This is a genomic window from Maribacter sp. 4U21, assembly GCF_002742365.1.
In the GTDB taxonomy this organism is placed as follows: Bacteria; Bacteroidota; Bacteroidia; order Flavobacteriales; family Flavobacteriaceae; genus Maribacter.
On record NZ_MDGN01000022.1, the window covers coordinates 1 to 115,343 of the forward strand.

Genomic DNA, 115,343 nt, shown 5'->3' on the forward strand with positions numbered 1-115,343 from the left:
AATGGAAGGGGTACAGGCCCATCGCAAAGGTCTACGATATAAACCAGATAGAAAGCGCGAAGGGGGCCAACTTCAAGGCGCTGCATACCATGATACACCAGATAAAGTCCTGGATTAGAACGACCTATTCATGGGTGAGCGACTTTCATATCAACAGGTATTTCAACGAGTTCTGCTTCAGGATAAACCGCTCCCAAAGCAAGGCGACCGTATTCAACAACCTGATAACTAAAATGGTCGGAAAAGAAAAAGTATACCGGTCCAAACTAATATGCAGTTAACTACTGACCTCTATTCGGTTTTTTTCCGGCGGTCGCTGCGCAATATCGTTATTATTATAATTTTGAAGCACGCCAGCGAAACAGAAGAACGATTTATGGGAATTCTGCCAACTATATTGCGCCAGCTGTTGCTGCATTTTTTCCAGATACCCGGACTATAAATAATGAAGTGGTTAAAGGTGCTTTTGGATATGCCGGAGTTGTAACGGGTATTCAACGTAGTTATAACTCTGGATTTAATTTTTCTTTTGACGCTGGGGCCACTTATTACCTTGGCAATTTTGAGGGCGCTATTTATCCTGTGGTGAACGTAGGAATCGGATGGATTTTCAGTGAAAAACGTTGGTGCGTGGGTCGATAAGTTAGTTGGTAGCGGGTAGTTTTTAGAGGGTAGCAGGGTAGCGGGAGTTTCAGGTTTTATGTTAAGGGTTGGTCATTCCTAAAACGTCTTTACGAGTTGGTACCAAGAGATAAGCGGTCAAATTGATGCAAGATGTTAGATGCTCGATGTAACAATAGTATCGTTGCAATTGATTTTGACACTTGCACTTGTGTTTGACATTTGTATTTGTATTTGTATTTGATTTTTGAATTTGTTTTCATAAAGTTTCATTAAAACTAAGGGTAGCTTTTGGTTAACTCATTAGCTTTAGTGACCAAACAACCTCCTATGTTCAAAAAAATACTTCCTTTATGCCTCTTTTTTCTATTCGCCTATTCTGGTAAAGTCCAAGCGCAGACGAACGAGAAGGGTTTTGGTATCGTCAATCTGGAACGACATCAGTTTACGTTCAATATTTTTGGTCCTGGCATTCGTTACGAACTGGGACTATTTAAAAACGTCAGTATTTCTACTAGTTTTAATCCTGCTTTAGCGTATTATTCAGAAGGATATACCTTCGGTTTTGCCTGGCACACCCGACTACGGTACTATCTTAATTTTGAAAATCGCCTGGACGTAAACAAGAATATTACCGGAAACTCTGCAGATTATATTTCAGCGGCCCGCAGTGTGTTTTGGGGACCCTTACAACTCGCAGATAATCTAAATGCCCCAAGCGATTTTGCCATCGCCTTTTATGGTGGGGTTTATGGCGTACAGCGTACCAATAGAAAAGGATTCAACGTAAACGCAGAACTCGGTTTTGGGTATTATCGTGGTGACGGAGTTCCAAACGGTTACGGACCGCTGCTTAACGTGACGTTTGGTTGGGTAGCTACGAAGCGTAAATCTACTAAACCCACATTCGATTAAAACATAATTTTTTTTAAGTCATCCATATATCCACGGCTTACTCTAACAACATCAGTGTTTTCCATAGTAACGTCATAGCTTTTTCCATACCTATGCAATTCCTTGACCTTGTTCAGATTTATTATTGAGGATCTATGAACGCGCATAAAGGATTTTGGATTTAGTTTTTCCTGAAGATTAGTAATACCGTAATTACTCAAAAAAATAGAGGAGGTAGTATGTATTTTGGAGTAATCTCCATAAGCTTCAACCCAAATAATATCTGAAACGCCAATCGTGACTAATTTTTTATTTAATTGGACTAAAACTCGCTCTGGGTAATCATCTTTTTCCATGATTAAGCTTTGAGCCAGACCGCCAACATTTTTATCGCTCGTTTCCAAACGTTCAATTGCCTTTTTAAAACGTTCCTTGGTATAGGGTTTTAATAGATAATCTACCGCATGTACTTCAAATGCCTGTAATGCATACTGGTCATAAGCCGTGGAAAAAATTATTTGTGGTATCTCTTCTAAATGGGATAATACCTCAAAACCTGTTTTACCGGGCATTTGTACATCCAAGAAGACCAAATCTGGTTTAAAACGATTTATTTCTGTAACGGCATCTACGCCGTTATTAACCTCACTTATTAACACAAGTTCTGGAAAGGCCTCTAGATATTCCTTAATCAGTTTACGCCCTGCTATTTCGTCATCGGCTATTAAGACCTTCTTCATATTGCAAATTTTACAATTAAGCCATTGGGCGCATTATCTACAAGCTCTAATTGACTCTCATACATTTTTTGTAATCGAAGTGCGGTATTGGTCAAACCTACGCCCTTATTGAAGACCGCGTTCTTGTCTTTTACCCCAATACCCGTATCGGATATTTCAAATTTTAATTTGCCGTTTTCTTTAAATATATATATTGAAATAGTACCTCCTTCTATAAGACTAGACAGACCATGCTTTATAGAATTTTCCACCAAAGGCTGCAACAGCATCGGAGGAATTTTCTCTTGCATTAAATCTTGAGAAACTTTTATATCAATATAAAGTCGGTCTTGAAAGCGTTCTTTTTCTAGGTTTAGATATTTCTGTACAAATTCTAGTTCCTCGCCCAAGGATACCAATTCTTTTTTAGATGCCCTCAATTGATACCGAAATAGGTCAGATAACTGCGCTATCATATTACGCGTTTTTTCGTTTTCTGGGGGTAAAGATGCATTTATAGTGTTAAAGATATTGTACAGGAAATGAGGATTTAATTGGGCTTTTATAGCCGCAAGTTCACTTTTGAGCGCTGCTTGGCGAAGTTCCCCTTCCAATTTTAGTTTGCGTTCGTTCTCCAAAAAATACCTATAAGCGAAAAAGCAACCGAATTGAATGAACAGGAATAATAAGGGAATGTACCAATCCCAGACCGTACTTGTTCCCCTTAACCTATTCTCACCAAGAGAGTCTATAATGATATATCTGAATTCCCGGACTAAATAGGATAGAATGGGTATTAAAAAAATCACAGCGGTCATTTGCCAATTACGAGAATTTTTTCTGAGTAAATAAAAACCTAAGTACCAAATCAGAATTGAAGCTAAAAGTAAAAAAGCATACTGACGTCCAGACGCCAACCAAAAACCTTTAAGGTCTAACCACCCCCAAAATCCCCCATCTTCATAACGCCTACCATTATACCATAAAACGATTCTGTAAAGCCATGCAAAAAGAAAGTAGAATAGGAGAACTGCAAAAACCTCTTTTTTGTTAAGTGCCGCTTTGCCATTATGTTTAAATGAATCCATCTTTAGAATTATAAATATTAAATTTCAAAAACGTACCAGAATTCCCCGTCTCTAGGATTAAAACTAAGTTTTAAAGTACCATCCGGCGTTTGAACAAGATAGTGATTTGTAACTTCAATTTCTTCGTTCTCTAACCAGGCTCTTACTTTGCCATCATCATATTTAAAAACCAAGCCATTGCTAAACACGGCTAGTAGATTATAACGTTCAGATTTATGGCTGGACAGTACAATTTCCTTCCGTTCTAAACTTGGTTTATTGTCATTTTTAACCCTTTTATAATGGGTAATCTTAGAGGGACGGTCGATGTACTTATAATTTCTCCGTTCTGCGGGGAGGGCGAAGATTTCAAGTATTCCACCATCACTCGTAATGAGTTCTGCCTCGGTATTCCAAGGAGTCTCAATTGATAGGGTATAGTTGCCTTTTAAGGTTAAGGCTTCATCTTTTTTTATCAAAGTTGAATCACCCAACGCATTGATTATGGTAATCTGTGCATTTTCAGGATAATTATAAGTAGTCTGATTATTTTTTACTACTATGGAAAAATAGTCTTGAGCATTGGAAAAATAAGTAATGAGTAAAGCGAGAATTGTTAATATGGGCTTCATAATTTTTGTTTTTTGATTTGAATCAAATGTATAGTTCTAAATTCTTTTGAGGAATTTAAAACCGATGAACCGACCCATAGGGAGTTCAAATGACCGGGACCATTGAGCAGATTATAAGGCCATCCAACGACTTCTGTTTTCATGAACGCAGTGAACAATGCATTTTCGTCCCGTCGAATTTTTAAATCTTGTAACCATGAGAATTTTAATTGCTGGTATAGCGTTCCTTTTGCCTTTCGTTATTAATTCCCAAACCCTATCAGGAAAGGTTTTGTCTCAAGAAAGGGAGGTAGTTCCTTTTGCCGCGGTAACCTTAAACAATCCCGTAGATTCTAGTTTGGTCAAGGCTACTATAACCAATGAAAAAGGACTTTTCAAGTTCAACGAAGTATTAGCGGGTAAATACCTGCTACAAATAACCAATCTCGGATTTGCTGATTTTAAAAAGGAGGTAAATTATACGGGGAAATCGATAAACCTGAATGAGATTTTATTGGTAATCGCGGCCGAGAATTTAGATGAAGTAACTGTATTGGCAGAAAAACCAATGGTTCAGGTCCTAGCAGATAAGACCGTTTTTAATGTAGAGAACACCATTAATGCTACTGGAACCAGTGCTTTTGAACTGATACGTAAAGCCCCAGGTGTCGTTATGGATAATTCTGGTGGAATAATCGTTGAGGGAAAGGTTGGAGTCCAGATTTTTATAGATGGTAAACTGTCTATTCTACAAGGTGAAGATTTAATGAACTACTTAGAAAGTTTACAGGCAACCGATATCTCAGCTATTGAAATTATTACACAACCTTCTTCAAAATATGATGCCGCGGGGAATGCAGGTATTATAAATATTAAACTCAAAAAAAATAAGAGCTTGGGTACCAATGGAACAATTACTGCAGGAGTAACCATTGGAGATTTTGCGCGTTATAATTCCAGTGTCAATTTTAATATCCGGGAAAAGAAGGGCAATCTATATGGTACCTATAGTAACCGGTTCGGAAAAAGTACCAATTTTCTTAATTTACTTAGAACCCAGTCGGGAACGAGGTTCGATGCTCGCACCAATAGTATTTATGACCGTAACAGTAATAATCTAAAGCTGGGATATGATTTTTATGCTTCGTCAAAAAGTACTTTTGGATTATTAGTAAATGGTAATTTTAATAATGGTTTTGTAGATAACAATTCCAGAACACCTATTAGGCCTGTTGCAAATACAGTTAATGACAGCGTCTTAGTGGCCAACAGTAGAAGTACCAACACTTCTTCTAATATTAATGCCAATGTCAATTATAAATATGCGGACACGCTCGGACATAGTTTCAACGTAGACTTTGACTACGGGAAATATAATAGCGATAGGGACGCCACACAACCCAATGTATATTTAAATGGTAGTGAAACTGAAGTTCTACGTGAAAATATTACCAGCCAAAATACCCCAATTGAGATTTCGATAATCACTCTTATGATGGATTATGAGCAAAATCTCTTTAAAGGGAAATTAGCTGCTGGTTTTAAGCTAGCTAGCGTTAAGACAGACAATACATTTGACTTTTTTAATCGTATTGACGGACAGCGCATTCTAAATGTAGACCAAAGCAATCAATTTAAGTATAATGAAAATGTAAATGCCGTCTACGTTAATTATAACTACAAATGGACGAAATGGAATTTACAAATGGGCTTAAGGGTTGAAAACACATATTCTGAAGGGAATTTACTAAGTTCAACGCAGAACGAAGATGCAAGAGTGGAGCGGAACTATACCAACTTATTTCCTTCTGGAGGGTTAACCTATCAGATGAATCCAAAAAATCAATTCGCCGTTACCTATAGTAGAAGAATACAACGGCCTAACTATCAGTCTCTTAATCCTTTTGAATATGTAATTGATGAGCTCTCTTTTCGAAAGGGTAATCCTTTTTTGCAACCACAGTATACAGATAATTTAAAACTGTCACACACTTTTAACTACAGACTTACGACGTCTATAAGCTATAGTTATGTATCAGATTTTTTTGCTCAGGTGACCGTTGCGGATGGGCGTAGTAGGAATTTTATAACAACAAGAAACGTGGCGGATAATGAAGTCATAAATTTTGGGATATCCTATCCTAAAAAAATCAAGGAATGGTGGGATGTTTATTTAAGTCTCAGCGCTTATACTAGTAATTATAAGGCCAATAGTCCCGAATTTTTACCCGTAAGGCAGGAAACTTTAAGTCTATATGCACAAAATACATTTTCACTTCCAAAAGAAATGCGAATAGAACTTTCAGGGTGGTATAGTTCGCCTACGGTATGGGGGGGCACATATCAAACAAAGTCACTCGGGTCCTTGAATTTGGCATTCCAAAAGAAATATTTTCAAGATAAGTTAACCGCTAGGTTGGCATTTAACGATATCCTTTATACCATTCCATGGCAGGGAACTACCCAGTTTGGGGACTTGTTTATCAATGGTAGCGGCGGAAGTGATAGTAGACAAGTTGCTTTTGGTATTACATATGATTTTGGTCGGGACGAGATTAAAAAAGCTAGGAAAAGGAAAACGGGACTACAGGATGAACAAGATAGAATTGAATAGTAAACTTGGCTTACTATTTGATACTAAAAAAGCTTAACCAAAAAAATTAAACAACCTTTATGAAAATTTTTTTGTGCATTGTTTTATTAGTTTCATTCTCATTTGGCATTAATGCGCAGTCAGGAAAAAATGTAGAAGAAAATCAATTTAAGATCAATATTATTAATCCAGGTATAGAATACGAAGCAGGCATAGGCACTAATCAAACCATTAATCTAGGGTTGGGTTTACAATTTGGGGCATCAGGTGGAGGCAGTGAGTTCAATTATGCTTTTCTACCTGCAATTAATGCGCAATACCGATATTTCTATAATATTGGAAGGAGACTTAATAAGGATAAACGAATAGATGGCAACACGGGCAATTATTTAGCGGCATCTGCTACATTATTTACATCCGATGTTGTTATAGGTAATGTAGAATCTGGTTCTGGAACTGCCGGTTTTATAGGTCCCGTTTATGGAATTCAAAGAACATATCCCAAAGGATTTAATTACACTATGGAGTTTGGCCTTGGACTTTACTTTGCGAGTGACGAAAATTTTGAAGCGGTCGAGACCGGTTTTGGTCCTACCATAAGCTTTAGTATCGGTTGGGTTATAGGAAAGAACAAAAACAAGTAAATTGGAAACCAAACCTTCTCAAAATCAGTAAGATAAAAATAACATAAGATTGTGTGTACATGCAAAAAATAGAAGTATCTTTGCACGCTTAAAATAGACCTTATGTCCGCAACTAAAAATATTGCAATCATTGCACACGTAGACCACGGTAAAACTACCTTGGTCGATAAGATAATGTATCACTGTAGCCTTTTCCGAGAGAACGAGAATACGGGAGACCTTATTTTGGATAATAATGACTTGGAACGGGAACGTGGAATTACCATTACCTCCAAGAACGTGTCCGTTGTTTATAAGGATACCAAAATAAATATTATAGATACCCCTGGTCACGCCGATTTTGGTGGGGAGGTAGAACGTGTGCTAAACATGGCAGATGGTGTATTGTTGTTGGTGGATGCCTTTGAGGGCCCTATGCCGCAGACGCGTTTTGTGCTACAAAAGGCAATAGACCTGGGGCTAAAACCATGTGTGGTCATTAATAAGGTGGATAAAGAAAACTGTACGCCGGAAGAAGTGCATGAAAAAGTATTCGACCTTATGTTCGAGCTAGGTGCCGAAGAGTGGCAGTTAGACTTTCCTACTGTTTATGGTTCTGCAAAGAACAATTGGATGAGCGAGGATTGGAAGGATGAAACGGACAGCATTGAGCCACTTTTGGATATGGTCATTGAGCACATACCTACTTTTAAGCCTACCGAAGGAAACACGCAGATGTTGATTACTTCGCTGGACTTTTCTTCGTTCACAGGAAGAATCGCTATTGGGAGATTAACCCGTGGAAACTTAAAAGAAGGACAACAGATTTCTTTGGTAAAAAGAGATGGTAGCATCGTAAAATCTAAAATCAAGGAACTTTTTGTTTTTGAGGGGCTAGGACGTAAAAAAGTACAAGAAGTAGAGACAGGTGATATTTGTGCCCTAGTAGGGGTAGAAGGTTTTGAGATTGGCGATACGGTTGCGGACCTTGAAAATCCAGAAGGTTTAAAGACGATTGCTATAGATGAGCCTACGATGAGTATGCTCTTTACCATTAACGATAGTCCATTTTTTGGTCAGGATGGTAAGTTTGTAACGTCACGTCATATCAAGGAGCGCCTGGAGCGGGAATTGGAAAAGAACCTTGCTTTGCGCGTTAATGAAACCGATAGTGCGGACAAGTTTTTAGTTTTTGGTCGTGGTGTATTACACCTTTCGGTTTTGATTGAAACCATGAGACGAGAGGGCTATGAACTACAAATAGGTCAGCCGCAGGTAATCATCAAGGAGATTGATGGTCAAAAATGCGAACCGATAGAACACTTAACAATCGATTTGCCAGAGGAAGTTTCCGGTAAGGCCGTGGAAATGGTATCTATCCGTAAGGGAGAAATGACCAGTATGGAAGCAAAGGGAGACCGTATGTTGTGTGAGTTTCAAATACCTTCAAGAGGTATTATCGGCTTAAGAAATCAGCTACTAACAGCTACGGCTGGTGAAGCGATTATGGCACACCGCTTTTTAGAATATCAACCTATGAAAGGCGATATTCCGCAACGTCAGAATGGTTCTTTAGTATCGATGGAGAAAGGGAAGGCCATTCCGTATTCAATTGACAAATTACAGGACAGAGGTAAATTTTTTGTAGATCCAGGTGAAGATATTTATGAAGGTCAGGTCATTGGCGAGAATTCTCGTGGTGACGATATGACCATCAATATTACAAAAACCAAGAAGTTATCTAACGTACGTTCTTCAGGAGCGGACGATAAAGCTAAAATTGTTCCCGCGATTAAATTTTCGTTGGAAGAGGCTTTGGAGTATATTCAGAAAGATGAGTATGTGGAGGTTACCCCAAAGCACTTGAGACTCCGAAAAATATTCCTGACAGAAGTAGATCGGAAGCGAAACAAAATAGCCTAATTCAAAGCCCTGAACTTTTCAGGGCTTTTTTTATGAAATGTTGTTACCTATTTTACGACAAAGAATCTTTAAAACAATCAACATGAAGAACACCCATTTAAAACTACTTACACTTATTGTTTTAAGCGTTTTTTTAGGATGCAAGGAGACGCCTAAGAACGCAGAGGACAAAGACAGAATGGCCAATGAAGCCATGAGCGCAAATGCTACCGTTCCTACTGCCTGGATTACCAATCGGGTTGCGAAGTCCAAAGCAAGGTTGAATGGAACAGACGCGGGTAAGGTGGTCTGGAATGCCATGGAAGCGCATGGCGGTTTGGCTATCTGGTACGGTAACGGACCATTGTCGTTCAGGTTTAATTACCAGCCCTTGGATACGACCAAGGCGCAACGGGATAGCTACCAGACCGTGGATACTTGGAGCAATAAGGCAAGACATACAAGTGCAACGGACAGCACAGCGCATTATGGTTGGTCCGGAACTACCGCTTGGGTCAAAGCGGCGGATAGTTTGGCGTTCAAGTACGATACTAAATTTTGGGCCTTGACACCTATCTACTTTTTAGGACAACCCTTTATTTTAGATGGTGAAGGGGTGAATTTAGAATTGCTTCCGCAGAAGACATATAAAAGATCGCCTCAAGATGTGGTCAAAGTTACATTTGATGCCGGTACGGGAGATGCTCCGGATGACTATTACATTCTTTACTTTAAAGAAGATACGCACCAACTAACGGCCATACGTTATATTGTTTCGTATCCTGCTTATTTTAAGGATGGTGGACATCTACCTGAAAAGTTCATGGAGGTAATCGGTGCTACTACGGTTGAAGGAATTCTATTCCCTACAGGATATAAAACCCATTGGCTTACGGATGAGGAAACACCAGGGGAATATATTACCAAAATCGATGTTTCTGACATACACTTTGAGGAACAAGTATCCAAAGACTTCTTTGATGTTCCTGAAGGAGCAAAGATTGTAGAGTAAGTTAAGGAACTTATTGTCACGAAAAAGCCCAAGCAACTGCTTGGGCTTTTTTATATTCATATTGTATATTTTCTGAAACCTAAACTTTAGGAGCCTTGTGTAACGTCGCCGCAGCGGCACCGATAATCCCTGCTTGGTTCCTAAGTTCCGCTGGTATTACCGGAGTTTCTATGGTGATATATTCTTTAAACTCATCAAAATTCTTAGAGGTGCCACCGCCTAAAATAATCAAGTCTGGTGCTATAATCAAATCCACGTACTCTAGGAATTTATTAAATCGTTTTCCCCATTCCTTATAGCTGAGTTCTTCTCTTTCCTTTGCCGAAGCGGCGGCCCATAATTCTATTTTTTTATATTTCTTATAGGGTATTTGGCCTAGCTCAAAATTCGGGATTAACCTACCGTCCAGAAAAGCACCGCTACCCAATCCGGTTCCAATGGTAATCATCACCACAAGACCCTTTTCTCCTTTTCCAATACCATAGGTCATGGTGGCATATCCTGCGGCATCGGCGTCGTTGATGACCGTAAAGTCAAGGCCCGTCTTCTTTTCCAAAAGCTCTTCTACATTAAGGTTAAGCCAACTTTTATCCAGATTTCCAGGAGACTTACACACACCTTTTTTAATCACCGTTGGAAAACCGCACCCTACTTTTCCCTTATAGTCAAAATGTTGTATAATTTGGTTTACCACATCCGCCATATCCTCTGGAGTTCTTCCAGCGGGTGTTTTAATCCGATGGCGTTCGGTCAGCATTTCACCGGTTTCCAAATCTACCAAAGCTCCTTTAATTCCCGAGCCACCTATATCAATTCCAAGAACTGCCATTATTTTCTTTTAAACTTTTGCGCAAAGTAACAAAAAAGAATTGGCTCCAAGGAATTTGATGGTGGTCCGGCGCTTTATAAGGGTGTAAAAACAAAAAGGAGGCTTAAGCCTTTGTTGATTTAACTATTCCAAGTATTTTAAGGCAACAATTGAATTTACCGTAATATCCTCATCTAGCTCGTCTGTTTCAGTTTCGCTTACATGGGTTATTTGAAATAGTTTTCCAACGTATTTCTTATCCGTCAAATCGTATGCTTTTTGTGCTTCATCGCTGATGTGGTTAAACTCAATGGAGTAACCGTCTTTATCGGTGAAACTGTAGAGACTATCCTCATACCCCACGTAGGTAGCAATTGTTTTTTCGGTTTCCTGTACCATCAAATTAGAGATAGAAGAGGCGGTCAATAGCATAGCAAGTAGTACTGTTTTCATATTTTTTTTATTTAGCTTAATATTATTTTTTCTTGAAGTTATGACCCCGATAGGAGTCTATTTTCGCTGTAAATGAAATGAATAAATACATACGAATGTCTTTTTTTATGATTTATTTATGACATTTTTATTTGATTGTATTTTACTGATATACAGTAGCCTAAGGTCTGTATTTTTTAGTTGATTATTTCGCAATAAAATCAATATTGATTCAAATAGATGCTACCTTTGATTGACAATCAGGAATTGCTTACTTAGAATTAAATGAAATTAAAATACTACGCCGTTCTGTTCATTTTATGGGGGTCTACGTTTGCCTACGGTCAAAATGAACTAAGAAATACAAAAATCACCGATCAGATTAATGCCTATAAGAACGATATTCGAGGTCCCTACAAGGATATTCGTTGGTTTTGTACGGACGGCAGCATAAGGGCGCCTAAAGACCCATGCCCCGATAATATTGGGCCAGGGGTGCAGCATGCACGCTATAAAGATAAGGTGGTCGCTTTAGGAAAAGACCATCATATTTATATCGGACAAATCTTAGCGTACACCTCAAAGGAGGAGTTTTGGGATGCGGATAAGAATCAATCCCGATTGAAACAGTATCAGCTAGACAAGTATTTGCGCAGTGTGGATAATGGTTGGGTAAACCAAAAAGGACAGTTTTACCGTGGGGCGGTACAGGTAGAGGACGAGGAAGCATGGGGCATCGATTTTTATAAATGGTTATTGGCAAAGGATAAGGTTCTGACCGAACAGTATTTTCTGGTAAGGCAGTCCATAAGGGATGTACCCCATAGTGGGGATGATAATATTTCCCAACTAATGCGAAGCCAATCCAAGGTTATTTCCGATATGTACTTGCCTTTTATGGACCTTCGTGTTAAAATCCATAGCCTACCGGAAAAAGAGGACATTCAAAAAGTAATCGAGTTCAAACAAAAAAACGGGAGTAAACTAACGGTGGATCTAAGCAAAAAACTGGACGGACTCGTAACCACAATGAACGTGTTTTTTGCTCCGGTAGATGGCGAGAAGCTAATGGAAAAGGCCAAATTGACACATGGTACCGTTTTGGGCGATAAAATTGTGGCCTATGCAAAAAACATGGCAACGACCAACGCTGCCGATGCCTTAGTTTCCCAGACGGCGCAGTTACTTTTAGATATCAGGGAAGGTCTTGTAGAGGAGAAACGTCCTATGGCCCGCTTACAGTTGTTGGAGGTGAGCTTAAAATTGGAGGAAATTTTATTTCAGAATGCCCAACAATGGGTGCCGGATACGGTCAGCGAACAGCTAGAGAAAATATGTGCCTTAGGGACTGCTGCTGCTGGTGCTGGTTATATAGAGCTTTGGGAATGGAACGAGATAATAGGCACCCTGAGTCAGTTTGAAAAGGAACAATTATCCTTAGCCGAGCTTACGACGGTTTTGGAAACCGCCAGGGGAGCCGTAGAATGGAGTGCCGCCATGGTAAAGGCGAACTACCAACATATCGTGGACACCTATACCGGATTTGAACCCAAGGCCTATGGTTTTATAGATGACCGTATCAGAGGTTCCATTGCTTTGCATTTGGGCAAAAGTGTTGGCGAATTGGGCGATTTTATCGCTAGGGAATCTGCCCTGACCAATAAAGTAATGGCCATTCCCAACCAAAGTACCTTCCGTGGTCTTAATCCCGGTTACGCTTTTGGAGAGCTAGTTGTTATCGGAGGTTCATCCGAGGATATTGAAGTGTCTTCCGATAAAATCTATATTTTTCAGCGTTCCCCGTCAGATTTAAAACCGGTTGCTGGCATTGCCACCGTGGCAGAGGGGAATATGGTTTCCCATGTACAATTATTGGCACGTAACCTTGGTATCCCCAATGCGGCACTTTCAGATGAAAATTTGCAAAGTCTAAAGCAATATGATGGGCAACGTGTTTTCTATGCGGTTTCCAATAAGGGCAATGTTATCCTTAAACCAGAAGCACAAATGACGGACCAGGAGCGTGCCCTTTTTACGAAGAAGGAGCGTAATACGGATAAGATAGCGGTACCTATAGAAAAAATACGACTGGACAATACAAGCGTGTTGAACATGCGTAACGTAGATGCCAGTGATTCCGGAGCACTCTGCGGTCCCAAGGCAGCTAATTTGGGACAATTGAAAAAGATGTTTCCGGAGCAAGTGGTAGAGGGACTGGTAATTCCGTTCGGGATTTTTAGGGACCTTATGAACCAAGAAATGCCGGAACAAGGAAAATCCTACTGGACCTACCTGAACGATATGTTCGCGGAGGCCGAAAAAATGAGGACGGCAGGTGTTGCCGAACCCGAAGTAGAAAACTTTCAGTTACGCCAGTTGGAAACCTTACGCGATGCTATTAAAAAGATGCCGCTAAAAAGTACGTTTTTATCGGAAATAGAAACGAAGTTCAAGGATATCCTAGGCAAACCCCTTGGGGAGATTCCCGTGTTCCTACGTAGTGACACCAACATGGAAGACCTTAAAGACTTTACAGGTGCCGGTCTTAATCTTACCCTGTTCAATGTGTTGGATAAGGATAAAATTTTATCAGGCGTAAAAGAGGTTTGGGCATCGCCCTACACGGAGCGCAGTTTTAAATGGCGTCAGAAATATTTATTGAATCCGGAGAATGTCTTTCCGTCTATTTTGGTCATACCAAGTGTGGATGTGGACTATTCCGGGGTATTGATAACGAAAGGTATCAATTCTGGCAACGAGGCGGATATGACCGTGGCGTTTAGCCGTGGTGCCGGTGGTGCCGTAGACGGGCAATCTGCGGAGACCTATACCATTTACCAAAAAAGTGGCGCACGTTTGTTGGCACCTGCCAGAGACCCGTTTTACAATAGTTTACCGGCTACCGGGGGAACGGGCAAAAAATCGGCCTCGTTTCAGCAATCCGTCTTGAACATCAAGAATATCAATGCAATTAGGGAACTGGCCCATACCATTAGAAAAACCCTGCCAGAAGCTACGAATTCGGATTACGGGGGAGCGTACGATGTGGAACTCGGTTTTAAAAACGACAAGCTATGGTTGTTTCAAATACGTCCCTTTGTGGAGAATAAAAAGGCGGTCAGCTCGGGGTATCTGGAGTCCATCACCCCAAAAATAGACACCAACAAATCCATCTCACTTTCTAAGAAAATATCATGAAAAAAATCACCATATTGCTGTTCCTGTTCATTTTAGGTTCCGCCTTTACCATCTATACTTACTATCCTATAGACGGTTACGAGCTTACGGGCATCAAACGCCTAAAACGTTTGGAGCGTATTAAGAACGGCGAAATCAAGGATGCTACCGCTTTACCTGCCGGTGCTATGAAATCTTGGAGCGATATTCACCTGAACCTTTTGGACAGAAAGGCGGATAGTGCCATGGCTCTTATGACCATAGATTCCGATTTTCAAAAGGAGATTAGCGGACTTTTTCGTGGACTCGATAAAAGTTACTCGCTTACGGTCTTGGATATCTCCGACGTGAACAATATTAGGTATGCGGAACGGAACGAAACCGCTGGTTACCAACCGGGGAGTGTTGGCAAGTTGGCTGTCTTGAACGGGTTGTTTGTGCAACTGGCTAAAATTTATCCCGATTCTTGGGAAAAACGTACGGACTTATTAAAAAATAAATCGGTCAAAGCTGGTGTATGGGGTCTAACGGACGAGCATACCGTTCCAATTTACAATATAGAAAAGAATACCTTGGTAAAGCGGCAGGTCGTTGCCAGTGATGTATTCACCCTTTATGAATGGGCAGACCATATGCTCTCCGTAAGCAATAACGGAGCAGCGAGTATTGTTTGGCGCGAAGTACTCTTAATGGCCGCTTTTGGCGAGCAATATCCGGAGCTGACCCAAGAAGAGACCGATGCCTATTTTAAGGAAACCCCGAGAAAGGAGTTAACGGACCTAGGTAACGACGTGGTGAATCTGCCCTTACGGGATTTGGGAATTACGGCGGACGAATGGCGATTGGGTAGTTTTTTTACCCGAGGTGCCAATACCTTCGTGGGAGATAAAGGAGGCAGTATCGGCTCGCCACAGGGGCTCATGAAGTTCTTGGTGCAGCTGGAGCAGGGCAAGGTGGTAGACGATCAGTCTAGCCTAGAGATGAAACGGTTAATGTATATGACGGACCGCCGAATACGCTACGCCCAAGCACCGGCATTAAAGGAAGCTGCCGTTTACTTTAAATCCGGTTCCTTGTATAAATGTGACCGAAGTAAAGGGGAGGCCTGTGGCAAGTATATGGGCAACGTTACCAATTTTATGAACTCCGTAGCCATCGTGGAGCACCCGGATAATTGCAAATATATGGTGGTGTTGATGACCAATGTGCTGCGTAAGAACTCCGCTAGCGACCATATGTATTTGGCAGGAAATATCGATAAGATCATTCGGAAATAATGGGGTACTTGTAGACACTACTCATAAGCACGCTACTTTGATGAATATGGTCTTTTTTATTCAAGGATAAACGTTTGTTTTCGCTTGTAATCGCATACGATACGACTATGATGAATGAATAAGGAGACTGAAACGATTTTCACTACATTGTACCTAAAAAAGATATATAGATCATATGGTCTATTTTCAATTGTTAAAAACAATTTAAAAAATGATTAAGAAATTATTTCAAATTTCAACTGTACTATTTATCTCAATAACAACTGGATGTTCAAGTTCTGATTCTTCAATAAAAGAGGAAATAGAAATTACCGAGTCAAGCGAAGAACAATCGGATAATTCAGATTCAGAAGAAGAGCAACCTACTGAAACTGAAGAGTCAATCTTTTTCTCAAAGATTATCTATGAGAATATTGTAGATGGAAATTTGGCTGCGCGCGTCGAATTTCAATTCGAAGAGAACAAAGTAGTGCGAGAAGAGGGTTTTGATGCAGTAGGTATGTTGCAAAATTATACGACCTATAAATATGGAGAAAATGGACTTATACAAAACCGCACCAATCACAACTCAGATGGCTCAATTAGAACGATAAATAACTTTGGCTATGAAAACAATAAACTAGTTTCAATAGAAATAATTAGAAATCAGTTTTCGGACATTATCTATACGAACATAACTTATTCAAATGACCTCATAGAAAATGAACTTGTAGATTCAAATGGTAATCGATTAATGCTATCCAAATACTATTTAAACGATGATGGGTTCATTTACAAATCGGATAATGGTATACCCGCTGAAATTACTTTAGAAGATGGTCTCCCTATTTCAAAAATTGTACAATACCCAACAAATACCCTGGAATTTGAACATGTTTATTTGGATAATCCCATGCCAAAAGGGCCTTGGAAAAATTTTTGGGGTAAATTCTATGGAAGTCTCAACAATCAAATAGTACGAAGTGGAAGTGGAGTTGTTTCTCATGAGGACACTGTTGACTTAACGAAGTATATTGTTAGTGCAGGGAGTCAATTGCAGCGGGAATATGAGTTCGATGTGGACGGTCTACCAATTAGAATTGAAAAGACCTTTAGTCCAACTTTCAAATCCATATGGGAAATAGAATACCAGAAATAAACTGTAACAAAGGTGTCCCTGGCATAAACCCCTTATCCTTATAAAACGGATCGCTATAAGCCTCATTAGGGGTCTTTTTTGTTGCGCCTTTAGAATTGGAAGGTGAATTTTCGATGCCTTGGTAAAATTGAATACAAGTCTTGGACAACACTTTTCACTGCCGGTTCCAAAACAAGCATACCATCCTAATTCCCACCTGTTTTCGTTAGAATTTCAGGTATCTCCGCCCGTACCGCAAAGGTATATTCGAGCTAGTTTAGGTTCGACCGGATTGTCCTTCGGACGAATCAAAGCAACGAACCAAATAGTTGACAACAATAGTGTAAAAATTTGTATCTGGTTCGATTATGGTGTAAATTAACATCAAAATTAAATATTATGGCTAGACAGAGCATATCTTTCACACGACCCAATGATGAATGGTTAAAGACACAAGTTGATAATCAAGAATACTCAAGTAAAAGTGAACTTGTTAATGATTTAATTCGTCAGGCTAGAAATCAACAAATCGAAATTGACTGGATTAGAGCTAAATTGGAAAAGTCTGAAAATAGCGGATTTACCAATGATAGCAAGGAACAAATCTTAACGCAATCCAAGTCTAGACTTAATGACCAAGTATAGATTAAGTAATGACGCAAAGGATGACCTGATACGCATTCATCGCTATGGAATCAAAAAATTTGGAGTACAACAAGCGGACATATATTTCGAAACGTTTTTTAAATATTTTGACATAATTGCACAAAGACCTTATTCATTTGAATCTGTTGAATTTATTAAGAAGGGGTACCGGAGATGTGTTTGCGGTTCGGACAGTATTTACTACAAAATCAAGAATGATTCGGTGGATATCATGGCAATTGTCGGAAAACAGAATTTGAAAAATATACGCTAACCTGGACGCAAAAACACTATTACCAACACAACTTATTAAACCATACGGACTTTTAGCTTAACCGCTGGGTTTGTATATTTTTAGAATGTCGCTAAATCTTTGATCCCTAAGTTTTGGGAATGCTCTGGATTGAAAAAAATAAATCAAAACAAAAAGATTTTGCTGCGCGTCGTGGCGCATCTGGAATTGCATTCTCGCTTCCCATTGCCCTTAGCTCAACCGTAGTATGTAATTAAACCGCACATTAAAAGTCATTGATGAATATAGCAATACGGATTATTTTTTTATATTTGTACGTATAAAAAGATTAATTATGGATACGAAACTGACTTTAAAGCTTAATCAAAGGATTATTGAAAAAGCCAAAGAATATGCTTCCAATAGAAAAATGAGTTTATCACGAATTGTTGAGGCTTATTTACAATCTTTGACTTCTGAAAATGACGCCTCTGAATTTGAGATTTCACCTTTTGTGAAAAGTATCTCAACTGGAATTGAAACCCCAGCGGATTTCGACTATAAAAAAGAATATTCTGACTATTTAATTGAGAAATATCAATGAGCAAAAGGGTTTTTATAGATACTAATGTTATGCTTGACTTTTTAGGAGAGCGAAAACCATTTTATGAACTAATTGCGAAAATTGCAACGTTGGCAGAAAAGGAAAAAATAACAATGGTCGTTTCCCCCATTTCATTTGCAACCGTAAACTACTTTATAGCAAAATTTGAAAATGTAAAAATAGCAAGGGAAAAACTAAGAAAGTTTAAGATAATCTGTGAAATATGCTCACTCGATGAACAAACAATCGAAAAAGGGCTCAATTCTTCGATTAAAGATTTTGAAGATGCATTACAATATTTTAGTGCAACAGAATCGGAATGCGAAATTATAATAACACGAAATGGAAAGGACTTTAAAAAATCCTTATTACCTGTTATGACTGCGGATGAATTTTTAAAATCTTTGAATAAAAATAACTACACCCAACAGTGGTAATCGTTGCACAAGCCTTTAGCGGAAAAAAAAGGATTAAAATAAGCGTACGTATTTTTCGAAACGTTTTTTAAATATTTTGACATAATTGCACAAAAACTTTATTCATTTGAACCTGTTGAATTTATTAATAAAGGATATCGGAGATGTGTTTGCGGTTCGGACAGTATTTACTACAAAATCAACAATCATACGTTGGATATCATGGAAATTGTCGGAAAACAGGATTTGAAAAATATAGGCTAATCTGGACGCAAAAACACTATTACCAACGCAACTTATTAAACCATACGGACTTCTAGCTTAACCGCTGGGTTTGTATATTTTTAGGATGTCGCTAAATTTTTAACCCCGAAGTTTTGGTGTTGCTTTGGATAGGAGAAAATAAATCAAAACAAGAATATTTCGCTACGAGTGTGGCTGAAAACAAACGCTAGTTTGCTTCCATACTCTTTATGGCCCAAGCGTTAGCAAAAAGGAAAAAACACTATGAACGAAAGGATGGGGGATATAATGAAGTTAGCTTGCGTAGAGCTTATCATCATACCCATTTTCGTCTTTTTTAAATTTATTAGGCCTAGTGTTTTGAAAAGCAACTCACCTGATTTTTTTAAAATAGCGTTGCTCTCGTTACCTAATTTTTTTGAAGGTATAATTGGAACTTTAACTCTGACAGGAATAGGATTGATTGTAAACGATAAACTGAGCAAGCAAAATCAAATAAAGCCAAAATTAGTCTATGTTCTCGCTGTTGTACTAGCCGGAATTTATGTCACTACCCAAGAATTAAAATTTCATAACTTAGGTGGAAACAATGTCTATGATGTGAATGATTTGATATTTTCTTTTATCGGGTTGGTACTTGGTTATTTGATTGTTCTGAGGATAAAGCCATGTCTTGAAAATAGAACGGATGGCAGTATCTAATTAATAAAAAGCCAGCAGATAACAATAAGCTCCTATGAAAAGCCCTAGTCCAGTTCGCTAAAGCTAAGACTATTCGTTTTTCCTTAAACCAACGCTTCCTTAGCCTCTCTCGCAAAAGTCCTTAATTTGAGATCTTCGCTATCCGTATACCTTTCTACGATAGGCAGGTACTTTACCTCTTTCTGTTGTGCGATAAGGTAGAGTACGGCCAATTTTACTTTAAGGTCGTTTTCCTGTAGTAGCAGTTGAAAACATTCTAGCTCTGTCGGAATCTTATGCTTAATTTTTTGAAGTTCGGCCTCCGAGGAAATATCCACTGCGGAGTCTTCTATAATGGGTAGCAGTTTCCGTTTAAGGTCGCCCGTTAAAAGGTTGTCTAAAAATTCGATGGCATTGGTTTGCGCTTCCTCTTTTTCGCTCAGGAGGCCTTCATAAGCAATATTGATATCGGTTTGGCGATAGCGTAGACCCAAGAGTTTAAAAATACGTTCCAGACCGGCATCCAACCTTCGTTCTAACAGTTCCAAAAGACTGGTACGTGCTTCGCGCTCCGCATCGCTGATTTCCTTTCTGGACTTTTTTCGGTTCCGATAGGAAATAATGATTTGGGTATGCATGGCTGCCAAGGTCTGGTGGTGCAGCTTGCATTCTTCATAGATACTGGATACCACTTTGTACCGGTTAAATTTCAATTCCGGATGAGAGCTGCGCATGGTACTCAAGGCTCGGACCACCTCTAGGCGAATGTTCAAATCGGTATCTTTTAAAAGTAGGAGCAAGCTTTTTACGGCCTGCTGCGAACTAAAGGACTGTATCACCATAGGAATAAAGCGTAACACCGGTAAGGGCTGTTTTCTTTTTTGAACGTTCTCCGTAAGTACCGGTAATAATTTTGGTCCGTAATGTTGTAGAGCCTTGACCGTAGTTTTTCTTTGCTGCTTATTAGCAAGAAAAGGAAGGAGTTCCGTTAAAAACATAGGGTGCATGCTTTGCCCCATGGCCCTAATGGTTTCAGCGACTATTTCCGGATCCGGATGTTCAAGATATGTTAGAAGCACCGGATAAAAATGGGGCAAGTTGGCCACCCCGATGGTCTCAATAAGCGGTTTTATGTCTTCGATCGGCACATCTCCGGTGCCTATATTCTTTAGCTGCTGCTCCAGCAGTGCTCTTACGTTAAATTGTTTTTGTAGAGCGAAATTATCCCGCACTTCCCTAGCCAAACAATATAGGGCGGCATTCGCGATTCTAGTGTTGGTATGGTTAAGGTATTGTTCGTACACAAATTCCGATTCCTTTTCTGCAAACCGCAATACATAGGCCAAGGTCGCCACAGTAAGCTCATGATTATCTATCTTTAAAAGTTGACCAATATCGGCGGTCATACTTTTACTGTTCAGGAAATATAGGTTCTGGATGGCGGCGGTCTTTACTTGTACGGACGGATGGTCTAAAAGGCGTTCTACATCTTCCTCAAAACGCTTATCGTTGATTTCCATCAGTTTTTGGAGCATAAAAAGAATTTGTTCTTCCGTTCCGTTATTAAAAACGGTACGCATTCCCCGTACCACCGAGGCCGGTTTTTCCGAAGACTTTTTTGTGTTCGTTTTTTTATCCGTGAGGATTTCCAGGTTGGTTCGGAAAGTCCGATAGTATTCCTTTCGAACTTTGAAAATAAAGAACAACCAAAGTACCACTAGGGCCAAAATAAGCACTCCAATATAGAAGGTGGGTAAATCCAACCCCCGAATGACAAAAATTAGTAGACAACCGGCAATACCGGTAGCGATACTGTCTACGACCACATCTATAAAGGACTTGGTCTTGTTCTTCAACTCAAAGGGTAGGGGCAGTGCCAATAGTTCCGAAGCGCTTTTATGAACGGATTGTTTCAGGATACCGTCCATAGCCTTGATGACCACAACCGCAGAAAGCTCCGGTAAGAGTAAAAAGAAAATGCTCCCGCCAAAAATACCTATCGGAAGTAATAAAAGTGAAAATCCGACACCCCAAATGCCTACAATACGGTGGGTGAAGAATAACTGTATGACGAGGGACAATAGATTGAAGGTTGAAAACCAAAATGCGAAGAAAGCAGTGAGTTCATCCGCATCCTCAAACGTCGCCGCCGCAAAATCGCTGAACAGATAATCCACCAACTTAGCGACCAGTACACTTACTGCCACGATACACGCAATGTAGCTCAGGTGTTTTGATTTTAAAACAAGGCGTAATGGTCGCTCTGCAGTGCTGACCGTTCTTTTTTTCTCTTTAAAGTCACCTAGGTTTTTAACGCGGTTAATCCAGACCTTTTGTAATAAGGGTATACAGAAAAATAATAGGAATGCCGCAATAAAGACCAGATTTTCATTGCCTATATAGGGCGCGAGAATCGAGGTAAGGTACCCTCCTAGGATTCCGCCCATGATGGCACCAGAACCTATGAACCCAAAAAGTCGTTTTGCTTCTCTAACGTTGTATACCAAATTGGCCAACACCCAGAATTGTGACGCGGAAAGTACCGCATAAATGGCTACCCAGGTATAAAAAAAGTACAGGACAAAGATATTGACGATGTTCAAGGTCAATAGGATTCCCAGACCTAGAAGAATTACGATAGAACTTATTAAGGTGGTCTTAATAACCTTATTGAGCGCATATTTGGATACGGCACGGGAGTAGAAAAAAGAACTGACCATGGCCGTAACGGCCACCAATAAAAAGGCAAAAGGTAATTGCTCCACACCAAGTTCAGAAAGGAATAGTGCATTTACGGTGGGCTTTATGATCAATAAAACCGTTATGGTCAAAAAGATATAGGAGAGCATCCAAAGGCATACTTTGAATTCGCCCTCCCGTATATCAAATAGCTTCTTTACTAAATTTTTAATCATCCGCCTGGCGGAACACTTTTAGTTTCCGGCTACTAAAGTACTGGCTTTTTTAAAACCTTCTCAATGGGTTTTACCAAACTTCTGATAATTTGTTCTCCGCTAGGATCATCGATCAACGCTACTAGAATATATCTGCGTTCGGAATTTTCGCCCCAAACCAATATGGAATCGGAATGGTAGGTTCTCCATGAGCCAGATTTGCGGAACAATCGTGCATTGGGCGCAATTTGGTCCAAAGTGTTTACGAACTTGTGATGTAATTCCGGGTCTTCCATAATAGCCAACATTTGTTCGGAACGCTTTTCATTGACCAATTTTCCGTTCGCCAATAAATAGTAGTATCTACATACTTGTGTTACCGTGGCCGCATGGCTTAAGTTTTTAAGAGGTTCCCTATTGGTATTGCCTCCTCCTCCATAACGCTTGCCTACCCAAAGACCACCACCCTTATCCTCATCGTAAAAATTATATTTTGGGTCCGTCATGACCGCCTCTAACTTCGCATAGCCAACACGGTCTATCATACGCGTAGATGCGGCGTTGTTAGATTTGCTGATCATAAGACGCATGTCTTTTTTTACTTCGGCTGTTTCTTTAAGCTCGCCTTTATCAATGGCATCCATTGCGGCCAAAAGAATGGCAATTTTAGGTAAACTTGCGGCATACATCATATGGTTACCGTTTACACGGGCAAAGCGCACATTGTCAGGGTCGCTTAAATCTACAATGCCTACGGCCATTTTTTTCTGGGATATGAGCCTATTCCAATCGGCATGTGCCGCTAACTCACTTTCAAGCTTGGTTTGTAAAGAACTGTCTAAAAGTTTGGATAGTGGTTTTATTCTAGTATCCTCGGTAGGTATGGGTAGCTCATTTTGAGCCGATACCAAAGTGCCTGCAATAAGCGAGAAAACGAAAAAGAAACGTTTTGATTTCATTGATTTTATCATGGTTTAAAAATGTAGTCAAAAGTAGATAATCCACTGACAGGTAGTATGTTAATTTTTGATGTATGCCGCTTGTCGACAAACCCAATAGAATGGCTGAGTGCAACCAGAGGCACTTAGAAAATATGTTAAATTCGGAAATGAAGGTTAAAAATAATGTACCTATGCACCAATTTTTCAAGAAATAAAATTTAAATTTTAATTGTATTTATCAGTCTAAATAATGTACCTTAAAAAGGAACGGAATTCTAAAAAATGAACCTAAAGGACGGCGTAAAATCCGCAGAGAATAAAGTGTCATCCGAAGCCAGAAAACTAAGTGTTTGGGTTAAGGATACTACAAAATCCCTGGTGGATAGATTGGAGTGTTATGAGGATATCATCAGCTTAGAAGTTGGGGATACGGGACTGAGTAGGGCAAAGACCTTGGAACGAGAGTTCGATGTGCGCCAGCTTTATATAAAGTACGAAGGAGATAACCCTACCGGTACACAAAAGGACAGAATTGCTTTTGCACAGTTGTATGACGCATTACGTAGGGAATATAAGGTGGTTTCCCTGGCTACTTGCGGTAATTATGGTGTGGCAATGGCTTTAGCGGCAGATTTAGCGGGCATAGCATGTAAAGTATACATACCGGAAACCTATCACACGGACAGAATCGAGGAGATTGAACGTTTGAACGCCGAAATTATTCGATTACCGGGAAGCTATGAAGAGGTGGTGATGAAAAGCACGGAGCACGCTAGTCGGAATGGATGGTACGATGCCAATCCTGGCGGTTCCAATACACCGTTGCAGATATCCGCTTATGCGCAAATTGCCCAGGAGATTTTCGAAGATTTAGGAGACGCACCAAAATATTGTGCCGTTCCGGTTTCCAACGGTACTTTGTTCGCTGGAATCTATAGAGGATTCGTTAGCTTGTACAAGCGTGGTAAAACATCACGGATACCCAAGATGGTCGCGGCCTCTTCGTCCTTTAAAAACCCTATCGTTCAATCCTTTTTGCAAGGATTGGACCATTGTAAGGATTTGAATCCGGATAAAATCAAGGAGACCGTCTATAACGAACCTTTGATCAACTGGCACAGTTTTGATGGCGAAGAAGCCTTATATGCTTTAAAGGAATCCAACGGAAGTGCCTACAATATCAGCGATAAGAAATTACGTGAAATGACGGCATTATTGGCAAAAAAAGAAGGTTTTAAAATCCTGCCGGCGGCTACGGCAGGCTTAATAGGCTTGTTGGAATTAGATGAAGAATTAAATTTGGAGCCCGACCGTTTTGTGGCCGTGCTCACTGCAAAACATTAATGGATTCCTTTTTAGAAGAGAATCACAACTAAAAATATAGCATGAAAAAAGTAATAGATGGTAAAGCCCTGGTATACTGCGAAGGCGCTTTTAATACACCGAACGGAAAAACGGCCCATGGTCTCGTACGTTTTACGGAACGGTACGAAATAGTGGGGGTGCTTGATGAAAAATATGCCGGTAAGGACGCTGGTGATGTTCTGGACGGAAGACCCAATAATATTCCTATTTTCAGTGATCTTGAAACAGCGGTTACGGAATTAAGCGTCACGGATAACATGCCAACTTATTTGGTCATAGGACTTGCACCGGACGGTGGTCGCTTACCCCAAGTGGCCAAAGCTACTATTAGAAAAGCGTTGGAAAAAGGATGGAACGTGGATAGTGGGCTCCATGATTTTCTCACCAATGATTCGGATGTAATGGCTGTGGCTCGAAAAAATAATTGTCAGGTACGGGACATCAGAAAAACACCGGACCGTGATAAACTCCATTTCTTTACGGGTGCTATTGAAAAGGTAGATTGTTTAAAACTGGCCGTATTGGGTACGGATTCCGCTTTGGGAAAACGAACCACTGCTTGGTTGTTGGTGCACGCTTTTAGAGCTGCCGGAAAAAAGGCGGAAATGATAGGGACCGGACAGACCGGCTGGATGCAGGGTGCCAAATACAGTATGGTAATGGACAGTTGCATCAACGATTTTGTTTCGGGAGAAATAGAACATGCCGTGGTCAGTGCTTTTAAGAACGAGTCTCCTGATGTAATCGTCATTGAAGGTCAGGGCAGTCTAATGAACCCGGCCTATCCTGGCGGATTCGAAATTTTGGCTGCGGGTCGCCCCGATTATGTGATTTTACAACACGCACCCACACGTGTGGAATATGACGGTTTTCCAGGTTATAAAATGCACTCTTTGAAGGAACAGATAAATGCAATTCAAGTAATTTCAGGAAAAGAAGTCATTGCCATTACGGTAAATCATGAAGGTATGACCAAGGAGGAAATACCTGAAGCATGCAAACAGATTACCTTGGAGACCAAACTCCCAGCATTCGATGTACTGGAATATGGAGCAAAGGAATTGGTTCACTTGCTTATGGAAAAGCTAAAATGAAAATCACAAGAATTTCTTACGAACGTCTTGATTTAAAATTGGCCGTTCCCTATACGATTGCTTACGAGACCATAGACCGAACCACTAATTTCATTCTAAAGATAGAAACGGATGGGAAATGGGTGGGCTACGGATGCGCCGCACCTGATAAAGTGGTAACCGGGGAGACACCTGAGGATGTAGAAAAAGCCATTAACCATGAGATTACGGATTACCTAATAGGAAAGGACCCCTTTACCTACGCCTTTTTATTGATGGAGTTGAAACAGGTATTGGGCAAAAGGGCCTCTTCTTTGGCTATGGTAGATTTGGCCCTGTTCGATTTGATCGCTAAAAAAGCGGAGGTACCCTTGTATAAATTTTTGGGTGGATTTCAACATCAGATCGCGACCAGCATTACAATTGGAATCCTTCCATTGGAAGAGACCTTAAAGCACGCTTCGGAATATGTGCGGCAAGGCTTTACGATCATCAAGATTAAAGGGGGAAGCAACCTAGAGGAGGATGTGGAGAAAATGAAAAAGCTTTATGAAACGTATCCGGATATTACTTGGCGTTTTGACGGTAACCAAGGCTATTCCGTGAAAGATTCCATAGCTTTTGTTAAAGCCACGGCCGCTATTGGTATTGAGATTTTTGAACAGCCAACAAAAGTGGAAGCGGAGGAACGGTTGGGGCAGGTTACGGACCAAGTTTCCATACCGGTAATGGCGGACGAAAGCCTTAAAACATTAACGGATGCTTTTCGTTTGGCGCAGAACGAACGTGTGGATATGATCAACATAAAACTACAGAAAGTAGGAGGTATCATGGTGGGCATGCACATTAATTCCGTGGCAAAATCCGCTAATTTGGAGACCATGGTGGGCTGTATAGACGAGTGTGGTCTTGGTATAGCCGCAGGACTTCATTTTGCGCTCTCACGCCCCAATATTGTATATGCCGATTTAGACGGGCACCTAGAATTATTGGAGGATCCTTACAAGGGTATTTTTACCTTGAGGAACGGTATCTTATATCCAACTGAAAAATATGGTTTGGGCATATAGGCGCTACCATAGTCCTAACTGTCAATTTCATCTATCAGATTTGCCACCAAGGCCGTCCATCCGGTTTGATGGGATGCTCCCAGGCCGCGTCCGTTTTCGCCATGGAAATATTCATAGAAAAGGATATGGTCCTTAAAATGTTCTTTTTGATAGGTTGTTTCGTATAAGGCGTTAAAGGGTCTGTTTCCTTTTTCGTCCTTTTCAAAAATCTTAATAAGACGCTTACTCAGCTCCGTGCTTATCTCTTGAAGATTCAACTTTTTGGTTCCGCCGGTAGGATATTCAAATTTCAGGTCGTTACCACAGTAACTAAAATATTCTCGAAGGGAATGGATAAAAAGATAGTTCAAAGGCATCCAAACGGGCCCGCGCCAGTTTGAGTTTCCTCCAAAAAGCGATACGGTAGATTCCGCAGGCTCATAATTAATGGAATAATTGATGCCCTCGATTTCTATTTCGTACGGTTTTTGATGAATCTTGGAAAGGGACCTGATGCCGTATGGACTCAAAAATTCCTTTTCGTCTAACAAACTCTTTATTAGTAACTGCATCCTATCTCTAGGAACTAGAGAAAGCAACAAATCTTCGCCCTCCGCAAATTCCTGAATTACGGGGTATTTAAGGTTTTCTGAGCGGTATTTTTTAAACCATACCACACTCGCCTTGAACTTGGGAAGCTTATCCAAGGTTTCTTTTTGAATGGTCAAAACCGCCGCAAGCGATAACATGCCGGCTATAGACCTTATTTTAATGGGAGCGGAACGCCCGTCTGGCAAAATCAGACGATCATAGAAGAAGCCTTCCTTATCATCCCAGGTGGCGTAGTTGTTATCCATTTGGTTCAAGGCCTCGGCTATGAATATAAAATGTCCGAAATACTTAGTGGCCATTTCCTCATAGGTTTCGTCAACCATGGCAATTTCAAGGCTCATCTCCAGCATATTCAAACAGTAGAGCGCCATCCACGCCGTACCATCTACTTGTTCCAGGATACCGTTACCGGGAACACCGTGACTACGGTCAAAAACACCAATATTGTCCAGTCCTAGAAAGCCTCCCTGGAATACGTTATTGTTATTGCCGTCCAAACGGTTTACCCACCACGTAAAGTTCAAGGATAACTTATTGAATATGCGTTTTAAGAACTTGACATCGCTAGAACCTGTTTTTTGTTTGTCGGTTTTGTAAATACGTAGGGCGGACCATGCCTGTACCGGCGGATTCACATCACTGAAGTTCCATTCATAGGCGGGAATTTGTCCGTTGGGTGCCATGTACCATTCCTTAGTGAACAATAGGAGTTGTTCCTTAGCAAAATCGGGGTCTATAAGGGCAAAGGAAGCGCAATGAAAGGCAGAATCCCAAGCGGCATACCACGGATATTCCCAAGCATCTGGCATAGAGAGTACGTCATGGTTACGTAAGGTTTTCCAACTATTATTTCTTCCGGATAAGCGTTCTTGGGGTGGTTGCGAATTTTTAGAATCTCCTTTTAACCATTGCTCCACCTCGTAATTGTAATATTGTTTTGTCCATAGTAACCCTGCGAAAGCTTGTTTTAGAACGGCTCTTTTGTCGGCCGAAGCTTTTGGTGCCAAATTACTGTAAAAGGTATTGCACTCTTCTTCTCGCTCCTTAAAAATGACGTCAAAAGATGCACCCAAAGGATTTTTCAGTGCCTTTTCTGAAAGGCGCAGTTTAAGGGTTTTAGATTGTCCGCCTTCTAATGTAATTTGATACCTAGGCGCAAATTTGGTCCCATTTTTATTCTTGGTGGCCAACTTGAAATCGCTGGAAAGTACGGCCTTATGAAAAAGGTCCTTCTTAAACGGGTGACTATTCTTCTGAAGATAAATACTTTCCCGGTTCGTTTCGTTTTCGGTGAAGAGTAACTCATTTGCCTCCTCAAAATAGAGTTGGTAATTCCCTACGTACGGATGGTCAATGGCTACATATGGCACTTTGTTTTGGATGCGTTTCTGGATTTTAGGTTTTCTGGACATTTCTTTAAAGGTCCAATGATTACGCATGGTCAAGGTGGGTAAGAGCGTTAGGTTGGCCGCCTCCGTATGCCTATTGGTTACGGTTACCTTTATAAGGATATCCTTTTCATCTGCCTTGGCATATTCGGTTACGACATCAAAATATGCATTGTTATCAAAAACACCCGTATCCAATAGTTCATATTCTAGATCATTCCGTCCCCTGTTCTGGTTTTCGGCTACTAGCTTATCGTAGGGAAATTTCTTTTGGGGATATTTGTACAAATGTTTCATGTAGGAATGTGAAGGCGTGTTTGCCAAATAATAGTATAATTCCTTGACGTCTTCTCCGTGATTTCCCTGTGGGCCGGTTAGTCCGAATAAACGCTCCTTGATGATTGGGTCTTTGCCATTCCATAGTCCAATACCGAAACAGATATTGCAATACCTGTCGGAGAAACCGGCAATACCGTCCTCTCCCCATCTATAGGCCCTGCTTCTGGCATGTTCATGTGGAAAATAGTTCCACGCGTCTCCGTTGGCGCTATAATCCTCCCGCACCGTTCCCCACTGCCGTTCACTAAGATAAGGCCCCCATTTGAGCCAATCTTTCTTTTTGGTCTGTTGTTCGTGGAGTCTTTTTTCTTCTTCGTTTTGCATAGGAGTTTCGGTTTAAAAGGAATGAAATGAAGCTAGGAATCTGAATGATTATTGCAAGAAAAGTTTAAACGGCTTTTTGTACCACTTCGAATACACGATTAGCGTCGCACTTAATGGTCTTTGAAGGATATTTTAAGATTAAGGCGTAATCGTGGGTGGCCATTAAGATGGTACGTCCGGATTTATTGATTTCTTGAAGTACTTTCATGACTTCTACACTGGTCTGCGGGTCTAGGTTTCCAGTAGGCTCATCCGCCAGAATCAGTTCGGGGTCGTTCAACAAGGCCCTAGCAATGGCAACCCGTTGTTGTTCACCCCCGGAGATTTCATGCGGAAACTTAAAACCTTTGGTCTTCATGCCCACTTTTTCTAGGACCTCAAGGACTTGAGCATCCATTTTAGCTTTGTCTTTCCAGCCTGTAGCCTTTAATACAAAAAGCATGTTTTCGTTAATGTTCCTGTCCGGTAATAGTTTAAAATCCTGAAAAACGATGCCAAGTTTACGTCTCAGGAACGGGATATCGTTTTCTTTTAAATTTTTTAGATTGAAATCCACTATTTTACCTTCGCCTTTTTTTAAGGGCAAATCACCGTAGAGTGTTTTCATAAAGCTACTTTTTCCACTTCCGGTCTTACCAATAAGGTAGACGAACTCCCCCTTTGATACCTCAATGTTCACCTCACTCAAAACAAGGCTTTCTTTTTGAAAAATAGCAGCGTCCTTTAGCTCCAGAACAGTCTCTTCCATAGTCTTAATGTTGATATAAAAGTAATAAGTTCCCTGCGATTTTAAAGAACGGTTTTTTAAATTCTTTTCTTTTGTTGTTACGCAGTACATACTTAGGTACAATATTTGTCGTTATCCTTTGTAATACTTAGGTATTTCATAATAGTCAGAGAACGCTATGCATAAAAAACTTACCTTTCTTATTCCTCTTTTTACAGGAATACTCTGGACGGTCAATGCCCAGGAAACTAAGATTTACACCCACGAGAAGAAAGATTTTCAGGATGCACTGACCCTGTACAATAATGAGCAGTATCAGGCTGCACAAACCATTTTTGAAAAGGTCCAGGCCACTACCAAAGATGAAGAGACCGCGGCCAACAGTGCTTATTATGTCGCCAACGCAGCTGTGCGCCTAAATCAGTATGGTGCGGATAGGCTAATGGAAGACTTTGTTGAAAAGTACCCTACCTCTACCAAGCGAAACTCCGCCTTCGCGGATGTGGCGGAATACTATTTTGAAACTGGTAAGTATCCGTATGCTTTAAAATGGTACAATAAAGTAGACCAGAGTGCGCTTTCGCGAAACGAGATGGACAAGTTCAATTTTAACTACGGTTATTCCTTGTTCTCATCCAGAAAGACCGATGATGCGGAAAAGTATCTGGAGAAAGTGACTACCTCACCCATCTATGGTTCGCAGGCAAAATATTACTTAGGCTATATTTCCTATCAGCAGGACGATTATGAGGAAGCCAACCAACGTTTTGACCAGATAACGGACCAAGATGTGTTGGAGGAAAAGCTGAGCTATTATCAGGCAGATATGAATTTTAAGCTAGGTAAGTTCGAGGAGGCTATCGCGCTAGCTAAAAAACAATTGCCAAAATCTGACCGTAAAGAAGTTTCCGAACTTAACAAGATTATTGGGGAGAGTTATTTTAATCTCAACCAATTCAGTAACGCTATTCCATATTTGGAACAGTACAAGGGAAAACGAGGTAAATGGAACAATACCGATTACTACTTGTTGGGCTATTCCTATTACAAGCAAGAAGATTATGCGAACGCCATTCAGCAGTTCAATAAAATTATAGGGGGAACCAATAGTGTATCCCAGAACGCCTATTATCATTTGGCAGAATGTTATCTAAAGTTGGACAAAAAACAAGAGGCCTTAAACGCCTTTAGGAATGCTTCCCAAATGGATTTTAAACCTGAAATACAGAAGGATGCCTTTTTGAACTACGCTAGGTTGAGCTACGAAATAGGTAATGCCTATGAACCGGTGCCACAAGTAATCACCAATTATCTGGATACCTATCCTAATGATGAGCACCAACAAGAAATGCAGACCTTGTTGGTAGATTCCTATATTACTTCCAAAAACTTTGCGGGCGCTATGGAATTGCTGGAAAAGAATAAGAACTATGCCAGTAAAGCCACCTACCAAAAAGTAGCTTATTACAGGGGTATTGAACTTTTTATGGAGTCCGATTACGGTGGTGCTTCCGAAAATCTTGGAAAATCCCTATCTAGTGCCGAGGATGCTCTATTTACTGCAAGGGCGAACTATTGGAAGGCAGAAGCGGATTACCTGCTGAACCGCTTTGAGGAAGCTGTGACCGGTTTTAGAGCTTTCAAGCAAAATCAAAATGCCAATCTGGTGCCGGAAGGTCAGGATGTAGATTACAGTTTGGCCTATTCCTATTTTAAGCAGAAGGACTACGCTAATGCCATCACGTATTTTAACGCCTATACGAGTGGCGGAGGGAGTGAGGTGGAAAAGTTGAATGACGGCTACCTTAGGTTAGGTGATAGTTATTTTGCTACGAGTAAATACTGGCCGGCCATTGAAACCTATAACAAGGCTCTTGCGTTGACCGGACCAGAAAAGGACTATGCTTCGTATCAAAAGGCAATGAGCTATGGCTTCGTTGGAAGAGGAGCTACAAAAATTGAGAATCTGGAAAGTTTTGTTTCCCAATATCCAAGGTCTAGCTTTAAGGACGATGCCCTCTTTGAGCTTGGAAATTCTTACGTTACAGCAGGAAAGGAAACAGAAGGCCTCAAAGCCTATGATAGACTTATTAGTGAGTATAGAGGAAGTTCCCTTGTTCCGCAAGCCTTGATGCGTCAAGGATTAATTCACTATAATGGGAATAGGAACGAGGCCGCCCTGGCCAAGTTTAAGACCGTGGTGAGGGACTTTCCTAAAACCCAAGAAGCGGTGCAAGCGGTAGCGACGGCGAAACTGGTCTATGTAGATTTAGGCCGTGTGGACGAATATGCGGCCTGGGTCGGTGATCTGGATTTTGTTGAGGTAACGGATACGGAACTGGATAACGCCAGCTTTGAGTCTGCACAAAAGCAGAATAGGGACGGTAATAAAGATGCCGCCATACGAGGGTTTAAAAACTATATTGAGCAGTTTCCGAACGGGCTTCATGCCGTGGATGCCAACTTCAGTTTAGCACAGTTGTATTTTGGAAAAGGCGATAAGGAAGCTGCAATTCCCTATTACAAATACGTTGCGGACAGAAGCACCAGTGAGTATGCGGAACAGGCATTGACACGTGTCTGTGAGGTATATATCGGAAGGCAGGATTATGCAACGGCCTTGCCGTACTTATTGAAGCTGGAAGATCAAGCTAATATTCAACAGAACAGGACTTTTGCACAGTCTAACTTAATGAAGGGCTATTATGGACAGAAGAATTACAGCAAGACCCTGGAATATGCCGATAAAGTTTTGGCCACTCCGAGTATAGATAATCGTATTAAAAGCGATGCTCAAATTATGATAGCGCGTTCTGCCATTGCCACGGGTGACGGGGCCAAGGCACAATCGGCTTATGCACAGGTGTTAAAAATTGCATCGGGCGGTACGGCTGCGGAAGCCTTGTATTATGATGCTTACTTTAAGAATAAAGATGGAGATTATGAATCGTCCAATAGTTCGGTTCAGAAATTAGCAAAGGATTATGCCACCTATAAAGAATGGGGCGGAAAAGGACTGGTGCTGATGGCAAAGAATTTTTACGCCTTGGGAGATACCTACCAAGCCACCTATATCTTGGACAGCGTTATCTCAAACTTTGGTCAATATCCAGAGATCGTTGCCGATGCTAAAGGAGAACTGGCCATAATAAAATCTAAGGAATCGCAAAGTAATTCCTCTGTAAATCCCAATCAAAATTAATGTACCAAAGTAATAGAACACCTATGTACAAAAGCATAAAAATAAGTATTGCACTATTGTTTTTTGGAACCCAGTTTGTTGTTGCACAGGATGATAAGACCGATGACATAGGCACGGAGACCGTTACGGTCACCAAAGCTTATACTCCTACGGTTTCGGATGCATTTAAGATCAAGTCCGTACCTAACTTGAACGACTCCATAGTCTTGCAAAAGAAGAAAATAGAGTACAGCATATTTTCGGTACCGGTAGCATCGACGTTTACCCCTTCTAAGGGGACGGCCTCAAGAGTGGAGAAAACACCGCCCCCAGTACTTTTTAATTCGTTTGCTTCCGCAGGTGGTGGAAATCCCGCAAATATTATGGCGCAATTTTATACGAGCCATGAGATTGACAGGGAGTCTAATTACACTATTGCGTTGGACCATAATAGCTCAAGGGGCGATATTGACGGTTTGCAATTGGATAATATTTTTTCCAATACCAATTTGGATGCCTCTTTTAAGAAACGTGACCGTGATTTGGACTGGGGTGCCGATATTGGGGTTAAACATCAGCTCTATAACTGGTACGGTTTGCCCGAGGGTGTTTATAATCAGGCTACGGCAGACGGAATCGATGAGCGGCAGAATTACTTTATGGCAGAAGCTGCGGGACATATCAACGTGGATGATTCTTTTTTTAAGCGAGCGGACCTTAAGTACCGTAGGTTTTGGGACGTGGTGGGTTCTGGTGAGAACAGGGCCATTTTTAATACCGGTTTCGAGTTTCCACTAAACGAGGAGTACTTCGGCATAAAAGCAAAAGTAGATTACGTAGGTGGAAGCTTTGAGAATGCTAATGTAAATAATGCCAATAACGATGCGGGGATAGCCTATGGTAATTTCCAGGTTGGTGTCAACCCTAGTCTAACCATGTTACGGGATGACCTCGCTCTAAATCTAGGCGTTAATCTTGTCTACGGAATGGATTTGGAGAACAGTGAGGGTAATTTCTATATCTATCCGGCGGTTACGGCTTCGTATAGACTGCTAGAGGAAACCGTTATTGCCTATGGGGGCGTAGTAGGAGAGTTGCGCCAAAATTCCTACTATGATTTTGTCAATGAAAACCCTTTTGTGTCACCTACTTTAACTATTGCCCCGACCGATAGCCAATACAATGCATATATTGGCATCAAAGGACAATTCTTACCTAACCTTAGTTATAATATCAAAGGTTCTTACACGGCCGAAAACAATAGTTCCCTATTTAAATTGAACCCGCAGAATAACTTTAGGAACGATGAAAAAGGATATTATTTTGGTAACTCCTTTGAAGTGTTCTATGATGACATTAAAACCATCGGTATTTTCGGAGAGTTGAATGTTGACGTTAATCGCAACTTTACCTTGGGAATAAATGCCGAAGTCTACGATTATAATACCGAGACGGATAATCCCGCATGGAACCTGCCCAACTTAACAGGGTCCCTGTTCATGGATTATCAGATAGGTGAAAAATGGCACATGGGGGCAAACCTCTTTTTTGTCGGGGAACGTGAAGATTTCTCCACCGTCGTGGTGCAAAATGTAGCGCAATCGGATTTTCCGGCAACACTGATTACGTTAGACAGTTATTTTGATGCCAATGCCCATGTAGGACATCGCTTGAACGACCAATTGTCCATCTTCGTAAAGGCGGCCAATATTGCCAATAATAATTATCAGCGTTGGGCGAACTATCCGGTACTGGGTTTTCAGGTTCTAGGCGGAGCTACCTATAAGTTCGATTTTTAAGAGCATCGCCGGATAAGAAACGGCCAAGATAAAATTTCAGGAATTCTATTTTCTTATTTTAGAGGTATCTAAGCAGTTTTTTATGAACTACAGGTGGTGCTTTTTAATGGTCTCTTTTATCAGTGCCCTGGGATATGCCCAAAAAAGTAATTCTGAAAACCTAGTTCAAAACCCAAGCTTTGAAAATTTTGTGAATTGTCCGCAAAAACTGGGGAATTTAGAGAACGACGTACTTCATTGGAAATCACCCACCATGGGTTCTACCGATTATTTCAATGGCTGTAGCCAAGCCATGGGTACGCCTAAAAATTTTAATGGGGAACAACCTGCCGATTTTGGTGTGGGTTACGTAGGGCTTTACTTCTATGCGCCGGAAGATTACCGGGAATACGTACAAGCGAGTTTGGTACAGACGCTACAAGATGGGGTGCGCTATAAAGTGTCTTTTTATGTAAGCTTGGCAGAGCGTTCCGATTTTGCCATCAAAGAATTTGGTATTCAATTTACATCGTATCCGGTGGCAGTTGCTACAAGAAAAGTGCTCTCTAGAATGCACCTCTCAAAAATACGGGGAGATATCTCTAATTATTTCGAAATTAAATATTCCGATTTCTATTCGGACAAAAAAGATTGGGTCTTAGTGGAAAAGGAATTTGTGGCCAATGGGACCGAGAATTACATGATTATCGGAAATTTTAAAAATAACAAACGTACCCAAAAATTCCGCACGAAAAGAAATATTACCCAAGGCTCATATTACTATCTGGATATGGTAACCGTTGAAACCGTAGATGGGCAAAGTAGTACATCAAAGGATAAGGAAAATAAGGTGGTATTTGAACTGGACAAAACAAATACCTTTAAGAACGTACTCTTCGATTTTGATAAGACCGTGCTGATACCATCATCACGAAAAGAGCTGAAAGAAATAAGGAACTATTTGGCCAACAACCCATCGCTGAAAATTCTGATTAAGGGCCATACGGATGCTATTGGCTCCAAGACCTATAATGTTTTATTGTCCGAGAACAGGGCAAAGGCTGTTGCTCAATATTTAATACATAAGGGTATCGCTGCGGATAGGATTACTTACAAAGGTTTTGGAAGCGCAAAACCAATTAACGAGAATAAGACCAGCGCTGGTAGAAAAACAAATAGACGCGTGGAGTTTGTCATTTCCTATTGACCGCACGGTTGAAATCGATATTTTTGGTACTAATGTAGAACTTCGTTAATCAGGTTCGCTGCTCTTTTTCAATAGCGTATTTTTGTCTTTAGCTTTCAATTCATGCCCAACATATTTCAAAAACAACTAATAGACCCGGCAAAAAGCCCCATTTTTTACGGATACATTATCTTGGTCATAGGAACAATCGGAATATACTGTAGTATACCGGGGCAAACTATTGGGGTTTCTGTATTTACCGATCCTGTAAAAGATGCGCTAGGTCTTTCTAGAAACCAGTTCAGCAACGCCTATATGATAGGTACCATAGCCAGTTCTTTGGTTATTGGTAGGGCCGGTGTTTGGTTTGATCTTTATGGAGCAAAGTATGTTGCTTTTTTTGCCGCCCTTACCCTTGGGATTACACTGTTTCTTTGTTCATGGTCCGCAAAGATGAGTATGCACTTAAGAGCATTATTGGCAACGGATTCTTGGGTAGTTTCCTTTAGTTTGATTACGGTATTGTTTTTTATGCTACGTTTTGCCGGTCAAGGTGTACTTACTATGGCCTCTAGAAACGTGATCATGATTTGGTTCGATAAGAATAGAGGAAAGGTCAATGCATTCAGCAGTGTGGCACTTTCTTTCGGTTTTTCTTCCTCTCCCTTATGGATCAATGGCTTAATAGAGGGTTATGGGTGGGAATCAACATGGCAATTTTTAGCTGTGGGGTTGTTTTTCTTTAGTGTCATCATCTTTATTTTCTATAAAGTGTCCCCTGAGCAACATGGATTACTGCCCGACGGAGCGGATACTCTTTCCGTAGATGCTGAAGAGCAGATAACGGTGCGACAGCAGTTTACCTTACAAGAGGCTAAAAAGAAAAGAGCTTTTTGGATGTATGGCCTTACATTGGCTTTCAATAGTTTTTTTATTACCGGACTCACGTTTCATGTGGTCTCTATTTTCGATAGTGAGGGTTTTTCAAAGCAAGATGCCATTTCCATTTTCCTGCCAGGTTCGGTGGTGGCCGTGACCGTTTCTACTATCTTTAATTTTTTGAGTAACTACCTTCTGCTAAAGTTGTATTTGTATCTGATGTTTTTTGGAGGTTTCCTGGCGTCCTTAGGATTTTTGTTGTTATCCACCTCGGCGGGTGTTCCTATGCTTATTGCTGGTTTTGGTATTTTGGGCGGATTTTTCGCCGTCTTGAACGCGGTGGCGTGGCCCCGTTTTTTCGGGAGGACGCACTTAGGAAGTATTACGGGGAAAATCATGAGTTACTTAATATTAGCGAGTGCTTTAGCCCCAAGTATTTTTAGTCTTTGTCTCTCTACATTCGGTTCGTATAGATTGGTAGGGTATTTAGGAATCGGTTTTTTGACTTTTTTAGCGATTGGTTCCTTAAAGGCCGATAATCCCCAATAAATCGATATCCGAAAACAAAAAAATCAACTTATAAAGGTCCGTATTGGCAAGCAGTTATAAAACACGCTACCTTTACAAAAAAGTGAAATAATGGATTTAAATCTAGCAGTGTTAATAGATGGTGACAATATACCATCGGCCTATGTGAAGGAAATGATGGAAGAGATAGCCAAATACGGTAACCCTACCATTAAAAGAATTTATGGTGATTGGACCAATCCTCGCTTGGGAAAATGGAAGAACGTACTACTGGAAAATGCCATAACGCCCATACAACAATACGGCTATACACAGGGTAAGAATGCAACGGATTCTGCCATGATTATCGACGCTATGGATATATTATACTCCGGAAAAGTCAATGGTTTTTGTATCGTAAGCAGCGACAGTGATTTCACACGTTTGGCCACTAGGTTAAGGGAAGCCGGTATGCAAGTATTCGGAATCGGGGAGCGTAAGACTCCTAACCCGTTTATTGTTGCCTGTGATAAGTTTATCTATATCGAAATTTTAAAAAGTCAGGCAGAAGAATCTGCTGGAACGGGGGGTGAAAAATCTACTACGGCCAACAGGGTGGACAAGATTACGCCTAAGGAACTTAAGTTTATCTCCAATACCATAGATGATTTGGCAGATGATGACGGTTGGGCATTTTTGGGGGATGTGGGTAGTTTGTTGCAAAAGAAACAGCCCAACTTTGATGCGCGTAATTATGGCTTTCAAAAATTAACACCACTAATAAACTCCATCCCGAATTTTGAGATAGAGCGGAGAGAGGATTCCAAGGGAAGAAATAAACTCATTTATGTTAAGATAAAAGAGAAGAAAAAGAATCGTTTTACAAGATAAAATGGCGGGTCTTTTACAATTAACAGGTTCTATTATGAAAAAACTACTATATGTTCTTGGTATCCTTGTTATCATGATTTGTTGTAAAAGTGAGCAACAGGTGTCTACCACACCGGATGCCAACGGTGCTATTGATAGCCTGTTCGCGGAGTTTTATTCCTTCAAAAAAAGTATTAACCCCATAGAAGCTACGAAAGCGGGGTATCAAAAATATAACGACACTGTTGCCAACTATATTTCTGATGATTATCAATTGCACCTAAAAGACCGATACACTTATTTTTTAGATGTCCTTTCTCAGTATGACTCCTTAAGTTTGAGTTCTGAGAACTGGATGAGCCTTAAGGTGATGGAGTGGGACTGTAGTATTAAATTAGAGGGTTTAATGAACCCACTGACCACGATTGCCTCTCCTATCTATGACCTCCCTAGTTTTGAATTAATGCCCTTATTTCAGATTCAATCGCTGCATTTATATATGGCGCAATTAGGTGCGGGTTCAAGTGTACAGCCTTTTAAAACGGAAAAGGATTATAGCAATTGGTTGCAACGTTTAGAGGACTATTTGGTTTTTCTGGATACCTGTATCACCAAGATGGAAGAAGGTGTGGAGCAGGATGTCGTTTTGCCAAAAACACTTACTTTGAAGATGCTCCCTCAGGTTCGGTCCTTCATCGATGTACCTCTAGAGGATAATTTATTCTATACGCCCGTGCTGAACATCCCTGAAACTATTTCAGATGCAAGGCAAGAGGCTATAGTAAAAGCGTATGACGCCTTTATTTCCGATAAACTTGTGCCAAAATATAAAGAACTCCACAGTTTTTTGCGAGATACGTATTTGCCTGCCTGTAGAGAAACGGACGGTATAGGAGATTTACCCAATGGAGCGGATACCTATGACTATTTGATACGTTTACACACCACGACCAAACTAACCGCCGACGAGATACATGATTTAGGCCTAAAAGAAGTGGCCCGAATCAGCGGAGAGATGGAAAAGGTAAAAGCTGAAATAGGATTTAAAGGTGATTTGAAATCATTTTTTGAGTTCATCAGGGCTAACGAAGACTTAAAACCTTTTAAGAAACCAGAGGAGGTAATCGCTAATTTCAATGCGATTAAGGAGCGAATTTATATCCGACTGGATTCCGTCTTCACAACTAAACCAAAAGCAGGTTTTGAAGTAAGAAGGACAGAAGCGTTTAGAGAAGCTTCTGCCAGCGCTGAATATGTGCCTGGATCCAAGGACGGTGTTAGGCCAGGTACTTTTTATGTACCTATTCCCAACGTGGCAGAATTCAATACCCTCCAGAATGAAGCTTTGTTTCTTCATGAGGCCGTTCCGGGGCATCATTACCAATTATCACTTCAACAGGAAAATACGAATTTACCCGAGTTTTTGCATCCAGAAAGTATGGGCGTATTTGTAGAAGGATGGGCACTGTACGCGGAATCTTTAGGTAAAGAATTGGGATTATATGAAGACCCCTACCAATATTTTGGAATGCTCAGTATGGAAATGCACAGGGCCATTAGACTAGTGGTGGATACGGGTATAAATGCAAAGGGTTGGACTAGGGAAGAGGCCATAGCATATTCCTTGAATAACGAGGCGGAATCCGAAGAGGGGGTCATTTCTGAAATAGAACGCTATATGGCGACTCCGGGCCAAGCGTTATCCTACAAAATAGGACAACTTAAAATACAGGAATTAAGAGTAAAGTCCCAGAAAGCGCTGGGAGCTAAATTCGATATTAGACTTTTCCATGACCAAGTACTTAATTCTGGTAGCTTGCCTTTAGTATTGCTAGAGAAAAAAATCAATAAATGGATCAATAACATGAAGTGATATCTATCATCATTAAAAAGTTTAAAGATTTGGAATATTTTTAAGACTTCTGCGTTATGTAAAAACAACCAGTCATTTCTAAGATGAAAAAGTATCGTAGTTTTCTAAAGATTACCATGTTGGTTTTTGCAGTAATGTCAGTGGTATACACCTCTTTCGCAAGTTCCAATTCATCAGGCAATGTGTTAAGTACAACAAAAAAGGAAAATCCTTTTGGGGTATGGCTATACACCGCTGAGGGTACTTCTCCTGAATATAGAACGGGTATGTTCTTTATTCGCGAAGAAAATGGTGAACATATTGTTGAGGTACAATTGGACACCGGAACCTTATCAGGTCAAGATGTACAGGTGAGCAACGATATGATTAAATTTAATATGAACATTGAGGGTCTAGAACGTATTTCTGTAGTCTTAATGGTAAGCGGAAACACTATCGAGGGAGAGACCTCCTCAGCTCGTGGAATATATAAGATTAGCGGTACCAGAAAAATACCGCCACAATAAATTTTCAAGATTCATTACATTCATAAAAAAAGGCCGGAGCTATTGCTCCGGCCTTTTTAATTCTAAACTTTTTGTATTACCACATTACTGGCACCGCAACACGGGTCATATCCCAACCCAGGACCATATGAGCGCCCCCATCTACCTCTTTAAAAGTGATGGAGAATTCTTCTAGAGCATTATCGTCCGTACTTGCCGCAGCAGTAACACGCGCTACGTCAAAAGTATCCTCGTAGAAATAAGCTCCCCATTGGTTTAATTGGCTATGAAGAATTACCGTCCACTCCTTTTCTCCTGGAATGGTAAGCAAGGCATAGGTTCCTGCTTTTATGTCTTTTCCACCGAATTTTACATCCTTATAGAATGTAATTTCAGGAGCTTCGTTAGCACCTGTTCTCCACACTTGTCCAACAGGAGCAAGCTCAGATAGGGAACGTCCCTTTAATTGTGGGCGACCATAGGAAATTCTAACCACTTTTTCGGAAACCTTGTAGTCGCTAGGGTAAGAAGCCATATCCAAAGGACTTTTATCCAATCCAGAAAATTTCTGTGCGCTTGCGGTGGTTGTAAAAACCAAGGCAAAAATAAATGTAGTAAGTACTAATAATCTTTTCATAATTAATGTTTGTTTTTAAAGTATTCCAAAACTAAGTAGTTCGTTCAGTTTTATGTGATAAAAAGTCGTTAAAATTTTCCTGCCTTACAGAATGATTAAATTTTCAGAGAATACCGGTTATTTGCTAATTTTTTTACTATTTAATTTAGATTTTAATTGATAATTGTAATAGATATGCATGTTATTGTTTAATTATTGAAAGTTTATATTCATATTTGACTCTTAAATTGATATAATAAGAGAGATTATGTGTGGAATTGTATGCGCATTCGACGTAAAGGAAAGTACAGAGGTCTTAAGGCCTCAATTGTTGGAAATGTCAAAAAAAATTAGACATAGAGGTCCGGATTGGAATGGAATATATTCTAATGAGAAAGCTGTTTTGGCGCATGAGCGTTTGGCTATTGTAGACCCCGCTTCCGGAAAACAACCATTGTTAAGTGCCGATGGTTCATTGGTGCTAGCCGCAAACGGAGAGATTTACAATCATAGGGAACTACGCAAGCAGTTTGAAGGTACTTATGATTTTAAAACAGAATCCGATTGCGAAGTGATTTTAGCGCTATATCAGGAAAAAGGAGTTTCTTTCTTGGATGAAATGAACGGTATTTTCGGATTTACCATTTATGATGCCGCCAAGGATGAGTACTTCGTGGCTCGTGACCATATGGGAATTATTCCGTTGTACATGGGATGGGATCAAAATGGAACATTTTATGTTGCTTCGGAATTAAAGGCGTTGGAAGGGACTTGTACCAAAATAGAACTATTTCCCCCAGGGCATTACCTGCATAGTTCGGATGGTGAGCTTAAAAAATGGTACTCTAGGGATTGGATGGAATATGATGCCGTTAAGGAGAACGAGACCAGCATACAGGAAATAAAGGAGGCCTTGGAGGCAGCCGTTCACAGACAATTAATGTCAGATGTGCCGTATGGTGTATTACTGTCCGGAGGATTGGATTCCTCTGTAACTTCTGCTATTGCCAAAAAATATGCGCAAAAACGGGTGGAGTCAGATGATACTACAGAGGCCTGGTGGCCGCAGCTCCATTCTTTTTCGGTTGGTTTGGAAGGATCTCCCGATCTCGCTGCCGCACAAAAAGTAGCGGATCACATTGGTACGGTACACCATGAGATAAAGTTCACCATTCAAGAAGGGCTGGATGCTATACGTGATGTCATTTATAATTTGGAAACCTATGATATAACCACCATTAGGGCTTCTACGCCAATGTATTTAATGGCAAGGGTAATAAAATCCATGGGTATTAAGATGGTACTTTCGGGTGAAGGTGCGGATGAGCTTTTCGGAGGGTATCTTTACTTTCATAAAGCTCCAAACCCAAAGGAGTTTCATGAAGAAACGGTGCGTAAACTGGATAAGTTGCATATGTACGATTGTCTCAGGGCAAATAAATCATTGGCGGCTTGGGGAATAGAAGGGCGTGTACCCTTTTTGGATAAGGAGTTCATGGACGTTGCCATGAGAATTAATCCCAAAGATAAGATGATCAATGGAGAGCGTATGGAAAAATGGGTGGTCCGTAAGGCATTTGAAGATATGCTGCCCGAGAGTGTTGCTTGGAGACAGAAGGAACAATTTTCGGACGGAGTTGGTTACAGTTGGATAGATACTCTAAAAGAGGTCGTTGCTACCGAAGTCTCTGACGAGCAGTTGGCCAATGCAAAATTCAGGTTTCCTCTACAAACTCCTACGGCGAAAGAGGAATTCTATTACCGCTCTATTTTTGAACAACACTTTCCATCAGATGCGGCTGCGTTATGCGTTCCACAGGAACCTTCGGTAGCCTGTAGTACCAAGATAGCCTTAGAGTGGGACGAGGCCTTTAAAAATATGAACGACCCGTCCGGTAGGGCAGTGGCTGCCGTGCATGACGATGCTTATGTAAAATAATCGTTGTATCGGAAGATAATGCTATGCTTTCTTTTCGAAGAGCGTAGTATTTTTTATTTAATTAGTCCGTGTAAAGGTGTCATATGTTGACACCTTTACTAGTTCTAGAATGTTAAAGATAAAAGTATTGTACCGGTGCATATTTTCACTCAGTTTGTATTAAGAATAGGATACCTTCAACTTTTCAATAAAATCTCATAAAATAATTGCAGAAACATAGATTCTCTTTTCCAAAAATCAACCTAAAAAGAAATACAGAGGTTTATAAATTGAAAGAATAAATCCTACACTAAAATGTTTTTTCTTTTATCGAGGATAACTCAGAACAATTCAATTTTAACCTCCTTTTTATCGATTCAAAATATGGCTTAATTTTCCACAATTTTTGTTAATAACTTCATGATGGTGAAATAGACAAAACGCTATATTCTATAGGCTATTCCGTATATTTGTAAGATTGCGAAATTTAAAGTAAACAACTTTTATTTATATGAGCGAAGAAGCGAAAAACGAGGACGAGGCAAAGAAGGATGATGCGGTAAATAAAGTGCCAGAAATTACAGGCAAGGACTATTCTGCAGATAGTATTCAGGCCTTGGAAGGTATGGAGCATGTACGCATGCGACCATCAATGTATATAGGAGATGTTGGTGTAAGAGGTTTGCACCATTTGGTGTATGAAGTCGTGGATAATTCCATCGATGAGGCCATGGGTGGACACTGTGATAGAATTTCGGTAACCATCAACGAAGATAATTCCATTACTACCAGGGATAATGGTAGGGGTATTCCTGTTGGGATGCATAAGAAAGAAGGCGTATCTGCACTAGAAGTCGTAATGACCAAAATTGGTGCAGGTGGTAAATTCGATAAGGATTCTTATAAGGTATCCGGTGGTCTGCACGGTGTTGGTGTTTCTTGTGTAAACGCTTTATCCAGTCATTTAAGGGCTACGGTCTTCAAGGACGGAAAAATATGGGAACAGGAATACGAGCGTGGTAAGGCACTATATCCGGTGAAGACCATAGGAGAGTGTACTGAAGAAGATAGGGGAACCGAGGTTACCTTCTTGCCGGACACTACCATCTTTACACAGACAATAGAGTATAGTTACGAGACGCTGTCTAGCAGAATGCGTGAACTCTCTTATTTAAATAAGGGCGTTACCATTACCATAACGGATAAAAGGCAGAAAGATGACAAAGGAGAATTCGTTTCTGAGGTCTTCCACTCAACAGAAGGCTTAAAGGAGTTCGTTAAGTTTTTAGATGGTAATAGAGAATCACTGATACAGAACGTGATTTCAATGGAAGGGGAAAAGAATGATATTCCCGTGGAAGTTGCCATGATTTACAATACAAGTTACACGGAGAATTTGCATTCCTATGTAAACAATATAAACACGCACGAAGGAGGTACACATTTATCCGGTTTCAGAAGGGGTTTAACCTCTACCTTAAAGAAGTATGCGGATTCTTCTGGAATGTTAGATAAGTTGAAGTTTGAAATACAAGGGGATGATTTCCGTGAGGGATTAACAGCTATAGTTTCCGTTAAGGTCGCCGAGCCACAGTTTGAAGGTCAGACCAAAACAAAACTAGGTAATAGGGAAGTGTCATCAGCGGTAAGTCAAGCGGTTTCCGAGATGCTGACCAATTATTTGGAAGAACACCCCGAAGATGCTAAAGTCATTATACAAAAAGTTGTGTTAGCGGCTACAGCCAGACATGCGGCCACTAAGGCCCGTGAAATGGTGCAGCGTAAGACCGTAATGAGCATAGGAGGGCTGCCGGGGAAATTATCGGATTGTTCTGAGCAAGACCCCGCACAGTGCGAGGTATTCTTAGTTGAGGGAGATTCTGCAGGCGGTACGGCAAAACAAGGTCGCGATAGAAAGTTCCAAGCAATTTTGCCCCTTCGTGGTAAAATTCTGAACGTGGAAAAAGCGATGCCTCACCGAGTTTTCGAAAATGAGGAAATAAAGAATATTTATACCGCTCTGGGGGTGACCATAGGTACGGAGGAGGACAGTAAGGCCCTGAATCTAGAAAAACTACGTTATCATAAAGTGGTGATTATGTGTGATGCCGATGTTGATGGTAGTCACATTGAAACACTCATCCTAACGTTTTTCTTTAGATATATGAGAGAACTCATAGAGGGAGGTCATGTTTACATAGCCACACCTCCTTTATATCTTGTGAAGAAAGGACAGAAAAAACGTTACGCTTGGAATGATGAGGAACGTGATGCTATAGCGGATTCTTACAGCGGAGGGGTTAGTATTCAGCGTTATAAAGGTCTGGGTGAGATGAATGCGGAACAATTATGGGATACGACCATGAATCCGGATTTTAGGACCCTACGTCAAATTACCATTGAAAATGCAACGGAAACCGACCGCGTATTTTCTATGTTAATGGGCGATGAGGTGCCGCCAAGAAGAGAATTTATTGAGAAAAATGCTGTTTATGCGAACATTGACACATAGAAATTGATACTTACACAACAAAAACCTGCGGCAACAACTCAGGTTTTTTAGTTTTAGTAAAAATTTAAAAAATGAAGTATTTACTTACAGGAATTTTAACGTGTAGTTTTTCTTTCCTTATCGCGCAAACGGACTTCAACGAGGTATTTGCTGCAGGAGTGGAAGATGCGGAACAATTTACAACAGACTATTTGTCACCGGTTTCTGAAAGCGCGGTGTTTAACATGGCCACCGGATGGTATAATTCAGCAGATGCCAAACCCCTAGGTGGTTTTGAAATCTCTGTAATAGGAAGTATTACAGGTTTTAAGAATAAACAGGACAAAAAAAGCTTTATTCTTGATCCTAATGATTACGAAAACCTCGATTTTGTGGACAATTCCGGGACAGCAAGGCCAGTTTCTTCCGCTCTCGGTGATTTAGAAGGTATAAGGGTATTTGTGGAAGTAGAGGTAGGTCCAGGCCTACCACCGGAACGTCGAGAATTTGAATTGCCGACGGGACTTTCAGCGGAAGGTTTGGATTTTATACCATCAGGTTATCTACAGGGTAGTGTGGGGCTTATAAAAGGTACGGAGATAAAGGCGCGATTTCTGCCTAAAATTGAATACGAAGGCGCCTCTGTGGGTATCATAGGTTTTGGTCTTCAGCACGATTTTACCAAACTGTTACCGGCGGACAAGATTTTACCGGTAGCTATTTCCGCTGTAATCGGCTATACTAAAATTTCCGGCGATTATGATCTTACGGAAGTTTCTACGATAGGTGGGAGTGACCAAAGACTTGAATCGGATATTAGTACCTGGGCATTCAATGCTGTAGTATCAACCAAACTACCCATCATAAATTTTTACGGAGGTCTAGGGTATGTTACGGGAAAATCCGTAACCGATGTCTTAGGAGATTATACTGTTGGAATTGGACCTTTTGCAAGGACCGAGACGGATCCTTTTTCCATAACTCAAAAAACAAACGGTGTAACCGGTAACGTGGGTGCCAAGCTTAAGCTAGGTTTCTTTAGGTTAAACGCAGATTATACCCTGGCGGAGTTCAATACGTTGACTTTTGGTCTGAACTTTGGGTTTAGATAATAAGTAATAAGCAACAAACTTAAAACCTCCTTGGCTATTTCTGTAGTCTAGGAGGTTTTTTATTGATCTTAATTGAAAATACAAAGAGCCTGCCCAAATTGCTCCGAACAGACTCTTTCCCATGGCCCTATTAAAATTGTTTATTCCTTTATGGCTAACAAATCACCATCAGTCTTTTGTAATAATACACCTTGTTCATTGTTTTGAATGGTGACCATATCGTTAGGTTTATCTTCAAGACCTCTATATTCTACGGTATAGATGCCATTCTCCTGGGACCATTTAAAATCGGTTTTGAGAGTAATGTCGTTTCCATTGATTTCGTGATATCTACCCAAGTAGACATCGTTGAAAATCCATTCTTTTCGTACTGTTGTCTTGGAAGTGCTTTCTTCGGACAAGGTTGATGCTTCAACCCATATACCGATTATAGGGTCATCGTTCTGCTCTATACGAGAGCAATTAGCAGATAAAACTATGGCAATAATTGCCATTAAAGAAAATAGTTTCTTCATAGTTAAGTAGGTTATTGGAATTTGGGATTCCTTTAACGATAACGGCTAGTTGTATTTTAATAGTATTAAAATTCGTTGTATGGTAACTATTTGACGTTTTCTTCGTTAAACGGTTCGTTTTTTTGAGGCGAATGTCACTTCATCGATAGTTTTCATGAAGATTTAAGGCAATTAAAGAGCTGTTTGCGTTCTATTTTTGATCAATAAATAACTATTTTTGACCTACTTATTATAGAAATAGAAAAACGTACATATTTTAACAATAACTAAATTAGTATAGATGAAGGTTACAGTAGTAGGAGCAGGAGCGGTAGGAGCAAGTTGTGCTGAGTACATTGCAATTAAGGATTTTGCATCGGAAGTTGTTCTTTTAGATATAAAAGAAGGCTACGCGGAGGGCAAGGCAATGGACTTGATGCAAACGGCATCCTTGAACGGTTTTGACACTAAGATTTCGGGTAGTACAAACGATTACTCCAAAACGGCCAATAGTGATATTGCCGTTATTACTTCCGGTATACCAAGAAAACCAGGTATGACAAGGGAGGAATTAATAGGTATAAATGCGGGAATTGTAAAAACCGTTTCCAGTAATTTAATACAACACTCTCCTAATGTTATCCTTATTGTCGTAAGTAACCCAATGGATACAATGACCTACTTGGTACATAAAACTACAGATTTACCAAAAAATAGAATCATTGGAATGGGTGGGGCTTTGGATAGCGCTCGTTTTAAATATCGACTAGCAGAAGCTATGGAAGCACCAATTTCAGATATCGATGGTATGGTCATAGGCGGTCATAGCGATACGGGTATGGTTCCATTAACCTCGCATGCCACTAGAAATAGTATTCGCGTTTCTGAGTTTTTGACAGAAGAGCGTTTAGAACAAGTTGCTGCCGATACCAAAGTTGGTGGCGCTACGCTTACAAAATTACTAGGAACAAGCGCATGGTATGCTCCTGGAGCCGCAGTTTCTGGTCTAGTACAGGCCATTGCTTGCGACCAAAAGAAAATGTTTCCCTGTTCTACCTATCTTGAAGGCGAGTACGGACTAAACGATATTTGTATCGGTGTGCCAGTAATTCTAGGAAAAGATGGTATCGAAAGAATTGTGGATGTTCCTTTAAGCGATGCTGAAAAGACCAAGATGCAGGAAAGTTCTGCAGGAGTTACAAAGACCAACGGCCTGTTGGAATTATAATTTATCTACACAAAATACGTTATTGATAAGCCTTTATAGTTAAACTATGAAGGCTTTTTTTAACGGTATACTTCCAATACAGAGTTATTGTAAAATTATACCGTGTAGTACTTCTTTATTTTTATCTTTGCCGCATGAATTTAAAATGGTACATAAGTACTTTACTTGTTCTGTTATCCTTGATAGGGTTGATATCCGGGCAGCAGACCAAAGTAGTGAATCAAAAGATTGTGCTGCAATTTTCTGATACGGATACTACATCCGGTACCGCTCAGGACGATGCCCTAGCAACAATTACGGCAAAGCTTCAAGCTTTGGGTATTACGGATATTGAGGTTTTGGAGAATACCGATGCGCAGCTGAGTTTACGTTATTACAGTAGTATCGATGCGCGTCAAGTAAAAGAATTCCTTTCTAATTCTGATGAACTGCTACTAAATCTTGAGGAATTGGATAAACTTCCTGTTGATTTTCCCGAAGATGAATTGCCCGAGATGTGTAGTTTGGTGGTTTTAGACCTTCATGAAATCGAAGATGGTTTAAATTTAAACGGAAAGTATGCCTTTAAATCGCATAAGGACGATTATGAACTTCTGAAATTTCCTATAGCGGCCGGCAATATAACAGGGCCGGTTTGGCAAAATTACGCTTACTATGTATCGTACGAGTTTAATAACGGTGTAGCGATTTCAATAGACAATATAACATATATCTTTCCAGAGGTCAGGGCAGGACCTTTAGCTTAAAAACAGGCAAATGGTATGCTTCAATACCTATTCTTAAGCCTTAATACGCAATTAATAATACCAACATTACAATTTAAAACGATATGCCATAGCTATAAAGGCATAGTATATCCAACATAAACAAGAATAAAATGCAAAACAAAGGACTTATCAAGCTATTTGCTTTATTGTTTGGGTTAGTTAGTATCTACCAGCTATCCTATACTTTTATCACCAACAAAGTAGAAAAAGAAGCGGGTGTCTTCGCCGCAAGTAAAATTTCTGAAGCTGAAGAGGATTATATCTCCAAGCGAGAGGCGCTTGAAGCGAGTTATTTAGATTCCATAGGCACTAATCCCATACTTGGTTATACCAATTATGAGGAAGCAAAGAAGAAAGAACTTAATAAAGGTCTGGACCTTAAAGGAGGTATTAATGTAACCCTTCAGATTTCGGTTAAGGATATTTTGAAAGGTTTGGCTAATAACACCAAAAATCCGGTTTTCAACAAGGCATTGGCAGATGCGGATACTGCATCTAAAAACAGTGATGATACCTATATTGAGCTCTTTTTCGAAGCTTTCGACAATATTAAGGGAGAAACAAAACTGGCTTCCCCTGATATTTTTGCCAACAAGGGCTTGAGTGACGAGATTAATTTTCAAATGACTGATGATGAGGTTAAACCTATCATAAGAAGAAAGATAGACGAATCTATAGTTTCGGCTTTCGAGGTACTTCGTGAGCGTATCGATGGATTTGGTGTTACGCAACCCAATATCCAAAGAGAAGGTAATTCTGGCCGTATATTGGTAGAATTACCGGGAGCAAGGGATATAGCTCGTGCACAGGATTTATTATCAAGTACGGCACAGTTAGAATTTTGGGAGACCTATCCGCAAAGTAATACTAGCTTTAGTACATTTTTGATTCAGGCGAACGAAAAATTGAAAAGTATTGTAGAGGTTGATGAGCCAGAACCGGTAAAAGAGGAGTCGGAGTTAGATTCTTTGCTTTCGGATGTTTCTGCGGATTCCTTGGATTTGGCAACACAAGTAAATCCATTGTACGAATTGCTCATACCTGCCAACCCAGGCAGCAACGCAATGTTCCAAGCAGCTATAAAGGATACTGCTACCATAGGCTCTTATCTAAGAATGCCAGAAATTAGGAGATTATTACCGGCAGATATTCAATTTGTAAAATTTGTTTGGGAGAGACCATCTTCGGATGATGTGGAGGTTATCAACTTATACGCTCTTAAATCTAACCGAGACGGAACGCCAAGAATAAGTGGAGATGTAGTTAGTGATGCAAGGGGCGAATTTGACCAGTTCAGTAAGCCGGTAGTCACCATGAACATGAATTCAAAAGGTTCCAAACTTTGGCAGAAACTTACGAGCGATGCCAATGTGAACCAAACGGGTATTGCCGTTGTTCTTGACAATAAGGTTTACACGGCTCCAGGTTGTTCCGTTGTTGGAGGTATTACAGGTGGTAGAACCGAAATCTCCGGGGATTTTACGGTTAATGAAACTAAGGATATAGCAAATGTACTGCGAGCAGGTAAGTTACCAGCTTCTGCTGAGATCATACAATCCGAAATCGTTGGTCCTTCGTTAGGTCAGGAAGCTATAGACAGTGGTTTCATGTCTTTCTTGATCGCCATGGCTATCGTATTGTTATGGATGATTTTCTATTACGGTAAAGCAGGTGCTTTTGCAGATGTTGCCTTATTGTTGAACATCTTACTGATATTCGGAGTTTTAACTTCGTTAAACGCGGTGTTAACCTTACCTGGTATTGCCGGTATCGTACTAACCATTGGTATGTCCGTGGATGCTAACGTTCTTATCTTTGAGCGTATCAAAGAAGAACTGGCAAAAGGAAAAGGAAAGAGTCAGGCTGTTGCCGATGGTTTTGGAAATGCACTATCTTCTATTTTAGATGCGAACATTACCACAGGTCTTACCGCTATTATTCTTTTCATTTTTGGTTCTGGTCCAATTAAAGGATTTGCAACAACATTGATCATAGGTATACTTACCTCTTTGTTTACGGCAATATTCATTACGCGTTTACTAGTGGATTGGTATATTAGTGGTAAGGGAAGAACGCTAGATTTCTCCACGAGCATTACAAAAGGGCTATTCAAGAACCTAAGTATAGATTTCTTGGTGAAGCGCAAGATTGCTTATGTGGTATCAGGTATTTTAGTGGCCGTAGGTCTGTTTTCCCTGTTCTTTGGACCTGGGTTGCAACAAGGTGTTGATTTTGTTGGTGGACGCTCTTATACGGTCCGCTTTGAGCAACCCGTAAATCCCTCTGAAATAGCTTCAGAATTAAATACGGTTTTTGGTAGCGGTACAAATGTTAAAACGTACGGGGAATCTAATCAGATAAAAATAACGACACCCTATAAGGTAGATGTTGAAGGTATTGAAGTAGATGCGGAAATTCAGGATAAACTGTACACATCTTTACAGAAATATTTGCCAGATGGTATAACGGAGCAGGCCTTTAGTGTTGGTAGCGATGATAAATCCATAGGTATTTTACAATCGGTTAAAGTAGGTCCTACCATTGCCGATGATATTAAGAAAAATGCCTTCTTGGCAATCTTAGGTTCGTTAGCAGTAGTTTTCTTATATATTTTACTGCGTTTCCGTAGATGGCAATTCTCTTTAGGAGCGGTTGTAGCCGTTTTTCATGATGTACTCATCGTGCTGGGCGTTTTCTCCATTCTTGGAAAAGTGTTGCCTTTTAACATGGAAATTGACCAAGCTTTTATAGCGGCGATATTAACCGTAATTGGTTATTCCTTGAACGATACCGTGGTTGTTTTTGACCGTATCCGAGAGGTCATCGCGGAGCGTGGCTGGAAAGGTGGTGCCAATATCAATTCCGCCATAAACAGTACACTGGGGAGAACATTGAACACCTCTTTAACTACATTGGTAGTATTACTGGCCATCTTTATTTTTGGTGGAGAATCCCTAAGAGGATTTATGTTCGCTATGATTGTTGGTGTAATCATAGGTACCTACTCTTCGGTATTTATTGCAACACCAATCATGTACGATGCACTTAGTAAAAAGATTACTTCAGGAAGTAAGGAGTAATACGTACTAAAACTAACTCAATATAAAAAGCCGCTATACTTTGAAGTGTAGCGGCTTTTTTATTGGTCTCAAATTGGGGTTCAAAACCCTGCAATTTTATTGCAGAACTTTAGTACTACGAAAAAATCTATACATTCGCTTGTATGGGTTCGAATATAAGAAAAGTTTCACATACCGTAAGTCGTTTAACATGTCATATAGTTTGGTCTACAAAGTATCGATACAAGGTTTTGAAGGGGAATGTTCAAATACGATGTCGTGAACTTCTCATACAGGTTTGCGAGGCTCATGGTATTGAAATACTAAAAGGTGTTGTTAGTTCGGCCACGTACATATGCACGTAGAGTATGCGCCCAATGAGAATGTAAGTTCCATTGTAAAGAGTCTAAAAGGACGCAGTTCCCGAAGACTTCAACAAGAGTTCCCCTCACTGAAAAAGCGATATTGGGGCAATCACTTTTGGGCAAGTGGATACGGAGTATGGAGCAGTGGGAATATTACCGATAAGATGGTAAATGAATATTTGGAACATCACAGGAAGAAAAATAATGATGATAATTCAAATTTTATACTTGAGTGAGTAAAAGGAGGACTTTCAGTCCTGTTTCAAAAAACCCCTGCACTTTTAGTGCAGGGTGGTTTAGTTTTTGATTACTCCAATAGATCCCTTGGGGCTCATCTGTAGTTGGAGGCTTTTATTTGGGTTTAAACCCGGCTCGTCTCGGTGAGACACAAAGATGATGGCGGTATCGGTTTCTTCAGCTATTTTGTTGACCAAGGCCACTAGAAGAGCGGCAGCCTCATCATCCATACCCGTTATGGGTTCATCTAAAATCAATAATGGCGGGTGTTTAACCATAGCTCTCACTGTCATTATTAAACGCTTTTGCCCCAGTGAGCTATCGGCGAAAAGTATGTTTTTTTCAGGCCAAAGGTTTAAAAACTTTAGCCACTCTTGTGCTTTTCTTTTTTAAACTTCAGTGGGTTTTGTGTACAGTCCTATGGAGTCATTGAATCCGGATATGAGCATTTGCTCTATGGAGAATCTACCATTGAATTTATAAGTCATTCCAGGTGAAAAATAGCCCAGCTTCTGTTTGATGTCCCAGACACTTTCCCCTGTGCCCTTTCGCTTTCCGAAAAGTAATATATTTTGGCCGTATGCTTTTGGATTATCTCCCGTAATCATGGATAATAGGGTTGATTTTCCAGAGCCATTATTACCGATTAACTGCCAGAACTCACCTTTCTTAACGGTCCAATTGATATTGGTTAAAATAGCTTTGTCCTCGTACGAAACGGAAACGTTCTTAAATGCTATTAATAATTCATTGTCTATTCGGATAGGTATTATGGCGGCAGGAATTTTTCCGGTAAGAAAATCGCTATGTGGTTTAATAAACGTAGGCATACCACTAATGGATTCTAATCGGTCCCCGTTCAGTCTGGTAAACTGGTTGATAAAAGGTAGGATATCAGTGACCCTGCTAACCAATTGTATAAAAATAAAATCTCCTGAGACTTCCAGTAATAGGTTTTTCAGTTCTTTTTGAAAACTATGGTCAAGACTATCGAACGGATTATCTAGAATGATGTAATCTGGTTTTGACTCTAAAATGTGTCGTAATAGGGCTTTCTTTTGTTCTCCGCTGGACATGGTCCGCAAAGATTGGCCTCGATGCACTATTTTTTGGTCATGACGTTCTTCTTCATCTATTAATTGTGATAACATTACAGGAGAAAACAAGGCGCCTTTTTTTGTTCCTAAAAACTTGAAATAAGAATGTTCGTTCCTGCGTATGGCATGAATAAGCCCCTTCTTTTGAGATTTGTTGTCAATAAGTACGGCGCAGTGTTTTTTCATGTTAGGTGTTGATTCCAAAAATATGAACTGGATTATTCTTGTAGGTGGTAGTTTTTTCTAAGAGCATTCCATTTTTTAGTGCTACTCTTTGCGAGGGGATATTATCAATATGAATGATTGAAATCAAATGTGAGGCCCATCGTTGCGAAAAAGCGTATTGCTTGCACTTTTGGGCTGCTTCAAAAGCGTATCCCTGTTGCCAATACTGTGGTAAAATAGAATAACCTATCTCTAATTCACGCACTTCGTCGACCTCTTGAACAAGAAGTCCGCATAGCCCAATGAGAACCCCTTCATTTTTGCAGATAAGTGCGTTCATACCACCTAAACCTTGTTCATAGCGTTCAAACGCGCGATTAAATTGTTCTCTGCAAGCCACCTCAGGGTCTATCGGTAGTCCATCCCAGAATTGTGAACTGAGTGGTTCTTGATGAAACGGAAGCCAATCATTAAAATCGGAAGCCAATACTTTTCTATAGTACAATCGCTCCGTTTCTTGACCCTCCAAAAGGGAGTTCATACCTCTATTTTCTTGTAAACGTAATTTGGTCACCTATTTCTAAGGTTAGGCTTTCCGAGAGACCGGCATTAATTTCTAGAACATATTTAATGGGTACTTGGGAGGAAAGGCCATTTTCATCAAAAGGCTGCGCATTCTCCTGAAAACTGGCAATCCTCAGATTTTCATCAATATAGATGATGTCCAGGGGGAATTCCGTATTTTTCATGTAGAACGAGTGCATGGCAACATCGGGAAAAACGAACAGCATGGCCTGATTATCATCCATACCCTTTCTATACATTAGTCCTGTCTGTGTTTCGTAATCCGTCTCAGCAATTTCAATATCAAGATTGACCAACACCGAATCAGTTTCCTGTTTCAGAATCTGTAGTGTACCCTCTTTGGTAAAGGCTATGGTTTCTGTCTTAATAACTTTTTTAGCCTCTTCTTTACAACCGGTTATAGTAGCCAAAAGAAAGATTGATAAAAAGTACCCATTTAAAAATTTCATAGCTACCCTTTTTTAGCAGGTTTGAACATGAAAAACAGACCGATAAAAATAAAAGGAATACTCAACCATTGACCTGTTGAAAGTAGCCCTAGGGATTCTTCAAAACCACCTTGACTTTTCTTAACGAATTCTACAAAGAATCTTATGGTCCAGAGAAGCACTAAAAACAAACCGAACAAATATCCGGATTTGTGTCGCTTGTCCGTTTTCCAATATAGAAGGTATAATATGATGAAAATAAATATGTAGGCGACTCCTTCGTAAACTTGTGCAGGATGGCGATAGGGAATTTCTTCCAGATACTGAGCAAATTGCGGATTATTTTCAATAGCGTAATAAGCGGCATCCAAGGTTTTTTCCTGGGTAACAGCTAATGCCTTGGACGGATGTAAGTCATCTGAATCGCGTATAAACCTCGTGGCGAAAATAAAGTTCTCATCGACTACTTTGCCATTGATTTCAGAATTGAAAAAATTGCCAAAACGAATAAAGGCAATCATTCCAAAAGGTACGACCATTCTATCAAGAAGCCACAGCATACTGAATTCTGGAAACTTTCTTGTAAAAATATACACCGCTACGAACACTCCGATAATAGCACCATGACTTGCTAGGCCAGTAAATCCCGTAAACTCATAACCATCAATCAATCCAAAGAACAGGCTTCCCGCATTACTTTCTCTAATGGGTAATAATATTTCTAACAAATGATTTTTGTAATAAGGCCAGTCATAGAAAAAAACATGCCCCAGCCTAGCTCCTAACATGGTGCCTAAAACCGTATGTATAAAAAGCGAGTCTAATTGTTCTACGGATTTTTTCTCACGAACAAAAATCTTTTTCATTATGTACCATCCCAGAGCAAAAGCTATAATCCACGATAGATTATAATATTTGATCTGTACAAATCCTATATTGAACAATGTCTCGTTCGGATTCCAAGTAATACCTAAGAAATGCATATATTTTGTTTTGAAGGGCTAAGATAAAAAATAGAAACTAGACCAATACGCTTTCGTAAAATAGTGGGTAAATTAAATTTTAAGGAACGGGGTCGTAACCGTTTCCTCCCCAAGGATTACAGCTAAATATTCTCTTTGTGGCCAGCCAACCTCCCTTAAAGAGGCCATGTTTTTTTAGTGCTTCTAAGGTATATTGTGAGCAGGTAGGGGAATATCTGCATGTCGCAGGTGTGTAGGGTGAAATGGCCAATTGATAAAATCTTACTAAAGCGATAAAAGCTGCTATCAAGATTTTTTTCATCTATAAAATAATGCGTTTTGGTTTTAGAAGTACACTCTAAGATACACTAAAAGTGGTTCCTTCTTTTCCGTCCTTTAATTGTATACCTAGGGAAGCCAATTGGTCTCTAATCTTGTCAGAGGTCACGAAATCCTTGTTTTCCCTTGCTTCTTTTCTCAATTGAATCAAGAGTGCCACCACACCTTCTAACTTTTCGGTTCCGGCATTAGAGCTGCTCTTACTTTCTAGCCCTAGTACATCAAAAACAAAACTGTGTAGGGTGTTCTGAAGCTCTTCTTTATCTTCTTTTGTTATCGATTCGTTACCTTCTTTGATAAGATTAATATGTTTTACAGCATCAAAAAGCTTGGCAATTAAAATTGGCGTATTAAAATCATCGTTCATGGCTGCATAGCAAGATGCTTTCCAAGAGACTACATCAAAATCGGTTGTCTTTCCCGTGGATAAGGATTTTAATGAACTTATGGCCTCCATAAGCTTGTTAAAGCCTTTTTCTGAGGCTAAGAGAGCGTCGTTACTAATATCTAAAATACTGGTGTAATGCGCCTGCATCATAAAAAAGCGCACCATGGAAGGGGAGAAGGCTTTACTCAAAATGTCATTCTCTCCAGAAAATATCTCACCCGGCAAGATACTGTTCCCAGTGGATTTTGCCATTTTTTTACCGTTTAAGGTGAGCATATTCGCATGCAGCCAATATTGCACGGGGGATTTTCCATTACTTGCTTCCGCTTGCGCAATCTCACATTCATGGTGTGGAAATTTTAAGTCCATTCCTCCTCCATGAATATCAAAGGTCTCTCCAAGATACTTGGTGCTCATTGCGGTACATTCTAGGTGCCAGCCGGGGAAACCATCGCCCCAAGGAGACGGCCATCTCATGATATGTTGCGGTTCCGCACGTTTCCATAAGGCAAAGTCTTGAGGACTCTTTTTCTCGTCTTGGGCGGCAAGTTCCCGTGTATTGGCTATCATGTCCTCCAACTTTCGTCCGCTTAACTTTCCGTAATCGTTGGTTTGGTTAAATTTGACCACATCAAAATAAACGGAGTTGTTAATTTCATAGGCATATCCCTTTGCGATGATATCCTTTATAATTTCGATTTGCTCTATGATATGGCCCGTGGCCGTAGGCTCTATGCTAGGTGGTAGAAAGTTGAACTTTTCCAAGATATTATGAAAGTCAACCGTATAGCGTTGTACCACTTCCATCGGCTCTAACTGCTCTAATCGTGCCTTTTTAGCTATCTTGTCTTCACCGTCTTCGGCATCGTCCACTAAATGACCGGCATCGGTAATATTACGTACATACCTTACTTTATATCCTAAATGACGGAAGTACCTGAAAATCATATCAAAAGACATAAAGGTGCGGCAATTACCAAGATGTACGTTGCTGTATACCGTTGGTCCACAAACATACATTCCAATATGCCCCTCGTTCAATGGACTGAAAATTTCTTTTTTGCCGGTAAGTGAATTATGTACTTTAATCGTCTGTTGTTCGTACAATTGCATTGTCGGAGAGGTAATTAAAAATCGGTTTCTAAATTGATGTAGTCCAAAAACTCCCTTCTCACGGCCTCATCTTTAAATTTGCCGCCATATTCCGCAGTAACCGTGCTACTCTCAATATCCCTTATTCCTCTTGAGTTTACACATAAATGTTTGGCGTCTATTACGCATGCAACGTCATCAGTGCCCAATACGTTCTGAAGTTCTCTTACAATTTGAATATTTAGACGCTCCTGTACTTGAGGTCTTTTGGCGAAATAATCCACTATTCTATTCATTTTTGAAAGTCCAACAACTGTTCCTTTGGAAATATAGGCTACATGTGCCCTACCAACAATAGGCAAAAGATGATGCTCACAGGTGGAGTAGAGTGTGATGTTCTTTTCCACCAACATTTCTCCATACTTGTACTTGTTGTCAAAAGTGGAAGATTTGGGTTTTCTATCCGGATGTAGACCACCAAAAATCTCCTTAACGAACATTTTTGCTACCCTATTGGGAGTTCCCTTTAGGCTGTCATCTTCTAAATCCAGACCTAGTGTGAGCATTATTTCTCTAACGCTCTCTTTTATTCTTCCAATTTTTTCTTCATCGGTTAAGACAAAGGCATCTTCACGTAATGGTGTTTCTTCTGATGTAGAGACATGATTATCTCCAAGCTGTTCAAAATGATCTTCCAATGTACCTTCTATTTTCATTTAAAATGAACTTTAACAGGCTTCAAAGATATACATTATATAGCACTTTATAACCATTTAAAGGTGTTACACAACATAAATTAGTGTTAAGGGAAGAGGCTTCATATTTTTAGTTTCCAAATCAGAAACGAATTTATGACACGCTTAAGCGTTGCTTTATTTTTTATATTTTTTGCTGCGACAAATCCTATCTTGGCCCAAGTGTCTCCAGATTGTAACAATGCCGTTCCTATTTGTAACAATACGCCCATAAATGGAGGGACTGATGGTTTTGGAATCGATGATTTCAATGGCGCTTCCGTAACGGGCTGTATCGTATTGGCAACCGGCCCTATAGAATCCAATTCTGCCTGGTACCGGTTTCGGACAGGTGAAAGTGGTCAGCTAGGCATAAATATCGGTTTCGATGTTTCCGAGGATTGGGATTTTGCCCTTTACCGTGCCGCTGATTGTGCAAATTTAGGTGAACCGGTAAGATGTAACTATTTTGATAATTCTGATGACAATACATTCATGGGATTCGGTGAAGACCCAACAGGAGTGGACAATTTTCAGTATGACGATTGGTTAGATGTCGCCGCTGGAGAGGACTATTATCTTTTCATCAATAATTTCAGTAATAACAACTCTGGTTTTTCCATTCAGTTTTCAGGTGATGTCTTTGTGGATTTCCCGAACACGGCTTTAGATTGTTCCATTATTAGTAATTTATTGGGCCCGCCTATTGCTGCCTGTGAAAACGATACTATTACACTAAATGCAACAACTATTGGTGCGATATCTTACGAGTGGTATTTAGATATTGGGAATGGTTATCAACAAATACCCGCGGAGAGTAGAGAAAACCTAAATGTGGCTGTATCCGGAATGTACCGTGTTTTGGTTGTGGTTCCTTCAGGGGAGAATATTATTAGTGAAGTACAAGTTTCTTTTTCGCCATCTCCTACTACGAACCCTCTTGGTGATGAGCTTATGTGCTTGGACGGAACTGCTTTTGATTTAAGCCAAAAAAACGGCGAAGCCTTGGGTAACCAAAGCGAAGATGAATTTAGAGTTAGTTATTATGGTTCCATTGCAGATGCTACTAATGGAACCAATATATTGGACAACGACTATATACCAACTGAACCCTCCCAAACCATATTTGTAAGAACTACCTCCATTGCAAATACCAATTGCTTCGATGTTTTAGAATCCTTTGAAATAAATACCGTTGCGGTACCGGAGTTAGATTTTCCCACTTCGGTTTTTATCTGTGAGGATACACCAGTAGCAACCGTAGGACAGAGAATTCCAAATCCAGATTACTCTTATTCATGGGATTCCGGTCAAGTGTCTTCTCAGATTACGGTAACCACAGAAGGCACGTATACGTTATCCGTTACCAATGTACAAGGAGCCGTTAGTTGTGTTGGCGTGCGATCGGTAACCGTAACCTTTTCTAGGCCTCCGGTAATTACGGATATTGACGTTGTATATGATGACGATAGCAATATGGTAACCGTATTTACTCAGGAAGACGGTGATTTTGAATATCAATTAGATGATAATAGCCCTCAAAGTGCTCCTGTTTTCAGGGATATCCTTCCAGGACTACATAGTATTACAGTGAGCGATAGAAACGGATGTGGAGCTGATACGCAGGAGATTGTTATTGTAGGCTTTCCAAAATTCTTTACACCAAATGGAGATGGAATTAACGATTTATGGACAGTTGGGGGTATGAACGTTCTAGATAATCCTGTGGTTCATATCTACGACAGGTTTGGGAAATTATTATTTCAAATGGACGAAAATAGTCCGGGTTGGAATGGTAATTCCAATGGAAAACTAATGCCGGCGTCAGATTATTGGTTCAAACTTTCTTATACCGATCAGGATGGGCAGTTGGCCACTGCAAAATTTATCAATAATCACTTTAGTATCAAACGCTAGGAGCGTTCGCATACAATAAAAGTGTATTTCATCGATTAAGTGCACAAAAATCCGATATAGGATACTAAACTGGGAGCAACATAGTTATTATATACGTTAGTATATGAAATAGCCCCACATTTTATGCGAATACTTTTTTGTGCTGCCTTTTGTTTTTTCCTTCAAGTATGGGAGACGAACGCTCAAAACTCACCGAATTGTAGAACAGCGATACCAGTGTGTGCGGACCAACCAATAATGGGTCTCGCCGATGGTGGTGGTGATATAGATGATTTTGACCCAGAGGTTATCACGCAGACTGGTTGCCTTGAAAAGGGTAGTGTTAGCTCTGCCAATATAGAAAACAACACATCGTGGTACGTCTTTAGGGCGGGCACTGGTGGTCAAGTGGGCTTTGATATAGAAGCCCTCCCTACCAATGGAGGAATGGGAACGCCCACAGCGGAGTGGGATTTTGCTGTCTATGGCCCATATGATGAAACAAGTGGACAAAACTTTTGTTCAATTATTGGTGATGGTACTTCTGAACCAATTCGCTGCAATTACGAAGTGAACAATACTAGTTTTACCGGGGTAGGGGTTAATCCCGAAAATGGTCAGGAAGGAGCTCCTTTCCTAGTTGGAAGTCAGAATACCTATGATGAGTGGTTAGAGGTAGAGCCAGGTGAAATCTATTATATCCTTATAAACAATTTCAATACTAATTTCGATGGTGACCCTGAGCCATACATGCTCACCTTTACTGGAAGTTCTGTTCAAGAAGACCAGAATACAGCTTTGGACTGTACCCTGAGAGATGAATTTTTAGGTTTGGATATCATAGCCTGTGAGGGAGACCCTGATATAACCTTGAGTGCTTTGAACTCTCCCGCTGGTTCGGATATTGCCAGTGTAGAATGGACAGTAGATTATGAAGACGATGGCACTGTTGACGATACCTTAACGGGTTCCGGTCCTTTCGGAGCTGAACTGGTGGTTTCCAGTCCAAATTCCGGACGTTATTTTGCGAGGATTACAACACTATCTGGTTCACCGCAATTTGTGGAAGACCAAGGAGGTATTTTAATAACCTTTTTCGGTATTCCTGTTTTAGACCGCGTGGAGATATTGGAGACGAACTTAGCCATAGACCCGGACATCAATAACGTTGAGATTATTGTAGATGGTGATGGTTCTTATGAATATTCACTCAATGGGGGTACCTTCCAGGATGACCCTATTTTCATGGATATCCCTCCGGGACTAAATACTATTATTATCAATGATAAAAACGGATGTGGTACTACAGTACCCATTGAATTCTTAGTCGTAGCCTATCCCAAGTTCTTTACTCCTAATGCGGACGGTATAAACGATTTATGGAATATTAGGGGTATAGAAACCTTGACAGATCCGGCGGTATTCGTTTTTGACCGCTATGGTAAACTAATAAAACAGCTAGGCCCCGTTGGTGGCTGGGATGGTACTTTTAACGGCAGACCAATGCCATCTACCGATTATTGGTTCCGGTTTGAATATGCGGAAGACGATGCGGGTATTGTCGTTGCCAAGACTAGGAAAACGCACTTTACTTTAAAACGATAAAAAAAGAAAGCCGCTATTTTGCGGCTTTCTTTTTATCTACAATTCTTTTTGTTAAAAGTTAAGCGTATAACTTAATGTAGCGTTGGTAAGTATTCTATTGATCATTATAGGCGTTGTAACACCCGTATCAAAAATACTTTCATTAATATCCTGTTCGGTTCTGTTAATTCCGAAATCCAATCTGCTGCCTCCAAAATTGTATCCGATACCCGCGGAGAATCCGGTTAAATCATCAATAGTATTTCCATTGGCGTAGGGGCTTTGCTCAAATCGATAACCGCCTCTTAAACTAATTTGTTTAATTCTATATTCACCACCTAACCTAAAGGTTGAAACAGCTGCAAGTTCATTGGAAATCTGTGCGTTAACAGTTTGAAAACTAACATCGTTCGTTGGTCTCAGCTCTGCCTGTGAAAAATCCTGATAACCATAGTCAAAACTCAATAACCCGTTTTTGCCAAAGATTATTGCCATGCTACCGGTTAGTTTGCTAGGTGTTTTAATTCTATATACATCAAAAAGGTTGATGATATTAAAATCTATAAAGCCAATATCATCATCCGCCAAGTCCGAGCTTATGCGTTGCGAAAAATCATCCGTTAAACGATACCAAATAGGTGACTGATAGCTACCGCCTAATCTTACATAGTCGTTTAGCTTTGCAATTGCTCCAACACTGAAAGAAAATCCGTTACCTTCCGTCCGAAGGAAATTGTCAAAAGTTGTATTCTGTATTTCAGAGTCGGCATCATAACCACGCTCCCTTAGTTGGTCCAGCCTGTCATAAAATATACTATGGAAGTTTAAGGAACCGCCGATGTACAGGATGTCCCTGTATTGGGATGCTGCATTTAGTGTAAATTTACTATTATACCCGGCCGTTGTTCTAGAGAACTGTTGGTTTACACTGGAATACGTGGCATTACTCACATAATCCGTAGTGCTGTCATCATCACCAACGGGGTCGATTAAACGGCCATAGTACCCAAGAAAAGCTTGTTGGCTAGCGAAACCCTGATTTGCGCCAATATCCAGATAAGCGTCTTCTATAAATTCACCCTCTTGCAAAAGAATGGAATTGAACGGTATCCCTTGGGCGAAATTCAGAAAGTAGTTGTCAACACCTTCCGTACTTTGTCCGGAGGCAAGGATTCTATTTTCGAAATTTTGAGTTACATCGTAATTAAAGGCTAGTGTGAATTTTTTCCAATCAGCGTCATCATCCAAGGTCTTGAAAACAAACGCTCCTCCAATTTGGTTCAAATCCGTGTCATTGAAAGAGGTATTGTTCAGTGTTCCAAAATAGCTGGCATCGTTATCTCTGGAATAGTAGGAACCCGACAGTGTTATTAAACTATTGTTGAAAACCGCAGACCCCGCCGGATTTATATTCAATGATGATAAATCTCCACCGAGAGCTCCAAAAGCACCGCCCATGGCTTGGAACCTTGCCGTACCCTGAAGGTTTTCATTAGAATACCTAAGCACGTCATTTATGTTCTGAGCACTACCAATAAAGCATAGGGATAATGCTACAAAAGTCAAATACTTTTTCATGTACTATTTTTTAATTAAAGAAAATCGGAAAATATTATTGTCTTCTACCGCCACCTCTACTGCTACTTGACCTAGATCCAGACGATCTTGAACCGCCTCCAGAAGTTCTATAGCTGCCAGAGCTTCTAGAGCTGCTACCAGAACTTCTGTAGCTACCACCGCTAGAACTCCTAGAGCTGCTTCTGCCAGAACTGTAGCTTCTACTTCTAGAGCTACTACTTCTTCCAGAACTGTAGCCACTACTTCTTGAACTTGTTCCCGATCTGCGATATGTAGATGTTCTTGGCGTCGTCATCCTACTGGTTCTAGCACTAGACCTTGAAGCAGAAGTACCACTTCTGTATCCACTGGTTCTCGGACTCGTACTGCTGTACGATCTTCCACTCCTTGATGAACTGTTGTATCTAGGAGTTGCCCTGGTGCTTCTACTGGTCCTATACGCCCTGTTCTGATCTACGCCTACCGTTCTTCTTGAAGTAGTATTACCTCTGTAACTCCTGTTGATTATGGCGCTTCTTGTTCTTGCACTTGAAGAGCGTGTACCCGTACTTCTGTATCTTGGAGAATTACCTCTCCTTGTGTTCGCGTTAGACCTCCCTCTAAGCGACGTAGCTATGCCGCTGTTGTTTACAGTATTCCTATTGTAATATCCTCTTCGAGAATTGTTGAAAGCAAAGTTCTGTCCCCTGAAATTTCTGCCGTTCCAAGCCCAGTTGTTGTAGCCCCATCCAAAGCCGCCGCCCCAGCCCCAGTTGTTCCACCCAAGACCGTAGCCGCCCCAGCCCCAATTGTTCCAGCCAAAACCGCCTCCCCAGCCAAAGTTGTTCCAACGGTTCCATCTCCAAGGATTGTTCCAGCCCCATCCAAAGCCACCACCCCATCCGAAGCCACCGCCCCAGAGAAAAGGGTCGTTCCAGCCCCATCCAAAACCGTTATTCCATCCATTATTGTGAAAATTGATACTTACATTGGTAGCGTTATCTCCCCATCCTCCAAAACCTTGGTAGTCGTTACTATTATTGTAATAATCTACTAATTGGTCCTGATTGACATCTTCGTCGATACCATTAATAGCGTATGAATCAACATCAGTAAAGATTTCACTATCCAATATTTCATCATATTGATTGGCTTTTTGTTCAAAATAATCAGAGTAGGTATTAGACTCCTCTTGCTGTCTCTGGGTATATCCTTGTCGCGGTTGCCGTTCCGTAACACTTGGTGTGTCACTGGAATAGATTCCATCGTTGTCATAATAAGACGCTTGCTGATAAGAACCACAGGAAACGAACAGCGCTGCTAAAATTGCAATCGCTGAAATGTTGCGCAATTTGTTGAGGGGTAGAGAATATATCATCAGTCTAAAATTAATTGTTGAACATATTAAAAATAACTAGTTTTACCGAATTATTTTTCTTCAATAAATACAAGTTTTGTGCCAAACTACTTAAAATGGGTAAAAATTTAACGAGCAGAAGCGAAGATTATTCTAAATGGTACAACGAACTCGTTGTGAAGGCGGATTTGGCGGAAAACTCTGGCGTAAGAGGCTGCATGGTCATAAAGCCTTATGGTTTTGCCATATGGGAAAAAATGCAAGCAGGTTTGGATAAGATGTTCAAAGAGACGGGTCATGAAAACGCCTATTTCCCTCTTTTTATTCCAAAATCGTACCTGAGTAAGGAAGCAAGTCATGTAGAAGGTTTTGCCAAGGAATGTGCCGTAGTAACGCACTATAGATTAAAAAACGCTGAAGACGGTAGCGGTATCATAGTAGATCCCGATGCGAAACTCGAAGAGGAGTTGATCGTAAGGCCTACGTCGGAAACCATCATATGGGATACCTACAGAAAATGGATTCAGTCCTATAGGGATTTACCATTACTAATAAATCAGTGGGCCAATGTAGTGCGTTGGGAGATGCGTACACGTCTTTTTCTTAGAACCGCAGAATTTTTGTGGCAAGAAGGGCATACTGCCCACGCTACGGAAAAAGAAGCTTTGGAAGAGGCGGAACAGATGATGAATGTGTATGCCGATTTTGCTGAAAACCATATGGCCGTTCCCGTTATTAAAGGGGTGAAAACGGAAAGTGAACGTTTTGCAGGTGCTATTGAAACGTATTGTATTGAGGCATTAATGCAAGATGGTAAAGCCCTGCAAGCAGGAACTTCCCACTTTTTGGGTCAAAACTTTGCAAAGGCTTTTGATGTGAAATTTGCAAACAAGGAAGGGCAGAAAGAATATGTTTGGGCTACATCTTGGGGAGTTTCTACAAGATTGATGGGGGCTTTAGTGATGACGCATAGTGATGATAATGGTCTAGTGCTACCGCCAAAACTTGCACCAATTCAAGTGGTAATCGTCCCAATATATAAAGGGCTTGAACAGTTGGACGAAATATCCGAAAAAGTACAGCCTTTGGTAAAAGAACTAAGGAAAAATGGGATAACCGTGAAGTATGATAATAGGGATACGCATAAACCTGGTTTTAAATTTAATGAATATGAACTTAAAGGTGTTCCCGTGAGATTGGCCATTGGAAAAAGAGACATGGAGAACGGTACGTATGAGGTGGCTCGGAGAGATACTTTGGAAAAAGAAACCGTGCCTGTAGAAGAAGTAGTTGCAAAAATTGAGTTTTTGTTAGAAGACATTCAGAAGAATATCTACACAAAGGCATTTAACTATAGAAAAGAGCACATTACTTTAGTTGAAACCTATGATGAATTCAAAGATGTTATAGAAAATAAAGGTGGTTTTGTCTCGGCGCATTGGGACGGAACTTCTGAAACGGAAGAACTGATTAAGAACCAAACAAAGGCTACGATTAGGTGTATTCCTATTGATGCAAAAGAAGAGGCTGGTACCTGCATGGTCACAGGAAAACCTTCTACAAAAAGAGTGCTATTTGCTAAGGCTTATTAAAAGATTTTAAAAAATAATATCAAGGAGTTGTGGTAGTAAAAAATAATTGTATTTTTGCATCCGCAATTGTATAACGCAATGGCCCGTTCGTCTAGGGGTTAGGACGCCAGGTTTTCATCCTGGTAACAGGGGTTCGATTCCCCTACGGGCTACAAGGTTTAATGAATAGTTTTTAAGTTAAGAAATCGTTTTTGATTCTTAACGTTTATTGGGCCCGTTCGTCTAGGGGTTAGGACGCCAGGTTTTCATCCTGGTAACAGGGGTTCGATTCCCCTACGGGCTACTTAATTTAATGGAAGAAATTCCATGGAAAATATAACAAGTTAAAAGATGGCAAATCATAAGTCGGCATTAAAAAGGATAAGAAGAAACGAAGCGGTACGTTTACGTAACAGGTATCAGCACAAAACAACCCGTAACGCAATTAAGAAATTGCGTTCTGAAGAAAACAAAAAAGACGCAGAAGCTCTTTTTCCAAGTGTTGTTAGTATGATCGACCGTTTAGCAAAACGCAATATCATTCATGATAACAAAGCTGCCAATTTAAAAAGTAAATTAGCCAAGCACGTAGCTGCGCTTTAAAAATTTATAATTTAATACAAGAAGCCTTCTTTTTTAAAGAGGGCTTTTTTTGTTCTAGGAGTTTCACACTCTTATCCTCCGCTGAACACAGCCATGTTTTTATTCGATAATTCATTAGCGTGAGATTTCATAAGGTTTGTTTCTTTTGACTTTGAGAAATCCAATCACAAAACAAGCATAAAAAATTGCGATGGAGAGGTAGTGAAACCTTGCTAATTTTAAATGGTTGTATAGTTCATATTCAAAACTGATGATATACATGGTAATAGGATAAAAAAGATGAAAGAAAATAATTCCAATACTTATCCAAAATAATAGGTTGCTGGATTTTAGGACCATGCTGTCTTTTTTTAGTTGTAGTAGGTATATCAAAGCAGAACTAGCAGTAAAAAAAGAACCAATGATTATGGCATAATTCTGAGGATCAACATAAAAATTCTGAACGAAGAGATTAACAATGCTCACAACTAAGAAAACTACTATACCAAGTTTCAAAAACTTTTTGCTTTTGGTCGTAATAAGGACTTTGTGATAAATTGATAGAAAATATAAGTAGAAGATAATATCGAATACATTAAAAATAAGTGTATTGTAATAGCTATATTCTTCTTTATAGACAATTTGTATTTCATCAAAATTCCTAACCATAAAACCTAAAACTTCAGATAATACGGTATAGGCAATAAGTATGGGTAAGTACTTTAAAGCGGTGTCGTAATACTTCCTATACCGTACTATTGAAAGTAGAAGCGCAGCAAAATAGAGTAAAAAGTAATAGTTATGGTATATGAGGTCTAGCATGGACTATATCTAATTTACTGATTTTTTGGTGGTGGTACACCGGTCCCCCTATTCATCGTTAGGCTTGTTCCGCCCTGTAAACTATATGTTGGCAAGGCGGTAGTAGATTCTGAATTTGGTATGAGTGAGGCGTAAGCTTTGGTTTCGGTATTTTCAGTTGTACCAAATCCTTTTATCTCTCCAAAACTATTGTTCAAAGGAACTACTTCTGCACCCCTTGCACCTTGTGCAATATAAAAGAGATAATCTCGTTTACCATCGTTATAGGTTGGAGAAATAAGTATAGAATTCTGTCTTGGATGTTTTATGGAATCCTTAGTTCCGGGAAAAAAGGTTTCATCTGGATAATTGGAAAAATAGAATCGCAAGGTGGAAATTTCAACATCAGCTTTTTTGGCCTCCTGCTCAATAAATGCTAAGTAATGCTTTATGGTCTTATAGTCATAATAGACAAATCTTCCTACATCAAACGGTTTTTCTTTTTCAGTGCTCTCCACTTGTAAATTCTTTTGAATTCTATTAATGGAGTCCTCGTACCTTTGAATAAGCGGAACGCGTCTTTCACTATAGGGGTCATAGGCTTTTCTTGCGTCAGGTATTTGAACAATTTGTATCGGTGCAAGAACTTCAATTTCTTCTTTCTGTTCTTTAGGTTTTACTTCTCCACAACTTATGAGGTTTAGGACCAATGCGATAACAAGTACGTTGAGTAAGGTTCTTGATTTTTTCATTTTGTAATGAGTTTTAAAGATTAGCATGCTTTATAAGAAAATACTGCTATAGATTGGGGGAAGAATCTTTAACGCATTAAAGATATTAAATTACGGATAGTGTGCTTCATCCTATAAAAGAAATCGACGGAACCCTTTATTTCTAAATAAGATGAATTAAAAAACCCCAATTTCGGTTGCGAAATTGGGGTCTATAATATTACAATCAATTATTGATTCATTGTCATCAAGAACTCTTCGTTGTTCTTTGTCTGTTTAAAGCGTTGCTCAATAAATTCCATTGCTTCAACAGGATTCATATCGGCCAGATACTTACGCATGATCCACATGCGTTGTAATGTGCTTTCATCCAAGAGCATGTCATCACGTCTTGTACTAGAAGAAGTAAGGTCTATGGCAGGGAAGATTCTTCTATTCGCAATCTTACGGTCTAACTGAAGTTCCATGTTACCAGTACCTTTAAATTCTTCAAAGATTACTTCATCCATTTTTGAACCAGTCTCTGTAAGTGCTGTGGCAATTATGGATAATGATCCACCACCTTCAATATTACGAGCAGCTCCAAAGAATCGTTTCGGCTTATGCAATGCGTTGGCATCTACACCACCACTTAACACTTTTCCTGAAGCAGGCTGCACGGTGTTATACGCTCTTGCCAATCTTGTAATCGAATCTAATAGTATAACCACATCATGGCCGCATTCTACCAGTCGTTTTGCTTTTTCCAATACAATATTCGCTACCCTTACGTGCTCGGTAGCTTCCTTATCGAACGTAGAGGCAACGACTTCGCCCCTAACATTTCGTTGCATATCGGTAACCTCTTCAGGACGCTCATCAATTAATAATATTATTTGATATACTTCTGGATGATTAGCCGCTATACCGTTGGCAATATCTTTTAATAACATGGTCTTACCCGTCTTTGGTTGGGAAACGATCATACCTCTTTGCCCCTTTCCAATAGGAGAGAACAAATCTATAATCCTGGTTGAAATGGTGCTTTGTCTTTCCGCAAGATTAAATTTCTCTTGTGGGAACAAAGGCGTAAGGTGTTCAAAAGAAACCCTGTCCCTCACAATTTGAGGGTCAATTCCGTTTATCTTGTTCACTTTTATAAGCGGAAAGTACTTTTCACCTTCTTTAGGAGGACGCACGTTTCCTAATACCGTATCTCCGGTTTTTAACCCGAATAACCGTATTTGAGACTGGGACACATAAATATCGTCAGGCGAAGAGAGGTAATTATAATCGGATGACCTTAGGAAACCATAGCCATCTTGCATAATGTCAAGAACTCCTTCACTAGCTATAATGCTATCAAACTCATATTCCGGTTCTTTGTAACGGTTCTTTAGATCCTTGTCAAAATTACTCTTGTCGTGGTTGTTCCTAGGGTTATGTTGTTTTTTACTGTTTTGATTTCTGTTTTGGTTGGGATTGGATTTTTTCTGGAAATCCTTTTTGTCCTTATCCGCCGGTCTAGGTCTAGGTCTAGGTTTTGGTTTTTCCTGAGATGTAGCGGTAGCTTCATCTTTGGGTGATTCGGTATTTGAAACTTCTTTTTTTTCCTCGGATTTTGCGGGCGCATCCTCCTTCTTTTCCACTTTGCGGGTCACTCTTGGTTTAGGTTTTTTTACCGCTTCGGTTTTTGCGGGTGGGGCAACGGCTGCAGCTGCTTTTGGGTTTGCTGCCTGTAAGTCTAGAATTTGATAGACTAAATCTAACTTTTTTAAGGTCTTAAATTTTGGAACATTAAGTCCTTTAGCTATTTCCTGAAGCTCAGGTAGCTTTTTTGATTTTAAATCTGAAATCTCAAACATTAATTATGGAATAAATTATACGTGTTTTGTATTGACAAGAAGTAAACTGTTAACTTGGGTATGCTTTGGAATTGATTTTCCTAAGGTAAGTGTTACGATATAACGTCACAATAATACAAATTATTTTCAATAATAAGACGATAATTTTTAAAAAGACCTGTATTTTTGTTGTCCCAAGTAGAAAAAGGATATGATTCAAAGAATACAGACCATATATTTGGTAATAGTAGCCCTAATCACTGGGATATTACCATTTTTTGTGAATCTTTGGTCAGATGCTAAAGGTGTAGAAATATATGCGCAGAACGAAATTTTTATTTCCAGTGCTTTTTATATTTCCGGAGCTCTAGCCTTAATAGCCATCTTTTTGTTCAAGAATAGAAAAAACCAGTTTGTAGTGAACAGACTGAATATGATATTGAATCTTTTTTTACTAGGATTTTTCGTTTACCGATCGCTAAACTTATCCGGAGAAACTTTAGTTTCTGAGAAGGGTATTGGGATGTTGATTCCAGTATTTTCTATCGTTTTTTTAGTTCTTGCAAATAGAGCTATCAAGAAGGATGAAGATCTTGTAAAATCTGTTGATCGTTTGCGTTAAACCTAACATCTTAGTAGTATTAGTGCGTAAAACCCGGGGTAGTTCCCGGGTTTTTTATGAGCAGCTTGTTTAACTTTTTGTCGTTAAATTTTTGAATTGATAAGTGAATTAACGTTTCTCCAGTTCTATTATTTCTAAATCCTTAATATCCTTTCCGTCGATAGCGAAGCGTAGCATGGTCCTTACTTGGTGAAAGCCGTGCTTGCCACATGCTCCGGGATTCATGTGGAGTACGTTAAGTTTTTTATCCCACATCACTTTTAGAATATGTGAATGTCCGCAGATGAATAGCTTTGGAGGGTTTTTCGTGATTTCCGACCTTGTTCTGGAATTGTATTTTGGAGGGTAACCGCCTATATGGGTTATCCACACATCTACGTCTTCGCAATAAAATCGATTATTCAGAGGAAATTCTTTCTGTATGATATGATCGTCAATATTGCCATGAACTCCTCGCAAAGGTTTTATATCGGATAAGGTATCCGTAACTTTTAGAGAACCGATATCACCCGCATGCCAAATTTCATCGGCTTTAGCGGCATATTTCAAAATAGCATCATCCATATGGGAATGTGTGTCGGATAACAGTAGTATTTTTGTCATATAATAGTGGGTAATACTTAATTGTTTACGGATATCTAACTGAATTCTTGCTTTGCTTTTGATATCTTTGTGTACCACAATATTAGCATATCCTTTTGAGATATTTCATTCAATTTTCATACTTCGGCAAAAACTACCATGGTTGGCAGAAACAGCCTAACGCTATAACGGTTCAGGTAATTCTAGAAGACGCACTATCTAAAATTACACGTGCTAAAATTGAACTGGTAGCGGCAGGGCGCACCGATGCCGGTGTTCATGCAAAACAAATGTATGCCCATTTTGATATAGGTAAAATTGAGGACACCACAGATTTGATCCATAGGTTAAATTCTCTATTACCAGAGGATATTGCCGTTCAAAAATGTTTGCCAGTTCAGCCCGATGCGCATGCCAGATTTCACGCTTCAGAACGGTCGTACGAATACCACATAACAAAATCTAAAAATCCTTTCTTAAAAGACACCGCACACTATATCATACAAACCTTGGATATGGAAATGATGAACAAAGGGTCCCAGATTTTGCTAGGGAAGCAAGATTTTGAGTGTTTCTCTAAATCAAATACGGATGTGCATACGTACATGTGCGACATAAAAGAGGCTTTATGGATTGCAGAAAATGATAAGATCATATTCAAAATTACGGCCGATCGCTTTCTTAGAAATATGGTCAGGGCCGTAGTTGGTACCTTGTTAGAGGTAGGTACGGGTAAAAATTCTGTTGACCATGTTAATACCGTCTTAAAAAGTAAAGATAGGAGTAAAGCAGGAGTTTCTGTACCCGCAAAAGGATTATATTTGACTTCTATTATCTATCCCAAGACCATATTTAGTAATGGATAAAGACTCCGGAAAAGCTTTTGATACAAAACTTTTTAAGCGCCTAATGGCACACACGCGCCCTTACAGGATTACCTTTTATGGGGTTGCTTTAGCGGCAATTTTACTTTCTGGTTTTGCGGTCTTGAGTGCGGTGCTTCTAAAACTCATCATTGACGATGCCGTTAAGGGTAGCGATGCCCAAAAGCTTTTAAATTTAACTATTGGTATGTTAGCCGTGCTTATCGGTCAAGTGGTCAGTCAATTGTGTTTTAATTACTATGCAAATTTGTTGGGAGAATCTGTAATCAGGGATGTAAGGATTAACTTGTTCCAAAAGATGCTCGGTTTCCGAATGAAGTATTTCGATAATTCTTCACTGGGTGTACTTGTTACAAGAGCTGTTGCGGATATGCAGCGAATAGGAGAAATTTTTAGTCAGGGCTTCTTCGTTATTGTGGCCGATTTGCTAAAAATGCTGGTAGCTGCCGCAGTAATGTTATTAATAAATTGGAAACTGGCACTAATAGTCTTTGCGGTACTTCCGCTCATATTATACGCTACCCGATTATTTCAAAAAGCAATGAAGGTAGCCTTTACAGAGGTTAGGGCAGAGGTGTCCAATTTAAACTCCTTTGTGCAAGAACGTATTACGGGTATGCGCATCGTGCAATTGTTCACCAGGGAGAAAATTGAAAGCGAAAATTTTAGGAAAATCAACGAGAAGCATCAAAACGCTTGGCTAAAAACAGTATGGTATAACTCTATCTTTTTTCCTATTGCTGAAATAGTTTCTTCAATAACCGTTGGTCTAGTAGTTTGGTATGGAGGATTGCAGAACGTAGCGGGCATTACCGATGATGTGGCGGGTACCGTTTTTGCTTTTATCATGTTGATAGATTTACTCTTTAGACCCTTAAGACAGATAGCAGATAAATTTAATACCCTACAAATGGGTATGGTTGCTGCAAACAGGGTTTTTAAAATATTGGATACCGATAGTACCATTGAAGATGTTGGTACTATTGTAAAAGATAGGGTAAAGGGTGATATCAGTTTTGAGCATGTAAAATTCGGTTATCTTGAAGATGAAGAGGTGCTACATGGTATTTCTTTTGAGGTAAATGCGGGTGAAACCGTCGCTATTGTTGGTGCTACAGGAGCCGGTAAGTCCACCATAATTAACCTTTTAAACCGATTTTACGAAATAAATGCAGGTACTATACGTGTAGACGATACGGATATCAAAGAATATAAATTGGCATCTTTAAGAAGCCATATCGCTGTAGTATTGCAGGATGTATTTTTGTTTGCGGACACCATTGCTAACAACATATCGTTAAAGGATACATCGGTAACGGTTTCCGATATAGAGAATGCGGCCAAAGCCATTGGGGTCGATGAATTTATCACAAGTCTACCGGGGGGATATGCCTATAACGTAAAGGAGCGAGGCACCATGCTTTCCAGTGGACAACGGCAGTTGATCGCTTTTTTAAGAGCTTATGTAAGTAACCCAAGTATTTTGGTGTTGGATGAGGCCACATCTTCTGTGGATACCTATTCTGAACAGTTGATTCAAAAAGCTACCGAGAAGATTACGGAAGGTAGAACATCAATAGTAATTGCGCACCGATTGGCCACCATTAAAAAGGCCGATAGGATTATAGTTATGGATGCCGGAAATATCGTAGAAATGGGCACTCATCAAGAACTTCTTAAAAAAGGCGGTTATTATAACAATCTTTACGAAGCGCAATTCTTGGCAGAGGAAGTAGTTTAGTCAAATTATTTTGTAGGAGCTAAATTTGCAAAAGTGTCGGTAAAAAAGGCGAGATACATACCCAGAAGAACAATTATAATTGCAAATACCGCACCTAAAATCACCAAGAAAAATAGAAGCTTTAATACCGTCTGTTTCAGATTAAGCTTAAAAATTTTCTTGAACATATAACTGAAATACAAAATTTGGAATATTCCATTTATTGAAGCACCATAATAAATAAGTTCAGCGTTCCAGAGAAATATAATGTACATTAGGTTAACGCATATGGACATTTGAGAATAACCATAAATATTCATCACAAAATGCTCGCTAAGGTTGTACTCCTTTTTATTAATGAAAACTAGTCTGGATATTAATGCTAAAAATGGAAGCATTAAAACATAAAATAGATTTTGATATTCAAAAGTATAATCTTGAAATTTTTTAGCTAAGTCCACACCAAACTTATCGGAGTCGGTCATTTCTTGAGTATTCATAGAGCTGAACTGATAATCCATTGCTTCCGGAAAATACTGCTTGTTCAAGAAGACGAACAGACCACCTAACATTACTGCAATAGTAAAATAACTAATGGGATTGAGGTATTTTTTTCGAACACCTTTGATGTAGCCAACAATCACCAAATCTGGATTTGTAAAAAGGTTTTTGAAAGTAATTAGGAACGTATTGTCAATATTGAAAAAGCGCTCGACCGCGTCATACCAAAGATTTTTAACTGTAATCCTGTTTCGAATCACTTTAGCGCCACAATCGGGGCAAAAACTGTAATCCGTTCGTAGCGTGTTCTCGCAGTTCTTACAATTCATTAAATTAAATCCTGTTTGAGCATTGCACCTAAATGTGTTAGGGAATCATACAATACAAATTCGCCATTCTTTATGTAGGAAATCAGTCCGGTCTCTTCGCTCACTACAATACTTAGGGCATCCGTTTTTTCCGTTATGCCCACTGCGGCTCGATGTCGTAATCCAAAACGCAGTGGTATGTTGCGTTCATTGGAGACGGGTAAAATAACGCGCGTCGCAACGATATAGTTGTTCACTATTACCGCCGCTCCGTCATGTAAAGGACTATTTTTATAAAAGATACTTTCTAAAATGGGCTGGGTGATTTCAATATTCATACGGTCACCCGTATTTTTAATAAAATCTAGGGAATTGTTTCGCTCTATTACTATAATGGCTCCCGTCTTAGAGGCTGCCATTTTTTCACAAGCCTTTAAAATAGCATCTACGTCTACGCTGGTAACAATGCCCTCTTGTCTTAAAAATTTAAAATGCTTAATAAAGTTTCGTTTGTTGGCAAAATTCGTGGAGCCGATCATCAAAAGAAATTTTCGTATTTCCTGTTGAAAAACAATGATTAGGGCTATTAATCCTACTTGCATGAATGCGCCGACCATGCTACTGATCATTTCCATGCCCAAAAGCTCCGTAAGCTTCCAAAATGCCCAAACGATGACGATACCGATGAAAATATTAATGGCCACTGAGCCACGCACCAATTTATAGATATAATAAAGGAGTACGGCTACTAAGACAATATCCAGGACATCCGTAATCTTAAAATCAATAAAATTCAAAAAATCCAAGTGGTGACGTTTTTGTAAAATTAACAAAAATAGATGAACGAAAACCGTATAAGTTCTATGCATCTAGCTGTTCCTGTAGCTTTACACATTCCATAGCTTCTTTTACATCGTGTACCCGCAGTATCTTGGCACCTTTGTGTAATGCCAACATGTGTAAAGCCGTAGTTCCGTTCAGTGCCTGTTCTGGAGTTTTTTCCAACAGCTTGTAGATCATGGATTTTCTGCTTAGACCAACCAGTACGGGATGGTCTATTATTTTAAAATGGTCAAGTTTATTGAGTAAAGTATAATTTTGGGCTAAGGTTTTAGCAAACCCGAACCCCGGGTCAATAATGACATCCTTTATGCCTAATGCTTTCGCCGTCGCTAATCGTTCTGAAAAGAAGAACAGAATATCATTGAGTAAATCGTCATATACGGTTTGCTTTTGCATGGTTTTTGAGTTCCCTCTCATGTGCATCATAATATAGGGTACTTTTAGTTCAGCGACGGTGGGCAGCAAAGCTTCATCCTTTAGACCTGCCGAAATATCGTTTACTATGGCAGCCCCACGTTCTACACATGCGCGAGCCACTACCCCTCTAAAGGTATCAATAGAAAGTAATGTTTTAGGAAAACGTTTCATTATGACTTCTACTACAGGTAGAATTCGTTTTAATTCCAGCGTTTCTGAAACAAAAGGAGCCCCAGGCCTAGAACTGTAGGCACCAACATCTATAAAGGTTGCTCCTTCCGTTAGCATTTTTTCTACATGTTTTAATATCCCGTGCTCATCTTTAAACTTTCCACCATCATAAAATGAGTCTGGAGTAACATTTAAAATACCCATAATTTTGGGTGTTGAAAGGTTGATTAGATTGCCATTACAATTGATGGTCATATATTGGTTTATGATGATTTTGTTGTAAATCCTAAGTTTGAACCCTCTGTTTTGATGGTTACGAAATTTTAAGCGAAATTTACACAAATTAGAAAGAATTACATGCGAAACACGGTAGCGGAGTATGATGCAGTTATAAACATATGCAAGGAGTTGTACCAAAAAAAAATGTTGGATTATGGTGCTGCTTGGCGTATTCTAAGATTACCATCTCTTACAGACCAGATTTTTATAAAGGCGCAACGTATTAGGGGTTTACAGGAAAACGAGGTCCATAAGGTAGATGAAGATGAAAAATCAGAGTTCATAGGTATTATTAATTATGCGATCATGGCTTTGATTCAGTTAGAACTAGGTGTTGCGGAACAGCCCGATTTAGAACCTGAGAAGGCTATGGCGCTTTACGAGAAACATAGCGAAATCACAAAGCAATTGATGCTTAATAAAAATCACGATTACGGAGAGGCGTGGCGCGACATGCGCGTAAGTTCCTTAACGGATTTGATACTTCAAAAATTATTACGCGTAAAAACTATCGAGAATAACAAGGGAAAAACTTTAGTGAGTGAAGGTATAGACGCTAATTATCAAGATATGGTCAATTATGCCGTATTTGCACTGATTCACTTGAAAGTAGGACAAAATCTAAGCTAGAGTATGAGGTATATTGTTGGAGTAGTTCGGATTTTTGTCGGTATTCTTTTCATTATTAGCGGATTCATAAAGTTAAATGACCCTGTAGGTTTCTCTTTTAAGTTAGAGGAATACTTTAGTCAAGGTGTGCTGGATTTACCGGTCTTTGTTCCATACGCACTGACCATATCAATTATCGTAGTGATTTTAGAGGTCCTTTTAGGAGTATTCTTAATCGTGGGTTTTAAAGTGAAATTTACACTTTGGAGTCTTTTGGGCATGATCGTGTTCTTTACGTTTCTCACGTTTTACTCCGCTTATTTCAATAAGGTTACTGATTGCGGTTGTTTTGGAGATGCCATAAAATTGACGCCATGGGAATCCTTCACAAAGGATATCATTTTATTGGCCCTTATTCTATTACTGTTTTTTGGTAAAAAGTATATCGCACCTTTGTTCAGGCCATTTCTGGGCAAAGCTTTGATTGGACTGTCTCTGCTTTTTTGCCTCATTTACGTCAACCATGTTTTAAACCATTTACCAGTAATAGATTTTAGGCCTTATGAAATAGGAAAAAATATCGAGGATGGTATGGGCGTTCCTGAAGGCGCACCAAAAGCTATTTTTGAATATTCATGGAAATTCAATGTAAACGGGAAAGAGGAAATTTATGTCACCAATGGTGATTATCCTACCGTTGATGGCGAATTCATAGGCGTAGAAACGGAAGAGATTCAGAAAGGATATGAACCACCCGTTCATGATTTCACCATTGAGCAGAACGGTGAAGACTTTGCAGGTCAGTTGCTTCAAGAGCCCAAATTGCTGATGATCGTAGCTTATGATTTAAGAAAATCCGATTTGGATGCTTTCAAAGAAGTGAAGCGTATTACCGATAAGGCTTTAAAAAATGGTTATAAGGTGATAGGGATGTCCGCCTCAGGGCCTGACCAAACCGATGCTCTTGTTGCTGATAATAATCTGGGATTTCAGTTTTATTTTACGGATGAAACCACACTAAAGACCATTGTTAGGTCTAATCCAGGAGCCTTGGTATTGGAAAAAGGAACTATTGAACAAAAAGTGCATTACAACGATTTAGACGAATTGGTTTTTAACTAGAAACAGAATTAAAATAATAAAAATGAGAAGTAAAATTGTAGCTGGAAATTGGAAAATGAACAAGAATTTGGACGAGACGGAAGCACTTTTATCTGCCTTGGCGGCCAAATTACCAGATACCGTCGCTGAGGTAATGGTCGCGCCTACCTATATCAACCTGCCCACTGCAGTACGCAATCTGGAATCATCAAAAATTGAGGTCATTGCGCAGAATATGCATTTTGCGGAAAGTGGGGCCTATACTGGAGAAATTTCTGCGGATATGCTTTTAAATGTTGGTATCAATACGGCCATAATAGGTCACTCAGAAAGAAGAGCTTATTTTGGCGAAACTGACGAAATTTTAGCTAAGAAAGTGACTACTGCTCTAGAGAAGGGTGTCAGAGTAATGTTCTGTTTTGGAGAAGAGTTGGAAGATCGCAAGTCTGGAAATCACTTTGCTGTGGTAGAAAGTCAATTGAAGAACGCTTTGTTCTCTTTAGAGACTTCGGCATGGAGTAAAATTATTTTAGCTTACGAGCCGGTTTGGGCCATCGGAACAGGAGAAACGGCGTCTCCGGAACAAGCTCAGGAAATGCATGCGTTTATTCGTAAAACCATAGCAGAGGCCTTTGATACCGGTGTAGCCGATAAAGTGTCTATACTCTATGGCGGTAGTGTAAAGCCAGGAAACGCTGAGGAAATTTTTTCTAAGCCAGATGTAGACGGAGGTCTTATTGGCGGTGCGTCTTTGGTTGCTGATGATTTTGTCGCAATCATCAAAGCTATTTAAAAAGTACAAATTCAGTAGTTGTTCCTTTAGGAGATTTAAGGGTATGTTTTCATACCCTTTTCAATGCAATAAAAATGGAGAATCCTGTCTATATAGAGTATACATTTCGAGTAGCACCCTTGCAACCTGCGTCCGATATTTTAATCGCTGAGCTTGGTGAAGTAGGATTTGAAAGTTTTGTGGAAAATGAAATAGGTGTTCTTGCTTACATTCAAAAACAAGAATGGTCTACGGATATTCTTGATGATGTCACTATCCTAGATAACCCCAATTTTAAAATAACACATACGATTCAAGAAATTGAACAGGAGAATTGGAACGCCACCTGGGAGCAGAATTTTGAACCCATTTTAGTAGAGCAAACCTGTATGATCAGAGCTCCATTTCATAAAAAATCCAGTGCCACTTACGATATCGTAATTGAACCCAAAATGAGTTTTGGTACGGGACACCATGAAACCACCCATATGATGGTTCAGCATCTTTTAGAATTAGATCTGGTAAATAGGGTAGTACTGGACATGGGGAGTGGAACAGGTGTTTTGGCGATACTATCCGCTTTAAAAGGTGCAACGGTCGTTGATGCTATAGATATTGATAATTGGTGTTATTTGAACGCAATGGAAAATGTAAAGCGTAACAAGGTTAGTTTTATAGCGGTATATGAAGGTGATGCCAGTCTGTTAAAAAATCAGGAGTACGACTTGATAATTGCGAATATCAACAGAAATATTTTACTAGAAGATATACCTAAATATGTAAGATGCTTGAAACAAGAAGGAATACTCTTGCTGAGCGGGTTTTATTTGGAGGATTTGGATTTGGTCAATAAAAAGTGTTCGGAACAAGGTTTGCAATTTGAAAAAAACTTCGAAAAAAATAAATGGGTTGCAGCAAAATATGTATTTTAGGGTATAAGAAAAAGAATTGTGATGAGCACTAAAGAAAAAATTTCCGAAGAGCTACTTGTAGAGGAAGAGACCGTAAGGCAGAATGAAATTGTTCTCTTCAATGACGATGTCAATACTTTTGACCACGTCATCGAGACCTTGATGTCAGTCTGTGAACATACACCGGAACAGGCAGAGCAATGCTCTTTGATTGTTCATTATAAAGGCAAGTGCACTGTCAAAACTGGTGAGTACAATGACTTGGAGCCACGATGTTCTCGCTTGCTACAGGCAGGTCTGAGTGCAGAATTAGTTTAAAAATTAGATTAGAGTTCCATAGTTGCTTATATTTAGCTAGTCTCATATTATAGCTAAATTTTGCGTTCGTTATTCCTTGTACTATTTATTTTTTACTGTAATTGCGTCTATTCGCAAGCACTACCTCCTATACAGAACTTTACACCCCTAGATTATAACGGAGAGAATCAAAACTGGGGTATTGCCCAAGGAGAGGCTGGTCACATATATGTAGCTAACAACCATAATTTATTGGAGTACGATGGTGTACGCTGGAATATTTATAAATCACCCAACGCGTCGGTTTTTCGGTCTATAGACACCAAGGACTCCTTGCTGTTTACAGGTCAATATTTAGAGTTTGGATTTTGGGAAAGAGATGATTTTGGGAATTTGAATTATACCTCTATATCCAAGCAGCTTAAAGAACCTATGCTCGAGGACGAGGAGTTTTGGAATATCGTAACGGTAGAAGACTGGGTGTTGTTTCAATCATTGGATAGAATTTATAGCTATAATGTTCAAACTAAGGAATTTGAAATATTAGAAGCTGAATCTAACAAGGCCCATATTTTTAAAGTAGAAGGTACGGTATACTTTCAAAATCAAAATGAAGGTATTTATAGGATTCGGAACGGTAAACCTGTATTGGTTGTTGATGATTCTACCATTAAAGGTAGAGGTGTAGTGGGTATTTATAAAACAGACGATTATCTCACCTTGGTTCTAGATGATGCGCAGATACTTCATGTAAGTGAAAAAGAGAGTGTGGTATCCAGTATACCTACAACGAACGATTTAAAAGGGCTAAATGTATATTGTACGGCACAACTCAGGGACGGTTCTCTTGTTCTAGGAACAATTTCCAAGGGAATTTTTCAAATCAGTAGTACGGGGCAACTTATTAGAAAAATAAATCAGCGTAAAGGTCTTAATAACAATACGGTCTTGGCGGTTTTTCAAGATGTGGATGATAATCTCTGGTTAGGTCTTGATAATGGTTTAAGCATAATAAATCTTAATTCACCTTTCAATGAATATGTGGATAATCTTGGTCGTTTGGGTCTGGTATATACATCAAAATCATTTGACAATAACCTTTATTTAGGCACTAATCAAGGACTTTTTGTTAAGCCAGAAAACACCGAGGACGACTTTAAAATGATAGCCGGTACCGATGGCCAAGTTTGGAGTTTGAGAGCTATTGATAATATTCTTTTTTGTGGTCACAACAAAGGTACCTTTCTTGTTGAGAATAAGAACGCACGTTTAATTTCCAAGCTGCCTGGTACATGGGATATGAAAGCTATCAATGAAAGTGCCGAGGTAATTCTTCAGGGAAATTACGATGGGTTATCTACCCTAAAAAAGGAAAACGGGAATTGGATTTTTGGTAGTAAGATTTCGGGATTCGATATTTCAAGTAGATTTTTTGAAATTCTAGATGACGGTAAAATACTGGTCAATCATGAATACAAAGGGCTATACGAACTCACTGTCGATTCTACTTTTCGCAAAGTACTTCATTCTGAAACACATCCAATTATGGGACATGGTTCTAGTATTTTGGAATATCAGAATAAACTTATTTATACGTCTTTGGATGCAGCTTTTAGAAAAGAGGAAGATAGTTTGGTCTTTAAGCCAGATACGACCCTTATCAGAATGTTGTTCACTGAGGAAGGTGGTGTAACAAGTGCTCTGATACCGGATAAAAAAGCCAATAGGTTTTGGTGCTTTACTAAAAAAGGACTCACCTATGTTGCTCCAAGTGCCTTCAATAGCACCTTGAAAGCGCAAACCATACCAATCCCAACTTTTTTTCGTAAAAGTTTGGGGGTCTTGGGTTTTGAAAATCTTACTGGAATCAAAGATGAAAAATATCTGATTGGCATTTCTAATGGTTATGTAGTGTTAGATGTAGCCAAAGTGAAAGAATCTGTGCATCGTATAAAAATCAACCAAGTCAGTAATCGGTTAGGAATAGAGGAGACTTCCAGAATGTCCCTATCCTCAACGCAGTTATTGCCACATAATCAAAATTCTGTTTCTTTTTATTATGCAGTACCGCAGTATGATAAGTTCAGCGAGGTATTTTATCAATATCGTCTACTTGGGTTGTATGACGAATGGAGTCCATGGGCTAACGTACCGGAGATGTCATTCAATAACTTAGCGTATGGTCCTTACGAATTTCAAGTAAGGGCTAAAGTGGGTAATTCTATTTCAGAGAATATAGCATCGTATACGTTTCAGATAGAGCGACCGTGGTATTGGTCTATATTGGCAATAACCCTATATTTTATTGGTTTAATGGTCGTTCTTTTTGGCGTACACAGATTATATAAGTCGTACTATTCCAAAAAACAAAAAAGAATTCTGAGTATTGAGAAAAAGAAATCGAAGCGGAAAAAACTCAAGGCCGAGAAAGAACTGATTGAAGTAAGAAATGATAAATTAAAGAGTGAGATTGAAGCTAAGAATCGTGAACTGGCCGTAGCCACAATGAGTATGATTAAGAAGAATGAATTTTTGAACGCCATAAAACACGAGCTCACCAAGATTGAAAGTACTTCGGAAATTAAGAGTGTAATTAGGACTATTGACAAAAGCATCACGAATGAAGACGATTGGAAATTTTTTGAAAAAGCGTTTAATAATGCCGATAAGGAGTTTTTAAAAAAGATTAGAAATATCCATCCAGCGCTTTCCCCAAATGATTTAAAGCTTTGCGCCTACCTAAGATTAAATTTGACCTCTAAAGAAATAGCACCCTTACTCAATATTTCTGTTCGTAGTGTTGAGGTAAAACGCTATCGATTGCGTAAGAAATTGGATTTATCTCATGAAAGTAGTCTTACCAAATACATTATGGAGTTATAAACACTACAACAAGATTGAAAATAACCACAACATTACCCATACAATGTTCTATTTTGAGGTAAACTATTAACTTTTTGTATTCTTGTCAACGACACGTTTTTACTTGTGTAATTGCCTATTTGACATTTTTAGTTCATTTTTTTTGAATTGTATGTTTTTTGTAGTGGTAGTTTTTGCGAATTCTTCTATTTACTTTTCTAATTTGCATCATGATATTAAGGAGCCCTCTTCGTAGGTTCTGCTTAATGTGAAATAAAAACTAAACTAAAATCAATTTCAAATGAAAAAGAATTTTGCAACTTTTATCTTTAGTATGGTGAGCATAATTGCGGTTGTCGTTTCTTGTAAGAACGATGACGATATTATGTTGCAGGGTATAATTCCGGAAAACTTGGTAGTAGATACTAACGTCTCAACAGACGGATCAGGTGTGGTGGAAATTACACCAAGTGCGGATAATGCGGTTACGTTTATCGTAAGTTTTGAACCAGATGCTGCTAATGTTGTCGTTGGTAGAGGCGAGACCGCTACTTACAAGTACACTATGACAGGGCAATCTAGCTACGATATCACGGTTACTGCATACAGTATTGGTGGTGGTAAAATTAGTTCTACTGTTACCGTTAATCTCGAAGTAAGTCCCCAGATAGATCCTGAGGTACTTCAAAACTTAGCAGGTGCTGGTTCTAAGAGATGGGTTTGGGCTCAAACGACTGGTGGGCATTTCGGTGTTGGTCCAACAACAGGTGATTTTCCAGAGTTTTTTAGTGCTACACCAAACTCATTGAACCCATGTTTATATGACGACGTTCTAGTATTCAGCTTTGATGCCAATGGTACTTTGACCTATACCCTTGACCCAGGAGCGGACGGCCAGGTTTTTGTAAACTGGACAGAAGTAAACCGATTCTTCCCTGAGGCAAGTCCAGAACAATTTGTAGATGAATGTAGGGATATAAGTGCGCAGGCTAGCTTTCAAAGTGAGTTTAACGTTACAGATAATGTTGATGGTACACGCACTCTTAGCGTAGGAGATAGCTTCCTTAGTTATTGGGCGGTAATTTCCGGAGAATATCAAATTACGGAACTTACAGAAAATAAATTAACCGTAAGGGGAATAAGTCAGCCATTTAATGGTGACGACCCACTAGCCTGGTATAGTACTTTTGTTCCCGAAGGAGACACTAGTGGTGGTGAGCCATTAGTATCGGTTTTCTCTAATCTGGTATGGTCGGACGAGTTTGATGCTGACGGTGCTCCAGATCCTGCAAATTGGACCTATGACCTTGGTAATGGTGATAACGGATGGGGAAATGGTGAGTTACAATCCTACACGGACGATTCTTCAAATGTTATTGTTGAAGGAGGTAATCTAAAGATTACTGCGCGCACTGAGGCTTCTAATGGGCAGGGTATTTATTATTTTGATGACTTACAGTTATTTAATGCGGGAGGTGCTAGCCAAAGTGTAATCCAAGATTTTGAAGGTGCTGCGCCCGCTTTTACTGATTTTGGAGGTGCTTTCTCCGCTGTAATAGCCAATCCTGACGCAAGTGGTTTGAATACGTCGGCTACGGTGGCACAGACTACAAAACCGCAAGGATCCGAAACTTTTGCCGCATCATTCTTTGATGTCACTACGGCAATAGACATCCCCGCTAATCCTGAAATAAGACTTAAAACGTGGTCCCCGATAGCTAATGCGGTTGTTAGGATAAAATTGGAGGATTCTTCCAATGGAGATAACTTTGCAGAAGTTGATGCTATGACGACCGTGGCAGGTGCATGGGAAGAGTTAACTTTTGATTTTAGTGGTGCCGGAGCTTTTAATTATGATAGAGTTGTAATATTCTTTGATTTTGGTAACCCAGGAACGGCTGGTGCCGGATTCTCCTCTGCTAGAATAAAAACGGAAGGATTACAGGAGTTTACGTACGGAAGGGTGGCCGCTAGGGCCAAACTACCCACTGGAGGCGGTACTTGGCCTGCTATTTGGATGTTAGGAGGAGATTACCTAACAAACCCTTGGCCAGCAGCGGGTGAAATGGATATTATGGAGCACGTAGGCAATCAACAAGACATTGTATTTGCCTCCACACATGATTCAAATAATTTTGGTGGTAATGCTAGAACAGGTTCTACATTGGTTGAGGGTGCATCCGAGGATTTCCATCTGTACGAAATGGAATGGACGGAAACAGAAATTAAATTTGCCGTGGATGGTATAGTCTACCACACCGTGAGCAATGACGGCACCTTACCGTTCAATAAAGATTTCTTCTTTATTCTGAACGTTGCCATGGGAGGAAATTTTGGCGGTACCGTTGATCCTGCCTTTACGGAGTCTAGCATGGAAATAGATTATATAAGAATGTATCAGTAGTAGATTTGTTACTACTGCAGATTTGAAGGCCAGTATTCGTTACTGGCCTTTTTCATCTAAGGTTGTCAATCTAGTATCAAACCAATTACTTTTTGAAACAGTTTGCTTGATGAAAATGAAAGCTACCACTTCTATAAATATTCTTATTAGTTTAACTGTGGCCTTGGGTGGTTTCTTTAATTCCTTTAGTGAGTGTTTCTGTTACTCAGGTGTTCCCTGGGAACTTTCGAATTTACGTCCTACGATGACCTTAGGTATTTATGCACTGTTCTCCTTTTTGGCAATCTTGTTTGTACATGGATTCGTGGTGGAAACTAAAGGGAAATCTTTAGAAGAATTAGAACAGATGCTGATTAAAAATTAATTTTAAAATTTTCCGGTAAAGGAAAGAACATTTATAAAGTTTAGAATATGGATTATATCCAAATTAAAAACGAGGGCTATTACAAAATCACGAATAGTGATGGACTTCGCCCTTTTTTCATGAGTATTGTAAGTGATTCCAATCACTGGATGTTCATATCAAGTAATGGTGGACTAACCGCGGGTAGAAAGAATAGCAACTATGCCCTATTTCCTTATTACACGGATGATAAAATTACGGAATCGTATGAAATTACGGGTAGTAAGTCCATCTTTGTTGTAAATGTAGATGGAGAAAAGAGGGTTTGGGAGCCATTCTCCGATCGGTACACCGGGGTTTTTACGTTTACACGCAACCTGTATAAAAACGAGTACGGGAATAAGATTATTTTTGAAGAAATAAACCATGATCTTGGATTGACCTACCAATGTCATTGGAATTCTAGTAATAAATATGGATTTGTAAAACGAAGCAAGCTCATAAACAATACGGAGACCGCCATTGAAATAAACCTTTTGGACGGTTTACAAAATATCATGCCTTACGGAGTTGAGCCCGTATCTCAACAAGTAGCAAGTAATTTAGTAGATGCCTATAAAAAAAGTGAATTGCTTTCCCGTTCTGGACTCGGTATTTTTACGCTAAGTGCAATTATAGTCGATAAAGCGGAACCTAGTGAAGCACTTAAGGCCAATATTGTTTGGTCCAAGGGGCTGGAGCATTCAAAAGTGCTATTGTCTTCTTTGCAATTGGATACCTTCAGAAAAAGCGGAACTATTGTTCAAGAAGAGGACATACGGGCCGAGAAAGGAGCTTATTTTGTTGTTTCCCATATAGAGCTTACACCAAAGGCAGAGAAAGAGTGGGTTTTGGTAGCCGATGTTAACAAGGGACCATCAGATGTGGTACGTATTGCAGAGACTATTATCAAGGAGAAACAGTTAATAGATGCTATCTATGAAGATATTGAGATAGGCACCCAAAATCTTTTAACGCTGACGATGGCGGCTGATGGAAAGCAACTTACGGCTGATAAAAGAAAGAATACCAGGCACTACGCTAACGTCTTGTTCAATATGATGCGAGGAGGGATTTTTGACGATAACTACAATGTTGAAAAAAGAGATTTTAAAAAGTATTTAAAAAAGGCCAACATTAAGGTTTTTGATAGAGTCGACGACCTATTAAGGAAGCTCCCGGAAGTATTTGACCGTAAGGAACTTTCCAATATCGCTTGGCATAGTATAGATAAAGATTTTAGCAGATTGTGTTTTGAATATCTTCCATTAAAATTTAGTCGCAGACATGGTGATCCAAGCCGTCCTTGGAACAAGTTTTCTATTAATACCCATAGTGAAGTTGACGGATCTAAAATTTTGGATTACGAAGGTAATTGGAGGGATATTTTTCAAAACTGGGAAGCTCTGGCGCATTCGTATCCAGATTTCATCGAAAATATGATCCACAAATTCTTGAATGCAACTACCTTTGACGGCTATAATCCTTACAGGGTTACCAAAGGGGGTTACGACTGGGAAGTCATAGAACCAGATGACCCATGGTCCTATATTGGATATTGGGGTGACCACCAAATAATCTATTTGCTGAAGTTTTTAGAATTTATCGAAAAACATCAACCAAATAAATTAGCGGCGTATTTTAACGAAGATTTCTTTGTTTATGCTAATGTACCTTACATCATCAAGGATTATGATTCTATCTTGAAAAATCCGAAGGATACAATCGATTTTAATCATGCATTGGATGCTCAATTACGGGTTAACCGAAATGAAATAGGTGCTGATGGCGCTCTATGGACTGCTGGCGCACAGGGTGTTTATAAAGTAAATTTAATTGAAAAGTTGCTAGCAACACTTTTGGCAAAGTGCTCTAATTTTATACCGGAAGCCGGTATATGGTTAACCACGCAGAGGCCTGAGTGGAACGATGCCAATAATGCCCTTGTTGGCAATGGTGTGTCTATGGTAACCTTGTATTATATGCGGCGTTTCCTAACATTTTTAGAGGATGTCTTGATAAACTCTTCAATGGAAACTGTAAAAATATCATCAGAACTATTGGAGTTTTTTAATAGTACATTACAAACTTTAAAGACTTACCAAGAACTCTTATCGAACAATTTTTCCGATAAGGACAGAAAAAAGGTAATGGATGGGCTTGGGCTATCTGCTAGCAATTATAGAAATACGATTTATCAAAAAGGTTTTTCTGGTCAAAAAAAAGCTGTTAATAAAAAGGATATACAAGTATTCGCGGAACTTTTTCTTCAATATATTGACCATGCTATTAAAGCCAACAAAAGATCGGATAAGCTATACCATGCTTATAATTTAATGACCCTAGAAAATAACGAAGAGGTTTCCATTTCATATCTGAACGAAATGTTAGAAGGTCAAGTGGCCGTGTTGAGTTCTGGTTATTTAACCTCAGGAGAAGCTTTAGAAGTACTGGATGCGCTGAAAGCGAGTAAGCTTTTTAGAGAAGACCAATATAGCTACCTGCTCTATCCAAATAAAGAACTACCGCGTTTTACCGAAAGAAACAATATCCCTGCGGAAGAGGTTCAAAAGTCAAAACTTTTACGAGCGCTTCTGAAAGAAGATAATAGGGAAATTATTGAACAAGATATAAAAGGGGATTTCCATTTCAACGGTAATTTCAATAATGCCGCTAGTTTGAATGAGGCTTTAAATGGTCTAGGTCGGGCTCACCAGGATTTGGTTGGAAAAGAAAAAGAACTCCTGCTTCAAACTTTTGAGAAAGTTTTTAATCATAAAGCATTTACGGGACGCTCGGGAACTTTTTATGGTTATGAAGGTCTTGGGTCCATTTATTGGCACATGGTATCTAAGCTACTTCTAGCGGTTCAAGAGTGCTGTATTAAGGCTATTGATGAACAGGTAAGTGAAGAGGTCATAGGTAGATTAAAGGAGCACTATTATGAAATTAATGCAGGTATAGGAGTGCATAAATCACCCGAATTATATGGAGCGTTCCCAACAGACCCTTATTCTCACACTCCTGGCGGCAAAGGAGCACAGCAACCGGGGATGACAGGTCAAGTAAAGGAGGATATTCTTACCCGCTTTGGTGAACTCGGAGTTTTTGCGGAAAAAGGGCAGTTGTTTTTTGCCCCCACTCTTTTATTACTCAAAGAATTTTTGGACAGCTCTGTTAAAATGGAATACATAGGGCTTAACGGCCAACATGAGCATATTGTTATAAAGAGAGATCAACTGGGGTTCACTTACTGCCAAGTACCAATAGTATATGAATTGTCAGATGAGAATAGTACCATAGTGCATTTAAGTGATGGCGACGATATTAGAATCGAATCTTTAGAATTGAGTAGGGATTTGAGTGTTTCTCTTTTCGCCAGAGATGGCACTATAAAACGAATACATGTTTACTTAAAAAGATAGCGCTATGCGGTTTAAAACTCTCTTACTTTCTTTTGTGGTCGCTATTTCTTGTAAAAGCCTTAATGTAGATTACTTCCCTATCACTATTGAAGGTAATAAACTTTTGGTAAACAATGAACTTTATGTAATCAAGGGTATTTGCTATCATCCGGTGCCTAAAAACAGTAGTAAAAGAGATTTTTCAAACCTAACTGAAGACCTTTCCTTAATGACTGAATTAGGTATTAATACCATTCGGGTCTATGAACCTATAGATGATAAGGCTGTTCTAGATGAAATTGCGTTTTCAGGTATAAAGCTGATTATCGGATTTGGATATAACCAAAATGGTATCTACGATATCGCTTCTGGTACCTATTTAGATTATATCGAGAAATACAAAAAGCATTCAGCCATTTTAATGTGGGAACTGGGTAATGAGTACAATTACCATCCAGAATGGTTTAAAGATGACATTGCGAACTGGTACCGGGCAATGAACACTGCTGCTTTGGAAATCAAAGGAGTAGATGGTAATCATCCGGTAACAACGGCTCATGGTGAATTACCGGACGATTTGGCCTTGAGAATGTCACCCAATATTGATGTATGGGGAATGAACGTTTATCGTTGGGATAACCCCAAAGCCATATTTATAGAATGGAACAGTATTAGTAAAAAACCAATGTACCTTTCCGAGGCAGGTGGAGACAGTTATATGACGATAACTAAGAGTGGTTATAAGCAGGGAGAAAATCAAAAGGCGCAAGCCGATGCCAACAAAAAAATATTGGACGTGGTTTTCGAAAATTTGGATGTTACCTTGGGCGTAAGCCTCTTTTCATTTACAGATGGTTGGTGGAAAGCTGGCGAAAATGACAAACAAAACCTTGGTGGTCGGGCACCGAACAGTACTGGGGTTCCATATGATGGCACACCCAACGAGGAATATTGGGGTGTTGTGGATATTGACCGGAATAGGAAAGAAACTTTTGAGATTATTAAAACGAAGTATAACAGTATTTCTGATACGAACTAAAACGAAGAGCATGGCAAAGATGAAAAGCAAATTAGTGGTAGAAACTAAAGTTCCTATGGGGCAAAAAATTGCATTTGGCATAGGTATGTTGGCCAATCAAATGTTTCCTGCGGCATTGGGAATATTTATGGTCGTATTGGTCCAGGATTTGGGTTTTCCTGGTTGGATGTGGGGAGTTATATTTTTCTTTCCACGAATTTTTGACTGTTTTACCGATCCCGTAATGGGTTTTATTTCTGACAATACTAAGTCCAAATGGGGTCGTAGACGGCAATACGTCATATTCGGTGGCCTCCTAATGGGCTTAGCATTCATTGTAATGTGGCAGTTGTATAGAGAAGACGGGATTGACTATAATTTCACCTATTTTATGGTTTGGTCGTTTATATTCTATCTAGGGCTAACCATTTTCAGTGTACCGTATGTCGCTATGGGATATGAGATGAGTAACGATTTCCATGAGCGCACGGATATTATGGCCATTGCTCAATGGATTGGTCAGTGGGCATGGGTCATAGCTCCTTGGTTCTGGGTAATTATGTATGACCCGGATTGGTTTCAATCTGCAGAGATTGCCACAAGATCCTTGGCCGTTTGGGTCGGAATTGTTTTTACTATTTGTGCTATTGTTCCAGGGATATTCATAAAAAGTAAATCTACCGTAAATGAAAATTATTCCCCCCTTAATCTAAAGAATATAGGAAACAGTTTAAAGGAAATAGGGTCTGGTTTTGCAAGTGCCTTTAAATTAAAACCGTTCAGGAAGCTTTGTATCTCCACATTCTTGGTTTATAACGCCTTTTACACCATTGCTTCCTTTTCGTTCTTTATTATAGTTCATCATCTTTTTAAGGGTGATACCGCTGCAGCAGGAATCTGGCCAACATTATTTGGCTGTTTAGGAGCACTTGGCACCACTTTCCTTGTAATCCCTATTGTTGCAAAATTGTCCAAAGTATTCGGAAAAAAACGTGCCTTTTTAATTTCCCAAGGAATATCCGTTCTTGGCTACATTATGTTGTGGTTTCTTTTTATACCAGGTAAGCCTTATATGTTCATAATAGCGCTTCCATTCTTTTCTTTTGGTATTGGAAGCCTGTTTGTACTGATGATGTCCATGACGGCTGATGTAATAGATTTGGACGAGCTTATAAGTGGTTTAAGAAGAGAAGGTACTTTTGGGGCCATTTACTGGTGGATGGTGAAGTTTGGTTTTGCCATAGCCGGAGGCCTTAGCGGTCTTATACTGAGTCTGGTTGGTTTCGATGCAGGAGCGACTGTTCAGCCAGAAGGGGCAGTCGATGGGTTAAGACTGGCTTTCTCCGGAATACCCATTCTAGGTACCCTTATAGCAATGTACTTAATGCGGGATTATAGCATTACGGAAGATCGCGCCAATGAAATTAGGGTGCAACTTGAAGAAAGAAATGCGTGATTTCACTAGACAGGATTATCCCTAGTTGTGGCTTAGGCATGGGCCTTTAAAAATAAATTTCCTTAACAAGGGCATTCATTGAGTCGAGACGTTGGTCCTAAATGGGAGGATGCGAACTTCTAAATAAACTAATCTTCATATTATTATAATACGGCGGTGAAAGCATTAACTTGGTAAAAGTCAAAATAACTTATGGTCGCGTAGTTTCTTTTAGTGTGGTAATTTTTCTCTTACCATTCCGTATGCGAAGGTTCCCAACAGCGCTGCCGCTATAACTATGAGAATAGGAAATACGCCAGCACCTATTAGGATGTACATTGGTCCAGGACAAGCTCCTGCTAATGCCCAACCTAAACCAAAAATTGTACCACCTAGAATATAACGCGCTATGCTCTTGTTTTTTGGAGTTAGGGCTATAGGGTTATCTTCAATACTTTTTACCTTGAATCGCTTTATAAAGAAAAGCCCAATGATTCCGAGTGTTACTGCCGAACCTATGATGCCATACATGTGAAAGGATTGAAATTTGAACATTTCAAAAATACGGTACCAAGAAACAGCTTCAGATTTCACAAGAACAATCCCGAAGAATATACCGACCAAAAGGAATTTTAAAAATTTCATATTAAAATAATAAAGGTAGAATAAAATGTGTCATGATCAAACCTCCGACGAAAAAGCCCATTACCGCTATCAAGGAGGGGAGCTGAAGATTACTTAACCCCGTAATGGCATGACCGGAAGTACAACCCCCGGCGTATCTAGTTCCAAAACCTACCAAGAACCCCGCAATAATTAATATACACATACCTTTAAAGGTTAAAACGGCGTTCCATCCATATATTTCATTAGGTAATAATGTATGTCCGGCTGCATTAAAATTCATTTCAGCCAAGTCGGTAATAGTTTCTTCACTCAATTGAATTGGGGTGCCATCCGATAGAAATTGTGTTGCTATAAATCCGCCAACGATAGCTCCAAGTACCATAACTAGATTCCATCGCTGCGCTTTCCAATCAAACTGAAAAAAGGTAACGTATTTCCCAGCTCCTGATAAGGTGCAAAGTGTCCTGAGATTGGAAGACATACCAAAAGTCTTACCAAAATAAACCAAAGTTAATAATATGAGGGCAATAAGAGGCCCAGAGACAAACCAAGGCCATGGTTGTAGCAGATATTCCATAGAATATTTAATTTAATATTCCTGAAAGGTCATTAAACTTTTTGAAACAACAAAATGAACGGAAGTTGGATATTCCGGCTTACATGATATACAGATACATGATAATAAATGCCATAGCAAAACAAAAGAACACAAAAAAAGATAGAAAGTGCTCTAATACAAAGCCAATAAACTTGTTAATCTTCTGGTATATAGTTCTGGTTGACATAATTATTACCTGTTGATTTCATAACCATTGAAAGTTAAAGATCAACTGATATAGTAATTTGTCACAAAAAATCAGATGAAATGATGTTATAAGGGGTAATCGGTAAGGATATAGAGGAAAGGTCGATAATAGGTTTGAAATCTTGGTCAAATGGAAAAACCTCTTACTGGATAAGAGGTCTTATTTTATACATTACGTGTAAATTGAAATTTACCGCATAATACAAAAAAGGATATTTTAGTTCGTGTAATGGTTTAAATGAATTAAACTAATGGAACGCCATTTAGACGTTTTTCAATTTTCTTCTTTTTTTCCGTAACACGTTTCATTACGTCCATAAGGTTAGAATCCTTCGTTTCCTTGTATATCTCGTTAATACTTAATATTAATGCCTTAGCTTCTCTAGATGCTTCCACTCTATCACTAGTGGACATGTTGCTCATCTTCCGCTTAATAAATTCCTCAGCTTTATCCAATAACTCCATTGATGTTTTTTTTCAAAGTTAATATAAAATTCAAATTACGCAACTCTTTGGCAATTGTATCTAACTATAGTGTAATTAGATTCATCCATTTATGAATAATTTAACTAAAAAAGCGGCAAAATTTGAGCTAATGGGCCTTTGAAAGAAAATTTACGACTTTTAGGTTTTGGTTTGGTAGAGCTTAAGGAACAAGGGAAGATTTGAATATATAATTAGTAAGCTTGATTTGACACATGGCCTTTCGGTTCACTCGTTACCTCGAAAGGATTGGCTGCGCCCCTCCCTCAAAGCTCCGCTTTGAAAATGGTTTAAATAAAAAAACGCTCAAGCGAGCTTGGCGTTTTTTCTAATCGAACCATTTATTCGTGACCTCGACAGGATTCAAACCTATCTTGTAAGTGTCAGATTTTTATGGTGTTTAGGAGCATTCAAGATTCAGAGGTAGTTAAACAACTACCTTTTTGATTGAACTAGATTGTTGTAAAATGAATTCCAATCTTTCATAAAGATAAACCAAATACAAACAAACTTGTTAAAATAATATTACCACTTCCTTCCATTTTAAGTTTTCCCCTAATCTTTTAATTCACTTACCGAGCTTTCGCCTTTACTTTTTTGTCAGCAAAACAACAACATTCAGTTTTGAACTACGGCATAAACCAGGCTCATACTTCGCACTTCTTATACGTCTTATCAAACCTGAATATTGAATCAGACAGAGCATCAAAAAAGGTAACAACGAAGGCTCTATGGGAAGTAAATCAAAGTATCGAATCATGAAATCATCTCAAAATATCCAAAAAGGAAGTGGAAATAAAAAAATCAAAAAAGGAAAACACTCTGGATATAATAAGTAAATCACTTTAAAAAAAATGAATATTAATTTTTAAACATATAGTTATGAGTAGCATTAAAAATCACGTACAATTAATTGGGAATGTTGGGCAAGAGCCTTCAATCACTAAACTAGAAAACGGAAAGAAAGTAGCTCGTTTTTCGTTAGCCACAAATGAATATTACAAGAACTCTAAAGATGAAAAGCAAACCGACACCAATTGGCATGCCATTGTGGCTTGGGGTAAAACGGCTGAAATTATAGAGCAATATGTAGGTAAAGGAAAAGAGATTGGACTAGTCGGAAAACTTAAAACTAGGACCTACACCACAGATGATGGAAACCAACGCTATGTTACCGAAGTGGAAGCAAATGAAATTCTACTCCTAGGTAGTAAATAAAAAAGAAAGAGGGCAACTCCTGGTAGTGTGTGCCCTCTTTTTTCATTATTAATCTCTTAAGAAAGAAACAATGAAAGACAAAGTTAATGAAATACAGATAAGCTACAAGGATAGAATTAGCATATCCAAATCACCTAGCATCAAATGTTCATCTGATGCTGCAGAATTGCTATTCGAGTATTGGGATAAGAACACTATAGCACTATATGAAAACTTTAAAGTAGTCCTTTTGAACAACTCGAATGGGGTTAAAGGTATTTATGAGCTTTCAAAAGGTGGGATTACAGGAACTCTAGTGGACATAAGAATCTTATTTGCTACAGTATTAAAATCCCTAACTGTGGGGATTATTTTATCACACAATCACCCATCTGGAAAATTGCAAGCAAGTAATGCTGATATTCAATTGACCAAAAAAATACAGAAAGCAGCTCAGTTTTTTGACATAGCGGTTTTGGATCATGTAATCATTGCCCCAAATGGCAGCTTCTATAGTTTCGCTGATAATGGAATATTATAATTGGATAGTTATGATTTACCTAAAGTTTCAGGATCTAAGCGAAGAAAAGCAAGAGGAACTATTGAAGGTTTCTAGAGAGCATGTTACCTACCTGTTTGGGGATTCCATTAAAAAATATGTGGACAAAACAGGAGCAGATTTTGAACATTTGATAGATGAGAAAACCATTAAAAACCTCTATACCTACGATTACGTTTTTAATATCTAAAAAGCTAAAACAGCACAAAAAGACCTTTCTATTATGAAGGGTCTTTTTTTAGTTTGAACCCTTAAATTTTGTAACTTCATCAAGCTGAAATATAGCAGGGTTACTGTATGGTCGATGACTATTTTGATTTGACTTTCCTAAGACCATACACATCAAAAACAAATAATAAAGGAATCGTATTCCGATAAAGAGCAATTGTCCTTTTTGGTCAAATTGTGTGATTTTTTGTCCCGTTTGCGGGACGAAAAGGAGCAGCAAGAGGGTAACACGCATAGCGATGTTACGAATTATAAGTATTTGAAAAACAGTTAGATATAAATTTTATAAACCGAAATGTTTTTTGGATTTGCAGCAAATTGCTTCAGAACTCCAACGAATAGACATTTTTTTACAGCAAAAAAGCATGGAAGAATTTTCAAAATATGACTTTTCGGCGATTAACATCAAGAAAAAAGTAGCTGTTAGATTTAGAAAGTTTTCCAAGGAAATCTCAAAATCTAATACAGAAGCATTGGCTTCGATGCTTAATTTTTTTGATTGGAACGACCTTTCCCCAAACGATAACTTGGGTGTTAAAAATGAGCGGACCAATAAACGGATAAATGCAGTAATTGCCATTCTTAAGAACATTGAAAAGCACCAGACCAAACCGATGGCTGCCATGTTGCAAACCTTATTTAAAGAAACCACCAATCTTGAAAAAGAAGAGGAATCTTTTGGTTTTGAAACTCCCCTAGTTACTTCGGAGAACGAAGAACTGGAGTATTATCGTGAAGGATATTATAACCTTAAGGAAAAGTACCACACATTAAAACTTCAGATGGATGATATCCTGTCAAAAGTAACTTATGTGAAAAGCAATTTTGGAAAAGGTTATTTCAAATTAGATTTCGAGAAAGAAACCCTAGAAGAATTAAAAAAGAAGCTATAGATGTACATTACCATATCACCACAAAAAATGAACGACGGCTATTCCCAAAGTTCCAGTGATTTTGTCTCCTATCTTGAAAAGGAAAATGAAGGAAAACCCATTGCGGAGCAGGAACACTTTTTTAACCAATACGGCGAGGAAATCACGGGTAGCGAAGTCATCAAAGAAATTGATGGCAATACTACCAAACTTAAAAAGAAGGAGCCCAAGTTTTACTCAATCACCATAAATCCTAGTAAAAGGGAGTTGAAACAATTACAAGACCCCAAAAGAGATTTTAAAACCTATACCCAAGAACTTATGAAAGATTATGCGACGGCATTTCATAGGGAAGTCAATGGAAAGGCAGTATCTGTAAATGATATTAAATATTTTGCCAAAATTGAATATCAACGATTTTTCAAGGGAACGGACAAAGAGATACAGGAAAACCAACCCTATGCCACAAAAATATTGTCGTTCAAACATGAAATTCGAGCTATCGAGGAAGGGAGGAACACGGGAAACATCAAAAAACTGGAAAACCAAATTTCTCGACTTGAAAAACAGGCCCCGCATCAACAAAATGGGAAACGTATTGTTAGAGGGATGCCCAAAGAAGGATCACAGGCCCACATTCATATTATTGTAAGCCGAAAGGATCTGAGTAATTCAGTAAGCTTGTCCCCAGGAAGCAAACATAAAGCTTCTGAAGTAATGATGCACGGTAAAATAGTAAAGCGGGGGTTTGATAGGAATGGATTCTTTGCAGCCTCAGAAAAGACGTTCGATAAGTTGTTCCATTACAAGCGAAATTATGTGGAATCCTACAAGGCAAGAAAAACACTTTTAAAGAACCCCAAAATCTACTTTTCAATCCTATCAGGATTGCCAACCAATGAAAGAGCAGTAGCCTACAAGCTACTTTCAAAATCCGGAGTTCCTATTATGAACATACCAACAAATAAATTGCAATTGACAGTAAAAGCCATTAAGAAAATAAAACAAGGTTTTGACAAGGCCATTCAATCCAGTTCCATAGGTATATGAATGCTTCATTGGCTCATATCGTTCTATGCACAATCATTCCCTTGATTACCCTTGGGCTTCTTTTCTATGTCTTTTTCCATACGGAAAAATCTGAAATTAAGGACAAGAAGTATCGAGTACCGTTTAAATTGAAAACTGGCAAATTTCAAATTGGTAATGTTAAAAGGGGAGTTTCTATCATTGGTTCTGCAGGTAGTGGAAAAACGGAGAGCGTTATTTACAATTTCCTGAAACATTTCAGTAAACATGAATTCTGTGGTATCATACATGATTATAAAGATTTTGAGCTGACTGAGATTGCCTATCCGCTTTTTAAAGACAAAGAGGTTAAATTTTATAACATATCATTCGATGAAATCCATTTTAAGGTCAATCCAATTGCTCCAAGATACTTGCCAAATGAAGAAAGTGTCAATGAGGTATCAAAAGTGCTAATTGAAAATTTATTGGAACAAAACCTTTCGGAAGCATCAGGGAGTAATAAATTCTTTTCGGACGCCGTCGAAGGTTTGTTGAGTGGATTGATTTGGAAATTAAAAACAGCACACCATAAGTATTGTACATTACCTCATTTGATTGCGCTTTTTCAATCGATGAACACTAAGAAATTAGTTGCTTTTTTAAGTTCCGATTTGAGTTCAAAAGCGATGGCTAGTGCCTTTATAAATGGTATCGAATCTGAAAAGCAGACTGCTGGTGTAAAAAGCACCTTGGCAAATGCCCTCAAGAAAATTAGTTCACAGAAATTGTTCATGATACTCTCGGCAGATGAAGTTCCATTAGATATTAATAATTCCAAAAATAAAGGAATCATTTCCATAGTAAATAATCCCAAATATGAATCAGCTTATTCCCCAATCATTGCCACGATTATGCATACGGTTATAAAACAAATGAGCGTGAGAAACCAAGAATCTTCCTTTATATTAATGGAAGAAGCCCCAACAATTAAATTACTCAATATGCATCGAATTCCAGCAACCTTAAGGAGCTACGACATTACCACAGTTTATGTTATGCAAGATAAAATCCAAAACGATATGCTATATGGAGAGAAAGCAAGTAAAGCTATTCTAAGTAATTTGTCGTATCAGTTTTTTGGAAAAGTAAATGATCCTGATACAGCTAAATACTACGAACGGTTCTTCGAGATTGTTAAGAATCCGACACGAAGCGTTAGCAAAGGAACTGGTCTTTCTTGGGATGCTAGGATTACCAAAGGGGAGAAAGAAGCTCCAAAACGTAGAGCGGATCTTTTTTTTAGATTAAAGCAAGGTGAATTTATTGCTTTTGTAGATGGGAAAGACAGAAAAATTAGATTCAAACTACTGAATATCGTTAAATTAAAGCCTAAACCTAGACTAGTATTTACTAAAGAAGAATACGGCTTAAACTATCAAGGGATAAACAGAGATGTCCAAGGAATTTCCGATAAAAGCGTTAATAGTTCATATAAGGTACCGGATAGGCGTCTCTAATAATATTGTAACGTTCTTTTACTTTATCACTTTTTTTGAAAAGTGTTTTTTTGCTTTCTTTTTTCTTTAAGATACCTAAACTTAGGTAATTATATTCCCAATTACTTTCAAGTGTTTCATTAAAAGTATTTCTATACTTAAGCGCATAAATTAGCATAAACTCCTTCAAGTATATATACGGTTTAAAGACTAAGTAAGCAATTTTTCGAAATCCCACGGTTTAGATATTTTACAGTAAAATTACTTTTAATTAACGTTAAATTTACATAAAAATTATTTGACTAAGCTCTAGAATGGTATTTTTTGCCCTTAATGCGATTTTAATGGATATAGATATAGGTTAAAATTGATAAGTAAAAGAAGGATTTTGAAGTTAAAAGAACAGCTTTCCTTTTATATCTAATTAGCCTTTTTATAAAAGGTTAGTAGGAGAATCGTTTTGAATGCATGCCAAATATCAAGAACAGAATAATATCTGTTTTACTACCTACACTTTTTCTTATTTTTTTAAAGGCGATGTTCATCTGCCTCTCAATAGTATTCTTAGAAATATTTAAATATTCCGCAATTTCAATATTGGTTAAACCCTCTTTCTTGCTCAATAAGAATATCTCCTTACACTTTGGGGGTAATTCTTGAACTGCTTCCCTTACTAAAACAATTAACTTTTCCATTGTATCATTGTCTTGTTCTACGATTCCATCTAGTTCTTCAATATATTTTTTTTCTAAGGAAGTAACCAATTGATTTTTCTTGTATTCATTAATACAGGCATTATAAACAGATTTGTACAAATAGCTCTTTAATGAAAGTTCAGGTCTAAGGTTATCTCTTTTCTCCCAAACACTGATGAATACATTCTGTACAATATCTTCTGATGTGCCTATGTTATTTATGAGGCTATTGGCATATAAACATAGTTTATGGTTATAGTTGTCTACTAATTCCCCATAAGCATTTGCATCCCCTTTTTTGAGTCGAAGTACCAGCTTAGAGTTTTCAAAAGGGTTTTTATTCATAATGCTATTATTGTGATTGATAGAAAAAAGTCAATCAATATTTATGCCCCAAAAATAGGAATATCAATAGTATTTGAAAATTTTTTTATTAAAATGAAAAAAAAATGCAATTAAAATTGGTGGTATGATAAATTTCAATTGTAATAGATATATACATCCTTTTTTGGAAAATGAACAAAATAGAAAAGCTTATCGTAAAATATTTTTCGGGTTTCATAACTCGAGAAGAGTGGCATGAACTAAATGAGTGGGTTAAAAATTCTCATGAGAGGAAATTGTTTAGTGAGTATGTAAGAATTAATTATGCTATAGATGATATCATGAGCGAATTTAATACCGAAAGAACGAAAAAGACCATTCTGGAAAGAATCCAGAAAGACAAAAATTTTAAAGCTAAAAATAAGAGGTTTAGAATATTTAAATATGCGGCAGCAATCATTGTTTTTGTAAGTCTTGGAATACTATATCAAACTGATTTTTTTACTAAAAATTCGGATAAATCAATGCCTCAAACGGTGGATGAGATTACATTGGAATTACAAGATGGGAGTTTACAGGTATTGGAAAAAAATCAACCACATGAAGTTGTTGATTCCGAAGGTAGCGTAATAGGAGTCTACAAAAACAATCGTTTAGTTTATCAAAATACTTCGTCAGATAAAGACAATCAAAAGCAGAATTTATTGACCGTGCCCTATGGTAAAAGACTAGAGATTGAATTTTCGGATGGAACAATTGCTTATCTAAATGCTGGTTCATCTATAAAGTACCCTATTAGGTTTGGGAAGTCTACAGCTAGAAATGTTGTTTTAAGTGGGGAAGCTTTTTTTGAAGTTTCTAGAGACACGCTAAGACCATTTGTTGTGAGTACTGCAAATAATTTTGACGTGAAAGTATTGGGAACAAAATTCAATATATCTAATTATCCCGAAGACCAAACAACTGATGTTGTTCTCGTTGAGGGTTCTGTGGGATTACATTCGGACAATTTAGAAGCTGATGTTATTCTAGAACCGGGACTTAAAGGAAGCTTTGATAGGCTAAAAGGTAAAATTTCAACAAAACCAGTAATAACAAAGGTTTATACTTCATGGATAAATGGTGAACTCATATTTAGAAATATGACTTTTGATAATCTTTTAAAGAAGTTGGAACGACATTATAATGTGACGATTATTAATCAAAATTCTGAGTTCTCCAATAAAAGATTAAATGCAAATTTTGGAGACGAGCCCATAGAAATAGTGTTGAAATACTTTAAAAATACTTATGGCATAGCGTATACCATAAATAAGAATACAATCATAATTAATTAAAAAACCAAAAAACTGTAGCCGATGAAATAAACTAGAAATTAAAAAAGAATATATCATTTTCTATAAAAGAAAATCGGAAAATGTTGGAGCATTTCCCGATTTAAAGAAAATGATTAAATCGAAAACTAATCAATTTAATTCACTATAAAATTATGAAAAATCTCATAGAACCAATGGGGTTTAAAATCTCGTGGTTCAAATTTGACTTGAAAATGAAGCTCAGCTTGCTATTATTGTTTACTTCTATTTTCTTATTGCAGGCAAATGAAAGTTATTCCCAAAGAACGAAAATGACTCTTGATTTGCAAGATGTCCCTGTGGAAGAGCTTATTGATTTAATTGAAGATAAATCTGAATATAGATTTTTGTACCTGCTTGAGGATGTCGACTTAAAGCGAATAGTATCAGTACAAGCAAAAAACAAAAGAGTAGAATTTATACTAGATGCTGTTTTTGAAGGCACGAACACCAAATACAGTATTGAAGATAGACAGATTTCACTTACCAAAGCCCCCGTTTTTAATAAGGAAAAGCAGGTAGTTCCTGTAAAAGTACTTCAACTCTCTGTTTCCGGAACAGTTTCTGATGGGGAAGGTGCGCCGTTACCAGGGGCTAACATTATTGAAAAAGGCACTACTAACGGAACTCAAACAGATTTTGACGGTAATTTCTCAATTACCGTATCTAATGAAGATGCTATATTAATAGTATCTTATATCGGGTTCTCAACACAAGAAATAGTGCTCAATGGACAAACAAGCGTGTCTGTTTCACTTCAAGAAGATACATCTGGTCTTGATGAAGTGGTTGTAATCGGATATGGGTCTTTATCAAGATCTAAGGTTTTGGGAGCTGTATCATCGGTAAAATCTGAAGATATAAGTCAGTTACCTGTGGGTGGTGTAGATCAGGCAATTACTGGTAGGGTTCCAGGTGTGCAGGTTGTTTCATCTGGTACTCCAGGAAGTGCATCCCAAATCAGAGTAAGGGGTGTGGGAACTATAACCGCAGGGAGATCTCCATTGATTGTTGTTGACGGATATCCTTTAACCGAAGGTAGCGACCTCAATGCTATAAATCCTTTGGATATTGAATCAATACAAATATTGAAGGATGCTGCATCAACTTCTATTTATGGTTCTAGAGGAGCAAATGGTGTTATTTTTGTAACCACCAAAAGTGCCACCTCAGAAGAACCCACATTTAATTTCGATACTTATACAGGTTTTCAATCTGTATTAAATCAAATAGAACTATTAGATGCTTATGAGTTTGCCCAATTGGTAAAGGAAGCTAGAGATTGGGGTTATGTTTCCGCTGATCCTTCAAATCGGAGTGAGAATGATGATACGGCTACTAGATTGGCTAATGGAGCAAGTCCTAGAAATCTTATTCCAGGCAATATAGACCGGTATTTAGCAGGAACGCCAGGCCTTACCAACAATAACTGGTTAGACGACGTATTTAGAGATGCTGTCATACAAAGTCATAATCTTTCAGTGTCCGGTCGTAGTGAAAAAACAAAATGGTTTGTTTCTGGTGGTTATTTTAACCAGGAAGGCTTAATCATCGGATCAGACTTTGAGCGCTTTACTGCTCGAATAAATTTAGAAACACAATTAAGTGATGCAGTAAAATTCGGAGTAAATATGACTCCTAGCGTCTCAAATCAAAATTCTGTCGTAGAAGGATTTACAGATTCTCCATTACAACAGGCAATACTTTCTGAACCTTTCTTTACGCCTTACAATGATGAAGGTCAATTGAACATAAGTCAGCAGATTAGATGGCACAATAACGGTGGTACTGACGGTGCACTTGCTGAAAATCCAGTTGCCATTGCTCTGAGAAGAAAGAATGAACTCAATAAATTCAGACTATTTGGGAACTCATTTGTCGAAGTTAATATTTTGAAAGGTTTAACCTTCAAAACTCTATTCGGAGGTGATTTTGATCTTTCTGTAAGAGAAGAATTTAGACCATCGACCATTGGTCGTTATCGACAAGATGTGGTGGCCGCCGTGCCATCTGCAAGTGAAAGAACTAGGACTAGAAAGAATTGGATAACGGAGAATACGTTGACCTTTGATAGAAGCTTTGGAAAACATGACCTGAATCTTCTTGGTGGTTATTCCTATCAAAGGGAAAAATTCGAAAATATTAGAGTTAATGCCCCTGTTTTAGATAGCAATGATATTCCTAATGTTGCTGGAACGGCAGAAACAACCTCAGAAAAAGATGTGTCAGAATGGGTCTTAATTTCGTATTTCAGCCGACTTCAATACGCTTACGATTCTAAATATTTGTTAAGTGCTTCTATTCGACGCGACGGCTCTTCAAGGTTTGGGGATAATAATAAATTTGGAATTTTTCCTTCGGTATCTGGGGGGTGGGTAGTAAGTAATGAGGGCTTCTTTCCAAAAGAATCAGTTATAAGTAATCTAAAATTAAGATATAGCTGGGGTAAGACAGGAAATAACCAAATTGGAGATTACGGGTCTATTGCTGTTTTAAGACAGTTAAACGGAATTCTTGATAATGGCCTAGCTGGCGGACAAATTCCTGATACTGCACCTAATGCAGATTTATCATGGGAAACTTCAATAACCAATAATGCAGGTATTGACATTTCATTCTTTGATAATAAATTAAGCCTAGGTGTTGATTATTTTACTTCTACAACTGAGGATATGCTTCTCAATGTTCCTGTTCCGCAACAGTCAGGCTTTGATTCATCACTTCAAAATATTGGCTCGCTTGAAAATAAAGGATTGGAAATTGGCTTTTCAATATCTGATATTAACCTGGGTAACGTAAAGTGGAGTTCAAGTATTAACTTTTCCAAGGTCGAAAACAAAGTACTTCAACTTGCTCCTGGTCAAGAGCAGATAATAGCAGGTGGCACCAATATTACACAAATTGGAAGACCAATTGGGGAGTTTTTTGGTTTTGTGGTTGACGGTATCTATAAATCACAAGCTGAAATTGATGCATCACCACAAAGCGGAACTGATGTAAAGGTTGGTGATTGGAGAATTGTTGATGTGAATGGAAATGGTTCGATTAATGATGATGACCGAACTACGATAGGCTCAGCCTTACCTGATTTTACTTATGGATTTAATAACAGGTTCGCTTACAAAAACTTTGATCTTAATGTTTTTATAGATGGAGTTGAAGGGGTGGATGTATTGTCAAGAACCGTAAGGAATTTTACAAATGGCCAAGGTTTTTCTAATCAATTGGTTGAGTATTTTGAAAATAGATGGCATCCAGAAAATAATCCTAATGGAACATTGGCGAGGCCGGATTATACCCAATCAAGTGAACGCCTAAGGGCAAACGTTTCATCAGCATTCTTGGAGGACGGTTCCTTTTTAAGAGTAAGAAATATCACCTTGGGGTATAATATGCCCACGAATGTTATTTCGGATATAGGTTTGAAAAGATTGAGAATTTATGCGACGGCTACAAATCCCTTTTTGTTTACGGATTTCAAAGGTTTCAACCCCGAGCAATCTAATTCAAATCCATTAGACCCGAGTGATACGCAGGGGAGATATCCTCTTAATAGAACGCTTGTACTCGGTTTAAACATTAGTTTTTAATTAAAAAATTGACCAATGAAAATTATAAAATATATATGGATAATAACAGGCTTACTTCTTTTTGGTACGGCTTGCGAGAATGACTTGGATATAGCTCCTGTTGATCAGAATACTTCTGCGGGATTCTATAATAATGCTTCTGATATAGAGGCTGCAGTAAATGCAATCTATGGAGGGTTACAAAGAACTGGCTTATATGGTTATAACTATCATTTCTTATTGGAAACAAGGTCGGACAACACATTTGAAGAAGAGCCATCAAATTCTGGCGGATTTGGGGATGTTGACTTATTCAATCGAGTAACAACCAATGGTGTTTTTAGTAGAACATGGGAAGATTCTTATGTAACGATACAAGCGGCAAATATTGTATTGAATAGAATAGATGGTATTGATGATATAGACAGCGAGATAAGAAGTTCTAGAAAAGGCGAGGCCAAATTCGTTAGGGCACTCATTTATTACAATTTGGTAAATCTTTACGGAGATGTCCCACTTGTCATAGAAGAAACAACGAACCCTACAGATTTTTTTGGTCAAGGTAGAACGCCAGTTTCTGAAGTATACAATCAAATAATTACGGATTTAACAGAAGCGCAAAGCGAACTACCTTCCAATAATGAAGATGGAAGAGCAACAAAAGATGCTGCCAATGCACTGTTAGGTAAAGTTTATTTGACAAATGGAAACCCCCAAGCTGCTGAAACAGCTTTGAGAGCAGTAAGTAGTGCGACCTTTGTAGAAAATTACACGGATATTTTTGGAATCAATAATGAAAATGGTCCTGAGTCTATCTTTGAAATTCAATTCCAATCAAGTGTTAATGGAAATTCAGAGGGAAGTGATTTTGCAGCATTATTTACTTCTCAAGCCAATCCTGGATCAAGAGGAAATAATGTAATTACAGAAGATTTAATCAATTCTTTTGAACCTGGGGATTTAAGAAGGAACGAAATTATTCCCGATGCTAGTACGCCAACAGTATTTATTTCAACAAAATATGTAGATAATGATTTGCCTGTATTAGATGATGGAGATAATAATGTAATTGTATTGCGATATGCCGATGTTCTTTTAATGTTGGCGGAAGCATTGAATGCTCAGGGTTATATACCAGATGGAGAGGCATTCAATTTGTTAAATCAAATTAGGATTAGAGCAGGATTGGCTGTACTTGATTCAACAACGATCACTAATCAAGAAGAATTTGAAGTAGCGTTATTGCAAGAAAGAAGACATGAACTTTTTATGGAGTGCCATCGTTGGTTAGATTTAAAAAGGTTAGGTGATCCGATTACAACCATGAACAATCATTTTGCCAGTATTCCTGGTTTAAATATTACCATAGATGAAAATGATCTCTTGCTTCCGATACCTCAAAACCAAGTTGATACTGACCCTGAGTTTATCACCCAGAACCCTGGATATTAATTAGACCATTCTTTTGAAAATAAGCGTAATGACAAGCAAGCTTAATACATGGTTAGGAGGGGTATTTATGATCCTATTTCTCATCTCTTGTGATACTACAGATTCTGACATACAGGAACTGAGAGTTTCATTCACAGTGGATTCAGAAAAGGTTGAAGTTGGTTCTTTAATCAACTTTTCCGATACTTCTTCTGGTACAGACCAAAGCACTATGTATGAATGGGATTTTGGAGATGGTGCAAGTTCAACATCGAAGACACCTACGCATGTATACAGGGAAATTGGCGAGGGTAGTTATGTGGTTACTCTTACTCTCAAAAGAAATGGAGAAGTGGCATCTGCCAGCCAAGAGCTTTTAGTTTTTCTAGAGAACGATATTGCCAACCGAATTTCTCTTTCCGAAAAACTTGAAGATAATGAAATCATTGTCTGTGCGCATCGCGCTAAAAATGAAACAGGTGCTCCTGAAAATTCTATTGCAGCCATCAACAATGCTATTTCCAAAGGTATTGAAATGATAGAGGTGGATGTAAGGGTAACCAGTGATGGAGAGTTGGTATTAATGCATGATAGTACGATTGACCGTACTACTGAAGGATCAGGGAATGTTTCAGATTTTACATTGGAAGAACTGAAAGAGTTCCGTTTATTTAATGATAGTGGTGTTCTTACCAACGAAAGAATACCCACATTAAAGGAAGTTTTATCATTGACTCGAGGTAAACTTTACATTGATTTGGATATAGCAAATAAGGTTCTATTTGATAAAATATATCCAATTGTTAATCAATATGGAATGTTGAATCAAGTCATATTTTTTGCCTCTGATAATATTGGTGAATTAAACAATATGCTAGAACAAAATCCCAATGTAATTGCCATGCCCCTTGTGAATAGTCAATCTGATTTAAACAATTATGCAGATTTGAATCTAAATGTAGTGCATTATACGAGTGCTACTTTTACTCAAAGCTTGGTACAACAAGCAAAAGATAAAGGATGGTTCATATTTATGAATGCTTATGTCAATTCAAGTTCTCCCGAAGAGGACAATTTTGGTAGAATAGATAGGATAATCGCTTTAGAAGGGAACATTGTTCAAACCGATTATCCGGTTTCCGTTAAACAACATATTAATTAAAAATTCTTTAGAAATGAAAAAAATAACTATAACAAAGACAGTGCTTGCAATCCTATTGCTAGTTTCTTTTGTGTCTTGCGAGGATGAAGAAACCGTTGGTTTCCCAACTCAAACAATAAAACCAGTGGCTGATTTTGAGGTAATAGCAAATAGGTTAAGAGCTGGTGAAAGAATAGAATTTAAGGACAGTTCATCTGATGAAGATGGTTTTTTAACTTCATGGAATTGGGATTTTGGAAATGGTGATAGTTCAACTGAACAGTCTCCAACATACTTTTATCCAGAGGGAGGTGATTTTACAGTTAGCTTAACCGTATCAGACAATACGGGAAGCGCTAGTCAAACATCAAGTCAAAGAGTTGTGATTGAGGAATCCGTTTCTGGTGACCCCCCGGCGGAACTTTGGAACTTTACACTGTCTGGTAAATTAGATCGTTCTTCTCCAGCAGTTAGCGATGATGGAACTGTTTTTATTGGCTTTAATCAGGAAAATAGAGATAATCAAGGGCCAGATTTCATAGCGATAAAAAATGGCTCGCAAGTTTGGGATCAAGTATTTATTGAAGGTTCTCAAGAAAGATCAGATCAAATACGATCATCTCCAGCTATTACTTCAGATGGCTCAGTATATACGGCAAGTTATTTTAGTAGAACAGTATTCAAATTAAATCCCTCTAATGGCAACATAGATGCAGAAATTAATCTTGATACTAGAATACGTAATTCCTGTCCAGTATTTTCACCAGACGAATCTACGTTATATGTTGGTGGGCACAGTAGGGGTCCGAGAGGATTTCATTCTACGAATTCATCCTTGACAGTAAGCAATTGGATTTTTCAGGAAGATCAGGATTTTAATGCTACACCTGCCGTGGGAGCAGATGGTACTGTATACATAGCTTCAACAAATGATTTTATCTATGCGGTTAACCCTGATGGTTCCGAAAAATGGAGTTCCATGTATGGGTCATGGACTGCAACTGCAATTGCTATTGGTGAGGATGGAACAGTGTACATTGCAGCTGAAGATGGTTTTGAAGGTGTTTTTATTGCTTTTAATCCCGATACTGGTACTGAAAAATGGCGTAAAGTATTTACCCCTGGCCCTGATGAAGAGGCAGGGACGACTTTTAAAATAAATCACGGAGGTCCTGCTATTGCTCCTGATGGAACTATATACATAGGAGGTCATGAGCAAAAACTAATAGCCTATGATCCTGATGGAACTGAAAAATGGTCTTTTGAAGCAAATGGTCCTATAGAAACGGTTCCTGCCATTGATAATGAAGGAAATATATACTTTGGAGATACTGCAGGGTTCTTTCATAGTGTAAGTCCAGAGGGTGAGAAAATACGTCAATCTGTTCAACTTGGTGATGAAATATTAGCTTCAGCAGCTATTGGTTCTGACGGAACAATTTATGTAGCTGCCAATGATGGCGATCTTGGAGTAGTGTATGCTCTAAGGACCGATGCAACTGGTTTGGCTGATGGAGGGTGGCCAATGTATGCAAAAGATCCTAAACATACTGCACGCAGATAAATGAATTTTTTTAAGAACATATTAAAACTGGCCCAACTTTTTCTATTGTTGGTTGGGTCAGTTATGTTGTTTTCGTGTCTCAACAAATACCGGGAACAGAAAGTTGAGTCAAGAATTGATAATGCCATAGTATCCAATAATGCCATTAAAGTGATTGCCCAGAGATCAAAGGAAGGTATACTCATTTGTGCCCACCGATCTTTTCATAGGAATGCTCCTGAAAATTCAATAGAGTCAATTAAAAGGGCAATTGAGGAGGGCATAGATATGGTTGAATTGGATGTACGTACCACAAAGGACAGTGTATTGGTACTTATGCATGATGACAGTATTGGTAGAACTACCACAGGAAGCGGTAAAGTAAACCAATATACATTTAAGGAACTTCTACAATTTAATTTAAAAAATGGAGATTCAATATCAAATGAAAAAATACCAACATTAAAGGATGCTCTAGACTTACTAAAAGAGAGTAGGTGTATTGCCAATTTGGATTTAAAAGAAGTGGATTATAAAAAATTGCATGAAGTATTGAAATCAAAAAATATGCAGCATGAAGTAATTTCTTTTATTGGTAAAAAGGGAAAAGTGATGGAAATGGTTGAGGTTGATTCCTTATATGCTGTATTACCACTTTCGAAATCTAAGGAAGATGTGCTGTTCTATGCTGAAAATACAACTTCAGTATTACAACACTTTACTGAAGAGAGTTTTACAAAAGAATTAATGGAGTTGGCAAAGAAAAACAATCAGTTAGTGTTTATAAACACGCTTTGGGATGAAGATGAAGACCTTAAACGAGGGGAGATAGCCTCGATGGATAGCGTCATTGCTTTACGTCCTGCTATAATACAAACTGATTATCCAAAAATGTTATTGAGTCATTTACGTAAGAGAAAGCTTCATAAGTAAGTATAGTTTTATTTATAGTTAGTTTGGTTTAGTTATGTAAAAGCGCAGCATCGCTGCGCTTTTCTTTGGCCTTACTTATGACTTTAAAAAATTGTAAATTTTATGTTAGGTTATTTTAAAAAATCCAATCCTTCTTCTGTTATAGGAAAAGAGGTTGAGCAGCAGAAGCGATACAAAACCCTTAAATGGCAGGTATTTATATCTGCAACCATAGGTTATGGTCTTTATTATGTTTGTCGCCTAAGTTTAAACGTAGTTAAAAAACCGATTGTTGACAGCGGTTTTTTGACAGAATCACAGCTAGGTATTGTGGGGTCTGCCTTGTTCTTTAGCTATGCTATTGGAAAATTTACCAATGGTTTTTTAGCTGATTATAGTAATATAAGGCGATTTATGTCATTTGGACTATTGGTGTCCGCTTTGGCGAATATGGTAATGGGCTTTACTAGCGCTTTTCTCTTTTTTACCATTTGTTGGGGAGTTAATGGTTGGGTACAGTCCATGGGAGCACCATCAAGTGTGGTATCACTTTCTAGATGGTATAAGGATAAAGAACGTGGTAGCTTTTACGGTTTCTGGAGTACAAGTCATAATATCGGGGAAGCAATCACCTATATTTTGACAGCAGTAATTGCCTCTTATTTTGGATGGCGTTGGGGATTTCGTGTAGCAGCCCTAGTTGGAATGCTTGGTGCGCTTCTTATTTATATTTTCTTTCATGATAGTCCGGAGAGTAAGGGGCTGCCGCCTGTAAATAGGATAGTAAGTTCCAATAAAACAACTACATGGCAAGAACAAAAAGAAGCATTGCAGAATCCTTTTATCTGGTTACTTGCTCTATCTAGTGCCTTCATGTACATCTCTCGGTATGCCGTTAATAGTTGGGGCCCCTATTATTTTGAAACAGCTAAAGGCTACAGTCTTACTGAGGCGAACTCGCTAGTTGCAATCAGTGCAGTTTGTGGAATTCTTGGAACAGCTTCTTCCGGCTTCATCTCTGACAAATTTTTCAAAGGTCATCGAAATATGCCTGCATTTATTTATGGATTGATGAACGTCGGAGGTATCTCTCTTTTTCTTTTGGGTCCACAAGGGGTGTGGTGGCTAGATGCCTTGAGCATGGTCATTTTTGGCTTGGCCATTGGTGCTCTTATCTGTTATTTGGGAGGATTGATGGCTGTTGATATTGCATCAAAAAAAGCTTCTGGAGCAGCATTGGGAATTGTCGGTATAATGAGTTACGCAGCGGCAGGTATTCAAGATATAGCTAGTGGTTTCCTAATAGAAGGGAACAAAACGGTTATTGGAGATGAGACCATATACGACTTTACTTCAATTACTTTCTTTTGGATTGGTGCCGCGGTAATGTCCGTCTTACTAGCATTGTTAACATGGAAAAAAACATAAAGTGCTTTATGGAAAAATAGAACTGCCTTGATTATGGATAAAGACATAAAATCACTTTACGAAAAACTTTTAAAACACTCAAAAGTTGATGCTGTTTACGCGTATGCTCCGGGTCGAATCAATCTTATTGGAGAACATACGGATTATAATGGAGGTTATGTTTTTCCGGCAGCAATTAATCTAGGGATTATGACCTCCGTATCTAAGAATCGTACCAACCAAGTAAAAGTAATGTCCTTAAATATGGACAATTATTTCGAGTTTAATCTAAATACAGTAAATACAGTTAAGTATGATGGATGGCAAAATTATGTTGGTGGTGTAGTTTCCCAATTGATAAAACATGGATACAGCTTGGAAGGTTTCAATTTGTGTATTACTGGTAACATACCTATCGGCTCAGGCCTTTCTTCTTCCGCAGCTTTGGAGAATAGTATTGTGATTGCACTTAACAAGCTTTTTTCACTTGGATTATCAAAACATGAAATGGTAGCAATATCACAAAAGGCCGAGCATGATTTTGTTGGGGTTAATTGTGGAATTATGGATCAGTATGGCTCAATGTTTGGAAAGTCCGATAATGCATTCTTACTGCAATGCTCAAGTCTTGAGAGTACTTTTCTTCCTGTTGATTTTGAAGAATATGAATTGGTATTAATCAATTCCCACGTTAATCATTCCTTAGGCGATTCGGAGTATAATGTGAGAAGAAAAACTTGTGAAAGGGTTGCTTCAAAATTTGGAGTCAAATATGTAAGTGAACTGAAATCATCAGTTTTACTAGCCAAAAAATCTGAATTAACGAAGAATGAATTCCAAAGGGCAAATTTCGTAATTGAGGAGAATAAAAGAGTACTTAGTGCCTTTACGGCATTACAAGAAAAAGATCTAAAGACTTTTGGAAAACTTCTCTATGAAAGTCATGCAGGATTACAATTTGAATATGAGGTCAGCTGTAAAGAATTGGATTTTTTAGTTGAGTCAGCTCGGTCCTCAGGAGAGGTTTTAGGAGCCAGGATGATGGGTGGTGGTTTTGGAGGATGTAGTTTGAATCTTATAAACAAGGAATCGAAAATGTTTAAAGAATCTATTACAAGAACTTACTTGAAGAAATTTAATAAAAAGCTGTCATTCATTGCTGTAAAACTGGATAACGGTGCAAGAATTATAAATGATGAATAAAAAAATTATAGTCACAGGTGGATGTGGATTCATAGGGTCCCATACCGCAGTAGAGCTCCAGAACAAAGGGTATGATGTCGTTTTAATTGATGATTTATCAAATGCATATGAAAACACAATAAATCGTGTATTTATGATTACCGGTATTAGACCAATTTTTGAAAAGATTGATTTAAAGGATGAGAAAGAAACACAGCATTGTTTTCATAAGCACAGAGATGCAATTGGGGTGATTCATTTTGCGGCCTATAAGGCTGTTGGTGAATCAAAAACCGACCCTATTAAATATTATGAAAATAACTTCAAAGGGCTTATTCATGTCTTGAAGGCCATGCAATCAAATAGTATTTCCAATATCATATTCTCTTCTTCGGCAACTGTTTATGGCTTGCCAGAGAAGCTGCCGATTCAAGAAGATTTACCTACCCAACGTCCTTTTTCTCCATACGGTAACACAAAGAAAGTTGGAGAAGAAATTTTAGAAGATGTAGTAAAATGCGGTTGGCTCAAAGCAATCTCTTTAAGGTATTTCAACCCTATTGGTGCACATGAATCAGGAAATATCGGTGAATTACCACAAGGAACTCCTAACAATCTGATGCCCTATATCACACAAACGGCAGTTGGAAAACTAGACCAATTACAAGTTTTTGGAGATGATTATGAAACTAAAGATGGAACAGCTGTTCGAGATTACATCCATGTGGTAGACTTGGCTTTGGCTCATGTCAAAGCCCTTGATTATTTATTGAATAACGAAGATCAAACGAATTTGGAAATCTTCAATTTAGGAACTGGAAAAGGGTATACCGTAATGGAAGTAATTAAAACCTTCGAACGCGTCAGTGGTCAAGAGCTAAATTATGAGATAGTCGAAAGGCGCGATGGAGATGTTCCATCGCTTTTTGCCAATGGGGATAAGGCATCTAAGATTCTTGGTTGGGAGGTAAAAAGAAATCTAGATGATATGATTCAGGATTCATGGAAATGGGAACAAAATAACAGGAACAATAATTAGAAGATGCTATGAACAAAAGGATAACACTTCGTGAATTGGCAAATAACCTAGATGTATCTATCTCCACAGTTTCTAAATCTTTATCTGGTAGTTCTGAAATAAGTAAAGAAACCAAGAGAAGAGTAGTACAACTAGCCACGGATTTGAATTATAGCCCTAATTATCTCGCATCAAGATTGAAAACAGGAAGATCAATGGCAATAGGAGTTATCCTTCCATCTATTATGAATTCTCATTATGCTAAATTATTATCTGGAATAGAACAAGTTCTAACTAAGAATAACTATAAAATGATGACGCTCTTTTCAGATGATTCTAGACGTAAAGAAGCAGATTGTTTTTATCGAGTTTTGGATGGTTCTGTAGAAGGGATTATTATTTGTATGGCGCGCGAAACCCAACTTTCAGGAAAAACACATCACCTGCAACATTTTGGAGCTAAGAGAATACCCAAGGTTTTTGTTGACAGATTGTACGACCCAATTAAGGCTGATCAAGTAGTTTCAAACGATTTAGAAAGTGTTCATGAGGCCTCCAATACGCTTATAGAAAAATATCAATTAAAGAATTTGATTTTTACTTCTTTAATGGGAAATATTGAAATTGAAAGGTTACGATTTCAAGGATATGCATTATCGATGGAGAAGCATGGTTTAGAAAATAAAATAAAAGCTTTGATGATTTCCAATCGTTCTGAGTTTGAAAAGAACCTGACAGAACTATTGAAAAAAAATGCAGTTGATGGTATTTGCTGTGCTAACGAGTCAACTTTAAAACTTGTCCTTGATATAATGAGGAATCAAGATAATAAAAGTTGGGGA

The 115,343-nt window shown here is 38.9% G+C and carries 95 protein-coding genes, 2 tRNA genes and 2 pseudogenes (1 of these 99 running past the window's edge); 68 read left to right on the forward strand and 31 right to left on the reverse strand.

Going from position 1 to position 115,343, the window contains the following annotated elements:
- The 3 genes from BFP77_RS03875 to BFP77_RS03885 form a co-directional block, all read left to right on the forward strand.
- On the forward strand, nucleotides 1–281 hold a 281-nt coding region (locus BFP77_RS03875), incomplete at its 5' end, for a transposase (protein WP_143751840.1).
- Nucleotides 282–450: 169 nt separating this feature from the next.
- On the forward strand, nucleotides 451–642 hold the full coding sequence (locus BFP77_RS03880) for a hypothetical protein (protein ID WP_099572759.1): 192 nt from the start codon (nucleotides 451–453) through the stop codon (nucleotides 640–642).
- A gap of 309 nt (nucleotides 643–951) precedes the next feature.
- Nucleotides 952–1,536, forward strand: a complete 585-nt coding sequence (locus tag BFP77_RS03885) for a hypothetical protein (protein ID WP_099572851.1) — start codon at nucleotides 952–954, stop codon at nucleotides 1,534–1,536.
- Here BFP77_RS03885 and BFP77_RS03890 read toward each other — a convergent pair.
- Genes BFP77_RS03890 through BFP77_RS03900 form a run of 3 tightly spaced genes read right to left on the reverse strand, consistent with a single transcriptional unit; the run spans nucleotide 1,533 to nucleotide 3,933 of the window.
- Nucleotides 1,533–2,255, reverse strand: coding sequence for a LytR/AlgR family response regulator transcription factor (locus BFP77_RS03890; RefSeq protein ID WP_099572760.1), 723 nt, complete (start codon nucleotides 2,253–2,255; stop codon nucleotides 1,533–1,535). The two genes, BFP77_RS03885 and BFP77_RS03890, sit on opposite strands and share 4 nt — an antisense overlap.
- Nucleotides 2,252–3,322 (reverse strand): sensor histidine kinase, encoded by a 1,071-nt coding sequence (locus BFP77_RS03895; RefSeq protein WP_099572761.1) that lies wholly within the window; start codon nucleotides 3,320–3,322, stop codon nucleotides 2,252–2,254. Before BFP77_RS03895 ends, BFP77_RS03890 begins: the two co-directional genes overlap by 4 nt.
- A 17-nt stretch (nucleotides 3,323–3,339) precedes the next feature.
- Nucleotides 3,340–3,933: a hypothetical protein gene (locus BFP77_RS03900; protein WP_099572762.1), complete on the reverse strand. Its 594-nt coding sequence runs from the start codon at nucleotides 3,931–3,933 to the stop codon at nucleotides 3,340–3,342.
- Between the two features lie 196 nt (nucleotides 3,934–4,129).
- Between BFP77_RS03900 and BFP77_RS03905 the strand changes: the two genes are divergently transcribed.
- From BFP77_RS03905 to BFP77_RS03920, 4 genes are all read left to right on the forward strand, one after another.
- Nucleotides 4,130–6,526 (forward strand): TonB-dependent receptor domain-containing protein, encoded by a 2,397-nt coding sequence (locus tag BFP77_RS03905; RefSeq protein ID WP_180272302.1) that lies wholly within the window; start codon nucleotides 4,130–4,132, stop codon nucleotides 6,524–6,526.
- A gap of 59 nt (nucleotides 6,527–6,585) precedes the next feature.
- A complete protein-coding gene (locus tag BFP77_RS03910) occupies nucleotides 6,586–7,149 on the forward strand; it encodes a hypothetical protein (RefSeq protein ID WP_099572764.1) in 564 nt (187 codons plus the stop codon).
- Nucleotides 7,150–7,251: 102 nt separating this feature from the next.
- The gene (typA, locus tag BFP77_RS03915; protein WP_099572765.1) at nucleotides 7,252–9,051 is read left to right on the forward strand and encodes a translational GTPase TypA; all 1,800 of its coding nucleotides are present in this window, start codon (nucleotides 7,252–7,254) and stop codon (nucleotides 9,049–9,051) included.
- An 82-nt stretch (nucleotides 9,052–9,133) separates the two neighbouring features.
- Entirely contained in the window at nucleotides 9,134–10,042 is a 909-nt protein-coding gene (locus BFP77_RS03920; protein WP_099572766.1) for a hypothetical protein, read from the forward strand.
- 79 nt (nucleotides 10,043–10,121) lie between these two features.
- On the opposite strand, the gene ppgK is transcribed toward BFP77_RS03920, so the two are convergent.
- Complete coding sequence (gene ppgK / locus BFP77_RS03925) at nucleotides 10,122–10,871, reverse strand: polyphosphate--glucose phosphotransferase (RefSeq protein ID WP_099572767.1); 750 nt, start codon at nucleotides 10,869–10,871, stop codon at nucleotides 10,122–10,124.
- Nucleotides 10,872–10,994: 123 nt separating this feature from the next.
- Nucleotides 10,995–11,303, reverse strand: a complete 309-nt coding sequence (locus BFP77_RS03930; RefSeq protein ID WP_099572768.1) for a hypothetical protein — start codon at nucleotides 11,301–11,303, stop codon at nucleotides 10,995–10,997.
- Between the two features lie 264 nt (nucleotides 11,304–11,567).
- Between BFP77_RS03930 and BFP77_RS03935 the strand changes: the two genes are divergently transcribed.
- The 8 genes from BFP77_RS03935 to BFP77_RS03975 all read left to right on the forward strand — a co-directional run bounded on the left by BFP77_RS03935 (nucleotide 11,568) and on the right by BFP77_RS03975 (nucleotide 19,695).
- Complete coding sequence (locus tag BFP77_RS03935) at nucleotides 11,568–14,480, forward strand: PEP/pyruvate-binding domain-containing protein (protein ID WP_099572769.1); 2,913 nt, start codon at nucleotides 11,568–11,570, stop codon at nucleotides 14,478–14,480.
- Nucleotides 14,477–15,736 (forward strand): serine hydrolase, encoded by a 1,260-nt coding sequence (locus BFP77_RS03940; RefSeq protein ID WP_099572770.1) that lies wholly within the window; start codon nucleotides 14,477–14,479, stop codon nucleotides 15,734–15,736. The genes BFP77_RS03935 and BFP77_RS03940 overlap by 4 nt, the downstream gene beginning before the upstream one ends.
- 211 nt (nucleotides 15,737–15,947) lie before the next feature.
- Nucleotides 15,948–16,874, forward strand: coding sequence for a hypothetical protein (locus BFP77_RS03945; RefSeq protein WP_099572771.1), 927 nt, complete (start codon nucleotides 15,948–15,950; stop codon nucleotides 16,872–16,874).
- A 378-nt stretch (nucleotides 16,875–17,252) separates the two neighbouring features.
- The gene (locus BFP77_RS03950) at nucleotides 17,253–17,498 is read left to right on the forward strand and encodes a ribbon-helix-helix domain-containing protein (RefSeq protein WP_099572772.1); all 246 of its coding nucleotides are present in this window, start codon (nucleotides 17,253–17,255) and stop codon (nucleotides 17,496–17,498) included.
- Nucleotides 17,485–17,772 carry a type II toxin-antitoxin system RelE/ParE family toxin gene (locus tag BFP77_RS03955; RefSeq protein WP_099572773.1) on the forward strand — a complete coding sequence of 96 codons (288 nt, stop codon included), beginning with the start codon at nucleotides 17,485–17,487 and terminating at the stop codon, nucleotides 17,770–17,772. The genes BFP77_RS03950 and BFP77_RS03955 overlap by 14 nt, the downstream gene beginning before the upstream one ends.
- 313 nt (nucleotides 17,773–18,085) lie before the next feature.
- Complete coding sequence (locus BFP77_RS03960; RefSeq protein WP_099572774.1) at nucleotides 18,086–18,334, forward strand: DUF6364 family protein; 249 nt, start codon at nucleotides 18,086–18,088, stop codon at nucleotides 18,332–18,334.
- Nucleotides 18,331–18,771, forward strand: coding sequence for a type II toxin-antitoxin system VapC family toxin (locus tag BFP77_RS03965; protein WP_099572775.1), 441 nt, complete (start codon nucleotides 18,331–18,333; stop codon nucleotides 18,769–18,771). The genes BFP77_RS03960 and BFP77_RS03965 overlap by 4 nt, the downstream gene beginning before the upstream one ends.
- 486 nt (nucleotides 18,772–19,257) lie before the next feature.
- A complete protein-coding gene (locus tag BFP77_RS03975; protein ID WP_099572776.1) occupies nucleotides 19,258–19,695 on the forward strand; it encodes a hypothetical protein in 438 nt (145 codons plus the stop codon).
- Nucleotides 19,696–19,778: 83 nt separating this feature from the next.
- Here the strand turns inward: BFP77_RS03975 and BFP77_RS03980 are convergent, their stop codons facing one another.
- Together BFP77_RS03980 and BFP77_RS03985 are read right to left on the reverse strand one after the other, a co-directional pair.
- A complete protein-coding gene (locus tag BFP77_RS03980) occupies nucleotides 19,779–22,589 on the reverse strand; it encodes an Npt1/Npt2 family nucleotide transporter (protein WP_099572777.1) in 2,811 nt (936 codons plus the stop codon).
- A gap of 32 nt (nucleotides 22,590–22,621) precedes the next feature.
- Nucleotides 22,622–23,527, reverse strand: a complete 906-nt coding sequence (locus BFP77_RS03985) for a serine hydrolase (RefSeq protein WP_099572778.1) — start codon at nucleotides 23,525–23,527, stop codon at nucleotides 22,622–22,624.
- 264 nt (nucleotides 23,528–23,791) lie between these two features.
- On the opposite strand from BFP77_RS03985, the gene BFP77_RS03990 reads away from it, so the two are divergent.
- From BFP77_RS03990 to BFP77_RS04000, 3 genes are read left to right on the forward strand one after another with little or no spacing between them, the layout of a single operon-like run.
- On the forward strand, nucleotides 23,792–24,853 hold the full coding sequence (locus BFP77_RS03990; protein WP_099572779.1) for a pyridoxal-phosphate dependent enzyme: 1,062 nt from the start codon (nucleotides 23,792–23,794) through the stop codon (nucleotides 24,851–24,853).
- A gap of 41 nt (nucleotides 24,854–24,894) precedes the next feature.
- Nucleotides 24,895–25,968 (forward strand): DUF1611 domain-containing protein, encoded by a 1,074-nt coding sequence (locus BFP77_RS03995; protein ID WP_099572780.1) that lies wholly within the window; start codon nucleotides 24,895–24,897, stop codon nucleotides 25,966–25,968.
- A complete protein-coding gene (locus BFP77_RS04000) occupies nucleotides 25,965–27,017 on the forward strand; it encodes a mandelate racemase/muconate lactonizing enzyme family protein (RefSeq protein WP_099572781.1) in 1,053 nt (350 codons plus the stop codon). Before BFP77_RS03995 ends, BFP77_RS04000 begins: the two co-directional genes overlap by 4 nt.
- Nucleotides 27,018–27,031: 14 nt before the next feature.
- Here BFP77_RS04000 and BFP77_RS04005 read toward each other — a convergent pair whose 3' ends face one another.
- Together BFP77_RS04005 and BFP77_RS04010 are read right to left on the reverse strand one after the other, a co-directional pair.
- Nucleotides 27,032–29,659, reverse strand: a complete 2,628-nt coding sequence (locus tag BFP77_RS04005; RefSeq protein WP_099572782.1) for an MGH1-like glycoside hydrolase domain-containing protein — start codon at nucleotides 29,657–29,659, stop codon at nucleotides 27,032–27,034.
- 64 nt (nucleotides 29,660–29,723) lie between these two features.
- A complete protein-coding gene (locus tag BFP77_RS04010; RefSeq protein ID WP_099572783.1) occupies nucleotides 29,724–30,407 on the reverse strand; it encodes a cell division ATP-binding protein FtsE in 684 nt (227 codons plus the stop codon).
- A gap of 157 nt (nucleotides 30,408–30,564) precedes the next feature.
- On the opposite strand from BFP77_RS04010, the gene BFP77_RS04015 reads away from it, so the two are divergent.
- From BFP77_RS04015 to BFP77_RS04045, 7 genes are all read left to right on the forward strand, one after another.
- A complete protein-coding gene (locus BFP77_RS04015) occupies nucleotides 30,565–33,588 on the forward strand; it encodes a tetratricopeptide repeat protein (RefSeq protein ID WP_099572784.1) in 3,024 nt (1,007 codons plus the stop codon).
- A gap of 23 nt (nucleotides 33,589–33,611) precedes the next feature.
- Complete coding sequence (locus tag BFP77_RS04020; RefSeq protein WP_099572785.1) at nucleotides 33,612–35,366, forward strand: TonB-dependent receptor; 1,755 nt, start codon at nucleotides 33,612–33,614, stop codon at nucleotides 35,364–35,366.
- Nucleotides 35,367–35,448: 82 nt separating this feature from the next.
- Nucleotides 35,449–36,552, forward strand: a complete 1,104-nt coding sequence (locus BFP77_RS04025; RefSeq protein ID WP_099572786.1) for an OmpA family protein — start codon at nucleotides 35,449–35,451, stop codon at nucleotides 36,550–36,552.
- 102 nt (nucleotides 36,553–36,654) lie between these two features.
- Nucleotides 36,655–37,959 (forward strand): MFS transporter, encoded by a 1,305-nt coding sequence (locus tag BFP77_RS04030; RefSeq protein ID WP_099572787.1) that lies wholly within the window; start codon nucleotides 36,655–36,657, stop codon nucleotides 37,957–37,959.
- Nucleotides 37,960–38,049: 90 nt separating this feature from the next.
- Nucleotides 38,050–38,808 (forward strand): NYN domain-containing protein, encoded by a 759-nt coding sequence (locus tag BFP77_RS04035; RefSeq protein WP_099572788.1) that lies wholly within the window; start codon nucleotides 38,050–38,052, stop codon nucleotides 38,806–38,808.
- A gap of 34 nt (nucleotides 38,809–38,842) precedes the next feature.
- Nucleotides 38,843–40,660, forward strand: coding sequence for a DUF885 domain-containing protein (locus tag BFP77_RS04040; RefSeq protein ID WP_099572852.1), 1,818 nt, complete (start codon nucleotides 38,843–38,845; stop codon nucleotides 40,658–40,660).
- 83 nt (nucleotides 40,661–40,743) lie between these two features.
- Entirely contained in the window at nucleotides 40,744–41,166 is a 423-nt protein-coding gene (locus BFP77_RS04045) for a hypothetical protein (protein WP_099572789.1), read from the forward strand.
- Nucleotides 41,167–41,242: 76 nt separating this feature from the next.
- Here the strand turns inward: BFP77_RS04045 and BFP77_RS04050 are convergent, their stop codons facing one another.
- Nucleotides 41,243–41,782 (reverse strand): DUF2911 domain-containing protein, encoded by a 540-nt coding sequence (locus BFP77_RS04050; RefSeq protein WP_099572790.1) that lies wholly within the window; start codon nucleotides 41,780–41,782, stop codon nucleotides 41,243–41,245.
- Nucleotides 41,783–42,029: 247 nt separating this feature from the next.
- Here BFP77_RS04050 and asnB point away from each other — a divergent pair, with 247 nt between their 5' ends.
- The 3 genes from asnB (at nucleotide 42,030) to BFP77_RS04065 (ending at nucleotide 47,282) form a co-directional block, all read left to right on the forward strand.
- Nucleotides 42,030–43,700: an asparagine synthase B gene (gene asnB, locus BFP77_RS04055; protein ID WP_099572791.1), complete on the forward strand. Its 1,671-nt coding sequence runs from the start codon at nucleotides 42,030–42,032 to the stop codon at nucleotides 43,698–43,700.
- A 490-nt stretch (nucleotides 43,701–44,190) separates the two neighbouring features.
- Nucleotides 44,191–46,191, forward strand: coding sequence for a DNA topoisomerase (ATP-hydrolyzing) subunit B (gene gyrB / locus BFP77_RS04060; protein ID WP_099572792.1), 2,001 nt, complete (start codon nucleotides 44,191–44,193; stop codon nucleotides 46,189–46,191).
- Nucleotides 46,192–46,262: 71 nt separating this feature from the next.
- Nucleotides 46,263–47,282, forward strand: coding sequence for a DUF6588 family protein (locus tag BFP77_RS04065; RefSeq protein WP_099572793.1), 1,020 nt, complete (start codon nucleotides 46,263–46,265; stop codon nucleotides 47,280–47,282).
- Between the two features lie 140 nt (nucleotides 47,283–47,422).
- Here the strand turns inward: BFP77_RS04065 and BFP77_RS04070 are convergent, their stop codons facing one another.
- On the reverse strand, nucleotides 47,423–47,797 hold the full coding sequence (locus BFP77_RS04070) for a hypothetical protein (RefSeq protein ID WP_099572794.1): 375 nt from the start codon (nucleotides 47,795–47,797) through the stop codon (nucleotides 47,423–47,425).
- A 280-nt stretch (nucleotides 47,798–48,077) separates the two neighbouring features.
- Between BFP77_RS04070 and BFP77_RS04075 the strand changes: the two genes are divergently transcribed.
- The 4 genes and pseudogenes from BFP77_RS04075 (at nucleotide 48,078) to tnpA (ending at nucleotide 53,431) form a co-directional block, all read left to right on the forward strand.
- Nucleotides 48,078–49,004, forward strand: a complete 927-nt coding sequence (locus BFP77_RS04075; protein WP_099572795.1) for a malate dehydrogenase — start codon at nucleotides 48,078–48,080, stop codon at nucleotides 49,002–49,004.
- Nucleotides 49,005–49,138: 134 nt separating this feature from the next.
- Nucleotides 49,139–49,750 carry a hypothetical protein gene (locus tag BFP77_RS04080; RefSeq protein WP_099572796.1) on the forward strand — a complete coding sequence of 204 codons (612 nt, stop codon included), beginning with the start codon at nucleotides 49,139–49,141 and terminating at the stop codon, nucleotides 49,748–49,750.
- Nucleotides 49,751–49,881: 131 nt separating this feature from the next.
- Nucleotides 49,882–52,851, forward strand: coding sequence for a protein translocase subunit SecDF (gene secDF / locus BFP77_RS04085; protein ID WP_099572797.1), 2,970 nt, complete (start codon nucleotides 49,882–49,884; stop codon nucleotides 52,849–52,851).
- A 143-nt stretch (nucleotides 52,852–52,994) separates the two neighbouring features.
- Nucleotides 52,995–53,431: pseudogene (tnpA, locus tag BFP77_RS04090) on the forward strand (IS200/IS605 family transposase).
- Nucleotides 53,432–53,491: 60 nt separating this feature from the next.
- Here tnpA and BFP77_RS04095 read toward each other — a convergent pair.
- The 7 genes and pseudogenes from BFP77_RS04095 to folE all read right to left on the reverse strand — a co-directional run bounded on the left by BFP77_RS04095 (nucleotide 53,492) and on the right by folE (nucleotide 59,204).
- Nucleotides 53,492–54,715: pseudogene (locus tag BFP77_RS04095) on the reverse strand (ATP-binding cassette domain-containing protein).
- A 1-nt stretch (nucleotide 54,716) separates the two neighbouring features.
- Nucleotides 54,717–55,268, reverse strand: a complete 552-nt coding sequence (locus BFP77_RS04100; protein ID WP_306475411.1) for a GNAT family N-acetyltransferase — start codon at nucleotides 55,266–55,268, stop codon at nucleotides 54,717–54,719.
- Nucleotides 55,240–55,728 carry a DUF192 domain-containing protein gene (locus tag BFP77_RS04105; RefSeq protein ID WP_099572798.1) on the reverse strand — a complete coding sequence of 163 codons (489 nt, stop codon included), beginning with the start codon at nucleotides 55,726–55,728 and terminating at the stop codon, nucleotides 55,240–55,242. The genes BFP77_RS04100 and BFP77_RS04105 overlap by 29 nt, the downstream gene beginning before the upstream one ends.
- Nucleotides 55,729–55,730: 2 nt before the next feature.
- On the reverse strand, nucleotides 55,731–56,690 hold the full coding sequence (gene lgt, locus BFP77_RS04110; protein ID WP_099572799.1) for a prolipoprotein diacylglyceryl transferase: 960 nt from the start codon (nucleotides 56,688–56,690) through the stop codon (nucleotides 55,731–55,733).
- Between the two features lie 79 nt (nucleotides 56,691–56,769).
- Entirely contained in the window at nucleotides 56,770–56,991 is a 222-nt protein-coding gene (gene yidD / locus BFP77_RS04115) for a membrane protein insertion efficiency factor YidD (protein WP_099572800.1), read from the reverse strand.
- Between the two features lie 36 nt (nucleotides 56,992–57,027).
- Entirely contained in the window at nucleotides 57,028–58,509 is a 1,482-nt protein-coding gene (cysS, locus tag BFP77_RS04120; RefSeq protein ID WP_099572801.1) for a cysteine--tRNA ligase, read from the reverse strand.
- 14 nt (nucleotides 58,510–58,523) lie between these two features.
- Nucleotides 58,524–59,204: a GTP cyclohydrolase I FolE gene (gene folE / locus BFP77_RS04125; protein ID WP_099572802.1), complete on the reverse strand. Its 681-nt coding sequence runs from the start codon at nucleotides 59,202–59,204 to the stop codon at nucleotides 58,524–58,526.
- Between the two features lie 135 nt (nucleotides 59,205–59,339).
- Between folE and BFP77_RS04130 the strand changes: the two genes are divergently transcribed.
- A complete protein-coding gene (locus tag BFP77_RS04130; protein ID WP_099572803.1) occupies nucleotides 59,340–61,139 on the forward strand; it encodes a T9SS type B sorting domain-containing protein in 1,800 nt (599 codons plus the stop codon).
- 123 nt (nucleotides 61,140–61,262) lie between these two features.
- The gene (locus tag BFP77_RS04135; protein ID WP_099572804.1) at nucleotides 61,263–62,723 is read left to right on the forward strand and encodes a T9SS type B sorting domain-containing protein; all 1,461 of its coding nucleotides are present in this window, start codon (nucleotides 61,263–61,265) and stop codon (nucleotides 62,721–62,723) included.
- Nucleotides 62,724–62,774: 51 nt separating this feature from the next.
- Here BFP77_RS04135 and BFP77_RS04140 read toward each other — a convergent pair whose 3' ends face one another.
- Together BFP77_RS04140 and BFP77_RS04145 are read right to left on the reverse strand one after the other, a co-directional pair.
- On the reverse strand, nucleotides 62,775–64,280 hold the full coding sequence (locus BFP77_RS04140; protein ID WP_099572805.1) for an OmpP1/FadL family transporter: 1,506 nt from the start codon (nucleotides 64,278–64,280) through the stop codon (nucleotides 62,775–62,777).
- A 34-nt stretch (nucleotides 64,281–64,314) separates the two neighbouring features.
- Complete coding sequence (locus BFP77_RS04145) at nucleotides 64,315–65,637, reverse strand: hypothetical protein (protein WP_257212856.1); 1,323 nt, start codon at nucleotides 65,635–65,637, stop codon at nucleotides 64,315–64,317.
- Nucleotides 65,638–65,732: 95 nt separating this feature from the next.
- On the opposite strand from BFP77_RS04145, the gene proS reads away from it, so the two are divergent.
- From proS to rpsT, 4 genes are all read left to right on the forward strand, one after another.
- Nucleotides 65,733–67,208, forward strand: coding sequence for a proline--tRNA ligase (gene proS / locus BFP77_RS04150; protein ID WP_099572806.1), 1,476 nt, complete (start codon nucleotides 65,733–65,735; stop codon nucleotides 67,206–67,208).
- An 80-nt stretch (nucleotides 67,209–67,288) separates the two neighbouring features.
- Nucleotides 67,289–67,360: transfer RNA gene (locus BFP77_RS04155), tRNA-Glu, on the forward strand.
- A gap of 59 nt (nucleotides 67,361–67,419) precedes the next feature.
- A tRNA-Glu gene (locus tag BFP77_RS04160) sits at nucleotides 67,420–67,491 on the forward strand.
- Between the two features lie 47 nt (nucleotides 67,492–67,538).
- Nucleotides 67,539–67,790 (forward strand): 30S ribosomal protein S20, encoded by a 252-nt coding sequence (rpsT, locus tag BFP77_RS04165; protein WP_099572807.1) that lies wholly within the window; start codon nucleotides 67,539–67,541, stop codon nucleotides 67,788–67,790.
- 114 nt (nucleotides 67,791–67,904) lie between these two features.
- Here rpsT and BFP77_RS04170 read toward each other — a convergent pair whose 3' ends face one another.
- From BFP77_RS04170 to rho, 3 genes are all read right to left on the reverse strand, one after another.
- Complete coding sequence (locus BFP77_RS04170) at nucleotides 67,905–68,591, reverse strand: hypothetical protein (protein ID WP_099572808.1); 687 nt, start codon at nucleotides 68,589–68,591, stop codon at nucleotides 67,905–67,907.
- Nucleotides 68,592–68,605: 14 nt separating this feature from the next.
- Nucleotides 68,606–69,322 carry a hypothetical protein gene (locus BFP77_RS04175; RefSeq protein WP_099572809.1) on the reverse strand — a complete coding sequence of 239 codons (717 nt, stop codon included), beginning with the start codon at nucleotides 69,320–69,322 and terminating at the stop codon, nucleotides 68,606–68,608.
- A gap of 209 nt (nucleotides 69,323–69,531) precedes the next feature.
- Nucleotides 69,532–71,145 (reverse strand): transcription termination factor Rho, encoded by a 1,614-nt coding sequence (rho, locus tag BFP77_RS04180; protein ID WP_099572810.1) that lies wholly within the window; start codon nucleotides 71,143–71,145, stop codon nucleotides 69,532–69,534.
- A gap of 190 nt (nucleotides 71,146–71,335) precedes the next feature.
- Here rho and BFP77_RS04185 point away from each other — a divergent pair, with 190 nt between their 5' ends.
- The gene (locus tag BFP77_RS04185; RefSeq protein ID WP_099572811.1) at nucleotides 71,336–71,746 is read left to right on the forward strand and encodes a DUF4293 domain-containing protein; all 411 of its coding nucleotides are present in this window, start codon (nucleotides 71,336–71,338) and stop codon (nucleotides 71,744–71,746) included.
- A gap of 108 nt (nucleotides 71,747–71,854) precedes the next feature.
- On the opposite strand, the gene BFP77_RS04190 is transcribed toward BFP77_RS04185, so the two are convergent.
- Nucleotides 71,855–72,349: a metallophosphoesterase family protein gene (locus tag BFP77_RS04190; RefSeq protein WP_099572812.1), complete on the reverse strand. Its 495-nt coding sequence runs from the start codon at nucleotides 72,347–72,349 to the stop codon at nucleotides 71,855–71,857.
- Between the two features lie 95 nt (nucleotides 72,350–72,444).
- Here BFP77_RS04190 and truA point away from each other — a divergent pair, with 95 nt between their 5' ends.
- Both truA and BFP77_RS04200 read left to right on the forward strand, forming a co-directional pair.
- Nucleotides 72,445–73,194, forward strand: a complete 750-nt coding sequence (gene truA / locus BFP77_RS04195) for a tRNA pseudouridine(38-40) synthase TruA (protein ID WP_099572813.1) — start codon at nucleotides 72,445–72,447, stop codon at nucleotides 73,192–73,194.
- Nucleotides 73,187–74,953, forward strand: coding sequence for an ABC transporter ATP-binding protein (locus BFP77_RS04200; protein ID WP_099572814.1), 1,767 nt, complete (start codon nucleotides 73,187–73,189; stop codon nucleotides 74,951–74,953). Before truA ends, BFP77_RS04200 begins: the two co-directional genes overlap by 8 nt.
- Nucleotides 74,954–74,958: 5 nt before the next feature.
- On the opposite strand, the gene BFP77_RS04205 is transcribed toward BFP77_RS04200, so the two are convergent.
- From BFP77_RS04205 to folP, 3 genes are read right to left on the reverse strand one after another with little or no spacing between them, the layout of a single operon-like run.
- Nucleotides 74,959–75,762: a DUF3667 domain-containing protein gene (locus BFP77_RS04205; protein WP_099572815.1), complete on the reverse strand. Its 804-nt coding sequence runs from the start codon at nucleotides 75,760–75,762 to the stop codon at nucleotides 74,959–74,961.
- A complete protein-coding gene (cdaA, locus tag BFP77_RS04210; protein WP_099572816.1) occupies nucleotides 75,762–76,547 on the reverse strand; it encodes a diadenylate cyclase CdaA in 786 nt (261 codons plus the stop codon). The genes BFP77_RS04205 and cdaA overlap by 1 nt, the downstream gene beginning before the upstream one ends.
- A gap of 55 nt (nucleotides 76,548–76,602) precedes the next feature.
- A complete protein-coding gene (gene folP, locus BFP77_RS04215) occupies nucleotides 76,603–77,427 on the reverse strand; it encodes a dihydropteroate synthase (protein ID WP_099572817.1) in 825 nt (274 codons plus the stop codon).
- Nucleotides 77,428–77,529: 102 nt separating this feature from the next.
- On the opposite strand from folP, the gene BFP77_RS04220 reads away from it, so the two are divergent.
- The 11 genes from BFP77_RS04220 to BFP77_RS04270 all read left to right on the forward strand — a co-directional run bounded on the left by BFP77_RS04220 (nucleotide 77,530) and on the right by BFP77_RS04270 (nucleotide 92,667).
- Nucleotides 77,530–78,081: a DUF1599 domain-containing protein gene (locus BFP77_RS04220; RefSeq protein ID WP_099572818.1), complete on the forward strand. Its 552-nt coding sequence runs from the start codon at nucleotides 77,530–77,532 to the stop codon at nucleotides 78,079–78,081.
- A 3-nt stretch (nucleotides 78,082–78,084) separates the two neighbouring features.
- The gene (locus BFP77_RS04225; protein WP_099572819.1) at nucleotides 78,085–79,182 is read left to right on the forward strand and encodes a BT_3928 family protein; all 1,098 of its coding nucleotides are present in this window, start codon (nucleotides 78,085–78,087) and stop codon (nucleotides 79,180–79,182) included.
- A 22-nt stretch (nucleotides 79,183–79,204) separates the two neighbouring features.
- On the forward strand, nucleotides 79,205–79,954 hold the full coding sequence (gene tpiA, locus BFP77_RS04230; RefSeq protein WP_099572820.1) for a triose-phosphate isomerase: 750 nt from the start codon (nucleotides 79,205–79,207) through the stop codon (nucleotides 79,952–79,954).
- Nucleotides 79,955–80,028: 74 nt separating this feature from the next.
- Nucleotides 80,029–80,865, forward strand: coding sequence for a 50S ribosomal protein L11 methyltransferase (prmA, locus tag BFP77_RS04235; protein ID WP_099572821.1), 837 nt, complete (start codon nucleotides 80,029–80,031; stop codon nucleotides 80,863–80,865).
- 21 nt (nucleotides 80,866–80,886) lie between these two features.
- Complete coding sequence (locus BFP77_RS04240) at nucleotides 80,887–81,162, forward strand: ATP-dependent Clp protease adaptor ClpS (protein ID WP_099572822.1); 276 nt, start codon at nucleotides 80,887–80,889, stop codon at nucleotides 81,160–81,162.
- A gap of 60 nt (nucleotides 81,163–81,222) precedes the next feature.
- A complete protein-coding gene (locus tag BFP77_RS04245; RefSeq protein ID WP_099572823.1) occupies nucleotides 81,223–84,024 on the forward strand; it encodes a triple tyrosine motif-containing protein in 2,802 nt (933 codons plus the stop codon).
- Between the two features lie 280 nt (nucleotides 84,025–84,304).
- The gene (locus BFP77_RS17240; RefSeq protein WP_257212857.1) at nucleotides 84,305–86,407 is read left to right on the forward strand and encodes a glycoside hydrolase family 16 protein; all 2,103 of its coding nucleotides are present in this window, start codon (nucleotides 84,305–84,307) and stop codon (nucleotides 86,405–86,407) included.
- A gap of 109 nt (nucleotides 86,408–86,516) precedes the next feature.
- Complete coding sequence (locus tag BFP77_RS04255) at nucleotides 86,517–86,771, forward strand: MFS transporter (protein WP_099572824.1); 255 nt, start codon at nucleotides 86,517–86,519, stop codon at nucleotides 86,769–86,771.
- A gap of 47 nt (nucleotides 86,772–86,818) precedes the next feature.
- Entirely contained in the window at nucleotides 86,819–90,214 is a 3,396-nt protein-coding gene (locus tag BFP77_RS04260) for a hypothetical protein (protein WP_099572825.1), read from the forward strand.
- A 4-nt stretch (nucleotides 90,215–90,218) separates the two neighbouring features.
- On the forward strand, nucleotides 90,219–91,232 hold the full coding sequence (locus BFP77_RS04265; RefSeq protein WP_143751841.1) for a glycoside hydrolase family 2 TIM barrel-domain containing protein: 1,014 nt from the start codon (nucleotides 90,219–90,221) through the stop codon (nucleotides 91,230–91,232).
- A gap of 10 nt (nucleotides 91,233–91,242) precedes the next feature.
- Nucleotides 91,243–92,667 (forward strand): MFS transporter, encoded by a 1,425-nt coding sequence (locus BFP77_RS04270; protein ID WP_257212858.1) that lies wholly within the window; start codon nucleotides 91,243–91,245, stop codon nucleotides 92,665–92,667.
- A 210-nt stretch (nucleotides 92,668–92,877) separates the two neighbouring features.
- Here BFP77_RS04270 and BFP77_RS04275 read toward each other — a convergent pair whose 3' ends face one another.
- From BFP77_RS04275 to BFP77_RS04285, 3 genes are all read right to left on the reverse strand, one after another.
- Complete coding sequence (locus BFP77_RS04275) at nucleotides 92,878–93,291, reverse strand: DUF6691 family protein (RefSeq protein ID WP_099572826.1); 414 nt, start codon at nucleotides 93,289–93,291, stop codon at nucleotides 92,878–92,880.
- Nucleotide 93,292: 1 nt separating this feature from the next.
- Nucleotides 93,293–93,850 carry a YeeE/YedE family protein gene (locus tag BFP77_RS04280; protein WP_099572827.1) on the reverse strand — a complete coding sequence of 186 codons (558 nt, stop codon included), beginning with the start codon at nucleotides 93,848–93,850 and terminating at the stop codon, nucleotides 93,293–93,295.
- A 471-nt stretch (nucleotides 93,851–94,321) separates the two neighbouring features.
- Entirely contained in the window at nucleotides 94,322–94,543 is a 222-nt protein-coding gene (locus tag BFP77_RS04285; RefSeq protein WP_099572828.1) for a hypothetical protein, read from the reverse strand.
- A 900-nt stretch (nucleotides 94,544–95,443) separates the two neighbouring features.
- Between BFP77_RS04285 and BFP77_RS04290 the strand changes: the two genes are divergently transcribed.
- The 6 genes from BFP77_RS04290 (at nucleotide 95,444) to BFP77_RS04320 (ending at nucleotide 99,945) form a co-directional block, all read left to right on the forward strand.
- Nucleotides 95,444–95,779, forward strand: coding sequence for a single-stranded DNA-binding protein (locus tag BFP77_RS04290; RefSeq protein WP_099572829.1), 336 nt, complete (start codon nucleotides 95,444–95,446; stop codon nucleotides 95,777–95,779).
- Between the two features lie 70 nt (nucleotides 95,780–95,849).
- Nucleotides 95,850–96,299 carry a JAB domain-containing protein gene (locus BFP77_RS04295; RefSeq protein ID WP_099572830.1) on the forward strand — a complete coding sequence of 150 codons (450 nt, stop codon included), beginning with the start codon at nucleotides 95,850–95,852 and terminating at the stop codon, nucleotides 96,297–96,299.
- Nucleotides 96,300–96,309: 10 nt separating this feature from the next.
- The gene (locus BFP77_RS04300) at nucleotides 96,310–96,507 is read left to right on the forward strand and encodes a hypothetical protein (RefSeq protein ID WP_099572858.1); all 198 of its coding nucleotides are present in this window, start codon (nucleotides 96,310–96,312) and stop codon (nucleotides 96,505–96,507) included.
- A 403-nt stretch (nucleotides 96,508–96,910) separates the two neighbouring features.
- Nucleotides 96,911–97,438, forward strand: a complete 528-nt coding sequence (locus tag BFP77_RS04310) for a BfmA/BtgA family mobilization protein (protein ID WP_257212859.1) — start codon at nucleotides 96,911–96,913, stop codon at nucleotides 97,436–97,438.
- A complete protein-coding gene (gene mobB, locus BFP77_RS04315) occupies nucleotides 97,439–98,467 on the forward strand; it encodes a MobB family relaxase (RefSeq protein WP_099572832.1) in 1,029 nt (342 codons plus the stop codon).
- Nucleotides 98,464–99,945: a type IV secretory system conjugative DNA transfer family protein gene (locus BFP77_RS04320; RefSeq protein WP_099572833.1), complete on the forward strand. Its 1,482-nt coding sequence runs from the start codon at nucleotides 98,464–98,466 to the stop codon at nucleotides 99,943–99,945. The genes mobB and BFP77_RS04320 overlap by 4 nt, the downstream gene beginning before the upstream one ends.
- A 422-nt stretch (nucleotides 99,946–100,367) precedes the next feature.
- Here the strand turns inward: BFP77_RS04320 and BFP77_RS04330 are convergent, their stop codons facing one another.
- The gene (locus tag BFP77_RS04330) at nucleotides 100,368–100,964 is read right to left on the reverse strand and encodes an RNA polymerase sigma factor (RefSeq protein ID WP_257212860.1); all 597 of its coding nucleotides are present in this window, start codon (nucleotides 100,962–100,964) and stop codon (nucleotides 100,368–100,370) included.
- Between the two features lie 170 nt (nucleotides 100,965–101,134).
- Between BFP77_RS04330 and BFP77_RS04335 the strand changes: the two genes are divergently transcribed.
- From BFP77_RS04335 to BFP77_RS04380, 10 genes are all read left to right on the forward strand, one after another.
- Nucleotides 101,135–102,280 carry a FecR family protein gene (locus tag BFP77_RS04335; RefSeq protein ID WP_099572836.1) on the forward strand — a complete coding sequence of 382 codons (1,146 nt, stop codon included), beginning with the start codon at nucleotides 101,135–101,137 and terminating at the stop codon, nucleotides 102,278–102,280.
- 290 nt (nucleotides 102,281–102,570) lie between these two features.
- A complete protein-coding gene (locus tag BFP77_RS04340) occupies nucleotides 102,571–105,888 on the forward strand; it encodes a TonB-dependent receptor (RefSeq protein WP_180272304.1) in 3,318 nt (1,105 codons plus the stop codon).
- 15 nt (nucleotides 105,889–105,903) lie between these two features.
- Nucleotides 105,904–107,319 carry a RagB/SusD family nutrient uptake outer membrane protein gene (locus BFP77_RS04345; RefSeq protein WP_099572838.1) on the forward strand — a complete coding sequence of 472 codons (1,416 nt, stop codon included), beginning with the start codon at nucleotides 105,904–105,906 and terminating at the stop codon, nucleotides 107,317–107,319.
- A 28-nt stretch (nucleotides 107,320–107,347) separates the two neighbouring features.
- Entirely contained in the window at nucleotides 107,348–108,460 is a 1,113-nt protein-coding gene (locus BFP77_RS04350; RefSeq protein WP_099572839.1) for a glycerophosphodiester phosphodiesterase family protein, read from the forward strand.
- A gap of 40 nt (nucleotides 108,461–108,500) precedes the next feature.
- Nucleotides 108,501–110,003: an outer membrane protein assembly factor BamB family protein gene (locus tag BFP77_RS04355; RefSeq protein ID WP_180272305.1), complete on the forward strand. Its 1,503-nt coding sequence runs from the start codon at nucleotides 108,501–108,503 to the stop codon at nucleotides 110,001–110,003.
- Nucleotides 110,004–110,915, forward strand: coding sequence for a glycerophosphodiester phosphodiesterase family protein (locus BFP77_RS04360; RefSeq protein ID WP_099572841.1), 912 nt, complete (start codon nucleotides 110,004–110,006; stop codon nucleotides 110,913–110,915).
- A 102-nt stretch (nucleotides 110,916–111,017) separates the two neighbouring features.
- On the forward strand, nucleotides 111,018–112,322 hold the full coding sequence (locus BFP77_RS04365; RefSeq protein ID WP_099572842.1) for an MFS transporter: 1,305 nt from the start codon (nucleotides 111,018–111,020) through the stop codon (nucleotides 112,320–112,322).
- Between the two features lie 33 nt (nucleotides 112,323–112,355).
- Nucleotides 112,356–113,504, forward strand: coding sequence for a galactokinase (gene galK / locus BFP77_RS04370; protein WP_099572843.1), 1,149 nt, complete (start codon nucleotides 112,356–112,358; stop codon nucleotides 113,502–113,504).
- Entirely contained in the window at nucleotides 113,497–114,522 is a 1,026-nt protein-coding gene (gene galE, locus BFP77_RS04375) for a UDP-glucose 4-epimerase GalE (RefSeq protein ID WP_099572859.1), read from the forward strand. Before galK ends, galE begins: the two co-directional genes overlap by 8 nt.
- Nucleotides 114,523–114,530: 8 nt before the next feature.
- Nucleotides 114,531–115,343, forward strand: the 5' portion of a protein-coding gene (locus BFP77_RS04380; protein WP_099572844.1) for a LacI family DNA-binding transcriptional regulator. Its footprint extends 186 nt past the window's final position; only the first 813 of its 999 coding nucleotides appear in the window; its start codon is at nucleotides 114,531–114,533; the stop codon falls past the right edge of the window.

Coding starts and splice junctions, on each gene's coding strand:
- BFP77_RS03885 (WP_099572851.1), top strand. CDS start 952: ATGTTCAAAAAAATACTTCCTTTATGCCTCTTTTTTCTATTCGCCTAT.
- BFP77_RS03890 (WP_099572760.1), bottom strand. CDS start 2,255: ATGAAGAAGGTCTTAATAGCCGATGACGAAATAGCAGGGCGTAAACTG.
- BFP77_RS03895 (WP_099572761.1), bottom strand. CDS start 3,322: ATGGATTCATTTAAACATAATGGCAAAGCGGCACTTAACAAAAAAGAG.
- BFP77_RS03900 (WP_099572762.1), bottom strand. CDS start 3,933: ATGAAGCCCATATTAACAATTCTCGCTTTACTCATTACTTATTTTTCC.
- BFP77_RS03905 (WP_180272302.1), top strand. CDS start 4,130: ATGAGAATTTTAATTGCTGGTATAGCGTTCCTTTTGCCTTTCGTTATT.
- BFP77_RS03910 (WP_099572764.1), top strand. CDS start 6,586: ATGAAAATTTTTTTGTGCATTGTTTTATTAGTTTCATTCTCATTTGGC.
- typA (WP_099572765.1), top strand. CDS start 7,252: ATGTCCGCAACTAAAAATATTGCAATCATTGCACACGTAGACCACGGT.
- BFP77_RS03920 (WP_099572766.1), top strand. CDS start 9,134: ATGAAGAACACCCATTTAAAACTACTTACACTTATTGTTTTAAGCGTT.
- ppgK (WP_099572767.1), bottom strand. CDS start 10,871: ATGGCAGTTCTTGGAATTGATATAGGTGGCTCGGGAATTAAAGGAGCT.
- BFP77_RS03930 (WP_099572768.1), bottom strand. CDS start 11,303: ATGAAAACAGTACTACTTGCTATGCTATTGACCGCCTCTTCTATCTCT.
- BFP77_RS03935 (WP_099572769.1), top strand. CDS start 11,568: ATGAAATTAAAATACTACGCCGTTCTGTTCATTTTATGGGGGTCTACG.
- BFP77_RS03940 (WP_099572770.1), top strand. CDS start 14,477: ATGAAAAAAATCACCATATTGCTGTTCCTGTTCATTTTAGGTTCCGCC.
- BFP77_RS03945 (WP_099572771.1), top strand. CDS start 15,948: ATGATTAAGAAATTATTTCAAATTTCAACTGTACTATTTATCTCAATA.
- BFP77_RS03950 (WP_099572772.1), top strand. CDS start 17,253: ATGGCTAGACAGAGCATATCTTTCACACGACCCAATGATGAATGGTTA.
- BFP77_RS03955 (WP_099572773.1), top strand. CDS start 17,485: ATGACCAAGTATAGATTAAGTAATGACGCAAAGGATGACCTGATACGC.
- BFP77_RS03960 (WP_099572774.1), top strand. CDS start 18,086: ATGGATACGAAACTGACTTTAAAGCTTAATCAAAGGATTATTGAAAAA.
- BFP77_RS03965 (WP_099572775.1), top strand. CDS start 18,331: ATGAGCAAAAGGGTTTTTATAGATACTAATGTTATGCTTGACTTTTTA.
- BFP77_RS03975 (WP_099572776.1), top strand. CDS start 19,258: ATGAACGAAAGGATGGGGGATATAATGAAGTTAGCTTGCGTAGAGCTT.
- BFP77_RS03980 (WP_099572777.1), bottom strand. CDS start 22,589: ATGATTAAAAATTTAGTAAAGAAGCTATTTGATATACGGGAGGGCGAA.
- BFP77_RS03985 (WP_099572778.1), bottom strand. CDS start 23,527: ATGAAATCAAAACGTTTCTTTTTCGTTTTCTCGCTTATTGCAGGCACT.
- BFP77_RS03990 (WP_099572779.1), top strand. CDS start 23,792: ATGAACCTAAAGGACGGCGTAAAATCCGCAGAGAATAAAGTGTCATCC.
- BFP77_RS03995 (WP_099572780.1), top strand. CDS start 24,895: ATGAAAAAAGTAATAGATGGTAAAGCCCTGGTATACTGCGAAGGCGCT.
- BFP77_RS04000 (WP_099572781.1), top strand. CDS start 25,965: ATGAAAATCACAAGAATTTCTTACGAACGTCTTGATTTAAAATTGGCC.
- BFP77_RS04005 (WP_099572782.1), bottom strand. CDS start 29,659: ATGCAAAACGAAGAAGAAAAAAGACTCCACGAACAACAGACCAAAAAG.
- BFP77_RS04010 (WP_099572783.1), bottom strand. CDS start 30,407: ATGGAAGAGACTGTTCTGGAGCTAAAGGACGCTGCTATTTTTCAAAAA.
- BFP77_RS04015 (WP_099572784.1), top strand. CDS start 30,565: ATGCATAAAAAACTTACCTTTCTTATTCCTCTTTTTACAGGAATACTC.
- BFP77_RS04020 (WP_099572785.1), top strand. CDS start 33,612: ATGTACAAAAGCATAAAAATAAGTATTGCACTATTGTTTTTTGGAACC.
- BFP77_RS04025 (WP_099572786.1), top strand. CDS start 35,449: ATGAACTACAGGTGGTGCTTTTTAATGGTCTCTTTTATCAGTGCCCTG.
- BFP77_RS04030 (WP_099572787.1), top strand. CDS start 36,655: ATGCCCAACATATTTCAAAAACAACTAATAGACCCGGCAAAAAGCCCC.
- BFP77_RS04035 (WP_099572788.1), top strand. CDS start 38,050: ATGGATTTAAATCTAGCAGTGTTAATAGATGGTGACAATATACCATCG.
- BFP77_RS04040 (WP_099572852.1), top strand. CDS start 38,843: ATGAAAAAACTACTATATGTTCTTGGTATCCTTGTTATCATGATTTGT.
- BFP77_RS04045 (WP_099572789.1), top strand. CDS start 40,744: ATGAAAAAGTATCGTAGTTTTCTAAAGATTACCATGTTGGTTTTTGCA.
- BFP77_RS04050 (WP_099572790.1), bottom strand. CDS start 41,782: ATGAAAAGATTATTAGTACTTACTACATTTATTTTTGCCTTGGTTTTT.
- asnB (WP_099572791.1), top strand. CDS start 42,030: ATGTGTGGAATTGTATGCGCATTCGACGTAAAGGAAAGTACAGAGGTC.
- gyrB (WP_099572792.1), top strand. CDS start 44,191: ATGAGCGAAGAAGCGAAAAACGAGGACGAGGCAAAGAAGGATGATGCG.
- BFP77_RS04065 (WP_099572793.1), top strand. CDS start 46,263: ATGAAGTATTTACTTACAGGAATTTTAACGTGTAGTTTTTCTTTCCTT.
- BFP77_RS04070 (WP_099572794.1), bottom strand. CDS start 47,797: ATGAAGAAACTATTTTCTTTAATGGCAATTATTGCCATAGTTTTATCT.
- BFP77_RS04075 (WP_099572795.1), top strand. CDS start 48,078: ATGAAGGTTACAGTAGTAGGAGCAGGAGCGGTAGGAGCAAGTTGTGCT.
- BFP77_RS04080 (WP_099572796.1), top strand. CDS start 49,139: ATGAATTTAAAATGGTACATAAGTACTTTACTTGTTCTGTTATCCTTG.
- secDF (WP_099572797.1), top strand. CDS start 49,882: ATGCAAAACAAAGGACTTATCAAGCTATTTGCTTTATTGTTTGGGTTA.
- BFP77_RS04105 (WP_099572798.1), bottom strand. CDS start 55,728: ATGAAATTTTTAAATGGGTACTTTTTATCAATCTTTCTTTTGGCTACT.
- lgt (WP_099572799.1), bottom strand. CDS start 56,690: ATGCATTTCTTAGGTATTACTTGGAATCCGAACGAGACATTGTTCAAT.
- yidD (WP_099572800.1), bottom strand. CDS start 56,991: ATGAAAAAAATCTTGATAGCAGCTTTTATCGCTTTAGTAAGATTTTAT.
- cysS (WP_099572801.1), bottom strand. CDS start 58,509: ATGCAATTGTACGAACAACAGACGATTAAAGTACATAATTCACTTACC.
- folE (WP_099572802.1), bottom strand. CDS start 59,204: ATGAAAATAGAAGGTACATTGGAAGATCATTTTGAACAGCTTGGAGAT.
- BFP77_RS04130 (WP_099572803.1), top strand. CDS start 59,340: ATGACACGCTTAAGCGTTGCTTTATTTTTTATATTTTTTGCTGCGACA.
- BFP77_RS04135 (WP_099572804.1), top strand. CDS start 61,263: ATGCGAATACTTTTTTGTGCTGCCTTTTGTTTTTTCCTTCAAGTATGG.
- BFP77_RS04140 (WP_099572805.1), bottom strand. CDS start 64,280: ATGAAAAAGTATTTGACTTTTGTAGCATTATCCCTATGCTTTATTGGT.
- BFP77_RS04145 (WP_257212856.1), bottom strand. CDS start 65,637: ATGATATATTCTCTACCCCTCAACAAATTGCGCAACATTTCAGCGATT.
- proS (WP_099572806.1), top strand. CDS start 65,733: ATGGGTAAAAATTTAACGAGCAGAAGCGAAGATTATTCTAAATGGTAC.
- rpsT (WP_099572807.1), top strand. CDS start 67,539: ATGGCAAATCATAAGTCGGCATTAAAAAGGATAAGAAGAAACGAAGCG.
- BFP77_RS04170 (WP_099572808.1), bottom strand. CDS start 68,591: ATGCTAGACCTCATATACCATAACTATTACTTTTTACTCTATTTTGCT.
- BFP77_RS04175 (WP_099572809.1), bottom strand. CDS start 69,322: ATGAAAAAATCAAGAACCTTACTCAACGTACTTGTTATCGCATTGGTC.
- rho (WP_099572810.1), bottom strand. CDS start 71,145: ATGTTTGAGATTTCAGATTTAAAATCAAAAAAGCTACCTGAGCTTCAG.
- BFP77_RS04185 (WP_099572811.1), top strand. CDS start 71,336: ATGATTCAAAGAATACAGACCATATATTTGGTAATAGTAGCCCTAATC.
- BFP77_RS04190 (WP_099572812.1), bottom strand. CDS start 72,349: ATGACAAAAATACTACTGTTATCCGACACACATTCCCATATGGATGAT.
- BFP77_RS04200 (WP_099572814.1), top strand. CDS start 73,187: ATGGATAAAGACTCCGGAAAAGCTTTTGATACAAAACTTTTTAAGCGC.
- BFP77_RS04205 (WP_099572815.1), bottom strand. CDS start 75,762: ATGAATTGTAAGAACTGCGAGAACACGCTACGAACGGATTACAGTTTT.
- folP (WP_099572817.1), bottom strand. CDS start 77,427: ATGACCATCAATTGTAATGGCAATCTAATCAACCTTTCAACACCCAAA.
- BFP77_RS04220 (WP_099572818.1), top strand. CDS start 77,530: ATGCGAAACACGGTAGCGGAGTATGATGCAGTTATAAACATATGCAAG.
- BFP77_RS04225 (WP_099572819.1), top strand. CDS start 78,085: ATGAGGTATATTGTTGGAGTAGTTCGGATTTTTGTCGGTATTCTTTTC.
- tpiA (WP_099572820.1), top strand. CDS start 79,205: ATGAGAAGTAAAATTGTAGCTGGAAATTGGAAAATGAACAAGAATTTG.
- prmA (WP_099572821.1), top strand. CDS start 80,029: ATGGAGAATCCTGTCTATATAGAGTATACATTTCGAGTAGCACCCTTG.
- BFP77_RS04240 (WP_099572822.1), top strand. CDS start 80,887: ATGAGCACTAAAGAAAAAATTTCCGAAGAGCTACTTGTAGAGGAAGAG.
- BFP77_RS17240 (WP_257212857.1), top strand. CDS start 84,305: ATGAAAAAGAATTTTGCAACTTTTATCTTTAGTATGGTGAGCATAATT.
- BFP77_RS04255 (WP_099572824.1), top strand. CDS start 86,517: ATGAAAATGAAAGCTACCACTTCTATAAATATTCTTATTAGTTTAACT.
- BFP77_RS04260 (WP_099572825.1), top strand. CDS start 86,819: ATGGATTATATCCAAATTAAAAACGAGGGCTATTACAAAATCACGAAT.
- BFP77_RS04265 (WP_143751841.1), top strand. CDS start 90,219: ATGCGGTTTAAAACTCTCTTACTTTCTTTTGTGGTCGCTATTTCTTGT.
- BFP77_RS04270 (WP_257212858.1), top strand. CDS start 91,243: ATGGCAAAGATGAAAAGCAAATTAGTGGTAGAAACTAAAGTTCCTATG.
- BFP77_RS04275 (WP_099572826.1), bottom strand. CDS start 93,291: ATGAAATTTTTAAAATTCCTTTTGGTCGGTATATTCTTCGGGATTGTT.
- BFP77_RS04280 (WP_099572827.1), bottom strand. CDS start 93,850: ATGGAATATCTGCTACAACCATGGCCTTGGTTTGTCTCTGGGCCTCTT.
- BFP77_RS04285 (WP_099572828.1), bottom strand. CDS start 94,543: ATGGAGTTATTGGATAAAGCTGAGGAATTTATTAAGCGGAAGATGAGC.
- BFP77_RS04290 (WP_099572829.1), top strand. CDS start 95,444: ATGAGTAGCATTAAAAATCACGTACAATTAATTGGGAATGTTGGGCAA.
- BFP77_RS04295 (WP_099572830.1), top strand. CDS start 95,850: ATGAAAGACAAAGTTAATGAAATACAGATAAGCTACAAGGATAGAATT.
- BFP77_RS04300 (WP_099572858.1), top strand. CDS start 96,310: ATGATTTACCTAAAGTTTCAGGATCTAAGCGAAGAAAAGCAAGAGGAA.
- BFP77_RS04310 (WP_257212859.1), top strand. CDS start 96,911: ATGGAAGAATTTTCAAAATATGACTTTTCGGCGATTAACATCAAGAAA.
- mobB (WP_099572832.1), top strand. CDS start 97,439: ATGTACATTACCATATCACCACAAAAAATGAACGACGGCTATTCCCAA.
- BFP77_RS04320 (WP_099572833.1), top strand. CDS start 98,464: ATGAATGCTTCATTGGCTCATATCGTTCTATGCACAATCATTCCCTTG.
- BFP77_RS04330 (WP_257212860.1), bottom strand. CDS start 100,964: ATGAATAAAAACCCTTTTGAAAACTCTAAGCTGGTACTTCGACTCAAA.
- BFP77_RS04335 (WP_099572836.1), top strand. CDS start 101,135: ATGAACAAAATAGAAAAGCTTATCGTAAAATATTTTTCGGGTTTCATA.
- BFP77_RS04340 (WP_180272304.1), top strand. CDS start 102,571: ATGACTCTTGATTTGCAAGATGTCCCTGTGGAAGAGCTTATTGATTTA.
- BFP77_RS04345 (WP_099572838.1), top strand. CDS start 105,904: ATGAAAATTATAAAATATATATGGATAATAACAGGCTTACTTCTTTTT.
- BFP77_RS04350 (WP_099572839.1), top strand. CDS start 107,348: ATGACAAGCAAGCTTAATACATGGTTAGGAGGGGTATTTATGATCCTA.
- BFP77_RS04360 (WP_099572841.1), top strand. CDS start 110,004: ATGAATTTTTTTAAGAACATATTAAAACTGGCCCAACTTTTTCTATTG.
- BFP77_RS04365 (WP_099572842.1), top strand. CDS start 111,018: ATGTTAGGTTATTTTAAAAAATCCAATCCTTCTTCTGTTATAGGAAAA.
- galK (WP_099572843.1), top strand. CDS start 112,356: ATGGATAAAGACATAAAATCACTTTACGAAAAACTTTTAAAACACTCA.
- galE (WP_099572859.1), top strand. CDS start 113,497: ATGAATAAAAAAATTATAGTCACAGGTGGATGTGGATTCATAGGGTCC.